This window comes from Streptomyces marokkonensis (genome assembly GCF_008312835.1).
Lineage (GTDB): Bacteria > Actinomycetota > Actinomycetes > Streptomycetales > Streptomycetaceae > Streptomyces > Streptomyces marokkonensis_A.
The window spans coordinates 282,435-397,777 of record NZ_VSKS01000004.1; the positions used below are offsets into that span (position 1 = coordinate 282,435).

At 71.7% G+C, this 115,343-nt stretch carries 94 protein-coding genes, 4 tRNA genes and 1 pseudogene (2 of these 99 cut by a window edge); 64 read left to right on the forward strand and 35 right to left on the reverse strand.

What is annotated here, in order from left to right; all coding sequences use genetic code 11:
- The 6 genes from F1615_RS09650 to F1615_RS09675 all read right to left on the reverse strand — a co-directional run.
- A protein-coding gene (locus F1615_RS09650; RefSeq protein WP_149548468.1) for a 6-phospho-beta-glucosidase crosses the window boundary here: on the reverse strand, positions 1-966 show its 5' portion. 300 nt of this gene lie to the left of the window's left edge; only the first 966 of its 1,266 coding nucleotides appear in the window; it begins with the start codon at positions 964-966; the stop codon falls past the left edge of the window.
- A 2-nt stretch (positions 967-968) separates the two neighbouring features.
- Positions 969-1,826: an ABC transporter permease subunit gene (locus F1615_RS09655; RefSeq protein ID WP_149548469.1), complete on the reverse strand. Its 858-nt coding sequence runs from the start codon at positions 1,824-1,826 to the stop codon at positions 969-971.
- Positions 1,823-2,767 (reverse strand): carbohydrate ABC transporter permease, encoded by a 945-nt coding sequence (locus F1615_RS09660; protein ID WP_149548470.1) that lies wholly within the window; start codon positions 2,765-2,767, stop codon positions 1,823-1,825. Before F1615_RS09660 ends, F1615_RS09655 begins: the two co-directional genes overlap by 4 nt.
- A 6-nt stretch (positions 2,768-2,773) precedes the next feature.
- Positions 2,774-4,111 carry an ABC transporter substrate-binding protein gene (locus F1615_RS09665; RefSeq protein WP_149548471.1) on the reverse strand — a complete coding sequence of 446 codons (1,338 nt, stop codon included), beginning with the start codon at positions 4,109-4,111 and terminating at the stop codon, positions 2,774-2,776.
- A 50-nt stretch (positions 4,112-4,161) separates the two neighbouring features.
- Complete coding sequence (locus F1615_RS09670) at positions 4,162-5,379, reverse strand: ROK family transcriptional regulator (RefSeq protein WP_149548472.1); 1,218 nt, start codon at positions 5,377-5,379, stop codon at positions 4,162-4,164.
- A 212-nt stretch (positions 5,380-5,591) separates the two neighbouring features.
- Positions 5,592-6,677: a mechanosensitive ion channel family protein gene (locus F1615_RS09675; RefSeq protein WP_167533699.1), complete on the reverse strand. Its 1,086-nt coding sequence runs from the start codon at positions 6,675-6,677 to the stop codon at positions 5,592-5,594.
- Positions 6,678-6,990: 313 nt separating this feature from the next.
- Between F1615_RS09675 and F1615_RS09680 the strand changes: the two genes are divergently transcribed.
- A complete protein-coding gene (locus tag F1615_RS09680; protein WP_149548474.1) occupies positions 6,991-7,527 on the forward strand; it encodes an HNH endonuclease in 537 nt (178 codons plus the stop codon).
- Positions 7,528-7,839: 312 nt separating this feature from the next.
- Here F1615_RS09680 and F1615_RS09685 read toward each other — a convergent pair.
- Positions 7,840-8,124, reverse strand: a pseudogene (locus F1615_RS09685) (ABC transporter permease); the annotation flags it as partial.
- A gap of 31 nt (positions 8,125-8,155) precedes the next feature.
- Complete coding sequence (locus F1615_RS09690; RefSeq protein WP_149548475.1) at positions 8,156-11,032, reverse strand: beta-N-acetylglucosaminidase domain-containing protein; 2,877 nt, start codon at positions 11,030-11,032, stop codon at positions 8,156-8,158.
- Positions 11,033-11,332: 300 nt separating this feature from the next.
- Between F1615_RS09690 and F1615_RS09695 the strand changes: the two genes are divergently transcribed.
- The 4 genes from F1615_RS09695 to F1615_RS09710 all read left to right on the forward strand — a co-directional run bounded on the left by F1615_RS09695 (position 11,333) and on the right by F1615_RS09710 (position 14,565).
- Positions 11,333-11,608 (forward strand): hypothetical protein, encoded by a 276-nt coding sequence (locus tag F1615_RS09695; protein WP_149548476.1) that lies wholly within the window; start codon positions 11,333-11,335, stop codon positions 11,606-11,608.
- Positions 11,609-13,666, forward strand: a complete 2,058-nt coding sequence (gene malQ, locus F1615_RS09700) for a 4-alpha-glucanotransferase (RefSeq protein ID WP_149548477.1) — start codon at positions 11,609-11,611, stop codon at positions 13,664-13,666.
- A gap of 99 nt (positions 13,667-13,765) precedes the next feature.
- Positions 13,766-14,041 (forward strand): hypothetical protein, encoded by a 276-nt coding sequence (locus F1615_RS09705; RefSeq protein WP_149548478.1) that lies wholly within the window; start codon positions 13,766-13,768, stop codon positions 14,039-14,041.
- Positions 14,042-14,205: 164 nt separating this feature from the next.
- Positions 14,206-14,565 (forward strand): FAD-dependent monooxygenase, encoded by a 360-nt coding sequence (locus tag F1615_RS09710; protein ID WP_149548479.1) that lies wholly within the window; start codon positions 14,206-14,208, stop codon positions 14,563-14,565.
- Positions 14,566-14,582: 17 nt separating this feature from the next.
- Here F1615_RS09710 and F1615_RS09715 read toward each other — a convergent pair whose 3' ends face one another.
- On the reverse strand, positions 14,583-15,095 hold the full coding sequence (locus F1615_RS09715) for a MarR family winged helix-turn-helix transcriptional regulator (protein ID WP_149548480.1): 513 nt from the start codon (positions 15,093-15,095) through the stop codon (positions 14,583-14,585).
- 141 nt (positions 15,096-15,236) lie between these two features.
- Between F1615_RS09715 and F1615_RS09720 the strand changes: the two genes are divergently transcribed.
- Positions 15,237-16,169 carry an EamA family transporter gene (locus F1615_RS09720; RefSeq protein ID WP_149548481.1) on the forward strand — a complete coding sequence of 311 codons (933 nt, stop codon included), beginning with the start codon at positions 15,237-15,239 and terminating at the stop codon, positions 16,167-16,169.
- 205 nt (positions 16,170-16,374) lie between these two features.
- Entirely contained in the window at positions 16,375-17,907 is a 1,533-nt protein-coding gene (locus F1615_RS09725) for a PQQ-dependent sugar dehydrogenase (protein ID WP_149548482.1), read from the forward strand.
- A gap of 30 nt (positions 17,908-17,937) precedes the next feature.
- On the opposite strand, the gene F1615_RS09730 is transcribed toward F1615_RS09725, so the two are convergent.
- Positions 17,938-18,939 (reverse strand): alpha/beta fold hydrolase, encoded by a 1,002-nt coding sequence (locus tag F1615_RS09730; RefSeq protein WP_208818282.1) that lies wholly within the window; start codon positions 18,937-18,939, stop codon positions 17,938-17,940.
- 308 nt (positions 18,940-19,247) lie between these two features.
- Positions 19,248-21,827, reverse strand: a complete 2,580-nt coding sequence (gene pepN, locus F1615_RS09735; RefSeq protein ID WP_149548483.1) for an aminopeptidase N — start codon at positions 21,825-21,827, stop codon at positions 19,248-19,250.
- 178 nt (positions 21,828-22,005) lie between these two features.
- Here pepN (F1615_RS09735) and F1615_RS09740 point away from each other — a divergent pair, with 178 nt between their 5' ends.
- Together F1615_RS09740 and F1615_RS09745 are read left to right on the forward strand one after the other, a co-directional pair.
- On the forward strand, positions 22,006-22,236 hold the full coding sequence (locus F1615_RS09740) for a ribbon-helix-helix domain-containing protein (RefSeq protein WP_149548484.1): 231 nt from the start codon (positions 22,006-22,008) through the stop codon (positions 22,234-22,236).
- A complete protein-coding gene (locus F1615_RS09745; protein ID WP_149548485.1) occupies positions 22,223-22,570 on the forward strand; it encodes a type II toxin-antitoxin system PemK/MazF family toxin in 348 nt (115 codons plus the stop codon). Before F1615_RS09740 ends, F1615_RS09745 begins: the two co-directional genes overlap by 14 nt.
- Before the next feature lie 64 nt (positions 22,571-22,634).
- Here the strand turns inward: F1615_RS09745 and F1615_RS09750 are convergent, their stop codons facing one another.
- A complete protein-coding gene (locus tag F1615_RS09750) occupies positions 22,635-23,651 on the reverse strand; it encodes an aspartate-semialdehyde dehydrogenase (protein WP_149548486.1) in 1,017 nt (338 codons plus the stop codon).
- 334 nt (positions 23,652-23,985) lie between these two features.
- Here F1615_RS09750 and F1615_RS09755 point away from each other — a divergent pair, with 334 nt between their 5' ends.
- Together F1615_RS09755 and F1615_RS09760 are read left to right on the forward strand one after the other, a co-directional pair.
- Complete coding sequence (locus tag F1615_RS09755) at positions 23,986-24,522, forward strand: RNA polymerase sigma factor (RefSeq protein WP_149548487.1); 537 nt, start codon at positions 23,986-23,988, stop codon at positions 24,520-24,522.
- Between the two features lies 1 nt (position 24,523).
- The gene (locus tag F1615_RS09760; RefSeq protein WP_149548488.1) at positions 24,524-25,390 is read left to right on the forward strand and encodes a hypothetical protein; all 867 of its coding nucleotides are present in this window, start codon (positions 24,524-24,526) and stop codon (positions 25,388-25,390) included.
- A 60-nt stretch (positions 25,391-25,450) separates the two neighbouring features.
- On the opposite strand, the gene F1615_RS09765 is transcribed toward F1615_RS09760, so the two are convergent.
- On the reverse strand, positions 25,451-28,762 hold the full coding sequence (locus tag F1615_RS09765; RefSeq protein ID WP_149548489.1) for a S8 family serine peptidase: 3,312 nt from the start codon (positions 28,760-28,762) through the stop codon (positions 25,451-25,453).
- 222 nt (positions 28,763-28,984) lie between these two features.
- A complete protein-coding gene (locus F1615_RS09770; RefSeq protein WP_149548490.1) occupies positions 28,985-29,533 on the reverse strand; it encodes a CGNR zinc finger domain-containing protein in 549 nt (182 codons plus the stop codon).
- A gap of 121 nt (positions 29,534-29,654) precedes the next feature.
- Between F1615_RS09770 and F1615_RS09775 the strand changes: the two genes are divergently transcribed.
- Genes F1615_RS09775 through F1615_RS09785 form a run of 3 tightly spaced genes read left to right on the forward strand, consistent with a single transcriptional unit; the run spans position 29,655 to position 31,473 of the window.
- Entirely contained in the window at positions 29,655-30,098 is a 444-nt protein-coding gene (locus F1615_RS09775; protein WP_149548491.1) for a VOC family protein, read from the forward strand.
- A 13-nt stretch (positions 30,099-30,111) separates the two neighbouring features.
- The gene (locus tag F1615_RS09780) at positions 30,112-31,011 is read left to right on the forward strand and encodes a pyridoxamine 5'-phosphate oxidase family protein (protein ID WP_149548492.1); all 900 of its coding nucleotides are present in this window, start codon (positions 30,112-30,114) and stop codon (positions 31,009-31,011) included.
- 9 nt (positions 31,012-31,020) lie between these two features.
- The gene (locus F1615_RS09785) at positions 31,021-31,473 is read left to right on the forward strand and encodes an NUDIX hydrolase (protein WP_208818283.1); all 453 of its coding nucleotides are present in this window, start codon (positions 31,021-31,023) and stop codon (positions 31,471-31,473) included.
- A 16-nt stretch (positions 31,474-31,489) separates the two neighbouring features.
- On the opposite strand, the gene F1615_RS09790 is transcribed toward F1615_RS09785, so the two are convergent.
- Positions 31,490-32,542: a hypothetical protein gene (locus tag F1615_RS09790; protein WP_149548493.1), complete on the reverse strand. Its 1,053-nt coding sequence runs from the start codon at positions 32,540-32,542 to the stop codon at positions 31,490-31,492.
- Positions 32,543-32,737: 195 nt separating this feature from the next.
- Positions 32,738-35,314 carry an aminopeptidase N gene (gene pepN, locus F1615_RS09795; protein WP_149548494.1) on the reverse strand — a complete coding sequence of 859 codons (2,577 nt, stop codon included), beginning with the start codon at positions 35,312-35,314 and terminating at the stop codon, positions 32,738-32,740.
- Positions 35,315-35,451: 137 nt separating this feature from the next.
- Between pepN (F1615_RS09795) and F1615_RS09800 the strand changes: the two genes are divergently transcribed.
- Positions 35,452-36,099 (forward strand): DsbA family protein, encoded by a 648-nt coding sequence (locus tag F1615_RS09800; protein WP_149548495.1) that lies wholly within the window; start codon positions 35,452-35,454, stop codon positions 36,097-36,099.
- Between the two features lie 3 nt (positions 36,100-36,102).
- On the opposite strand, the gene F1615_RS09805 is transcribed toward F1615_RS09800, so the two are convergent.
- Together F1615_RS09805 and F1615_RS09810 are read right to left on the reverse strand one after the other, a co-directional pair.
- A complete protein-coding gene (locus F1615_RS09805; protein ID WP_149548496.1) occupies positions 36,103-36,345 on the reverse strand; it encodes a hypothetical protein in 243 nt (80 codons plus the stop codon).
- Positions 36,346-36,583: 238 nt separating this feature from the next.
- Entirely contained in the window at positions 36,584-37,963 is a 1,380-nt protein-coding gene (locus tag F1615_RS09810; RefSeq protein ID WP_149548497.1) for an amino acid permease, read from the reverse strand.
- Positions 37,964-38,330: 367 nt separating this feature from the next.
- Between F1615_RS09810 and F1615_RS09815 the strand changes: the two genes are divergently transcribed.
- Positions 38,331-38,915: a biotin transporter BioY gene (locus F1615_RS09815; RefSeq protein ID WP_149548498.1), complete on the forward strand. Its 585-nt coding sequence runs from the start codon at positions 38,331-38,333 to the stop codon at positions 38,913-38,915.
- Positions 38,916-39,138: 223 nt separating this feature from the next.
- Here the strand turns inward: F1615_RS09815 and F1615_RS09820 are convergent, their stop codons facing one another.
- The gene (locus F1615_RS09820) at positions 39,139-40,623 is read right to left on the reverse strand and encodes an amino acid permease (protein WP_149548499.1); all 1,485 of its coding nucleotides are present in this window, start codon (positions 40,621-40,623) and stop codon (positions 39,139-39,141) included.
- Positions 40,624-40,828: 205 nt separating this feature from the next.
- Here F1615_RS09820 and F1615_RS09825 point away from each other — a divergent pair, with 205 nt between their 5' ends.
- Positions 40,829-41,314 (forward strand): ribose-5-phosphate isomerase, encoded by a 486-nt coding sequence (locus F1615_RS09825; RefSeq protein WP_149548500.1) that lies wholly within the window; start codon positions 40,829-40,831, stop codon positions 41,312-41,314.
- Positions 41,315-41,358: 44 nt separating this feature from the next.
- Positions 41,359-42,186 (forward strand): Fpg/Nei family DNA glycosylase, encoded by an 828-nt coding sequence (locus tag F1615_RS09830; protein WP_149548501.1) that lies wholly within the window; start codon positions 41,359-41,361, stop codon positions 42,184-42,186.
- Between the two features lie 6 nt (positions 42,187-42,192).
- Here the strand turns inward: F1615_RS09830 and F1615_RS09835 are convergent, their stop codons facing one another.
- The gene (locus F1615_RS09835) at positions 42,193-43,446 is read right to left on the reverse strand and encodes a GNAT family N-acetyltransferase (RefSeq protein WP_149548502.1); all 1,254 of its coding nucleotides are present in this window, start codon (positions 43,444-43,446) and stop codon (positions 42,193-42,195) included.
- 163 nt (positions 43,447-43,609) lie between these two features.
- Here F1615_RS09835 and F1615_RS09840 point away from each other — a divergent pair, with 163 nt between their 5' ends.
- On the forward strand, positions 43,610-44,791 hold the full coding sequence (locus F1615_RS09840) for a PP2C family protein-serine/threonine phosphatase (protein ID WP_149548503.1): 1,182 nt from the start codon (positions 43,610-43,612) through the stop codon (positions 44,789-44,791).
- Between the two features lie 27 nt (positions 44,792-44,818).
- Positions 44,819-45,280, forward strand: coding sequence for an HD domain-containing protein (locus F1615_RS09845; RefSeq protein WP_149548504.1), 462 nt, complete (start codon positions 44,819-44,821; stop codon positions 45,278-45,280).
- A gap of 13 nt (positions 45,281-45,293) precedes the next feature.
- Here the strand turns inward: F1615_RS09845 and F1615_RS09850 are convergent, their stop codons facing one another.
- On the reverse strand, positions 45,294-46,505 hold the full coding sequence (locus F1615_RS09850) for an acyltransferase family protein (protein ID WP_149548505.1): 1,212 nt from the start codon (positions 46,503-46,505) through the stop codon (positions 45,294-45,296).
- A gap of 634 nt (positions 46,506-47,139) precedes the next feature.
- On the opposite strand from F1615_RS09850, the gene F1615_RS09855 reads away from it, so the two are divergent.
- Positions 47,140-47,334 carry a hypothetical protein gene (locus tag F1615_RS09855; RefSeq protein WP_037935257.1) on the forward strand — a complete coding sequence of 65 codons (195 nt, stop codon included), beginning with the start codon at positions 47,140-47,142 and terminating at the stop codon, positions 47,332-47,334.
- A gap of 319 nt (positions 47,335-47,653) precedes the next feature.
- On the opposite strand, the gene F1615_RS09860 is transcribed toward F1615_RS09855, so the two are convergent.
- A complete protein-coding gene (locus F1615_RS09860; RefSeq protein ID WP_149548506.1) occupies positions 47,654-48,148 on the reverse strand; it encodes a hypothetical protein in 495 nt (164 codons plus the stop codon).
- A gap of 380 nt (positions 48,149-48,528) precedes the next feature.
- A complete protein-coding gene (locus tag F1615_RS09865) occupies positions 48,529-48,984 on the reverse strand; it encodes an NUDIX domain-containing protein (protein WP_149548507.1) in 456 nt (151 codons plus the stop codon).
- Between F1615_RS09865 and F1615_RS35920 the strand changes: the two genes are divergently transcribed.
- The gene (locus tag F1615_RS35920) at positions 48,983-49,138 is read left to right on the forward strand and encodes an integrase (RefSeq protein ID WP_208818284.1); all 156 of its coding nucleotides are present in this window, start codon (positions 48,983-48,985) and stop codon (positions 49,136-49,138) included. The genes F1615_RS09865 and F1615_RS35920 overlap by 2 nt on opposite strands.
- Positions 49,139-49,204: 66 nt before the next feature.
- Here F1615_RS35920 and F1615_RS09875 read toward each other — a convergent pair.
- Positions 49,205-49,278 (reverse strand) — tRNA-Gly (locus tag F1615_RS09875).
- A gap of 166 nt (positions 49,279-49,444) precedes the next feature.
- Here F1615_RS09875 and F1615_RS09880 point away from each other — a divergent pair.
- The 5 genes from F1615_RS09880 (at position 49,445) to clpX (ending at position 54,331) form a co-directional block, all read left to right on the forward strand.
- Positions 49,445-49,521 (forward strand) — tRNA-Pro (locus F1615_RS09880).
- A 165-nt stretch (positions 49,522-49,686) separates the two neighbouring features.
- Positions 49,687-51,087: a trigger factor gene (tig, locus tag F1615_RS09885; protein ID WP_149548509.1), complete on the forward strand. Its 1,401-nt coding sequence runs from the start codon at positions 49,687-49,689 to the stop codon at positions 51,085-51,087.
- 375 nt (positions 51,088-51,462) lie between these two features.
- Positions 51,463-52,068 (forward strand): ATP-dependent Clp protease proteolytic subunit, encoded by a 606-nt coding sequence (locus F1615_RS09890; protein WP_051858342.1) that lies wholly within the window; start codon positions 51,463-51,465, stop codon positions 52,066-52,068.
- Positions 52,069-52,179: 111 nt separating this feature from the next.
- A complete protein-coding gene (locus F1615_RS09895) occupies positions 52,180-52,860 on the forward strand; it encodes an ATP-dependent Clp protease proteolytic subunit (RefSeq protein ID WP_149548510.1) in 681 nt (226 codons plus the stop codon).
- A gap of 184 nt (positions 52,861-53,044) precedes the next feature.
- Positions 53,045-54,331: an ATP-dependent Clp protease ATP-binding subunit ClpX gene (clpX, locus tag F1615_RS09900; RefSeq protein ID WP_037935513.1), complete on the forward strand. Its 1,287-nt coding sequence runs from the start codon at positions 53,045-53,047 to the stop codon at positions 54,329-54,331.
- 63 nt (positions 54,332-54,394) lie between these two features.
- On the opposite strand, the gene F1615_RS09905 is transcribed toward clpX, so the two are convergent.
- Both F1615_RS09905 and F1615_RS09910 read right to left on the reverse strand, forming a co-directional pair.
- Complete coding sequence (locus F1615_RS09905; protein ID WP_149548511.1) at positions 54,395-55,267, reverse strand: hypothetical protein; 873 nt, start codon at positions 55,265-55,267, stop codon at positions 54,395-54,397.
- Between the two features lie 36 nt (positions 55,268-55,303).
- Positions 55,304-56,269: a hypothetical protein gene (locus F1615_RS09910; protein WP_149548512.1), complete on the reverse strand. Its 966-nt coding sequence runs from the start codon at positions 56,267-56,269 to the stop codon at positions 55,304-55,306.
- Between the two features lie 137 nt (positions 56,270-56,406).
- On the opposite strand from F1615_RS09910, the gene F1615_RS09915 reads away from it, so the two are divergent.
- From F1615_RS09915 to F1615_RS09970, 12 genes are all read left to right on the forward strand, one after another.
- Positions 56,407-59,031 carry a valine--tRNA ligase gene (locus tag F1615_RS09915; RefSeq protein WP_149548513.1) on the forward strand — a complete coding sequence of 875 codons (2,625 nt, stop codon included), beginning with the start codon at positions 56,407-56,409 and terminating at the stop codon, positions 59,029-59,031.
- Between the two features lie 154 nt (positions 59,032-59,185).
- Positions 59,186-60,235, forward strand: coding sequence for an acyltransferase family protein (locus tag F1615_RS09920; RefSeq protein ID WP_149548514.1), 1,050 nt, complete (start codon positions 59,186-59,188; stop codon positions 60,233-60,235).
- A gap of 55 nt (positions 60,236-60,290) precedes the next feature.
- The gene (gene folC, locus F1615_RS09925) at positions 60,291-61,811 is read left to right on the forward strand and encodes a bifunctional tetrahydrofolate synthase/dihydrofolate synthase (RefSeq protein ID WP_149548515.1); all 1,521 of its coding nucleotides are present in this window, start codon (positions 60,291-60,293) and stop codon (positions 61,809-61,811) included.
- Positions 61,812-61,817: 6 nt separating this feature from the next.
- On the forward strand, positions 61,818-62,168 hold the full coding sequence (locus F1615_RS09930; RefSeq protein ID WP_149548516.1) for a DUF4233 domain-containing protein: 351 nt from the start codon (positions 61,818-61,820) through the stop codon (positions 62,166-62,168).
- Between the two features lie 65 nt (positions 62,169-62,233).
- The gene (ndk, locus tag F1615_RS09935; protein ID WP_037935232.1) at positions 62,234-62,647 is read left to right on the forward strand and encodes a nucleoside-diphosphate kinase; all 414 of its coding nucleotides are present in this window, start codon (positions 62,234-62,236) and stop codon (positions 62,645-62,647) included.
- Positions 62,648-62,976: 329 nt separating this feature from the next.
- Positions 62,977-63,996: a rod shape-determining protein gene (locus F1615_RS09940; RefSeq protein ID WP_024887540.1), complete on the forward strand. Its 1,020-nt coding sequence runs from the start codon at positions 62,977-62,979 to the stop codon at positions 63,994-63,996.
- 171 nt (positions 63,997-64,167) lie between these two features.
- Complete coding sequence (gene mreC, locus F1615_RS09945; protein WP_149548517.1) at positions 64,168-65,109, forward strand: rod shape-determining protein MreC; 942 nt, start codon at positions 64,168-64,170, stop codon at positions 65,107-65,109.
- Positions 65,110-65,122: 13 nt separating this feature from the next.
- A complete protein-coding gene (gene mreD, locus F1615_RS09950) occupies positions 65,123-65,791 on the forward strand; it encodes a rod shape-determining protein MreD (RefSeq protein ID WP_149548518.1) in 669 nt (222 codons plus the stop codon).
- A 114-nt stretch (positions 65,792-65,905) separates the two neighbouring features.
- On the forward strand, positions 65,906-68,182 hold the full coding sequence (gene mrdA / locus F1615_RS09955; protein WP_149548519.1) for a penicillin-binding protein 2: 2,277 nt from the start codon (positions 65,906-65,908) through the stop codon (positions 68,180-68,182).
- Positions 68,179-69,381 (forward strand): rod shape-determining protein RodA, encoded by a 1,203-nt coding sequence (gene rodA / locus F1615_RS09960; protein WP_149548520.1) that lies wholly within the window; start codon positions 68,179-68,181, stop codon positions 69,379-69,381. The genes mrdA and rodA overlap by 4 nt, the downstream gene beginning before the upstream one ends.
- Positions 69,382-69,514: 133 nt before the next feature.
- Positions 69,515-71,074 carry a CYTH and CHAD domain-containing protein gene (locus F1615_RS09965; RefSeq protein WP_149548521.1) on the forward strand — a complete coding sequence of 520 codons (1,560 nt, stop codon included), beginning with the start codon at positions 69,515-69,517 and terminating at the stop codon, positions 71,072-71,074.
- Positions 71,075-71,175: 101 nt separating this feature from the next.
- On the forward strand, positions 71,176-73,134 hold the full coding sequence (locus tag F1615_RS09970; protein ID WP_149548522.1) for a TIGR03960 family B12-binding radical SAM protein: 1,959 nt from the start codon (positions 71,176-71,178) through the stop codon (positions 73,132-73,134).
- 99 nt (positions 73,135-73,233) lie between these two features.
- Here the strand turns inward: F1615_RS09970 and F1615_RS09975 are convergent, their stop codons facing one another.
- The 3 genes from F1615_RS09975 to F1615_RS09985 form a co-directional block, all read right to left on the reverse strand.
- On the reverse strand, positions 73,234-74,229 hold the full coding sequence (locus F1615_RS09975; RefSeq protein WP_149548523.1) for a terpene synthase family protein: 996 nt from the start codon (positions 74,227-74,229) through the stop codon (positions 73,234-73,236).
- A 115-nt stretch (positions 74,230-74,344) separates the two neighbouring features.
- Entirely contained in the window at positions 74,345-76,036 is a 1,692-nt protein-coding gene (locus F1615_RS09980; RefSeq protein ID WP_149548524.1) for a PP2C family protein-serine/threonine phosphatase, read from the reverse strand.
- A gap of 440 nt (positions 76,037-76,476) precedes the next feature.
- Positions 76,477-77,325, reverse strand: a complete 849-nt coding sequence (locus tag F1615_RS09985; protein ID WP_149548525.1) for a hypothetical protein — start codon at positions 77,323-77,325, stop codon at positions 76,477-76,479.
- Positions 77,326-77,590: 265 nt separating this feature from the next.
- Between F1615_RS09985 and F1615_RS09990 the strand changes: the two genes are divergently transcribed.
- The 9 genes from F1615_RS09990 (at position 77,591) to F1615_RS10030 (ending at position 89,461) form a co-directional block, all read left to right on the forward strand.
- Complete coding sequence (locus F1615_RS09990) at positions 77,591-78,493, forward strand: hypothetical protein (protein WP_149548526.1); 903 nt, start codon at positions 77,591-77,593, stop codon at positions 78,491-78,493.
- Between the two features lie 48 nt (positions 78,494-78,541).
- Positions 78,542-79,318 (forward strand): TIGR03936 family radical SAM-associated protein, encoded by a 777-nt coding sequence (locus F1615_RS09995; RefSeq protein ID WP_149548527.1) that lies wholly within the window; start codon positions 78,542-78,544, stop codon positions 79,316-79,318.
- A gap of 261 nt (positions 79,319-79,579) precedes the next feature.
- Positions 79,580-83,761 carry a ribonuclease E/G gene (locus tag F1615_RS10000; RefSeq protein ID WP_149548528.1) on the forward strand — a complete coding sequence of 1,394 codons (4,182 nt, stop codon included), beginning with the start codon at positions 79,580-79,582 and terminating at the stop codon, positions 83,759-83,761.
- A 161-nt stretch (positions 83,762-83,922) separates the two neighbouring features.
- Entirely contained in the window at positions 83,923-84,675 is a 753-nt protein-coding gene (locus tag F1615_RS10005; protein WP_149548529.1) for a sugar phosphate nucleotidyltransferase, read from the forward strand.
- Complete coding sequence (locus tag F1615_RS10010) at positions 84,663-85,724, forward strand: iron-containing alcohol dehydrogenase family protein (protein WP_167533700.1); 1,062 nt, start codon at positions 84,663-84,665, stop codon at positions 85,722-85,724. The genes F1615_RS10005 and F1615_RS10010 overlap by 13 nt, the downstream gene beginning before the upstream one ends.
- A 194-nt stretch (positions 85,725-85,918) precedes the next feature.
- On the forward strand, positions 85,919-86,239 hold the full coding sequence (gene rplU, locus F1615_RS10015; protein WP_004931419.1) for a 50S ribosomal protein L21: 321 nt from the start codon (positions 85,919-85,921) through the stop codon (positions 86,237-86,239).
- A gap of 14 nt (positions 86,240-86,253) precedes the next feature.
- A complete protein-coding gene (rpmA, locus tag F1615_RS10020; RefSeq protein WP_006132816.1) occupies positions 86,254-86,508 on the forward strand; it encodes a 50S ribosomal protein L27 in 255 nt (84 codons plus the stop codon).
- A gap of 138 nt (positions 86,509-86,646) precedes the next feature.
- The gene (obgE, locus tag F1615_RS10025; RefSeq protein ID WP_149548530.1) at positions 86,647-88,092 is read left to right on the forward strand and encodes a GTPase ObgE; all 1,446 of its coding nucleotides are present in this window, start codon (positions 86,647-86,649) and stop codon (positions 88,090-88,092) included.
- A 244-nt stretch (positions 88,093-88,336) separates the two neighbouring features.
- On the forward strand, positions 88,337-89,461 hold the full coding sequence (locus tag F1615_RS10030) for a glycosyltransferase family 2 protein (RefSeq protein WP_149548531.1): 1,125 nt from the start codon (positions 88,337-88,339) through the stop codon (positions 89,459-89,461).
- Positions 89,462-89,591: 130 nt separating this feature from the next.
- Here the strand turns inward: F1615_RS10030 and F1615_RS10035 are convergent, their stop codons facing one another.
- Complete coding sequence (locus F1615_RS10035) at positions 89,592-93,155, reverse strand: bifunctional glycosyltransferase/CDP-glycerol:glycerophosphate glycerophosphotransferase (protein ID WP_149548532.1); 3,564 nt, start codon at positions 93,153-93,155, stop codon at positions 89,592-89,594.
- 26 nt (positions 93,156-93,181) lie between these two features.
- Entirely contained in the window at positions 93,182-95,413 is a 2,232-nt protein-coding gene (locus tag F1615_RS10040; protein ID WP_149548533.1) for a bifunctional glycosyltransferase/CDP-glycerol:glycerophosphate glycerophosphotransferase, read from the reverse strand.
- A 337-nt stretch (positions 95,414-95,750) separates the two neighbouring features.
- Between F1615_RS10040 and galE the strand changes: the two genes are divergently transcribed.
- Complete coding sequence (gene galE / locus F1615_RS10045) at positions 95,751-96,719, forward strand: UDP-glucose 4-epimerase GalE (RefSeq protein WP_149548617.1); 969 nt, start codon at positions 95,751-95,753, stop codon at positions 96,717-96,719.
- A 15-nt stretch (positions 96,720-96,734) separates the two neighbouring features.
- On the opposite strand, the gene F1615_RS10050 is transcribed toward galE, so the two are convergent.
- Complete coding sequence (locus F1615_RS10050; protein ID WP_149548618.1) at positions 96,735-98,792, reverse strand: hypothetical protein; 2,058 nt, start codon at positions 98,790-98,792, stop codon at positions 96,735-96,737.
- 296 nt (positions 98,793-99,088) lie between these two features.
- Here F1615_RS10050 and proB point away from each other — a divergent pair, with 296 nt between their 5' ends.
- The 5 genes from proB (at position 99,089) to F1615_RS10075 (ending at position 104,080) form a co-directional block, all read left to right on the forward strand.
- Positions 99,089-100,270 (forward strand): glutamate 5-kinase, encoded by a 1,182-nt coding sequence (gene proB, locus F1615_RS10055; protein WP_149548534.1) that lies wholly within the window; start codon positions 99,089-99,091, stop codon positions 100,268-100,270.
- 132 nt (positions 100,271-100,402) lie between these two features.
- The gene (locus F1615_RS10060; RefSeq protein WP_149548535.1) at positions 100,403-100,870 is read left to right on the forward strand and encodes a hypothetical protein; all 468 of its coding nucleotides are present in this window, start codon (positions 100,403-100,405) and stop codon (positions 100,868-100,870) included.
- 121 nt (positions 100,871-100,991) lie between these two features.
- Complete coding sequence (locus F1615_RS10065) at positions 100,992-102,278, forward strand: glutamate-5-semialdehyde dehydrogenase (protein WP_149548536.1); 1,287 nt, start codon at positions 100,992-100,994, stop codon at positions 102,276-102,278.
- Positions 102,279-102,350: 72 nt separating this feature from the next.
- The gene (locus F1615_RS10070; protein ID WP_149548537.1) at positions 102,351-102,935 is read left to right on the forward strand and encodes a hypothetical protein; all 585 of its coding nucleotides are present in this window, start codon (positions 102,351-102,353) and stop codon (positions 102,933-102,935) included.
- Between the two features lie 71 nt (positions 102,936-103,006).
- Entirely contained in the window at positions 103,007-104,080 is a 1,074-nt protein-coding gene (locus tag F1615_RS10075) for a hypothetical protein (protein ID WP_149548538.1), read from the forward strand.
- 21 nt (positions 104,081-104,101) lie between these two features.
- On the opposite strand, the gene F1615_RS10080 is transcribed toward F1615_RS10075, so the two are convergent.
- On the reverse strand, positions 104,102-105,205 hold the full coding sequence (locus F1615_RS10080) for a M48 family metallopeptidase (protein ID WP_149548539.1): 1,104 nt from the start codon (positions 105,203-105,205) through the stop codon (positions 104,102-104,104).
- A 310-nt stretch (positions 105,206-105,515) separates the two neighbouring features.
- Between F1615_RS10080 and F1615_RS35580 the strand changes: the two genes are divergently transcribed.
- The 9 genes from F1615_RS35580 (at position 105,516) to F1615_RS10120 (ending at position 110,331) form a co-directional block, all read left to right on the forward strand.
- Positions 105,516-105,680 (forward strand): hypothetical protein, encoded by a 165-nt coding sequence (locus F1615_RS35580; protein WP_037935784.1) that lies wholly within the window; start codon positions 105,516-105,518, stop codon positions 105,678-105,680.
- A gap of 70 nt (positions 105,681-105,750) precedes the next feature.
- Positions 105,751-106,389: a nicotinate-nucleotide adenylyltransferase gene (gene nadD, locus F1615_RS10085; protein ID WP_149548540.1), complete on the forward strand. Its 639-nt coding sequence runs from the start codon at positions 105,751-105,753 to the stop codon at positions 106,387-106,389.
- Positions 106,390-106,405: 16 nt separating this feature from the next.
- Complete coding sequence (locus F1615_RS10090; RefSeq protein WP_149548541.1) at positions 106,406-108,115, forward strand: LytR C-terminal domain-containing protein; 1,710 nt, start codon at positions 106,406-106,408, stop codon at positions 108,113-108,115.
- Between the two features lie 101 nt (positions 108,116-108,216).
- The gene (gene rsfS, locus F1615_RS10095; protein WP_149548542.1) at positions 108,217-108,663 is read left to right on the forward strand and encodes a ribosome silencing factor; all 447 of its coding nucleotides are present in this window, start codon (positions 108,217-108,219) and stop codon (positions 108,661-108,663) included.
- Entirely contained in the window at positions 108,660-109,328 is a 669-nt protein-coding gene (locus F1615_RS10100) for a histidine phosphatase family protein (RefSeq protein WP_149548543.1), read from the forward strand. Before rsfS ends, F1615_RS10100 begins: the two co-directional genes overlap by 4 nt.
- Before the next feature lie 128 nt (positions 109,329-109,456).
- Positions 109,457-109,529: transfer RNA gene (locus F1615_RS10105), tRNA-Ala, on the forward strand.
- A 202-nt stretch (positions 109,530-109,731) separates the two neighbouring features.
- Complete coding sequence (locus F1615_RS10110; RefSeq protein WP_107061204.1) at positions 109,732-109,905, forward strand: hypothetical protein; 174 nt, start codon at positions 109,732-109,734, stop codon at positions 109,903-109,905.
- Positions 109,906-109,908: 3 nt separating this feature from the next.
- Complete coding sequence (locus F1615_RS10115) at positions 109,909-110,142, forward strand: hypothetical protein (protein ID WP_006136074.1); 234 nt, start codon at positions 109,909-109,911, stop codon at positions 110,140-110,142.
- Between the two features lie 116 nt (positions 110,143-110,258).
- Positions 110,259-110,331 (forward strand) — tRNA-Ala (locus F1615_RS10120).
- 113 nt (positions 110,332-110,444) lie between these two features.
- Here F1615_RS10120 and F1615_RS10125 read toward each other — a convergent pair.
- On the reverse strand, positions 110,445-112,055 hold the full coding sequence (locus tag F1615_RS10125) for an NADH-quinone oxidoreductase subunit NuoF family protein (RefSeq protein ID WP_149548544.1): 1,611 nt from the start codon (positions 112,053-112,055) through the stop codon (positions 110,445-110,447).
- Entirely contained in the window at positions 112,052-113,290 is a 1,239-nt protein-coding gene (locus F1615_RS10130; protein WP_149548545.1) for a ferric reductase-like transmembrane domain-containing protein, read from the reverse strand. The genes F1615_RS10125 and F1615_RS10130 overlap by 4 nt, the downstream gene beginning before the upstream one ends.
- A gap of 480 nt (positions 113,291-113,770) precedes the next feature.
- On the opposite strand from F1615_RS10130, the gene leuS reads away from it, so the two are divergent.
- Positions 113,771-115,343: the 5' portion of a leucine--tRNA ligase gene (gene leuS / locus F1615_RS10135; protein ID WP_149548546.1), read on the forward strand. 1,304 nt of this gene lie beyond the right edge of the window; the window shows 1,573 of its 2,877 coding nt (coding positions 1-1,573); its start codon is at positions 113,771-113,773; the stop codon falls past the right edge of the window.

Consider the following 115,343-nt stretch of genomic DNA (forward strand, 5'->3'; position numbering starts at 1 on the left):
GTTGACCACCTGGTGGGGGGATCCCGCGCCCCTGAGCAGGGCCGCTGCCAGGTCGACGGCCGCCTCGGAGTAGTAGGCGCCGCCGCGCTGGGCCAGCAGGGCCGGCTTCTCGGCGAGGGCCGGGTCGGCGTAGAGGGCCAGGAGGCGGCGTTCCATGTCGGCCACCTCGGCCGCCCGGGAGGGCTTGGTGCGCTGTTCCCGTACGACGGTGTCGTGCGCGTAGAAGTAGCGCAGGTAGTAGGACGGGACCACGCCCAGGCGGTCCAGGAGGGGGCGGGGCAGGCGGAGGTCGGCGGCGATCGTGTCGCCGTGGGCGGCCAGGAGGTGGGGGAGGACGTCCTCGCCGTCGGGGCCTCCCTTGCGTACCGCCGTCTCCCAGGTGAGGTGGTTCAGCCCCACGTGGTCCAGGTGGATGCCGGCGGGGTCGGTGTCCAGGAGGGCCGCGAACTTGCGCTGGAGGCCGATGGCCACGTTGCACAGGCCCAGTGCCTTGTGGCCGGCCTGGAGCAGGGCCCGGGTGACGATGCCCACGGGGTTGGTGAAGTCGATGATCCAGGCGTCGGGGCTGGCCCGGCGGACGCGGTCGGCGATGTCCAGGACGACCGGGACCGTGCGCAGGGCCTTGGCCAGGCCGCCGGCGCCGGTGGTCTCCTGGCCGACGCAGCCGCAGTCCAGGGGCCAGGTCTCGTCCTGCTGACGGGCCGCCTGGCCGCCCACGCGGAGCTGGAGGAGGACCGCGTCCGCGCCGTCGACCGCCGCGTCCAGGTCGGTGGTCGTGGTGATCGTGCCGGGGTGGCCCTGGCGGGTGAAGATGCGGCGGGACAGGGCGCCGATCAGCTCCAGGCGGTCCGTCGCCGGGTCGGTGAGGACCAGCTCGGTGAGGGGGAGGGTGTCCCTCAGCCGGGCGAAGCCGTCGACGAGTTCGGGGGTGTAGGTCGAGCCTCCGCCGACCACGGTGAGTTTCATAGTCATCCCTTTGTTCCGGTGAGGGTGACGCCCTCGACGAACGCCTTCTGGGCGAAGAAGAACACGAGGATCACGGGGGCCATGACGAGGACGGTCGCCGCCATGGTGAGGTTCCAGTCGGTGTGGTGGGCACCCTTGAAGGACTCCAGGCCGTAGGACAGGGTCCACGCGGCCGGGTTCTCCGAGGTGTAGATCTGGGGTCCGAAGTAGTCGTTCCAGGCGTAGAAGAACTGGAACAGGGCCACGGCGGCGATGCCGGGTCTCGCCATGGGGAGGACGACCCTGAGGAGGGTGCGGAGTTCGCCGCAGCCGTCCACGCGGGCCGCGTCCAGGTACTCGTCGGGGATCGTGAGGAGGAACTGGCGCAGGAGGAAGATGGAGAAGGCGTCGCCGAACGCCATCGGGACGATGAGGGGCCAGAGAGTGCCGGAGAGGTCCAGTTGCTTCGCCCAGAACAGGTACATCGGGATGACGACGACCTGCGGGGGCAGCATCATCATCGAGATCACCAGCATGACCGAGAGGTTGCGGCCCCGGAAGCGGAACTTGGCGAGCGCGTAGGCCACCGGGAGGGAGGACACCACCGTGAGGACGGTGCCGAGTCCGGCGTAGAGCAGGGTGTTGCGCCACCAGGTGAGGAAGCCGGGGGTGTCCCACACCGTGCGGTAGTTGTCCCACTGCCAGGTGTCCGGGACGAGGTCGCGGGTGAGGGCCTGCTGGTCGCTCATCAGCGAGGTGAGGACCACGAAGAGGAACGGCAGCGTGAAGAAGAGGGCCGCCGCCACGCCGAGCGCGTGCACCGCGATCCAGTGCAGGAGCGCCGTGCGGCGCCCGGGCGGGGACGGTGCGGGCCGGGTCATCGGTCACCCGCCTGGATCAGGCCGCCGCGGCTGCGCATCAGCAGGGCGGTGAAGGCCATCGACAGGGCGAAGAGGACCAGGGCCACCACGCAGGCCGCGCCGTAGTCGAAGCGCTGGAAGCCGAGGTTGTGGACGAGTTGGGGGAGGGTGAGGGTCGACTTGTCCGGGTAGCCCGGCTCGAACTGCTGGCCGGAGCCGCCGATGACTCCCGAGGCGACCTTCCCCGCCACCAGGGGCTGTGTGTAGTACTGCATCGTCTGGATGACGCCCGTGACCACGGCGAACAGGATGATCGGGGAGATGGCGGGGAGGGTGACGAAGCGGAAGCGCTGCCAGGGGGACGCCCCGTCCAGTGCCGCCGCCTCGTACTGCTCCTTCGGTACGTCCAGCAGGGCGGCCATGAAGATGACCATCAGGTCGCCCACGCCCCAGAGGGCGAGTGCCGTGAGCGCCGGTTTGGACCAGGCTGCGTCCGTGAACCAGCCCGGGGCCGGCAGACCCAGTCCCTCCAGTGCGGAGTTGACCGGGCCCGTGCCGGGGTTGAGGAGGAAGACGAAGGCCAGGGTCGCGGCCACCGGCGGGGCCAGATAGGGGAGGTAGAAGAGGGTGCGGAAGACGCCCGTGGCCGTCTTGATCCTGGTGACGAGCAGGCCGATGCCCAGACCGAACACCACCCGGCAGGTCACCATCACCAGGACCAGCCACAGGGTGTTGCGCAGGGCCGGCCAGAACATCGGGTAGTCCTGGAAGACGTACGTCCAGTTGCCCGCGCCCCGGAACTCCGGGACGCCGAAACCGTCGTACCTCATCAGGGAGAAGTAGAGGGTGGAGACCAGCGGGTAGGCGAAGAAGACGCCGAAGCCGACGAGCCAGGGGGAGAGGAAGGCGAGCGTTCTCAGCGTCGAGGTGCGGTGCTTCGCGCGGAGCGTGTGCGTGGGCATGGGCCGCTACTTCGCCTGCTCGATGTCGCGGTCGATCTGCTTCGCGGTCCTGGCGAGGCCGGCATCGAGGTCCTTCACCTTGCCGGACTCGTACTGGTAGCCGAAGTCCTGGAGCGTCGTCTGGTACGTCGAGCCGTTGACCGAGGCGGGCGGGGTGCTGGACTCGGGGTGCCGGGCGATGTCCAGGAAGGTCTTGAAGGCCGGGTCCGTCTTCAGGTCGGGGGACTCCAGGGCCTCGAAGGTCGAGGGCACGTTGCGGATGGCGTTGGCGAACGACACGACGGCCTCGGTGTCGGTCGTCATGTACTTCACCAGTTCCCAGGCGGCGTTCTGCTTCTTGCTCTGCGGGGCGATGCCCATGATCGTGCCGGAGAGGAAGCCCTTGCCGTACTCGTCCACCTCGTCGTCGGCGACGGGCAGGGGCGCGGTGCCGATCTCGAAGTCGACGCCGGCGTCCCTCGCCATGCCCAGGCGCCACTCGCCGTCCAGCTGCATGGCCACCTGGCCGGTGTGGAAGGGGTGCTCGGCGCCCCACTCGTCGCCGAAGGTGTTGCGGTACTTCTCCAGCTTCGCGAAGCCGCCGAGGTCGTCGACGAGCTTCTTCTGGTACCTGAACATCTCCGCGAAGGCCGGGTCCCTGGCGATGTTCGACTTGCCGTCGGCGTCGAAGTAGGCGTGGTCCCACTGGGACATGTAGTGGCCGACGACCGTCTCGTAGCCGTGGTAGTTCGGCATGAAGCCGAGCCGCTCGTAGGTGTCACCCCTGGGCTCGGTCAGCTTCTCGGCCACCTCCGAGAACTCCGACCAGGTCTTCGGGGGACGCGTGATGCCCGCTTCCTCGAAGGCGTCCTTGTTGTAGTAGAGGCCGTAGGCGTCGCCGAGCAGGGGGAGGGCGCAGCGGGTGCCCTCGAACCGGGTGTAGTCCAGCATCGGCTTCGGGATGGTCGCCTCGAGGTCGAGCCCGGACTTCTCGATGAAGGGCTCCAGGTCGAGGAAGGCGCCCGAGGAGCAGAACGTGCCGATGTTGGACGTGGTGAAGGAGGAGACCACGTCGGGGCCGTTCGAACCGCCCGCGCGCAGGGCCTGGTTGAGCTTGTCGTCGTTGATGTTGCCGACCACCTTCACCTTGATGTTCGGGTGGGCCTTCTCGAAGCGGTCCACGTTCGCCCGGACCGCCTTCACCTCGGCGGGCGCGCTCCAGCCGTGCCAGAAGGTGAGGGTCGTCCCGGCGTTCGGGTCGTCCGTGGCGCCGGTTCCCGAGGAGCCGGTGCAGGCCGTGGTGAGCAGCGCGAGGGAGGCGGTGGCGGCCAGTACGAGTGCCGCGTTCCTGGGTATTCCGGGCATGACTGTGCTCCCTGGGGCAGGGGTGGGAGGGGAAGGGGGGTGGAGCGGGGTCAGCGCGAGGTGTCGAAGACCTCGTCGCGGGTGGTCGCCAGCGCGCTCTCCAGCGCGCCACGCAGCACCGGGTGTTCACGGACGTCGCCCACGACGAGGCGGGGGCGTGGGGCGGCCAGTTCCTCCAGCTCGGCCTGGACCAGGGCGCGCAGCACCTCGCCCCCGGAGGTGAGACCGGTGCCGCTCAGGACGACGAGTTCGGGGTCGAGGACGGAGACCAGGGAGGCGAGGCCGGTGGCCAGGCGGGTGGCGTAGGTCTTCATGAGGCGGTGGTGGGGCTCGTCGCCGTCCGGGGCCGCCGCGGCGCGCTCCAGGAGGGCGGCGGCCGCCTCGGCGTACGGGCCCTGCGGGATGTCCTCGATGCCCAGCTCGCGGGCGAGCCGGGGTACGGCCTGGGAACCGGCCAGCTCCTGGAAGCCGCCGCTGTTGGCCTTGGCGACCTGGCGGACCAGCGGTGTGCCGGGCACCGGCAGGAAGCCGACCTCGCCGGCGCCGCCGGTCCAGCCGCGGTGCAGCCGGCCGCCGAGGACCAGGGCGGCGCCCAGGCCCTCCTCGTTCCACAGGAGGACGAAGTCGGTGTGGTCGCGGGCCGCGCCGAGGCGCTGCTCGGCGAGGGCGACCAGGTTGACGTCGTTCTCGTACTCGAACGGCATCGGCAGCGCGGCGGCCAGTTCGCCGAGCAGGGTGGGGGAGTGCCAGCCGGGGAGGTGGGAGGCGTAGCGGAGGCGGCCGGTGTTCGGGTCGAAGGCGCCCGGTGTCCCTATGACGAGGCGGTGGACGTCGCCTCGGGACAGTCCCGCCGCCTTCACCGCGCCGTCCAGGGCGTCGGTGACCTGCTGGACGACGGGGGTCGTGGTGCGGCGGCCGGGGGTGGGCAGTTCGAAGTGGCCGACCGTGCGGCCGGTGACGTCGGCGACGGCGGCGCGGATCCGCCGCGGGGTGACGTCGAGGCCGGCGGCGTGGGCGGCGGACGGGTTGACCTCGTACAGCTGGGCGTTGGGGCCGGGGCGGCCCTCGGTGGTGCCGGTGGCGAGGACCAGGCCGGCCGCTTCCAGGCGTGCCAGGAGCTGGGAGGCGGTCGGCTTGGACAGGCCGGTGAGCTTGCCGATCCGGGTCCGCGACAGGGGCCCGTGCTCCAGCAGCAGGTCCAGGGCGGTGCGGTCGTTCATGGCGCGCAGCACACGCGGGGTGCCCGGCGTACCGGCGGTTCCTGCCATGGGGTGCGACACCTGCCCTTCTTCGACTGCCCAGCTTCTCAGCGGCCGGTGCGGGACGTCCATCCCGGGCCGGCCGCGTCGATCACTGTTAGGAAAGTTTCCTGTCGGATCGGGAGGAACGTAAGCCCGCCTCGGAGGGGGCGTCAAGAGGGGAGTACGGGAAAGGGCGGCACCCGGGGAGTTCCGGGTGCCGCCCTCGCGCGGGCCGGCGGCTACTTCGTGGTGCTCGTCGGGGGCAGCGGGGACGCGGCCATCGACTGGGGGGAGACCGTGCTCGCGTAGGCGGAGGGGGCCGCCACCCCGGCCGTCGGATCGGCGGCCGGCGCGTCCTCCGCGGCCGTGGCGCCGCCGACGATGCGGATGCCGGTCGCGTCGAAGGCGCGCTTGATGCGCCAGCGCAGCTCCCGCTCCACGGTCAGGGACTTGCCCGGCATGGTCTTCGCCGAGACGCGGACCACCATGGAGTCCAGCAGCACCGAGTCCAGGCCGAGCACCTCGATCGGGCTCCACAGGAGCTCGTTCCAGGGCTCCTCCTTGCCCATCTTCTCGGCGACCTCGCTCAGCGTGGCCTTCACCCGGTCCAGGTCCTCGTCGGAACGGACCGTGACGTCGACGCCCGCGGTCGCCCAGCCCTGGGAGAGGTTGCCGATGCGCTTGACCTCGCCGTTGCGGACGTACCAGATCTCGCCGTTGTCGCCGCGCAGCTTGGTCACCCGCAGCCCGACCTCGATCACCTCGCCGGAGGCCACGCCCGCGTCGACCGAGTCGCCGACGCCGTACTGGTCCTCCAGGATCATGAAGACGCCGGACAGGAAGTCCGTCACCAGGTTGCGCGCGCCGAAACCGATCGCCACGCCCGCCACACCGGCCGAGGCCAGCAGCGGGGCCAGGTTGATCTGGAACGTGCCGAGGACCATCAGCGCGGCCGTGCCCAGGATCAGGAACGACGCCACCGAGCGCAGCACCGAGCCGATCGCCTGCGAGCGCTGGCGGCGCCGCTCGGCGTTGACCAGCAGACCGCCCAGCGAGGAGCCGTCCACCGCCTGGCCGGTCCGGGACATGCGGTCGACGAGGTTGGTGATCGCCCGCCGCACCACGACTCTCAGCACCACCGCGATCACCAGGATCAGCAGGACCCTGAGCCCTATCGCGAGCCACGTCGACCAGTTCTCCTCGACCCAGCCGGCGGCGTTGGTGGCGCTCTCCTGGGCGTCCTGGAGCGAGGGCACCCGCGGGGTCCCGGACTCCGAGGGCGTCGGCGACGGATCGACGGCCGACAGGACGGCGGACAAGGACACGGCAGGTACCTCCAGGTGCACGGTCTGCCCCGGTGCGGCGGTCAAGTCCGGCGAGGTCACGATCGGGTCACCGGACGGGCAGAACCACCACACTAACGGGGCATTGTGGGGGGAACGGCCCCGTGTGTGAAGAAGAGACCGCGCTCACCCGCGCTTGAACAGGCCATGCTCCTGGGGATGAATCGGGGTGTGGTCGAAAACACTCCCAGCCCGTTACCGGGACATGGTGGCGCTTCCACCAGGCATGAGGGGAAACTGACTACGGATCGTCCCGGCGCGAGCCACGCGCCGCCGGCGTACAAGGAGGCCGTCCGTGCCGCATGTCCTGGTCCTCAACGCGTCGTACGAGCCGCTCGGCGTCGTACCGCTCCGCCGAGCGCTCGTGCTCGTCCTCGAGAACAAGGCAGTCTGCCTCGAGGAGACCGGCGCCTATCTGCACAGCGCGACCGTCACAGTCCCCGCACCCAGCGTGGTCCGGCTCAAGCGTTTCGTGCGGGTTCCCTACCGGGGGCCCGTTCCTCTCACCCGGCGGGCGCTCTTCGCCCGTGACGGGGGCCGGTGCATGTACTGCGGTGGCGTCGCAACCAGCGTCGACCACGTCATCCCGCGCAGCCGCGGGGGCAAGCACGTCTGGGACAACGTGGTGGCCTCCTGCCGCCGCTGCAACCACGTGAAGGCCGACCGTCACCTGTTCGAGCTGGGCTGGCGCCTGCGCCACAAACCGGCCCCGCCCTCGGGTCTGGCCTGGCGCATCATCGGCACCGGGCACCGGGACCCGCGCTGGCTGCCGTACCTGCAACCGTACGGCGCCGACGACGCCATGGCCCGGATCGACGGCCTGTCGGCCTGACGTCGGTCCGGGCCTTCGCATCGACACCAGGGCCCGCCGCGAGGACCCGGCCGGGGCGGCCACCGCCCGGCGGCCGCCCGGGGCCGTGACCGCGTCGCGGGACGGGGCCCGTCGCCGTGTCCCCGGCTCCTGGGGCGTCCGCCGTGGTCCGGCTTCGGGGTACCGGGGCGTGCCCTGCCGAGGGCGTCGGCTGCCGTGCGTGCACGCCCGCGCGGCCGGGGCGGGACCCCCGCGGCCTCGGGAGGGCGTCCGCTGTCGGGCGGCGGGCCGTGCCCCGCCCCGGGGGACCCCCGTTCCCCCGGGGCCGGAGTCTCAGGTGTAGCGCAGTTCCGACGGGCGGAGGGTGCGGCGCAGGAGCGGGAGGGCGGTGGCCGCGGACAGGAGACAGGCGGCGTAGACCGTGAGCGGGACCAGCAGCGCGGTCCACGGCAGGGAGCCCGACGCGGTGAGCGAGGAGTAGCCGGCCCCGACCGCCGTGCCGCCGACGCCCGCCACCAGCAGGGACGGTGCGAGCGGCAGCGCGGTCTCCAGCAGCAGCGCCCGGTTCAGCACCGCGCGCGGCACCCCGGCCGCGACCTGCGCGGCCAGGCCTGGGCGCGACGGCGGGCGCGCTGTCCCGGGGGAACGCTCAGTCCGCGACCGCGTACGCCTCCACCGACCACAGCGAGTACCCGTACCGCGTGGCCCGCTCCTCACCCCGGACGCGGACGTGGCGGACATCGCGCTCGTCCATCCGGACGGTCTCCCGCCCGCCCCGGCCGTCCCGGACCTCGGCCGCCGTGCGCCAGCCGCGGCCGTCCGCCGACACCTCCACCCGGTACGCCGACGGGTACGCGTCCTGCCAGTGCAGCGCGACCTTCCCCAGCCGCACCGGACGCTCCAGCTCCACCTGCCACCAGGCGTCGTCCTCGACGGGCGAGGACCAACGGGTCTCCGGGTCGCCGTCGTTCGCCGCCGAGGCCGGGAAGTCGGGCGTCTCGTCGGCCGAGGAGCTCGCCCGGCCCCCGCGGGCCAGGTCCGGGCCCCCGGTGCGCGGCACGGCGTGGACGGCCAGCGTGCGGGTCGCGCCGCCGAAGCCGAGCCGGACGTCGTAGGACCGGGCGGGCGTGCCCGGCTTCACGGTCACCTCGACCGGCACCTCCACCGGCGTACCGCGCGGAACGGTCAGCGGCCCCTTCGGCACCCGGACGTCGAGACCCTTCGGGGCCCGGACGGTCAGCCTGCCGCGCACCTCGCCGGGGCGCAGCGAGCCGAGGGTGGCCGTCAGCCGCAGGGTGCCGCCGATGTCGGCGTCCGCACGGTCGTCCGCCAGCTCAAGGGAGGCGCCGGACGCGTCCGCGAACCACGGGACCAGATGCCGGACCCGGTCGGGATCGGCACCGGTGACCCGGACGGCGTCGACCGGTTCGCCGCCGGTGCGCAGCTCGGTGGCGCCCCGCTCGGACAGCGCGCCGAGACGGCGCCATCCCCCGCCCGGCGCGCGCACCTCCACGGCCCCCTCCGTCCCCGGCTCGGTGAGCACGGTCACCGCGTCCAGGACGCGGGCGCGCGGGAGGTCGAGCGCGCGGTCGCCGCCGGACCGCGCGGGCGGCTCGTGGTCGATCCCCGCCCAGCTCCGGTACGCCTTCTGCGCCCGGCTCAGGAACGGGTCCAGCACGCCCTCACCCACCGTCACCCGCGCGGCACCGGCTCCGGCCCGCTGCTCGCCCAGCCTCCGGTACGCCGTCCAGGCGGCGTCCGCGTCCCCGGCCTGCTGCGCGCGCAGCATGTCCAGTGCCGTCGTACCGGCGTCGCCGTAGCGGGCCAGGCGCTCCGTCCAGGGGGCGGCCTCGGCGGCGAGCGCGGTGCCGGACAGCCGCCCCGGCAGGTCGCGCAGGGCGGTGAAGGCCGCGCGCAGCCGGACGGCCGCCCTGGTCCCGTCCCCGCCGCGCGCGGTCGGCCGGGTCCGCCAGAACTCCTCCATCAGCGGACGCAGGTACGCCGACTCCTCGCCGCCCAGCACCGAGGACGCGGCGTTCCCGGCGAGCGCCCTCAGGGCCTCCTCGCGCCGGGCGTCACCGCCGGCCAGGTCGGCGATGGCCGCCCGCCAGGACTCCTGGGGGCGGTAGTCGCGCGGGTTCCAGGCGAAGTCGGCGGCCGTGAACAGCGGGATGCGGGAGGCCTCGGGCTGCTCCATCGCGTTGGCGAGCAGCGCGGCCGATCCGGCGGCGACGGCCGGCTCACGCCCCTGGTAGGGGCCGAGGAAGATCCGGCCGGGGGCGTAGTCGTTCACCGGGTAGTTGTCCATGGTCACCAGCGGATGCCCGAACACCTCCCGCGCCTGTGCCAGTTGCCCTCCCGTGATGGTGCGCGGCACCACCCCGACCCCCGTCCACGCCACCTCGACCTCACCGTCCAGGGCGTGGGCGAGGGCCCGCCGGTAGGCGGTCGAACCCTCCTCGTAGTACTCGGTGGGCATCAGGGACAGGGGGGCCGCGTCCGGGTGACGGGCCGCCAGGTGCCGGGCCACCGCGTTCGCCACGTGCGCCTGGGCGCGGGCGGCGGCCCCGGGGCCCGACCCGAACCGGTCGGCGTCCGCCCCGCAGTGCCACTCGCTGTAGCTGACGTCCTGGAACTGGAGCTGGAAGGCGCGGAAACCCAGCGCCCGCATCGCGTCCAGTTTGCGGGTCAGCGCGCGCAGATCGTCGTCGGAGGAGAAACACATCGCCTGCCCCGGCGCCACCGCCCAGCCGAGCGTGACGTGGTTGCGCCGCGCCCGCTCGGCCAGCTCCCGGAACTCCGCGCGCCGCCCGGCCGGGTACGGCTCCCGCCAGCGGGCCTGCCGCAGGAGGTCCTCGCCGGGCGCGTAGAGGTACCGGTTCTGCTTGGTGCGGCCCATGAAGTCCAGCTGGGCCAGCCGCTGCCGGTGCGTCCACGGGGTGCCGTAGAAGCCCTCCGTGATGCCGCGCACGACGGTGCCCGGCCAGTCGCGCACGACGGCCGCGGTGATCGTGCCGTCCGGGCGCAGCAACTGCCGCAGCGTCTGCACGGCGTGGAACAGGCCGTCGCCGTCAGCGCCGGTGAGGGAGACGGCGCCCTTGCCGGCGGTGAGGGTGTAGCCGCCGGCCGGGAGGGCGTGCCGGGGGTCGTCCGAGGGGTGTTCCCCGCCCACGCGCACCACGAGCGCCCCTTCGGGCACCTGTGCGCCGAGGGCGGTGAACCGGCGCGCCCCGGCCTCCCGCAGCAGCTCCCGCAATGCCTCGACGGCGTACGGGTCGGCCGCCCCGTACGTGATCAGGGCCACCTCGTCGGTCACCCGGACCGCGGCGCCGTTCGCACGCAGGGAGTGGGGGCGCGGCCACACGGACAGCTCCGCCGCCTCCGCCGCGCGGGAAGCGGGGGAGGCGGCCGTCCCGGGCGAGGGCGCCGCCACGGCGGCCGGCGCGCTCCCCAGGGTTCCGGCGAGGACGGCGAACGCGAGGGCGGCCCTCCTGGCGTTCGCCGTCCTCCCACGCCGCAGCTGCACGTGCCCTCCTGGTCGCTCGGGGCGGGCCGCCCGGCCGAAGGCCGACGGCCGTGTCCATTCCGTTACCGAGAAATCCAGAGCCCACCATTCCTGCGGTGAACGTGTCAATGAGAGTGGACGTTGTGGCGTATTTGTCCGACTGTGGAGTGAGGGGACGGGAAGAGAATGTGAGCAGGAGCACGTTGGGAGACTTTGTGCGTCTGCCAACGCGCCCGGTGGGTAGGGCTGCGGGATAACCCGCACGACCCGCACCCGCACGCCCGCGTGATCCGCGCACCGTGCTCGACGAGGAGGCCATCTGTGGCTGCACCGGCATACGTCCCGTCCCCCGCCCTGTCCAAACACGCGGCGGAGCCGACCGCCGACGACCTCCACCTCTGCGTCTTCAGCGCGGAGGGTCCCTGCACCGAGCTCCCGCTGACCAGCGAGCCCCCGCTGCCCGACGCCGAGCCCCTCACCAGCGAACCGCCGCTCGCCGAGGCCGCCCCCCTGACCAGCGAGTCCGACGCCTTCATGGACTCCTCGGACGCCTCCGGCCTCGACTCCTTCCCGGCCCAGTACCGCCCGGAGCCCTAGGTGACCGCGCCACGGCCGGCCGAGCCCCCTTCCGAGGACCTGTCCCGGCTCGCCGCCCTGCACGGCGTCGCCACCTCCTACAGCCCCTCCCCGGACCGCACGGTCGCGGCCACGGCCACCGCCGTCGCCCTGGCGCTGGCCGCCCTCGGTGTGGACGCGGCGACCCCGGAGGCCGTCCGCGCCGCACTCACCGCCCGCGAGCGCGAACTCGGCGAACGGCTGCTGCCCCCCACCGTCGTCGGCTGGGGCACCGGCACCCCGGCCGCCCTCGCCGCGCTCCCGGGGGACACCCGGCTGCTCGTCCGCACCGAGCAGGGCGAGACCCGCACCTCCGCCGAGCACCTCCCGCCGGGCGTGCACGAACTGACCGTCACCACCCCCGGCGGCCGCTCCGCCCGCGCCCACCTGATCGTGGCCCCGACGGCGCTGCCCGCGCCCCCGGGACGCTCCCACGGCCTCCTGGTCCAGCTCTACTCCCTGCTCTCCCGCCGCTCCTGGGGCATGGGCGACCTCGGCGACCTCGGCGAACTCGCCGGCTGGGCCGGACGCACCCTCGGCGCCGGATTCGTCCAGGTCAACCCGCTGCACGCGGCCGTACCCGGCCCCCCGACCGACCCCTCCCCCTACCGGCCGTCCTCACGCCGCTTCCCCGACCCCGTCCACCTGCGCGTCGAGGACGTCCCCGAGTTCGCGTACGTCGAGGACCGCGAGCGCGTCCGCGCCCTGCTGGAGCGGGCCGGACGACTGCGCGAGGCGGTGCTGGTCAAGGGCGAGCTGATCGACCGGGACGCGGTCTGGGAGGCCAAGCGGGAGGCCCTGGAACTCGTGGCGGACGTCCCGCTCGGCCCCGGGCGCCGGGCCGCCTACCGGGACTTCCTCGCCGCACAGGGCCGGGCCCTGGAGGACCACGCCACCTGGTACGCGCTCGCCGAGGTCCACGGTCCCGACTGGCACCGCTGGCCCGCCGCGCTGCGCGACCCCCGTTCGGCCGGGACCGCCCGCGCCCGGCGCGAGCTGGCGGACCGCGTCGACTTCCACTCCCGCCTCGTCTGGCTCACCGACGCCCAGCTCACCGCCGCCCAGCGCGCGGCACGCGAGGCCGGAATGCCGGTCGGGATCGTCCACGACCTCGCCGTCGGCGTCCACCCGGGCGGCGCCGACGCCTGGGCGCAGCAGGAGTACTTCGCCGCCGGCACGTCCGTCGGCGCGCCCCCGGACGCCTTCAACGCGCGTGGCCAGGACTGGGGGCTGCCGCCCTGGCGCCCCGACCGCCTCGCCGACTCCGGATACGCCCCCTTCCGCGCCCTGCTCCAGGCCCTGTTCCGGTACGCGGGAGCCCTGCGCATCGACCACGTCATGGGCCTGTTCCGGCTCTGGTGGGTCCCCGAGGGCCACCCGTCGACGGAGGGCACCTACGTCCGCTACGACGCCGAGGCCATGCTCGCCGTGCTCGTCCTGGAGGCCTCCCGCGCCGGGGCGGTCGTGATCGGCGAGGACCTGGGCACCGTCGAGCCGGGAGTGCGCGAGGCGCTGCGCGAACGCGGGGTGTACGGCACGTCGGTGCTGTGGTTCGAGCGGGACTGGGAGGGCGACGGCCGCCCGGTGCCGCCGGACGGCTGGCGCGCGGACTGCCTGGCCACGGCGACCACCCACGACCTGCCGTCCACCGCCGCCCGGCTCAGTGGTGAGCACGTGGAGCTCCGGGACGGGCTGGGGCTGCTGACCCGGCCCCTGGAGGAGGAGCGGACGGAGGCGGCGGCGGACGTCGAGGAGTGGCGGGAGCTGCTGCGACGGCTGGGTCTTGTGCGGGGGGACTCCTCCGAGGAGGCGGAGATCCAGGCCGTGCACCGGTATCTGCTGCGGACGCCCGCCCGGATGATCGGCGTGTGGCTGCCGGACGGGGTCGGGGACCGGCGTCCCCAGAACCTCCCCGGGACGTGGGACCAGTACCCGAACTGGCGGCTGCCGATCGCCGACGCGCAGGGGCGGCCGGTGACGCTGGAGGACCTGGCGGGGTCGGCGAGACTGCGGGCGCTGATGGATGTGCTGAGGGAGTGAGGCGCCGGCCGCTCCCGCGGCCACCCCCCCGTCCCCCGGCCCGGCCCTTAGGACACCCCGGGCGAGCGCGGCCCCACCGCGTTCGATACGTTGGGGACCGTGGACAAGAAGAACGCCCTGCGCGCCGGCGCCCTGGCAGCCGGTACGACGCTGATGATGCTGCTCATGTCGTCCCCCGCGCTCGCGCTCAACCGCGACGACGGCGACGACCCCGGCACGGGCCTGAGCGTCATCGAGACGCTGGGCCTCTACGTCCTGGCCCCCATCGGCCTGTTCCTGGCCATCGCCGCGCTGGTGGTGATCGGTGACAAGACGCACAAGAAGAAGGACGTCACCACCTCCAACATCAGCACCGAGGCCGAAGCCAAGGCCTGACCCGGGGCCACGGCCGCTCGCCGAGCCGCCCCAGCGCACTTTCCCGAGGGCGCCGTCACCGCCGTGCGCGGAGCCGGCGCCCTCGGTGCTGCCCGCGTGCCGCGCGCCCTCGCGCGTTCCGCCGCGGCGCGACCTCCTCACCGGTGGGCATCGAGGAGGTCCGGATGAACGGCACCGCACGCGCCGTGGTCGTGGTCGGTTCCGGCCCCACCCGGCTGCTCGCCGGTGACCTCGCCGCCGCCGGCGTCCCCGTCACCGTGGCCGGGAAGCGCCCGCGCGCCATCTGCGACCTCTCCCGCGCCTTCGTCCCGCACGCCCGCACCCTCGAGCCGCTCGACGTGCGGGGTCCCGCCGGCGAACCGGGGGCGGCCTGCCGTCCGCCCGGCCGGCCGCGCCTGTACGACCGGCCGGCCCCCGGCCTCGGCCCGCTCCCCTCCGGCTTCCCCCGCCACCTGGTCGTCCCCCGGTACGAGGCCGAGAAGGCCCCGGACTCGGAGGCCGCGCTCGCCGCGTACGTCGGCTGACGCCGCTCCCGGCCGCCCTACCTCTCGGTCACGAGCAGCAACTCCCGCAGCAGGGCGGACAGCTGTGCCGCCCGTTCCCCGTCCAGGGCGGACAGCGCCCGCGTCTGCTCGGCGAGGCCCGCGCCCACGGCCTCGTCGATCAGCCGCAGCCCCTCGTCGGTGAGCGTGACCCGGAGTCCGCGCCGGTCGTGCGGGTCGGGGGAGCGGCGCAGCAGCCCCGCGCGCTCCAGTTTGTCGAGGCGGCCCGTCATCCCGCCGGTGGTGAGCATCAGCGTGCCCGAGAGCTGCCGGGGGGAGAGGGTGTAGGGCTCCCCGGACCGGCGCAGGGTGGCCAGGACGTCGAACTCCCCGCGCGAGATGCCGTACCTGGCGTACGCCTTCTCCATGCGGTCCCCCATGGCGCGCGCGAGCCGGGAGATGCGCCCGAAGACCGCCATGGCGGTCGTGTCGAGGTCGGGCCTCACCCGGGCCCACTGCTCGATGATCGCGTCGACGGGGTCATGGGGGCGCTGCTCCGGGGGTGTGGTCATGGGCAGGAGTATCCGCCGCGGTCGGGTCGTCGGCAAGAAAGTGGATCGGCGGAAAGCGGCTTGACGACAAGTAGCTTGCCGCTAAGCTACTTGTCGCTGACCTACTGGACGACCCGCCATCGACCGGAAGTGGAGTGCCCCATGGCCGCCGGCCGCGCCGCCCTCATCGCGCTCACCGCCCTCGCCCCCGTCTCCTGGGGCACCACCTACGCCGTCACCACGGAGTTCCTCCCGCCCGGCCGTCCGCTGTTCACCGGCCTGATGCGCGCCCTGCCCGCCGGGCTGGTGCTGCTCGCGCTCGTCCGGGTGCTGCCGCGCGGAGCCTGGTGGTGGAGGGCGAGCGCGCTCGGCGCGCTCAACATCGGTGCCTTCTTCCCTCTGCTGTTCCTCTCCGCGTACCGGCTGCCCGGCGGCATGGCGGCGGTCGTCGGCTCGGTCGGCCCCCTGTTCGTCGTCGCCCTCTCGGCCCTGCTGCTGGGGCAGCGGCCGAGGGCCCGCACCGTCCTCACCGCGGTCGTGGCGGCGTTCGGCGTCAGCCTGGTCGTCCTGAAGGCGGCCGGAGCGCTGGACCTCGTCGGCGTGCTCGCGGCCCTCGCCTCCACCGCGTCGATGTCCGCCGGCACGGTGCTCACCCAGCGGTGGGGCCGTCCCGAGGGTGTCGGCCCCCTCGCCCTCGCCGGCTGGCAGCTCACCGCGGGCGGCCTGCTCATCGCCCCTCTCGCCCTCCTGGCCGAGGGCGCGCCGCCCGCCCTGGACGCGCCGGCGGTCGGGGGGTACGTGTATCTCGCCCTGGCGAACACGGCGGTCGCGTACTGGCTGTGGTTCCGGGGCATCGGACACCTCTCCGCCACCCAGGTCACCTTCCTCGGCCCGCTCTCCCCGCTCACGGCGGCGGTGGTCGGCTGGGCGGCCCTCGGGGAGGCGCTGACACCCTTGCAACTGGCGGGCATGGCACTGGCGTTCGGGGCGACGGTGGCGGGGCAGATCACCGCGCGCACCGGCGCGGCCCCCGGAGCGACCGTGCCCTCCCGCGCCACTCCCGCCGCCGCGGAACCGCCGGAGGTCCGGTGCTGAGGCGACCGCACCCTTTGCGCCACGCGGGGTGAAAGTGGCGCGTTCAACCGTTGCTGCCTCGTGGGGCGACGCGCAGCCTGATAGCTCGCGGGAGCGCTCCCACCCTGTCGAACCCCGGCAGTGAAGCCGCTCGCGCCCGCTGCCCGAAGAAGCACCGCCAAGCACCACTGCCGTGAAAGCGTCCCCAGTCGTTTCTGGAGCCGACATGCCACGTCGCCGCTGGACCGGGCCCCTTCTGCCGGCCCTCCTGTTGATCGCGCTCACCCCGTTGCCCGCCGCCGCGGCGGACGCCGCGCCGCCCCCGGGGAAGACGGCGGAGGTCACCTCGACGGTCCCCCTGCCCTCCCTCCGCGCCACCACCACGCAGGTCGCCTCCGGCCTGAAACGCCCGACCGCCCTGGCCGCCCCGGACGACGGCACGGACCGCCTGTTCATCACGGAGAAGTCCGGAAAGGTCCGCGTGTACCACCCGGACACCGGCCTGTCCCCGACCCCTCTCGCCGACATCACCTCGGCCGTCGACGAGTCGGGCAACGAGCGCGGCCTGCTCGGCATCGCCCTGCCGCCCGACTTCGCCGACAGCCGCGTCCTGTACCTGGCGTACACGGCACTGCCCGACGGCGCGGTCACCCTCGCCCGCTACCGGCTCGACGCATCCCGCCTGGAGGTCCTGCTCTCCCAGGAGCACGCCGAGTTCAGCAACCACAACGGCGGCCAGCTCGCGTTCGGCCCCGACGGCAACCTGTACTGGAGCATCGGTGACGGCGGCGGCTCCGGCGACCCCTTCCGCTCGGGGCAGCGGCTGGACACCCTGCTGGGCAAGATCGTGCGCATCGACGTGAGCCGCGGCTGCGGCCCGCTTCCGTACTGCGTCCCCGCCGACAACCCCTTCGTGGACACGCCCGGCGCCCGCGAGGAGATCTGGCTGTACGGCCTGCGCAACCCGTGGCGCTTCTCCTTCGACGCCGCCGACGGCTCGATGTGGATCGGCGACGTGGGCCAGGGCCGCTGGGAGGAGATCGACCACCTCGCACCCGGCCGGGGCGGGCTGAACCTCGGCTGGTCCTGCTACGAGGGCCTGGAGGAGTTCCCGGACGGCGACTGCGTGCCCGGTGAGGAGCACACGGAGCCGGTCTTCACGTACTCCCCCTACATCGGCGGCTGTTCGGTCATCGGCGGCCACGTCTACCGGGGCCGGGAGCACGCCGGCCTGGTCGGCGGGACGTACATCGCCACCGACTACTGCTCGTCCACGGTGTGGGCGCTGCGCCCCGACGGCAGCGGTGGCTACGAGCAGGCCGAGATCGGGGAGATGCCCACCCAGGTGACGTCGGTCGGCACGACCGCCGACGGAGAGTTCTACGTGGTCAACGACCTGCCCGGCGGCCTGCACAAGGTGTCCTTCGCACGGGAGGAACCCACCTGCCGGGTGGACCGCACGGTGAGGGCCTGGGGTACCGGCGCGACGGTCGAGCTCACCGTCACCAACACCGGCGGCACGCCCGTGAACGGCTGGACGCTTCAGTTCCCGCTGGCCCTCGGGCAGAGGGTCGTCTCCGACTGGAACACGAACCTGACCCAGGGGAGCAATCTGATCACGGCGTCCAACGCCCCGCACAACGCCGCGATCGCCCCGGGCGCGAGCGTCACCCTCGGCTATCTCACCGAGCACACCGGTGACGCGTCACCACCGGTTCGGTTCACGCTCGACGGGGACGCCTGCGCCGTGGGCCGTTGAACGGCCGTACGGGCGCCGGCGGTGAGACCGTCACCTGGCGTTCTCCGACTCGGTGCGCAGTCGCGACGTGCGCCTGCGTGCGGCGAGGAGGAGTGCGGTCCCCGTCGTGACGGCGACGGCAGCGGCTGCCCCGAGGGCCACTCGGGTACGGTCGGAGGCGCCGGTGTCCGCCAGGGTGGCCCCCGTCGGAGTGGTCCGGCCGGTCGCCGCGTCCAGGATCAACCGGGTGACGGCCTCCGGGTGGGTGACCATGGCGAAGTGCGGGGCATCGACCTCCACGGTGCGGGACCCGGCGCGCTCGGCCATGAAGCGTTCGGCGGCCGGAGCGATGGCCCTGTCGCGAGTGGGGACCAGGTACCAGGACGGAATGGTCTTCCACGCCGGCGCCCGGGACTCCCCGGTGAGCGCGGCGGTCGCGACCGGACGCTGTGACGCGGCCATCACGTCGGCCGTCCGGACGGGGATGTCGGCGACCAGGGCCTGACGGAACTTGTCAGGCTTGACGTAGAACTCGATGCCGGTGCCGCCCCCGGGCAGCGGGTAGGGCACGGGTGTGAGCGCGGTGCGCGTGAGACTGCTGCCGGGGAACCGTTCGTTCATCTCCTCCGCGCTCTCGCCCTCGTCGAGTGCCATGGCCGCGATGTAGACGAGCGCCTTGACGTCGGGATCCGCAGCGGCGGCGTTGGTGACCACCGCTCCACCGTAGGAGTGACCGACGAGGACGATCGGGCCCTCGACGGTGTCCAGGAACGAGGCGAGGTGGGCGGAGTCCTGGGAGAGGTTCCGCAGATCGTTGGGCGGGGCGACGACGGGGTGGCCGGACCGCTGCAGCCGTTCCATGACGCCCCGCCACGCCGAAGGGTCGGAGAAGGCGCCGTGCACCAGCACGATCGTGGGCTTGGTGCCCGAGCCGGTGTCCGTTCCGCTTCCGGTGGAGTGGGCCGCGGCCGGGGCCGCGGTGGCCGAGGCGGCGAGGACAAGTGCGGCGGAGGCGGCGGAGGCGCGTATGCGGGAGGGGAGGAAGGACAGCACGGTGTGTCTCGCTTTCAGGGAGAGGGCGCTGCTTCAAGAGCCTCCGTCACCCGGGTGCTCCGGGCCCTCCGGTCAGGCCCGATCGAGTGACGGGGCAGCCCCTCGCCTGCGGCGGTGGCAGGTCCCGTGGGTGTGCCGCACGCCCCCGGCGGGTGTCCCGGCCGCACATGGTGCTCCCCGCACTGACGGCAGCCGCCCGCGGTGGCCCGCTGAGCGCGGGTCGGGACCCGTGACCGGGAACGCTCGCCCCGCGGCTCGTCAGGGGGCGCCCGGTGCCGCACCGGGCGCCCCCCCCGCACGCCTGACGGCTAGGACGCCGCCGCGTCCGCCGCCTGTGCCCGCAGGGCGCGTTCCACGCCCGCGCGGGACTCCGAGACCAGGCGGCGCAGGGCCGCGTTGGGCTCGGTGGCGGTCAGCCAGGTGTCCGTCTTGTCGAGGGTTTCGCCGGAGACCTGGACGGCCGGGTAGAGGCCGACCGCGATCTGCTGGGCCATCTCGTGCGAGCGGGACGCCCAGACGTCCGCCAGCGCCTCGAAGTACCGGTCCGTGTACGGCGCCAGCAGCTCCCGCTGGTCGGTCTGGACGAAGCCGGCGATCACCGCCTCCTGGACGGCGTTCGGCAGCTTGTCGGACTCGACGACCGAGGCCCACGCCTCCGCCTTCGCCTCCTGGGTCGGGCGGGCCGCGCGGGCGGTCGCGGCGTGGCGCTCACCGGCCGCCGTCCTGTCCCGCTCGTACTCGCTCGCGATCTCCGCCTCGTCGAACCGGCCCACCGCCGCCAGCCGCTGGACGAACGCCCAGCGCAGCTCCGTGTCCACGGCCAGGCCCTCGACGGTCTGCGTGCCGGCCAGCAGCGCCTCCAGCAGGTCGAGCTGCTCCGGGGTGCGGGCGGTCGCCGCGAAGGCGCGCGCCCACGCGAGCTGGTGGTCACTGGCGGGCTCGGCGGACCGCAGATGGGCCAGCGTGGCGTCGGTCCAGCGGGCCAGCAGGGTCTCGCGGGCGGCCGGGTCGGCGTACTGGTCGATCGCCAGCTTCACCTGGCGGTGCAGCGACTGCACGACACCGATGTCGGACTCCTTGCCGATGCCCGACAGGACGAGGGAGAGGTAGTCCCGCGCGGCGAGTTCCGCGTCCCGGGTCATGTCCCAGGCGGAGGCCCAGCACAGCGCGCGGGGCAGCGACGACTCGAAGTCGCCCAGGTGCTCCGTGACGAAGGCCAGGGACTGCTCGTCCAGGCGGACCTTGGCGTAGGACAGGTCGTCGTCGTTGAGGAGGACGACCGCCGGACGGCGCTTGCCGGCCAGCTGCGGTACGGCGGTCAGCTCGCCGTCGACGTCCAGTTCGACGCGGTCGCCGCGCACCAGCTTGCCGGAGGCCTCGTCGAGGTCGTACAGGCCGATCGCGATGCGGTGCGGACGCAGGGTCGGCTCGCCCTTGGCGCCGGCCGGGAGCGCGGGAGCCTCCTGGTGGATGGCGAAGGAGGTGATGACACCGTTGCCGTCCGTCTCGATCCGCGGGCGCAGGACGTTGATGCCGGCCGTCTCCAGCCACTGCTTCGACCACGTCTTCAGGTCGCGGCCGGAGGTCTCCTCCAGCGCGCCCAGCAGGTCGGACAGGCGCGTGTTGCCGTACGCGTGGCGCTTGAAGTACGCCTGCACACCCCGGAAGAACTCGTCCTCGCCGACGTACGCGACGAGCTGCTTCAGCACCGACGCGCCCTTGGCGTACGTGATGCCGTCGAAGTTGACGAGCACGTCGTCCAGGTCACGGATGTCGGCCATGATCGGGTGCGTGGACGGCAGCTGGTCCTGGCGGTAGGCCCAGGTCTTCATGGAGTTCGCGAACGTCGTCCACGAGTGCGGCCACTTCGAGCCGGGCGCGTCGGCCTGGCAGGCGGCCTCGGCGTAGGTGGCGAACGACTCGTTCAGCCACAGGTCGTTCCACCACTCCATGGTGACCAGGTCGCCGAACCACATGTGGGCCAGCTCGTGCAGGATCGTGGCGGCCCGCACCTCGTACGCGGCGTCGGTCACCTTCGACCGGAACACGTACTGGTCGCGGATCGTCACCGCGCCCGCGTTCTCCATCGCGCCCGCGTTGAACTCCGGCACGAACAGCTGGTCGTACTTCTCGAACGGGTACGCGTAGTCGAACTTCTCCTGGAACCACTCGAAGCCCTGCCGGGTCACGGCGAAGATCGCGTCCGCGTCGAGGAACTCGGCGAGCGAGGGGCGGCAGTAGATGCCGAGCGGGACGGACTGGCCGTCCTTCTCGTACACGCTGTGGACGGAGTGGTACGGGCCGACGATCAGCGCCGTGACGTACGACGAGATGCGCGGGGTCGGCTCGAAGACCCAGACGTTGTCCTTCGGTTCGGGCGTCGGCGAGTTGGAGATGACGGTCCAGCCCTCCGGCGCCTTCACGGTGAACTGGAAGGTCGCCTTCAGGTCCGGCTGCTCGAAGCTCGCGAAGACGCGGCGGGCGTCCGGCACCTCGAACTGGGTGTAGAGGTACGCCTGGTCGTCGACGGGGTCGACGAAGCGGTGCAGACCCTCTCCCGTGTTGGTGTACGCGCAGTCGGCGCTCACCCGCAGGACGTTGCGGCCCGTGAGCAGGCCCGGCAGGGCGATGCGGGAGTCCGCGAAGACCTCGGCGGGGTCGAGGGAGTCACCGTTGAGGGTCACCTCGTGCACGGCCGGAGCGACCAGGTCGATGAAGGACTCCGCGCCGTCGCCGTCCTCGGCGACGTCGAAGCGCACCGTGGTCACGGACCGGTAGGTTCCGCCCTCCTGCGCGCCGGAGAGATCAAGATCGATCTCGTACGAGTCAACGGTCAGCAGCTTCGCCCGCTGCTGCGCCTCTTCGCGAGTCAGGTTTGTGCCAGGCACGCGGTCATCTCCTCGTTATGTGTGGGTTGCGTCATCCTTCCACGCGGGATCGGCATCGGGCGATGACGGAGCCGGACCATGGGGATACCCCTCGGTCGGACCTGGGGGAGGGGATCGGGTCGCGTTCGAACCGACTGTGGGTGGCCGAGAGGGTCATACTCTGGGTAGCATTATGCGTATGAAGATCAGTGTGAGTCTGCCGCAGGAGGATGTCGCCTTCGTCGACGAGTACGCCGCCCGCACGGATGCCGCTTCCCGGTCCTCGGTGATACACACCGCGATCGAACTGCTACGGCAGGCGCAGCTCGAGCAGCAGTACACGGAGGCCTTCGCCGAGTGGGACGAGAGCGAGGACGCGCAGTTCTGGGACCGCTTCTCGGGGGACGGAGTGTCCGATGAAGCGCGGTGACATCTACCTGGTCGACTACGAGCCGGCCCGGGGCAGCGAGGCCAACAAGGCACGTCCGGGCGTCATCGTCTCGAACGACGGCGCCAACGCGGCCGTCGAGCGGGCCGGGCGGGGTGTGATCACGCTGGTGCCGCTGACGACGAACACGTCCCGCGTCTACCCGTTCCAGGTGCTGCTGCCCGCGGGAGAGTGCGGCCTCCTGAAGGATTCCAAGGCGCAGTGCGAGCAAGTCCGGGCGCTGGCCCCGGAGAGGCTGCTGCGGCCGATCGGTGTGGTCCCGCGGCAGCGCATGGCCGAGATCGATGTGGCGCTGCGGCGGCATCTGGCGCTGTGAACAGCGTGAACATGACGGGGGCACCGGCTCGGTGCCCGCCCCCGTCACGCCGCTGCCTGCCGGCTCAGCCCTTCAGCTCCGCTGCCACCAGCTCCGCGATCTGGACCGCGTTCAGCGCCGCGCCCTTGCGGAGGTTGTCGTTGGAGACGAACAGCGCCAGGCCGTTGTCCACCGTCTCGTCGGGGCGGATGCGGCCGACGTACGACGGGTCCTGGCCCGCGGCCTGGAGCGGGGTGGGGATGTCGGTGAGGACGACGCCCGGGGCCTGTCCGAGCAGCTCGGTCGCGCGCTCGACGCTGATCGGGCGGGCGAAACGGGCGTTGATCTGGAGCGAGTGCCCGGAGAAGACCGGGACGCGCACGCAGGTGCCGGAGACCTTCAGCTCGGGGATCTCCAGGATCTTGCGGGACTCGTTGCGCAGCTTCTGCTCCTCGTCGGTCTCGCCCAGACCGTCGTCGACGAGGTTGCCGGCCAGCGGCAGCACGTTGAAGGCGATGGGGCGCTTGTAGACGCCGGGCTCGGGGAAGTCGACCGCCGCGCCGTCGTGCGTCAGCCCGTCGGCCTCGTCGACCACCTTCCGGGTCTGGTCGTGCAGCTCCGCGACGCCCGCGAGGCCGGAGCCCGACACCGCCTGGTACGTGGCGACGACCAGCGCCTGAAGGCCCGCCTCCGCGTGCAGCGGACGCAGCACCGGCATCGCGGCCATCGTGGTGCAGTTCGGGTTGGCGATGATGCCCTTGGGGCGGTTCGCGATGGCGTGCGGGTTGACCTCGGAGACGACGAGGGGCACCTCGGGGTCCCGGCGCCAGGCGGAGGAGTTGTCGATCACGACCGCGCCCTGCGAGGCGACCTTCCCGGCCAGCGCCTTCGAGGTCGCGCCGCCCGCCGAGAACAGCACGATGTCCAGTCCGGTGTAGTCGGCGGTGGAGGCGTCCTCCACCGTCACGCCGTCCAGCTCCGTGCCGGCCGAGCGGGCCGAGGCGAACAGGCGCAGCTCCGTGACGGGGAAATTCCGTTCCTTGAGGATCCTGCGCATGACCGTGCCCACCTGACCGGTGGCTCCGACGATTCCGACCCTCACGGCGACTCCCTACTGCGTCCTGATACGTACCTGATGTGCCTGGCCGAGGCTCTTCCATGATGCGGCCGGCCACGGCCCGCCTGTCCAGTTCTTTGCCGCTCTGCCCGCCCACTGGGACGGCCGGGCGGTGCGCGCGGGTTGCGGACCTTCGGTCGTCACCCCGCTGAGCTGCAGAAATTCACCCTTCGGGGGCCGTGGACCGCAAGGTCCCCTGCCCGGACCGCCCTCGCCCACACGGAGATGTGACGTACGCCTCGGCGGGATCCGGAAAGACCGCGTGAACGTTCCGCGCGGGAGCGGCGTCGTAGGAGAAACAGCGTGAGGGGGGTGGCCAGTGCTGCGCGGAAGGACCCGGCGCGGCCGGGGGTCGTACGTCGCTGCCGACGCCGACCCGCTGGACGCGGCGCAGGAACGCCGGGTGCGGGCGGTGCTCGCACTGGGCGGGGTACCGCAGGCGGACCTGCCGGACGGGGTGCAGCAGGTCCGCCTGCGGTTGCTGGAACGGGCCGCGAGCGGTCGGGAGGCGCCGCGGGACGTGTCGGCGTGGGCGGCGGTCGTCGCCTCCAACCTGGCCATGGACTGGCACCGGGCCAAACGCCGCCAGGAGCGGCTCGGGGAGCGGCTGGCCGCGCTGCGGCCGGCGGAAGCGCCCTCCGGCGAGGAGACCAGCCTGCTCTCCCTCGCCGTCGCCCGCGGCCTGGACCGGCTGCCCGACGCGCAGCGCCAGGTCGTCGTGCTGCGCTTCTACGCCGACCTGCCGGTGCGCTCCATAGCCGAGCAGCTCGGTGTTCCGGAGGGCACGGTCAAGAGCAGGCTGCACACGGCGGTACGCGCCCTGCGCGCCCGCCTGCACGAGGACGAGGTGGTGTGACATGACCGCCCACGACGAGGCCCGGGACCCGTCCCGCGAAGAGCCCGAGCACGACGGCATGGACGCCCTGATGGCCGCCCTCCTCGACGAGCCGCTGCCGGAGGGGGCCCGGCGGGATCCGGAGTTCCTGGCCGCGCGTGACGCCGCCGTCGCCGACCTCGTGGTCCTGCGCGAGCAGCTGACGGTGATCGCGGACGCGCTCGCCGGCCCGCGGGACGGCGCCCCGGCGGGGCGGGACGCGGCCGCCCGTCCCGGGAAGCGGCCGGACCCCGGATCCGGATCCGGGCCGGGGGGAGGCGACGCGGGGACGCACGCCCCGGGCGGCGCGGCGTCCGGCCACGCGGAGACCGGGCCCGCCCCGCTGAGGGTCCTGCCGCCCCGGCGTCCCCGTCGCCCGCCGGTGAGGGCCGTCCTCGGCGGGCTCGCCGCCGCGGCCGCCGCCGGTCTCGTCCTCGGCACGGGGTGGCTCGTGGCGCAGGGCGGGGGAGCGGCCGGCCCGGCGGACAGCAGTGCCGCCGCGGACGCCAAGGAGGCGGACGGGGTCGCCTTCGGCAGCCCCCGCTACCTCGCGTGCGCCCGGCTCGTCGCCGAGGGGGCGGTGACGGCGGTGGAGCGGGTGCCGGGGGCCGCCGGCACGGAGCGGGTCACGCTGAGGGTGAGCCGGTACCACAAGGGCGGGGGCGAGGTCACGTTCCTCCGGGACGCCGTCGGGGAGTCCCCGCTGCGCCGGGGCGACCGCGTGCTGATCGGCATGCCCCGCGACGGTGACCGCCCCGACATGGTGCTCGTCGGCGAGGAGGAGATCGCCCCCGAGCGGGCCCGGATCGTCGCCGCGCTGCCCGAGTCGCGCACGCTGAGCTGCGGCTGAGTACGGCGAAGGGGCGGGCGCCCGTAAGGACGCCCGCCCCCCTGTGCCGTCAGCCGGCGTTTACGGGACGACCTTCCCGATCGCCACGCTGCCGATGCCCGCGACCGTGCCGCGCGCGTTCACCAGCTGCACGCGCCCGAAGAACGCCCGTCCCTCGGGAGCCGCCGCCGCGACGGTGACGTCGCCGGAGACGGTGGCGGAGTCGCCCGTGCCGAGCTTCACCGGCGCGGAGCCGTCGACGCTGACGGAACCGAGCGAGGCGGCGAAGAACACGTCCCGGTAGTCGTAGTCCGTGGAACCGGCCGGGACCGAGTAGCCCACGACCTCGACGGTGTACGTACCGGCCGCCGGGGAGGCGATGGACACCGACTCCTCCGAGTCGCCGTCCGCGGCCTGGGCGACCTGGTTGCCGTCCTTGTCGTAGACCGTCAGGTCCAGGTCCGCGGAGGCGTCGGACACGTTGCCGATGGCCACGTCGAGCGACGCGGCGCCCTCGGGCACCTCGACCGTCGTCGTGTGCGTCTCACCCGTCCCGATGGCCGGGCGGTCGGTCTTGGACGAGCCGAGCGGCCCGCCGACGAGCTTGCCCTCCAGCGCGGCGAACTCGTTCGTCACCTTCCACGAGGCGGCGGCCGGCGTGCCGACCTTCGCCTCGGGCACGGTCACGGTCTCCGGGTCGAAGGCCGCGCCGAGCACGGCGACGTCCAGCTTGTACGGGTTGTCGAGCAGCGGCGAGGTGCGGCGCGACTCGACCTCGATCTCCCAGACGCCCGGCTGCGGGTTCGCGTACGAACGCACGTCGGGGCGGCAGGTGTTGGCCGGGTTGCTGTAGTTCGGGTAGCAGTTGACCGTCGACGTCGGGTCGGCCGGGACGCCGTACGGGTGGATGGCGATGAACCGGGTCTGGCTCTTGTCCTTGAGCCCGCTCATCGCGATCTCCAGCGTCTTCGCGCCCTCGGGCACGGTGACGAAGTAGGAGGTCGTGCTGTTGCGCTGGGCGGTGCCCGACGCGGCGAAGGTGTGCTTCAGCGGCGCGGAGACGACCACGGTGGTCATGATCTGCTGGTCGACACCCTCGGTGCGCGGGTCGTCGACCTCCAGGATCGCGCTCTTGATGCCGGCGGAACCGGGTGCGGCCTGGACCTTGACGGTCACCGGCTGGTTCAGCGGCAGGCGGACGTCGTCGTCGCCGAGGACGCGGAAGGTGCGGCCCGCGTTGTTCTCGATGTCGAGCTCGTGGCGGATCGCGCGGTCCGGGCCGGACGTACGGGTGATCGTGACGTCGTACGTCTTCTTCTGGCCGGCCTTCAGGCCGCCCTCGCGGTCGTAGAGGCCGGTGCCGGAGCCCGGGGTCTTCAGGAACTGGTCGATCGCGGTGTCGACCGGCGCCTTCACGGTGTACCGGTGCGCGGTGGCACCGTCCCGGATGGCGTCCCAGGCGTCCTCGATGTCGATGAGGCCGGCGCCCTCCTCGTAGGCCTGCACACCTCTGATGTGCTCGGCGGTGGAGGTGAGGGCGGTGCGCAGCTTCGCCGGGGTGAGGTCGATGCCCTTCTGCTTCGCGGCCGACAGCAGCAGCGCGGAGGCGCCCGCGGCCTGCGGGGAGGCCATCGAGGTGCCCTGGAGCATGCCGTAGCCGGCCGGGAGGGAGTAGCCCGCCTCGGCCACCGGGGCGCCCGGCAGCCAGGTCTGGATGGTGTTGATCGCCGCGCCGGGCGCGACCAGCGTCGGCGTGAAGCCGCCGTCCTCACGCGGACCGCGCGAGGAGAACGGCATCATGGCGTACTTCTTCTCCACCACGGAGCCGTAGTTGGCGGCCCAGGTCTCCTTGGAGACGGACGCGCCGACGGAGATGACCTTGTCGGCGAGGCTGGGGTCGCCGATGGTGTTGGCACCGGGGCCGGAGTTGCCCGCGGAGATCACCAGCTGGACGCCGTACTCGTCGATCAGGCGGTTGTACAGCTCGGCGCGGGCGTTGTTGCCGTCGTTGAGCGCCGGCAGGCCGCCGATGGACATGTTGACGATGTCGACGCCGCGGTTGGTGACGAGGTCGATCATGCCCTCGGTGAGCGCGACGTTGGTGCAGCCGCCGGTCCAGGTGCAGGCGCGGGACGAGACGATCTTCGCGCCGGGGGCGGCGCCGTCCATCCGCCCGCCGAACAGGCCGTTGGCGGCGGTGATGCCGGCCACGTGCGAGCCGTGCGAGCCCTCGATGACGCCGATGTTGACGAAGTCGGCCTTCTTGCCGGTCCAGTCGCCGCCGTAGGGGTCCATCGGGACGTCCTTGCGGATCTCCACGACGAACGGCTGGCGCTCGGCGACATCGGTGGCCGGGTCGTCGGTGCCGAAGTACCCGATCTGGAAGCCGTCCTTGTACGGCTTCATCGCGGCGTCGTCGGAGAAGTCCTGGTTGTTGTTCAGGTCGACGCGGACCGTGCCGGCGGCGGCGTCGTAGAGCACGCCCCAGGAGTCGGTGGTGTCGCCGTCGCGGTTGGCGTCACCGGCCGCGTCACCGCCGGCGGTGTACGACTCCAGGAAGGTGCTGATCCGGTACGTGCCCTCCGGGGCCGTCCAGGTCCTGTCGCCGTAGGTGAAGGTCGGTCCCGAGACGGAGGAGACCATCGGGCGCCAGGTCCGGTCGCTGTCGACGATCGGGTCGGTCGCCGTCACCCAGTCGACGATCTTGCGCTCGCCGGTGGTGGTCTTCTGCAGCGCAGGGTGGCCGATGTCCACGCCGGAGTCGAGGATGCCGATGGTGACGCCGCGGCCGTCCGCCTTCGGGTTGTCCTCGACGAACTCGACGGCGCCGGTCTCGAAGGAGGGGTTGTACGGGTTCTTCGCGGGGGTCCGCTTCCCGGGGGCCGGGTACGTCGCGGTTCCCTGGCTGCCCGCCTGCCTGGTGGTGTCCGCGCTGGGCGTCGGGTCGTCCAGCGGGATCTCGTCGCGCAGGTCGATGCCGTGCACGGACGAGAGCTTGGTGGCGGCGGCGATCGCCGCGTCCGCCCTGCCGGTGGGGACGGTGGCGCGGACGTAGCCGAGCCTGTCGTCGGTCCGGCCGACCGAGCCGCCCTTGACCGCGTCGAGCTGCTCGGCGACCTGCTCGGTCTTGCCGGGAGCTGTGGCGATCATCATCGTGACGTGCTTGGCGCCGTCGGCCTTGGCCTCGGCGAGCAGCTCGGCGTCGTCCGAACCGAGCTTGCCGGGTGCCGTCTTGACGTCGGCGTCGGCCGGCGCGGCGGGCGGCGTGTCGGCGGCGAGGGCCACGGGTACCGGCCCGGCCGCGGCGAGTGCGGCGACGAGACCGGCGGCCACGGCTATGCGGGCCGCGCGTCTGGTGCCCGATATCGGGTCGCGCTGGGGGGAGTGGGTCATCGGCATCCCTTGTACGTAAAGGAACGATCGGGAGCGACCGGAGCCGATCGACCCTGGCCGCGACGGTCCGGAACGCGGTCCCGGACGATCGTTGAGCCTTACTCAAGGGCCTGCTGTTTGGGGAGGGTTGACCGAAACGAAATGGATGTGTGGGGAAAACCCCCGGTGTGCTTATGGGGAGATGGGGCCCGAAGCGGACAAGTCGGCCGCCCGTACGTAGGGTCAGGCGTCCTTGGTGCGCGCGTAGTGGCGTGAAGCCTTCGCCCGGTTGCCGCACGACGCCATGGAGCACCAGCGGCGGGTGCCGTTGCGTGAGGTGTCGAAGAAGTGCAGCGTGCACGCCTCGTGGGCGCAGCGGCGGATCCGGTCGGGAGCGGCGTCCAGCAGCCGGAGGTAGTCGCGGGCGGCGAGCCAGGCCGGCCCCCAGGAGGCGTCGTCGAACTCCGGCCGCTCGCCCGGCCCGTCCGCGGTGAGCGTGGCCCGGATCCGCCCGTGCGCGAGCACGGCGTCCACGGCCTCCGCCCCTTCGCCGGACGTCCCCTCCACGGCTTCCCGCAGGGCGTCCCGCGCCCGGAGGGTGTGCCGCAGGGTCGCCTCGTCGGCGGTGAAGCGGGTGTCCAGTCCGTTGGCGCCGAGCCACACCGCGAGCCCGTCGGTGCCGGTGAGCAGGTCCCGCGCGGCGGCCTCCTTCCCCCATCGCGTGTTGAGCAGGTCGAGCGCGAGCGGCTCGCCGGTGAGCGGACGCGGGTCGGTGCGGTCCGGGTCGGACATGGGGGCTCCCTCCGTACTAACCAGTCAAGGGTACGGGACTGGTTGCACTCTCCCTTCTAACCGTCTAACGTTCCATTCAACGGTTAGTCCTGCTCCCGCGGGACCCGACGAAGGGACACGCATGACCCTGCGCACCGGCCACATCGGCCTGAACGTCACCGACCTCGGCACCTCGCTCGCCTTCTACCGGGACGTCCTGGGCTTCACCCTGATCGGCGAGGGCAAGGAGGAGGACCGGCGCTACGCGTTCCTCGGCGACGGCCGGCAGCTCGTGCTCACGCTCTGGCAGCAGGCGGACCGGCCGTACGGCGCCGACCGTGCCGGGCTGCACCACCTCGCGTTCGAGGCGGAGTCGATCGAGCGGGTCGGGGAGTACGAGGCCGCCCTGCGTGCCCACGGGACCGAGTTCGCCCACGAGGGCGTCGTCGCCCACCACGAGGGCGCGGCCTCCGGCGGCATCTTCTTCCACGACCCGGACGGCACCCGCCTGGAGATCTACGCGCCCGGCGGCGCCGAGGGCGCCCCGGCGCCGAGCCAGGCCGCTCCCACCTGCGGCTTCTTCTAGGAGGGACGCGTCCATGACGGAATCCGCGGCCGTGTACCACGCGGGCTCGCGCACGGTGCAGGACCGGGTCGGCGTCCGCGGGAACGCCGACCACGTCGGCCGGTCCATCGGACGGGACATCAAACCGGTGGCCGCGGCGTTCCTCGGCCTCCAGCCGATGCTGGTGGTCGGCGCCGCCGCCCCGGGGACCGGCCGGGTGTGGGCCACCGCGCTCACCGGGACCCCCGGCTTCGTCCGGGCCACCGGCACCCGGCAGATGTCGGTCACCGGCCGGGTGCCGGTGGCCGACCCGCTGGCCACCGCCCTCGCCACCGGGGGCACCCGGGTCGGCACCCTCGCCCTGGACCCGCGCACCCGCCGCCGCATGCGCCTCAACGGCCGGCTCCGGCCCACGCCGGGGGGCTTCGCCGTCGAGGCGGACCAGGTGTTCGCCAACTGCCCCAAGTACCTGCAACGGCGCGAGTCCTACGAGACGGTCGGCGACCGCGCGCCGGGCCCCGCCCGCCGCTCCGCCGAACTCACCGGCGCACAGGCGGCGTTCGTGGCGGACGCCGACACCTTCTTCATCGCCACCGTGCACGGTGACGGCGCCGACGCCAGCCACCGGGGCGGCAACCCCGGCTTCGTCCGGGTGACCTCGCCGACGGAACTGACCTGGCGCGACTATCCGGGCAACGCCATGTTCCTCACCCTCGGCAACCTTGCCGCCGACCCGCGTGCCGGTCTGCTCTTCGTGGACTGGACGACCGGTACGACGCTCCGTCTCACCGGTGAGGCACGCACCGGGTTCGGACCCGGCGGGGAACGCCGGGTCCGCTTCACCGTCCAGGAGGCGCTGGAGACCCCCTGCGCCCTTCCGCTGCGCTGGTCCGCCCCCGAATACTCACCTGCCAATCCCCAGCCGCCGGGTTAACGTCCCCGGATGCGACAGAAGTTGAGGGTGGCGGCCTACGCCGTGTGCGTGCGCGACGGGCAGCTCCTGCTCGCCCGGTCCCCTGGCCCCGGCGGCATCCCCGAGTGGGTGCTGCCGGGCGGGGGCACGGAGCACGGTGAGGACCCCTACGACACCGTGCGCCGGGAGGTCGAGGAGGAGACCGGCTACCTCGTCGAGGTCACCGGCCTGCTCGGCGTGAACTCCACCCGCCGCACCTTCCCCGGCCGGCTCGGCCGCACCGTCGACCACCACGGCGTACGGCTGCTCTACGAGGCCCGGATCACGGGCGGCGAGCTGCGCAACGAGGTGGGCGGCTCCACCGACCTCGCCGCCTGGCAGCCCCTCGACGCCGTCCCCGGCCTGGTCCGGATCCGCCTGGTCGACGTCGCCCTGCGCCTGTGGCGCGAACGCCCGGCGACGGGCCGGGCGGAGCCGGCCTGAAAACCCACGACACCGCCTAACGGGGCAGGACCAGGACACAGGCCGCCGGGTCGCGGTCGGCCGAGGCCATCAGGGCCGTGCGGACCACCGCCGCCTGCTGCTCCGCCGCGTCCCGGAGCCCTCGCGGGGTGATGTGGACGACCGTGATGCCGAGCCGCTCCAGGTGTTCGCGCTTGCGGGCGTACTCCGACCACGCGGCGTCGTCCTCCGGCCGTCCGCCCGGGCGGGGCGCACGGGTGTCCAGCTCCACCGCCACCGACTGCTCCGGCCAGTACGCGTCCACGCCGCCGAGGCGGGGACCGCCGGGCAGCCGCAGATCGACGTTCCAGCACGGGTCCGGCAGTCCGTGGTCGCGGACCATCCGGTACAGCCGGGACTCCGCCAGCGCCCGGCCCTCGGCCAGCAGCGAGTCCACCGCGTCCACCACGTGCGGCCGGCCCAGCAGCTTGGCGCCGGTGAGCTCCCGGACCACCGCCGCCGGTTCGCAGTACCCGCCCCGCACGGCCTCCGTCAGCAGCCGCCGCACGGTGCCCGCGTCCTCCAGGCCCGCCACGGCGTCGGCCAGTGCCCGCGGGACCGGTGCCACGGGCAGGCCCGTCACCTCCTCCGGGGGCGGCAGGGCGGAGGCCCGGACGACACGGACGCAGCCCGTCGAGCGCAGCCGGCGCAGCCGCGGGACCAGGACGTCGAAGATCTCCAGGGACGGCAGCGGGGGAGCGGAGGAGAAGCCGTGCAGGGTCAGCGCGGCCAGCCCGGTGATCATCACCTCGCCGTACGGGGACGCGGGCGGCCCGTCCGCGCCGGGCTGCACGGGAACACCCGTGGTCCGCTCCCGTGCCGCGTACAGCAGCACCGCGTGCAGCCGATCCTCACTCGTCGGCGGGCCGGGGTGGAGCAGGACGACGCCGGGGAGGAGCTGCCGCCAGGGCCCGCCGGGGCGGCACTGCTCACCGGCCTTGGCGGCCGAGACGCCGTGGGCACGGAGCTGCGTGTGGGTCAGGACACGGCGTCCCGTGCTGGTGGGGAGGTGGTGCAGGGGGCGGGGGGAGAGCGGGGTGTTGTGGTTCATGCCCGGCAATTTCCCGTCTCAGGCCGCCCCTCGAACCCCTGTTACAGGCTCGTCGACAAACAAGGACAAGCCCGTACTGAAGGACATCTGTTCGGATACCGGAAACCCCTGGTCCGTTCGGGTGAGAACCAGGGGTTACGGCTTGATTGCCCGCGTTCGGTAACGACCGCGGACGGCGGGATCCGCGGGGGCGGCTCAGTCCGCCGTGGCGTCGCAGGCCTGGCCGCGCAGGGCCCGGGCCAGGTCGTCCCGGGCCTCCAGGACCAGCCGGCGCAGTGCCGGGGCCGCGTCCTCGTGGGCCGTGAGCCACGCGTCCGTCGCGTCCAGCGTCGCCCCCGAGTCCTGGACGGAGGGGAACAGGCCCCGCACCACGTCCATGCCGATCTGGATCGACCGCTCGGTCCACACCCGCTCGATCGCCGCGAAGTACTTCTCCGTGTACGGCGCGAGCAGCTCCCGCTGGGACGACTGGGCGAAGCCCGAGATCGTCGCCTCCACCAGCGCGTTGGACAGCGCGTCCGACTCCACGACCTGCGCCCAGCACTGCGCCTTGACCGCCGCCGACGGACGGGCGGCCAGGCAGCGGACGTGGTGCCGCTTGCCGGACGCGGTGTCGTCCCGCGCCAGCTCGTCGTCCAGCCTCTTCTCGTCCGCCACCCCGTGTGCGGCCAGCGGCTCCAGGAACGCCCAGCGCAGCTCCTGGTCGACCTCCAGTCCGGGCAGGGTCTCCGTGCCCTCCAGCAGTGCGGTCAGCAGCTCGAAGTCGGCCGGCGCGTCGGCGACGCGTGCGAAGAACCGCGCCCACGCCAGCTGGTGCTCGCTGCCCGCCCCGGCGGCGAAGAGCTGGGCCGAGGCACCCTCGGCGAGCCGGCGCCCGGCCTGCTCCCGCCGCTCGGGCGCCGTGTAGTGCACGGCCGCCGACTCGGCCCACGCGTGCAGCATCTGCAGCACGCCGATGTCGGACTCCCGGCCCGCGAACCTCAGCACCAGGTCGATGAACTCCCGGGCCGGCAGCAGCGCGTCCCGCGTCATGTTCCACAGCGCCGACCAGCACAGGGCGCGGGCCAGCGGATCGGTGAGGTCGCCCAGGCCGTCGCGGAGCGCCGCCAGGGACGTCTCGTCGAAGCGGGTCTTGCAGTACGTCAGGTCGTCGTCGTTGACCAGCACCAGCTCCGGCGCGTCCGCGCCCGCCAGCTCCGTCACGACGGTGCGGGGGCCCTCGACGTCCGTCTCGGCCTGCGCGTACCGCTCGAGGGTGCCGGACCCCGTGCGCCGGTAGAGCCCCACCGCCACCCGGTGCGGGCGCAGTTCGGGGTGGGACTCGGCGGCCTCCTGCACCACCGCGAGCTCGTCGACGCGCCCGTCCGCGCCGAGCAGCACCTGCGGGGTCAGTGCGTTGACGCCCGCCGTCTGCAGCCAGGAACGGGCCCACGCGCCCATGTCCCGTCCGCTGGTCTCCTCCAGGACGGACAGCAGGTCACCGAGGCGCGTGTTGCCGTACGCGTGCCGCTTGAAGTAGCGCCGGGCGCCCTCCAGGAACGCGTCCTGACCGACGTACGCCACCAGCTGCTTGAGCACCGAGGCGCCCTTCGCGTACGTGATGCCGTCGAAGTTGAGCTTGGCGTCCTGCAGGTCGCGGATGTCCGCGGTGATCGGGTGCGTGGAGGGCAGCTGGTCCGCGCGGTAGGCCCACGCCTTGCGGCGGTTGGCGAAGGTGATCCAGCCGTCGGTGAAGCGGGTCGCCCCGACCAGGGAGAACGCGCCCATGAAGTCGGCGAAGGACTCCTTCAGCCACAGGTCGTCCCACCACTCCATGGTGACCAGGTCGCCGAACCACATGTGCGCCATCTCGTGCAGGACGACGTTCGCCCGTCCCTCGTACGACGCCCGCGTGACCTTGCCCCGGAAGATGAACTCCTCGCGGAAGGTGACCATCCCCGGGTTCTCCATGGCGCCCAGGTTGTACTCGGGCACGAAGGCCTGGTCGTACTTGCCGAACGGGTACGGGTAGTCGAAGTGGTCGTGGAAGAAGTCCAGGCCCTGCTTGGTCACCAGGAACACGTCGTCGGCGTCGAAGTGCGGCGCGAGACCCTTGCGGCACATCGCGCCGAGCGGGATCCGCAGGCGGGTGCCGTCCTCGAACTCCCGCTCGTAGGTGTCCGTCACGTAGTGGTACGGACCCGCGACGACACAGGTGATGTAGGTCGAGATGGGCTTGGTCTCGGCGAACCGCCACACGCCGTCGGTGAGTTCACCGGCGCCGTTGCTCCACACGGTCCAGCCCTCGGGCGCCCGCACCTCGAAGCGGTAGGGGGCCTTGAGGTCGGGCTGCTCGAAGTTGGCGAAGACGCGCCGGGCGTCGGCCGGCTCGTACTGGGTGTAGAGGTACACCTCGCCGTCCTCGGGGTCGACGAAGCGGTGCATGCCCTCGCCGGTGCGGGAGTAGGCGCACTGCGCGTCGACGACGAGCTCGTTGTCTGCGGCGAGGTCCTCCAGCAGGATCCGCGATCCGTCGAAGACCTGGCCGGGGTCGAGGTCGCGCCCGTTGAGCGCCACGCTCGTCACGCTCGGCGCGATCAGGTCGGCGAAGCTGCCGGCGCCCGGCTCGGCGCAGCGGAACCGCACGGTGGTGACGGAGCGGAAGGTGCGCGGCCCCTCACCGCCGTTCCCGCCGACCGCCGACCGCAGGTCGAGGGACACCTCGTACCCGTCGACGGACAGCAGGGCTGCCCGCTCCCGGGCCTCGTCGCGGGTCAGATTCTCACCGGGCACGTGCGGACTCCTCATGCGTCGTCGACAGGGATGAACAGGACCGATCCTGCCATGTGCCCCTGACGCGGGGCAGCCGGGAATGGCCGGGACGAGCCGCGGCGTTCTCGCACAGAGATACCCGCCTCACGAGGAGTGACATGTCGGAGAAGTCCCCCGCCACGCCCGTCGACTTCTGGTTCGACCCGCTGTGCCCCTGGGCCTGGATGACCTCCCGCTGGGTGCTGGAGGTGGAGAAGCTGCGGGACATTCACGTCCGCTGGCATCTGATGAGCCTGGCGGTGCTCAACGAGGACAAGCTCGACGACCTCCCCGCGGAGTACCGCGAGATGCTCGAGGTCAAGGCCTGGGGCCCGGTCCGGGTGGTCATCGCGGCCCAGCAGGAGCACGGCGCCGAGGTGCTCGGCGACCTCTACACCGCGCTCGGCACCCGCATCCACAACCGGGGCGAGGGGCCGGAGAGGGAGACGGTCGCCGCCGCCCTGAAGGACGTCGGTCTGCCCGGCTCCCTCATGGAGCACTGGGACTCCACCCCGTACGAGCCGGAGCTGCGCGCCTCCCACAAGGAGGGCATCGAGAAGGTGGGCCAGGAGGTCGGCACCCCGGTCATCGCCGTCCCCGGCCCCGACGGCGAGGAGATCGCCTTCTTCGGCCCGGTGGTCACTCCCGCTCCCAAGGGCGAGGAGGCCGCCCGCCTGTGGGACGGCACCCTCGCGGTGGCCTCCGTCCCCGGTTTCTACGAGATCAAGCGGACGCGGACGAAGGGGCCGGACTTCAGCAACCTGTGACGGTCAGTCCAGAACGGGTGCCTTGATCGGTTCGGCGAACGGCTTCTTGTTGAAGCCCGTGCGCAGGTTGCGGCACTGCTTTCCGGTGTCGGGGTCGAGCACGTTCACGCAGAGCCAGAACTCGCCGACCCCGGACCGGCCGAGCCGTTCCTTGAGCCAGTCCTCCTCCTTCTTGTTCAGCTGACGGTGCTGCTGGTCCCCGTCGCAGGTCCAGCAGTGGTCCCTCATCGTCCTCTGTGTCGCCATTGCGCAACGATGGCCCGGATTGCCGCATACCGGAAGCCCCCGCGGGGCACGTCCCCGCGGGGGCTTCGCCATTTCCGCCTGCCGGGTGAACGGTGAGAAGACGATCGCGGGGCAGGGCAGTTATTGCACATGTATTGCAACTGCACGCTAACAGCAGAAAGGGCTGTCCATGGGCTCCCGGCACGCGAAACGGCCCCCGCGTGTTCACGCGGGGGCCGTCGCACGGGGGAGCAAGCGGTCAGCTCCGGGCGCGCGCCCGCTGCCAGGCGTAGCCGATCGCCGCCAGGGCCAGCGTCATCCCGCCCGTCGAGTACAGCTGCACCCGGGTGCCCGGCTCCCGGGCCATGAGGACGAAGACCGCCGCCATGCCGGCCAGCGCCACCCATGTCAGCCACGGGAACGCCCACATCCGCACCGTCAGCCTCTCGGGCGCCTCGCGCTCGAGCCGGCGGCGCAGCCGCAGCTGGGAGACGGCGATGAAGATCCAGACGACCAGGATCACCGCGCCGATCATGTTCAGCAGCCAGGCGAAGACGTCGTCCGGCCGCCAGTAGCTCAGCAGTACGCACAGGAAGCCGAAGACGGAGGAGGCCAGGACGGCGGTCCGCGGCACCCCGCCCGACACCCGGCCGAGCGCCTTCGGCCCCTGGCCGCGCCGCACCAGCGAGTAGCCGATGCGTGAGGCGCCGTAGATGTTGGCGTTCATCGCGGACAGCAGCGCCACCAGCACCACGACGTTCATCAGCTGACCGGCGCCGGGGATGCCGAGACTGTCCAGGGCGGCGACATAGGGGCCGTCCTCGACGACCGCCGGGGAGTCCCACGGGACGAGGGTGACGATGACCGCCATCGAGCCGATGTAGAACACCGCGATCCGCCACATCGCCGTACGGACCGCGCTCGCCACGCCCTTGACCGGGTTCTCCGACTCGGCCGCCGCGATGGTCACCGTCTCCAGACCGCCGTACGCGAAGACGGAGGCGAGCAGTCCGATCACCAGGCCCTCGCCGCCGTTGGGGAGGAAGTCGGTGAGGTGGGAGGTGCCGGGGGAGTCCGTGCCCGGCAGCACACCCGCGACGGCCAGCACGCCGAGCCCCAGGAACAGGGTGATCGCGCCGACCTTCAGCGCCGCGAACCAGAACTCGAACTCGCCGAAGTTCCTCACCGCCGCCAGGTTCGTCGCGCAGAACACCACCATGAACAGCGCCACCCACGCCCACTCCGGTGTGCCCGGCAGCCAGCCGGTGACGATCTTCGCGGCGCCGATGCCCTCGAGGCCGACCGCCGTGCACAGCAGCACCCAGAACGACCAGCCTGCGGTGAAGCCCGCCCAGGGGCCGATGGCCCGCTCGGCGTGCGCGGAGAAGGAACCCGAGGACGGATACGCGGCGGACATCTCGCCCAGCATCCGCATCACCAGCATCACCAGGATGCCGGAGAGGGTGTAGGCGAGGACGACGGAGGGCCCGGCGGCGGCGATACCGGCGCCGGAGCCGACGAACAGCCCGGCGCCGATCACCCCGCCGAGGGCGATCATCGACAGATGGCGCTGCTTGAGGCCGTGTGAGAGGGAGGCGCCGTCCGGCTTCGGGGGCGTCTCGACGGTGGTGCTGGGCATGGGCGCGGCTCGTCCAATGCGGGAGATGACAAAACGCCGCCCAGTCTGGGCGGCCCTCCGACGATCACGGGGGAACCGCCCAGTATGTGGACACCCGTCGTTCGGAGTGTGGCAGCCCGGTTACCCGGCGGTTCCCTCGGCGGTTCCCTTTGGCGGTTCTCCACAGCCTCCCCGCTTCCGCCGGATGTCGGTGATGCCACCTCACCTCAGTGACCGGCGTCACCTCGTACCGCTGGTCACTGCCGTTCTTTGTCCGGAGCCCACCAAGTCCGTGTTCGCGCCTTTGTCGAGCGCTGACGGTGATCGGCGCGAGGACGCCGGTATAGCGTCACGGTGTCCCCAACCGCCCTCACCCCGCGGAGACCTCATGAGCACCGCCACCGTCACGTCCGCCCGCTCCGGGCAGGTCCTCGCCGACCTCGTCCCGGCCTCCCGCGTCCGGGACGCCGCGCTCGTGCTCGGCGGCGCCGCGCTCACGGGACTCGCCGCCCAGATCGCGGTGCCCGTCCCCGGCTCCCCGGTGCCGGTGACCGGCCAGACCTTCGCGGCGCTCCTGGTGGGCACCACCCTCGGCGCGCGGCGCGGGTTCGCCTCCCTCGCGGTGTACGCGCTGGTGGGCATGGCCGGTGTGCCCTGGTTCGCGGAGGGCAAGTCGGGGATGGGCATGCCGTCCTTCGGTTACATCCTCGGCATGCTGCTGGCCTCGGTCGTCGTGGGCGCGCTGGCCCGCCGCGGTGCCGACCGCTCCGCCTGGCGGATGGCGGGCACCATGGTGCTCGGCTCGGCGATCATCTACGCCGTCGGCGTGCCCTACCTGGCCCTCGCCACCGGCATGTCCGCCTCCGCCGCGATCGCGGCCGGCCTGACCCCGTTCCTCATCGGTGACGCCCTGAAGGCGGCCCTGGCGATGGGCGTGCTGCCGACCGCCTGGAAGCTCGTCGACAAGCGCTGACCGCGGAGCGGTCCACAGGGAAGAGGCTCGCCGGCCACAACGCCGGCGAGCCTCTGCGCGTGTGCCGTCCGCCCCGCGGGGCCCGGGGCAGCTCGTCCGCTCGCCTGCGACAAGGCCGAGGGGAGCGCCGCCCGTGCTGTGAACACGGCGGGGCCGGGGCCCGCGGCACGCGCGCCGCCGGTCCCGGCCCCGCCCCTGCCGGAACCCCGGCGGGGCGCCCGTGTCAGCCGACCCGGACCTCGTCCCGGTCCGCGGTGTCCGGCGCGTTCCCGGCACCGCGCCCCGCCATCCGCTGCCTCACGACGGCGACGGCGACCACGACGCCGGCGACCAGCAGCGACAGCAGCACCGTGGTCCGCCCGTTGTGCTCCGTGTCGGTCAGCATGTAGCCCAGCACGAACACGATCAGCGCGGCGCTGGCCCACGTCAGGTACGGGTACAGCCACATCCGCACGACCAGCTTCTCCGGCGCCTCCGCCTGGATGATCTTCCTCATCCGCAGCTGCGAGAAGCAGATCACCAGCCACACGAACAGCGCGACCGCACCGGAGGAGTTGACGAGGAAGAGGAAGACGGAGTCCGGGAACTTGTAGTTGAAGAAGACGGCGACGAAGCCGAACACGACCGACGCGATGATCGCGGTCCGCGGCACGCCCCGGCTCGTGGTCCGGGCGAACGCCTTCGGCGCGTCTCCGCGCTGACCCAGCGAGAAGGCCATCCGGGAGGCGGTGTAGAGCCCGGAGTTGAGGCAGGACAGCACCGACGTCAGCACGATGAAGTTCATGATCTGACCGGCGTGCGCGATGCCGAGGGAGTCCAGGGCGGCGACGTAGGAGCCGTCCTCGGTGATGCTCTTGCTGTCCCAGGGCAGCAGGCAGATCACGACGAAGATCGAGCCGAGGTAGAAGACGCCGATCCGCCAGATGATGCTGTTGGTCGCCTTGGTGACGGCGCGCTGCGGGTCCTCCGACTCGCCGGCGGCCAGGGTGGCGATCTCACTGCCCATGAAGGAGAAGACGACGAGCAGGATGCCGGTGAGGATCGCGCCGGCGCCGTTGGGCAGGAAGCCGCCGTGGTCGGTGAGGTTGGCGAGCCCCGCCTGGTCGCTGTCGACGCCGGGCAGCGCACCGAAGACGGCGAGCCCGCCGACGACGATGAACGCGGCGATGGCGACGACCTTGATCCCGGCGAACCAGAACTCGAACTCGCCGTAGGAGCCCACGGACACCAGGTTGGTGGCGGTCAGCACCACCATCACGATGAGCGCCCAGCCCCACTGGGGAACGGCCGGTATCCATCCTTCGAGGATCGCGGCACCGGCGGTCGCCTCGACCGCCAGCACGACGACCCAGAAGAACCAGTACAGCCAGCCGATGGAGAACCCGGCCCACGGCCCGAGCGCACGGTCGGCGTGTGCGGAGAAGGACCCGGAGGTCGGGTTCGCCGCGGACATCTCACCGAGCATCCGCATCACCAGCACCACGAGCGTGCCGACGAGGGCGTACGACAGGAGGATGCCGGGTCCGGCGGTCGCGATGCCGGAGCTGGAACCGACGAAGAGGCCGGCGCCGATGACACCTCCGATGGCGATCATCGAGAGATGGCGGTTCTTGAGCCCGGCCTGGAGGCCGGACTCCGGTGGGGTGCCGTGGCCGCCGGGCCGTTCGGGGCCGTCGCCGGCCTTCGTCTGGGTCGGCTGCGAAGTCATGGGGTGTTTCTTCCTTTGCGCCGGTTGAGCGGTACTCGTACGAGCGGTGCACGAGCCGGACCAGTGAAACGGAGGTGAACGAATTCAGGAACCTTTGATTTAGGTTCTTTGCTCGGGCTTTGCCTGCGGTTCTATGGCCTTCGTCACATTCCTCGTGGGGGGACCCCGCGCAGTCCCCCCGCGGCGGCCGTGTCACACTCGTCGCATGCGCGTGTATCTCGGCTCCGACCATGCGGGCTACGAACTCAAGAACCACCTCGTCGAGTGGCTCAGGGAAGCGGGTCATGAGCCCGTCGACTGCGGCCCCCACGTCTACGACGCCCAGGACGACTACCCGCCCTTCTGCCTCCGCGCCGCCGAGCGGACCGCCGCGGACGAGGGTTCCCTCGGCATCGTGATCGGCGGCTCCGGCAACGGTGAGCAGATCGCCGCGAACAAGGTCGAGGGCGTGCGGGCGGCCCTGGCGTGGAGCGAGGAGACGGCGACCCTGGGGCGTCAGCACAACAACGCCAACGTGGTCGCGGTGGGCGCGCGCATGCACAGCCAGGACGAGGCGACGAAGTTCGTCGAGACCTTCCTGAGCACCCCGTTCTCGGGAGACGAGCGTCACATCCGCCGGATCGACATGCTCTCCGCCTACGAGACCAGCGGCGATCTCCCCCCGATCCCGGCCCACCACCCCCAGCAGTAGGGCGGCGGAGCGCGGGACGAGGAACAGCGAGCGAGGGGGACCCCGTGCCCGAGGGCCACACGATCCATCGGCTGGCCGAGGACTACGCCGGGACCTTCCGGGCCGGAGCCCCCCTCCGCGTCACCAGCCCCCAGGGCAAGTTCACCGACGCGGCCGCCCTCCTCGACGGCACCCCGCTGCACACCACCGACGCCCACGGCAAGCACCTGTTCCTCGGCTTCGGCGACCCCGAGCCCGAGCACACCGACTGGGTCCACATCCACCTCGGCCTCTTCGGCAAGGTGACCTTCGGCCCGGCCCCGGTGCCGCCGCCCACGGACACCGTCCGCCTCCGCCTCGCCGACGACGCCTCCTACGTCGACCTGCGCGGCCCCACCACCTGCGCCCTGATCACGGACGGCGAGAAGCGGGCGATCCACGACCGCCTCGGCCCCGACCCCCTCCGCCCGGACGCCGACCCGGCCCTCGCGTACCGCAGGATCAGCCGCAGCCGTACGACGATCGCCGCACTCCTGATGGACCAGAAGGTCATCGCCGGCGTGGGGAACGTCTACCGCGCCGAGGTCCTCTTCCGGCACCGCGTCGACCCCTACCGCGCGGGCCGGGACATCACCCCGGCCCAGTGGGACGCGATCTGGACCGACCTCGTCGCGCTCATGCGCGAGGGAGTCCGCAACAACCGCATCGACACCGTCCGCCCCGAGCACACACCCGAGGCGATGGGCCGCCCGCCGCGCGTCGACGACCACGGCGGCGAGGTGTACGTCTACCGCAGGGCCCACCTGCCCTGCCACATCTGCGGCGGCGGGATCCGCACCGCCGACCTCGCCGCCCGCAACCTCTTCTGGTGCCCCGCCTGCCAGCGCCCCTGAGAACCCTCAGAAGCCGTGCGGCAGCCACGGTGCCGCACCGGCGTTCCCGAACGCCAGGGACGCCTCCGCCAGCGCACCCCGCCGCAGTTCGCGCACCCGGCCCGCCGCGGCGAGCGCCGAGAGGCCCGCTCCGCCCAGATACGCCGCACCCAACTCCCGCACCGACAGGGCGAGGTCGGCGGCGTCCTGCGTGCGCTCGCAGGACGCGCCCTTCGCGTCCCCGCTCAGCCGCCAACGCCCCGCGTTCCAGGGACAGAAGACGTCCTCCACGTCCAGCACGACGTCCACCGGCGCCTGGTACGTCCGCGCCTCGAGCGCCGCGCCGACGTCCACCAGCCGCACGTACAGCGCGTCGCGCAGTGCCGGGTTGCACCGCCGTATGTCCGACACCAGGTACTGCCAGCCGTCGTCGACCGGCCGCCCCCGTGCCACCAGAGTCGACGTCAGGTCGATCTCGAACAGGAACCGCCACAGCGCGGCGCCCGCCGCCGGATCCAAGGCCTCCAGGGCGCTGAGGATCACCTCGCCGTCGGGACCGCCCGCTCCCCAGGACGGCTTCACACGGAACCGCGCGTACCCGACCGTCTCACCGCCCCGCTCGGCGACCACACACTGCAGCGGTGACGCACCGCCCCGCTCGCTCTCCGGGTCGAGCACCCCCAGCCGCTCCCAGCCCGGCCCGCGCGCCAGCATCCCCGGGCGGCCCGGCACCAGTCGCGCGTAGACCGCTTCGCACGCGTCGAGCGCGTCGTCGGGCGCCACGTAGCGCAGCCGTACGCCGTCCGTACCGGCCGGCACCGACAGGCCCGCGCGCCGGGTGTCGATCTCCGCGTTGATCTGGAAGGTCGCCGCCCCGTAGCCGAACCGGCCGTAGATCGCCGGCTCGGACGCCGTGAGCACCGCCAGCGGCTCGCCCCAGGAACGGACGTCGTCCAACTGCCGTCGCATCATCGACGTCAGCACCCCGCGCCGCCGGTGCGTGGCGGCGACGCCGACCATGGTGACACCCGCGGCCGGCACGGACGCGCCGCCGGGCACGGTCAGCCGGAAGGAGAAGGCGCCCGCGCTCCCCACGCACTCGTCGCCGTCCCAGGCGGCCAGGAAACGGCCGAACTCGGTGAGCGCGTTCCACAGTTCCCGCTCCTCGTCCGACTCCGGCGGCCCGCCGAAGGCGCGGATGAGGTTCGCGTACGACTTGTCCCATTCATCCGGCCGCAGTACCCGGAGTTCGGGCGTGGGGCCCGTCTGCTCGTTCGCCATGCGCCATGCCTACCAGGGCAATGCGGGACGAGCGAGGGAATTTCCCGCGGGCGGCCCCATCACGCCGTCCCGTGAAGTTCACTGTGAGTCCGGTCCCCGTCAGGGGGGACAACCAGGACCTCCCGTGCCAAGCGGCCGGTCCGATGGATAGGGTCCCGAACTAATGGCAGCAGGACGACAGCGGCGCGCGGAAGCCGACACGTTCACGGCCCGGTTGAAGAAGCAGTGGCACCGGGCCCGGGTCGGCGTGCGCCGGGCCGCCGTCGACTACTTCCGCGGGGACGGCTCGGACTGGATCGCACTCGCCGGACTGCTCCTCACCGTTCCGCTGATCGCGGCCGGGACACTCGCCAACTCCGTGTGGTGCGCACCCGCCGCCCTGGTCATACCGATCGTCGCGGGCGGCCTGCTGCTGCGCCCGGCGAGCCTGCTCGGCCTGTACGCGGCGGCGGCGACCGCACTGATCGTGGAGGCGGTACAGCTCGGCCCCTACACCGAGGGCGCGGCCCGGGTCACCCCCGGCGTGGTCCTCACCGTCGCGGCCTGCGGTGCCTTCGGTCTGCTCGTCGCCCAGTTCCGCAGCCGGGTGGGCGTGCCCTGGCGGCGCGGCGGCACCATGCTGTTCGACCTGCGCGAACGCATCCGGGTGCAGAGCAAGCTGCCGAAGCTGCCGGACGGCTGGCACCGGGAGATGGCGCTGCGCCCGGCGGGCGGACAGTCCTTCTCCGGTGACTTCGTGGTCGCGGCCCGCACCAACGGCGGGCGCACGCTCGAGGTCGTGCTGACGGACGTCTCCGGCAAGGGCATGGACGCCGGTTCTCGCGCCCTGCTGCTGTCCGGCGCCTTCGGCGGTCTGCTCGGCAGCCTCCCCCCGCACGCCTTCCTCCCGGCCGCCAACGGCTATCTCCTGCGCCAGGACTGGGACGAGGGCTTCGCCACCTCCATCCACCTGGTGCTCGACCTCGACTCCGGCGACTACGAGCTCTACTCCGCCGGACACCCACCGGGCCTCCAGCTCAGCGCCGGCAGCGGCCGCTGGGAGGAGAAGGCGGCCGACGGCCCGCTGCTGGGCGTGTACGACGGCGCCCAGTTCGACCCGGTGAAGGGCTCGCTGCGTTCCGGAGACGTCCTGATGCTGTTCACGGACGGCCTGGTGGAGACCTCCGACCGGGACATGGTCGAGGGCATCGACCGCCTCACCGGCGAGGCCGACCGCTATGTCGCCGGCGGCTTCCACGGCGCCGCCTGGCATCTCATCGAGGCCGTCGCCAAGGACGTCAACGACGACCGGGCCCTGCTGCTCATATGCAGGGAGGGCCCGACGGCCGCCGCCGCGGCCCGCTGACCCCGTGCCCCGGGGCACACTGAACGGGTGACCGAGACACCGCGCCCCCCGCTGACCCCGGACCGGGTGGAGGCCATCGCCCGCGCCGCGCACGCCGGCCAGACCGACAAGGCGGGCCGGCCCTACGCCGAGCACCTCCGCGCCGTCGCCGAGGGCGTACGGGAACGCGGCGGCGACGAGGAGCAGATCGCGGCGGCCTGGCTGCACGACGCCGTCGAGGACGGCAGGCTGACGCGGCAGTGGCTGCACGAGGCCGCGCTCACCCGGCGGACCAAGGACATCGTCCTCGCGGTCACCAAGCGGTCGGGGGAGCCGCCCGAGTCGTACGCGGCCCGCATCCTCGCCACCCCCGGCGCGGCGCTGGTGAAGGAGGCGGACCTGGCGCACAACGCCGACCCGGCCCGCCTCGCCGTCCTCGACGAGGCCACGCGCACACGGCTGACCGAGAAGTACGCGCGGATGCGCGCACTTCTCGGCCTGGGCGGATGAGCCGGACGGAGCGCTAGACCGGGACCTTCTCGCCCCGCGCACGCACCTCGGTGTTCCCCAGCCGCTCGCGGTCCCGGGCCGCCTCGCCGGCATCCTGCCGGAAGGCCCACGCCATCTTCGGCTCCACCACGCACCGCAGGGCCCGCTGCACGGGCCTGGTGCACAGCACCGTGACGACGGCGGCCGCGAAGACGGTCAGCCCGATCACGCCGAGCGGCTCCTTGAGCACCGGGTGGTCGAACCAGCCCGAGTAGTTGCCCGCCTTCACCAGGAACGCGTGCAGCAGGTAGCCGTAGATCGTGCCCGCGCCGAGCGCCGTGAACCACATGTGCCGGCGCGGCACCCAGGCGAAGAAACAGGCGGTCAGCAGCAGCGAGCAGCCGAGCGTCGCGAGCACCATGACCGGGCCCGTCCACCACGGCGAGCCCAGCTCCTCGGCGGCACTGCTGTGGTAGAGCCAGCCGAGTTTCATGCGCGGCACCGACCACCAGGCGACGACCGCCGCCGCGGCCAGCACCGGCAGGGACATCAGGCGCACCGAGCGGCGCTGCACCCGCTGGAAGTGCTCCGGCCGCAGCAACAGGCCCAGCACGAAGAACGGCAGGAACTGCAGCACCCGCTGCAGTTCGAGGTCGTCGCCGATCTGGGGCGACACGGAGCCCAGGGCGGCGAGGGCGACCGAGACCGGCAGCGGATGACGGATCGTCTTCCACAGCGGGGTGGTCACCCGCCAGACGAACAGCGCGCACAGGAACCACAGGTGGTACGTGGGGTCGAGCAGAGTGATGCCGTGGTCCGGGTCGTCGTTGCCGTAGCGCTGGAACAGGGAGTAGGCGGTCTCGAAGACGACGTAGGGGACGACGACGCCGGTGACCAGCCGCTTGATGTGCTTGGGGCGCAGGTCGAAGCTGCGCGAGAAGTAGCCGGAGATCACGACGAACGCCGGCATGTGGAAGGTGTACACGACGCGGTACGCGGTCTCCACCGCCCCGTCGTCCAGGATCTGCCCCCAGGCGTGACCCACGGCCACCAGCACGATCGCCAGGTACTTGGCGTTGTCGAAGAACGCGTCGCGCTGTTTGCCGGACGGCGCCGGCCGGTCGCTCTCCTTGTTCTCGGTGCGCGGGTTGTTCTCGGTGCGCGGGCTCGGTACTCCGTTCGCCGGTGTCCGTGCCGGGGGAAGCGGCGTCCTGTGGTTGCCGTACGGTCGCTGCGAGTTCGTCACTGACCCTCCCGGCAGGAACTCGGGGAGGCGATCGGTGAGCTCGCTGCGCTTGCGGGGGACGAGGCAGCGTGGAACATCTGAGGCACCCTAGCGTTGTCCGTGGGATTTCGTAAAACGCCCGACGTCATTCCTGGTTATCCCGCTCGGGTACCCCGGATTCGAGAAAACGCGCATGCGGGTGAGGTGATGGTCAACACATCAACCAGGTACGCGACTTGACCGCCTCGCGGACCGCTTTGTCCTGATTATTACGGACTAAACCATGCATATGACCGGCAGGCGACTCCGGTGATATGTCCGGCTTCGTCACCCCATCAAGGCTCGCCCCCCGGCTCCCCGGTTCACCTGCGGCGACAATTCGAATTACCTGCGAACGCGTTGTGTGGAGACGGAAACGATGTGATCGAATTCCCTGGCGGGTGCTCCTTCGAATTGTCGTGCGATACAGCGCTGTTGGCCCCCGCGGGCGGGTGCGGACCACTCCCGGCGGGACGCCGTCCGGACACTGTGAGGCGGACGATGCGTCAGCGGCCGCATAGGGCGGCCCGGTTGGTGGCACGATGGTTCTGGCGGGGTGCGCGGGGTCGCGTCGCCCGGGCCGGGGAAGCGGAACCGACCAAGGGTGTGATCAGTTGTGGCCATTTCACTGTCAGTGGTGCTGCTGTTGGCGATCATCCTGGTGGTGTTGCTGAGAGGTGGCTCGCTCAAGGCCGGGCCGGCCGTCGTCGCCGTCCTCTTCGGCTTCTTCCTCGCCTCGACGGGCATGGCCGACGACATCCAGCGGTTCCTGGACTCGATAGCGGAGATGATCAACTCGATCAGCTTCTGACCCCGCCCCGCCCCGCGTGGAACCGGTCCGCCACAACGATCAGGGCCGGGTCGAGGAAGACCTCGACCCGGCCCTGAGCCGTACAGAGCGGGCGACGGGAATCGAACCCGCGTAGCCAGTTTGGAAAATCGCGTATGCGGACGGCGGCTGACCTGGCGGGATACTGACCTGCGCGTTTCCGATCTGGTTGCAGTGACTCCCCGCTGTTCCCCGTGCGGTGCCCCCTCATCGGGCACGCAGGGGGCACGTGTGTCTCTCTGCCGCGTTCTCTGCCTTCCGGCGCTCCGGCCAGTACGAGGCCAATGGCCGGTCCCGGCGGTCAGATGAGCTGGATGAGCTGCGGGTCCGCCATCAGCACCACGCGGTCGGCCGCGGGATCGAACCCGAGCACCGGGTTCCCGTAGTCCCCGGAAGCGGTCATGACCACCAGCTTGCTCAGCCGACGGCCCACCACAGTCAGGAACCGACACAGGACATCCACTCCTTCCTGACCCTGCAGCTCGCGAAGGTCGACATCGAAGTCGATCTCCTCGGCAACCATCGGCCAGAAGATCGCCAGCACGCCCGGAACCGGCCAGACCCGCAGAGCGACCGTCTCGGCATCGGCGGGCCGCGTCAGCACCTCCACCGCACGAGGCAGCGCCCCGACGACGCCGCCCTCCGAGTACTCCCACGCCCAGCCGTTCGACTGGACCAGATCGAACACCGCCTGCCAGTCCTCCACCGAGGTGCCCGCCACGGAAACATCCGGCAGAGCACCCATCAAGTCAGGGTCGAGGAAGTTCCTGACGTCGTCCCATAGCAGATCCGGCATCTCGCCATGCTCCCCGCCTCGCCGCCCGAACGCAGTCCGATTTCCTTGACGCACTTCATAGAGGACCCCGCGCCCACCACTCGCCCCAGCTCCCATCCCGTCCGCCGTCGACCCACACACCGTGGAGCGGGCGTGGTTCAGGGCGTCCAGAGAGACACCCCTACGGGCCCGCAGACGGCGACGGAGCCCCCTCCATCCCGGTGCCGGCCGATCCCCCGCCGGAGGCATCATCTTGTAGCCGCGGTTGACGTTCCAGCTTCGCCCGCTGCACGCAGCGCGCCGCCGGGCGGGGCCGCCGCTGGCGAAGACAGGGCGGCGGCCCCGCCGTACAGGCGGCGCGCACCCGCGCCGTGCGCGGGCTTGATGAAGTAGGGAAATTCTTACCGCGCTTGGATCAGGTGCTTGCCGTCATGGCTCCGGACATGGGGCCCGTTGCCGTCCAGTGCATCGAGCAGCCGCACCGCGAAGACCTCGGTCATGCGCTCGGCCACCTCTTCGGGCGTGAGCCAGTCGACCGCTGTTGACTCCGCGGATGTCCGCTCAGCGCCTCCCGACGGCTTGCACCGGAACACCAGGGCGACGATGCCGCGCGTCGTGTTCTTGTGGACCCCTGTGAGCTCGTCGACTTCGACACGGATTCCGGTCTCTTCCCAGACCTCGCGGGCTACGCCGTCTTCCGGGGACTCGGAGAGCTCGAGCACTCCGCCCGGGAACTCCCACGTTCCGTTGTCCGCTCGCCGGATCGCCAGTGCCCTGCACTTCCATGATTTTCGGCACACCGGCAACACGCTCGCCGCGTCGACCGGTGCCAGCACCCGCGAGCTGATGGCACGCATGGGCCACAGCACCGCCCGGGTTGCGCTGATCTACCAACACGCCAGCGCCGAGCGTGACCGGCTGATCGCCGATGCCGTGTCCGGGCTCGTCGACAGGGGCAGGAAGAGCAGGGACCCGGAGCCCATGGGGCACGCCGGGGACACGACCGACTGATCGGGACCCCGGAAAGTGATCAGGGCCAGGCGGAGGAATGATCCTCTGACCTGGCCCTGAGCCATGTGGAGCGGGCGACGGGAATCGAACCCGCGTAGCCAGTTTGGAAGACTGGGGCTCTACCATTGAGCTACGCCCGCACGGAGTGCGCCGCGCGTCGCAGGACCACGGCACTGACAGGCATCGTAGCGGGTTGTGCGCCCTCGTCGCACACCCCGTTCCCGGCCGGCCGCCGGCGCCGCACCGCGCCCGGGAAATGCGGCGGCCGTTCCGCCTGGGTGCATGTACCCTACGTGTCGCACCGAACGGGGTGTGGCGCAGCTTGGTAGCGCGTCCGCTTTGGGAGCGGAAGGCCGTGGGTTCAAATCCCGCCACCCCGACCAGCCACCTGCCCATGCACCGGTGATCGCCTTTTGGGTGCCGCAGCCGCTGCCGTTACTATGCAAGCTGCACGCCCGTGTGTCTCTGAAAGTCCTCCGGGCGGCGAATCGGCCGGACCGCTCTGGTCCCGGCAGAACCCGAGAAGTCAGCCACAAGGAGACCGAACCGTGAAGAGCGCCGTGGAGACCCTGAACCCGACCCGGGTTCGGCTCACTGTCGAGGTGCCCTTCGAGGAGCTCAAGGACAGCCTCGACGCGGCGTACAAGAAGATCAACCAGCAGGTCACGGTGAAGGGCTTCCGCAAGGGCAAGGTCCCGGCCCGGGTCATCGACCAGCGCTTCGGCCGCGGTGCGGTGCTGGAGGAGGCCGTCAACGACGCCCTCCCGAAGTTCTACACCGACGCGGTCAACGAGGCGGAGCTGAGCCCGCTGGGCCAGCCCGAGGTCGACATCACGGAGCTGAAGGACGGCGAGACGCTGAACTTCACCGCCGAGGTCGACATCCGCCCGGCCATCGAGATCCCGGACTACTCCGGCATCGAGGTCGAGGTCGACGCCGTCGAGGTCACCGAGGAGGACGTCGACAAGTCGGTCGAGCAGCTCCGCGAGCGCTTCGCCTCCACCTCCCCGGTGGAGCGCGCCGCCGAGGACGGCGACGTCGTCACCATCGACCTGGAGGCCAAGGTCGACGGCGAGGTCCTCGAGGACGGCGTCGCCAGCGGCGTCTCCTACACCATCGGCTCCGGCGAGCTGCTGGACGGCATCGACGACGCCGTGAAGGGCGTGGAGGCCGGTGGCGAGGCCACCTTCACCTCCGAGCTCAAGGGCGGTTCGGCGGCCGGCAAGGAGGCCGAGGTCACCGTCAAGGTCACCCAGGTCGCCAAGCGCGAGCTGCCCGAGCTGGACGACGAGTTCGCGCAGCTCGCCTCCGAGTTCGACACCCTCGAGGAGCTCAAGGCGGACAGCCGCAAGCGCCTGGAGAACATGAAGCAGTACGACCAGGCCACGCAGGCCCAGGAGCGCGTCCTGGAGAAGCTGCTCGAGCTGGTCGAGGTCCCGGTCCCCGAGAAGCTGCTCGAGGACGAGATCAACACCCGCAAGCACAACCTCGAGCACCACCAGCTCGGCCAGATGGGCCTCGACCTCGCGAAGTACCTGGAGATCCAGGGCAAGACCGAGGAGGAGTTCGAGACCGAGACCCGTGAGGCCGCGGTCAAGGGCATCAAGACCCAGTTCGTGCTCGACGAGCTCGTCAAGCAGGAGAAGCTGAACGTCAACCAGGAGGAGCTCACCGAGCACCTCATGCGGCGCGCCGCCTCCTCCGGCATGTCCCCCGACCAGTTCGCCCAGGCCGTCGTCGAGCAGGGCCAGGTCCCGCTCCTCGTCGGCGAGGTCGCCCGCGGCAAGGCCCTGGCCGTCGTGGTCGAGAAGGCCACGGTCAAGGACACCAACGGCGAGATCGTCGACCTCGAGGACGAGGAAGAGGACGAGGCCACCGAGGCCGCCGAGGCCGAGGCCGCCGAGTCCGAGACCGCTCAGACCCCGGCCGAGGAGAAGACCGAGGGCTGACCCTCGCGTCACGCACGACCGACGTACGAAGGGCCCCGGAGTATCACGCCGGGGCCCTTCGGCGTACGGCAGGACACCCCCCAGGGGCGCGGGGAACTGCGCGGGGAACCACGGACGGCCCGCAGCCACCCGAGGACACAAGCCCCTACGGCGAACAGGCATCCGGCGCACCCTGCGGAGCAGCTCGCGGCGTACACCCCTCTACGCCCCCGGCGAACACCCCCGTTACCGGGATTCCCCGGCGGAGCCACCGCGTTAGGGTCCATGAATACGGGGCCGGAATACCACGGCGGAACCGCCGCAGGCCCCCCGCAGGGAAACGTGAGACGGCCCGGCGCCGTCGTAAGACGAGCAGGTGGATACGTGACGAATCTGATGCCCTCAGCCGCCGGCGAGCCTTCCATCGGTGGTGGCCTCGGCGACCAGGTCTACAACCGGCTGCTCGGCGAGCGGATCATCTTCCTCGGCCAGCCGGTCGACGACGACATTGCCAACAAGATCACCGCACAGCTGCTGCTCCTTGCCGCCGACCCGGACAAGGACATCTACCTGTACATCAACAGCCCCGGCGGCTCCATCACGGCCGGCATGGCGATCTACGACACCATGCAGTTCATCAAGAACGACGTGGTGACGATCGCCATGGGCCTCGCGGCCTCCATGGGCCAGTTCCTGCTGAGCGCCGGCACCCCCGGCAAGCGCTTCGCGCTGCCGAACGCCGAGATCCTGATCCACCAGCCGTCCGCCGGTCTGGCAGGCTCGGCCTCCGACATCAAGATCCACGCCGAGCGGCTGCTGCACACCAAGAAGCGCATGGCCGAGCTCACGGCCCAGCACACCGGCCAGACGGTCGAGCAGATCACCCGCGACTCCGACCGCGACCGCTGGTTCGACGCCTTCGAGGCCAAGGAGTACGGCCTCATCGACGACGTGATCCCCACGGCCGCCGGCATGCCGGGCGGTGGCGGCACCGGGGCCTGAGCGGCCGTACGGAGCCCCTGTGGTCCCGTTGAAGCCCCGCCGCGCCCCCGGGCCCGGTGAACAGCCCCAGCAGCCCCAGCCGACCGCCTCAGCCCCTTTCCAGGAGACACCGTGAACGACTTCACCGGCAGCGGCCTGTACGACCGTGCGCGTGCCGAGTACACCGGCCCCGCGGCCGAGTCCCGTTACGTCATCCCGCGCTTCGTCGAGCGCACCTCCCAGGGCATCCGCGAGTACGACCCGTACGCGAAGCTCTTCGAGGAGCGCGTGATCTTCCTCGGCGTGCAGATCGACGACGCCTCCGCCAACGACGTCATGGCGCAGCTGCTGTGCCTGGAGTCGATGGACCCCGACCGCGACATCTCGGTCTACATCAACAGCCCCGGCGGCTCCTTCACCGCGCTGACGGCGATCTACGACACGATGCAGTACGTGAAGCCGGACATCCAGACGGTCTGCATGGGCCAGGCGGCCTCCGCCGCCGCCGTCCTGCTGGCCGCCGGCACGCCCGGCAAGCGCATGGCCCTGCCGAACGCCCGCGTGCTGATCCACCAGCCGTACAGCGAGACCGGCCGCGGCCAGGTCTCCGACCTGGAGATCGCCGCCAACGAGATCCTCCGGATGCGTACGCAGCTGGAGGACATGCTGGCCAAGCACTCCACCCGGCCGATCGAGAAGATCCGCGAGGACATCGAGCGCGACAAGATCCTCACGGCCGAGGACGCACTGGAGTACGGCCTGATCGACCAGATCATCACCACCCGGAAGATGGACAACTCCAGCCTGCGCTGACGCGGGGCGGGGGTGTAACGTCTGCCGCCCCTTGGCACGGTTTGGCACGGTCCACGTCAAAGTGAACCGTGCCAAGGGGGGCCCGAACGGGGGGCTCGGCAAGGTACCGTCGGACATAAGGCAGCACCAGGAGCCGACCGGACACGGACGTCCGGGCGTCTCCCAGGCGAAGGGGAAGCACACCGTGGCACGCATCGGTGACGGCGGCGATCTGCTCAAGTGCTCGTTCTGCGGCAAGAGCCAGAAGCAGGTCAAGAAGCTCATCGCAGGGCCCGGTGTGTACATCTGCGACGAGTGCATCGATCTCTGCAACGAGATCATCGAGGAAGAGCTCGCCGAGACCAGCGAGGTCCGCTGGGAGGAGCTCCCGAAGCCCCGCGAGATCTACGAGTTCCTCGAGGGGTACGTGGTCGGGCAGGAGTCGGCGAAGAAGGCCCTCTCCGTCGCCGTGTACAACCACTACAAGCGCGTCCAGGCCGGCGAGAACGGCGGCGCCCAGGGCCGTGACGACGCCATCGAGCTGGCGAAGTCCAACATCCTCCTGCTGGGCCCCACGGGCTCCGGCAAGACCCTGCTGGCCCAGACCCTGGCCCGCATGCTGAACGTCCCCTTCGCGATCGCCGACGCCACGGCGCTCACGGAGGCGGGATACGTCGGCGAGGACGTCGAGAACATCCTGCTGAAGCTGATCCAGGCGGCCGACTACGACGTCAAGAAGGCCGAGACCGGGATCATCTACATCGACGAGATCGACAAGGTCGCCCGCAAGAGTGAAAACCCGTCGATCACGCGCGATGTCAGCGGTGAGGGCGTACAGCAGGCCCTGCTGAAGATCCTCGAGGGCACCACGGCCTCCGTCCCGCCGCAGGGCGGACGCAAGCACCCGCACCAGGAGTTCATCCAGATCGACACGACGAACGTGCTGTTCATCGTGGGCGGCGCCTTCGCCGGCCTGGAGAAGATCATCGAGGGCCGGGCCGGCGCCAAGGGCATCGGATTCGGCGCGACGATCCGCTCCAAGCGGGAGATGGAGTCCAAGGACCAGTTCGAGGAGGTCATGCCGGAGGACCTGGTCAAGTTCGGCATGATCCCCGAGTTCATCGGCCGGCTCCCGGTCATCACGAGCGTCCACAACCTGGACCGGGAGGCCCTGCTCCAGATCCTGGTCGAGCCGCGCAACGCACTGGTGAAGCAGTACCAGCGCCTGTTCGAACTCGACGGTGTGGAGCTGGACTTCGAGCGCGAGGCGCTGGAGGCCATCGCCGACCAGGCCATCCTCCGCCAGACGGGCGCGCGCGGCCTGCGCGCCATCATGGAGGAAGTCCTCCAGGGCGTGATGTACGAGGTCCCGTCCCGCAAGGACGTAGCCCGCGTCGTCATCACCGCGGACGTGGTCCTCTCCAACGTCAACCCGACCCTGATCCCCCGCGACGCCCGCGGCCGGGGCTCGGGCGAGCAGAAGACGGCCTGACCGCCGCCACGGCAACGCGAAGGGGCCCCGGGTCGACCCGGGGCCCCTTCGGCGTTCGTACGGTCAGGCCTTGACCCGCGCGGCGGAGCGCAGTTCGGCGGCGAACGAGGCGACGTCGTCCGTGGCGAGGCCGCCGCTGCCGCCCTTCTGCGCGGCGGCCAGGTCCAGTCCGTTGACCACGCCGTAGGTGCTGTGGTCGGCCCACACGCACACCGGCATCTCGAGCTTGGTCGTGCCCTCGGAGATCGAGGCCGTCTGGCACTTCATGACGGCACCGTCGAGCCCGTCCGGCTCGACCGTCTCCGGGCTGCCCTTCCAGGTGACCGTCTCGGCCCCGCCCGCGTTGTCGCCGGTGTCCTTGGAGTTGGCGTGGGCGGTGGCGAAGCCCCGGTCGATGGTGTCCTCCGGGTCGCCGATCTTCCCGTGGGCGCCGTTGAAGGCCATGGCCTTGCCGAGTTTCGCCGACGAGCCGCTGGCGTACGACGCCTTCACCACCGTGCCGCTCTTGATGCCGATCTTCTCCAGGTCGGCGGCGGAGTCGGTCCCCGTCGGGCCGCCGTCACTCGAACCGGACCCGCCCTTCTTGTACTCGCCGACCGAGGCCGGCGGCACCAGCTTGTGGGGGCCGTCGTCCGCGATGTCCGCACCGCCGCCCCCGCTCCCGCCGAGGACGAAGTACGCACCCACACCGAGCGCCGCCACGACCGCGACCGCGCCGATGATCAGACCCGTCCGCCTGCCGCCGCCGCTGGGCGCGGGGGGCTGGGGCGGCACGCCGTACGGGGCCTGGCCGTAGGGCGGCTGCTGCGGCGGGACGCCGGGCGGGCCGGGCTGCTGCAGCTGGCCGTAGCCGGGCTGTGGCGTCTGCGGCGGCTGGCCGTACGGCCCCGGCTGCTGTGGCTGACCCCCGTACGGGCCCGGCTGGTTGTAGCTCATTACTGGGTTCCCCTCCAGTCGCTCGTTCGCTGCCGGTCAGTCCTTGACGCGGACCTGCTCGCGGAGCTTGGTGGTCAGGTCCACCGCCGTGTCCTTGCCGACGCCGGTGCTGCCGTTGTCACCGGGCGAGACCATGGCGACCGTGCTGTGGTCGGCCCAGGCGCAGAACCAGTCGGTCGACTCCTTCTTGGTCAGCGCGTTGGTGGCCTTGGTCGACTGGCACTTGGCGACGGCGCCGTCGATCTGGACCTCCTCGGGGTCACCGACCAGCTCGGCGTTCTGCATGCCCCCGGTGTCGCTGGTCGAGCTCTCCTTGACTTCCTTCTGGATGTTGGCGAAGAACTTGTCCAGGACGGCCTGGGGGTCGGCGATCTCGCCGTACCCTCCCACCATCGTCATGCCCTTGGCGGTCAGCAGCTCGGACTGGTCGGGCAGCGTGGTGGGGTCCTGCGGGTCGTAGTTGCTGAAGTCGGCGGTCGACCACTGGCCGACGACGGCCGTACCGTTCTTGACGCCGCTCTTCGCCATGTCCTTCGTGACGTCGGCGTCGCTCGACTGATTTCCGTCGCCGACCCGCTTGTATTCGCTGAGGACCGTCGCCGGGGTGGACAGCTTGTGCGGGCCGTCGTCCTCCAGGCCGCCTCCGCTCCCGCCGATGACGAAGTACGCGCCCACGCCGATCGCCGCGACGACCGCGACCGCGCCGACGATGATCGCCGCCTTCTTGCCGCCGCCGCCCGACGCCGGGGGCTGGGGCGGCATGCCGTACGGGGCCTGACCGTAGGGCGGCTGCTGGCCGTACGGAGGCTGCTGCGGCGGGACGCCGGGCTGGCCGGGCTGCTGCGGGTAGCCGTATCCGGGCTGGCCGGGCGGGGGCGCCTGCTGGGGGTAGCCGTAGCCGGGCTGCGGAGCCTGCGGCGGCTGGCCGTAAGGACCCGGCTGGCCGTACGGCCCGGGCTGCTGGGGCTGCCCGCCGTACGGGCCCGGCTGGTTGTAACTCATTACTGGGTTCCCCTCCAGATGCTTACGCGTTGCTGACATCCTGACTCAGGAGGGAAGCGTTCAGGCCAGTGGGGGTCGCACCGTTACAAACGAAACGCGTTTCGGGACAGGCCCGTGACGCCTCTAAACTGAGCCCTGTGACCGAGAACGCTCAGCAGCAGCCACCAGCGCCCACCACCGAACTGCCGACCCAGTACGCGCCGGCCGACGTAGAGGGGCCGCTGTACGAGCGCTGGGTGGAGCGCGGTTACTTCGAGGCGGACGCCAAGAGCGACAAGCCTCCGTACACCATCGTCATCCCGCCGCCGAACGTCACCGGCAGCCTGCACCTCGGGCACGCCTTCGAGCACACGCTCATCGACGCCCTCACGCGCCGCAAGCGCATGCAGGGCTTCGAGACGCTGTGGCAGCCGGGCATGGACCACGCCGGCATCGCCACGCAGAACGTCGTCGAGCGGGAGCTCGCCAAGGAGGGCAAGTCCCGCCACGACCTCGGCCGCGAGGCGTTCGTCGAGCGGGTCTGGCAGTGGAAGGGCGAGTCCGGCGGCCAGATCAGCGGCCAGATGCGCCGCCTCGGCGACGGCGTCGCCTGGTCGCGCGAGCGCTTCACCATGGACGAGGGCCTGTCGACGGCCGTCCAGACCATCTTCAAGCGGCTCTACGACGACGAGCTGATCTACCGCGCCGAGCGCATCATCAACTGGTGCCCGCGCTGTCTGACCGCGATCTCCGACATCGAGGTCGACTACCAGGAGGACGACGGCGAGCTCGTCTCCATGAAGTACGGCGACGGGGACGACACCATCGTCGTCGCCACGACCCGCGCGGAGACGATGCTCGGTGACACGGCCGTCGCCGTCCACCCCGAGGACGAGCGCTACCAGCACCTCATCGGCAAGCTCGTCAAGCTGCCGCTGACCGACCGCTCCATCCCGGTCGTCGCCGACGAGCACGTCGACCCCGAGTTCGGCACGGGTGCCGTCAAGGTCACCCCGGCCCACGACCCGAACGACTTCGAGATCGGCCGGCGCCACGACCTGCCCGCCATCGCCGTGATGGACGAGCACGCGGTCATCACCGCCCACGGCCCCTTCCAGGGCCTGGACCGGCTCGAGGCCCGCTCCGCCATCGTCGCCGCGCTGCGCGCCGACGGCCGGATCGTCGCCGAGAAGCGGCCGTACGTCCACAGCGTCGGCCACTGCTCGCGCTGCAAGACCACCATCGAGCCGCGGCTGTCCATGCAGTGGTGGGTCAAGGTCGGTCCGCTGGCGAAGGCGGCGGGCGACGCGGTCCGTGACGGGCGCGTCAGGATCCACCCGCAGGAGATGGAGAAGCGGTACTTCGACTGGGTCGACAACCTTCACGACTGGTGCATCTCACGGCAGTTGTGGTGGGGCCACCGCGTCCCGGTCTGGTACGGGCCCGGCGGCGAGGTCGTCTGCGTCGGACCCGGCGAGGAGCCGCCGGCCGGCGAGGGCTGGCACCAGGACACCGACGTCCTCGACACCTGGTTCTCCTCGGGCCTGTGGCCGTTCTCCACCCTCGGCTGGCCCGAACGGACCGAGTCGCTCGCGAAGTTCTATCCGAACTCCGTCCTGGTCACCGGCTACGACATCCTCTTCTTCTGGGTCGCCCGGATGATGATGTTCGGCCTGTACGCGATGGACGGCACCCCGCCGTTCCACACCATCGCCCTGCACGGCATGGTCCGCGACCAGTTCGGCAAGAAGATGTCGAAGTCCTTCGGCAACGCGGTCAACCCGCTGGACTGGATGGACAAGTACGGTTCCGACGCCCTGCGCTTCACGCTCGCGCGCGGCGCCAACCCCGGTGTCGACGTGCCGATCGGCGAGGACTGGGTCCAGGGCTCGCGCAACTTCGCCAACAAGATCTGGAACGCGACCCGCTTCGCGCTGATGAACGGCGCGACGGTCGAGGGCCCGCTGCCGGACGCGTCGGCGATGTCGCCGACCGACCGCTGGATCCTGTCCCGGCTGAACTCGGTGGTCGCCGAAGTCGACGCGTACTACGACGACTTCCAGTTCGCCAAGCTCTCGGACGCGCTGTTCCACTTCGCGTGGGACGAGGTCTTCGACTGGTACGTCGAGCTGTCCAAGACCACCTTCCAGGCGGGCGGGGAACCGGCCGAGGTCAGCAAGCGCGTCCTCGGTGAGGTCCTCGACGTCACGCTCAGGCTCCTCCACCCGGTCGTCCCGTTCGTCACCGAGACGCTGTGGACGACGCTGACGGGAGGCGAGTCCGTCGTCATCGCCGAGTGGCCGTCCGACAGCGGCTTCCGGGACGCGGACGCCGAGCGGGAGATCGGGACGCTGCAGTCCGTCATCACCGAGGTCCGCCGCTTCCGGGCCGACCAGGGACTGCAGCCCGGGCAGCGGGTCCCGGCCCGGCTGACCCTCGACGGCACGGCGCTCGCCGCGCACGAGCCGGCCATCCGGCAGTTGCTGCGCCTCCAGCCGGAGGGCGAGGCGTTCACGGCGACGGCCACCCTGCCCGTCGCGGGTGTCGAGGTCGCGCTGGACCTGTCCGGCGTGATCGACGTCGCCGCCGAGCGCAAGCGGCTCGCCAAGGACCTCGCCGCCGCGGAGAAGGAGAAGGCCCAGGCGACGGCCAAGCTCGGCAACGAGGCGTTCCTGGCGAAGGCCCCGGACCACGTGGTCGACAAGATCCGCACGCGGCTGGCGAAGGCGGACGAGGACATCGTCCGCATCCAGACCCAGCTCGAGCGCCTGCCCGAGGCCTGACGGCCGACACGGACCGTCCGCGGCCCCCGACCGGTGTTCTCCCGGTCGGGGGCCGTTCACGTCGTGGTGGGGGCCGCGTAACCCGCCGGGGAGAGCCTGCGGCTTTGCCCACCGCAAGGCCGACCAGGCCGACGCCCCCAGGAGCACCCCCACGATGCCCCGCACCGCGCCCCCCACCGCCGCGCCGCCCGCCGAACCGACCGCCCGGGGCGGACCCGGCCGGGAACGGCGGTACGACATCGACCTCCTGCGCGTCCTGTGCACGGCCGCCGTGGTGCTGGTCCACGCCTCCGCCGAGTTCCTGGACGCGGGCCACCGCACGACCGGTGTCCTCGGCGACTCGGCCGGCCGGTTCGCCGTGCCCGTGTTCTTCGCGATGGCCGGCTGGGCCGCCCTCGCCGGCTCGCCGGTGCGCGGTGAGGCCCAGCTCCTCACCCGGCTCGGACGGATCCTGCGCCCGATGGCGGTGTGGACGGCGGTCTACCTCCTCTGGCAGCACCTGTCCGGGCCGCCCCTCGACGGTGGTGCGAGGGAGGCGCTGCGGGCGCTCTTCGGATCCGTGGAGGCCGCCTTCCACCTCTGGTACCTCTACACCTACGTGCCGCTCCTGCTGCTGCTCGGCGTCGCGGTGCTCGTCCTCGGCCGGCGTGCCGCCCCCCGCAGGTCGCTGCTGCTGCTCGTCGCGTTCGCCGTCGCCCCGGCGCTCGTCGGGGACGTGCGGGCCCTCACCGGGCTGGCGCTGCCCGCCTGGGAGTGGAAGGTGTCGCTGTCCACCCTGGGGTACGCGGTGGCGGGCGCCGCCCTGCTCGCCGCCCGGCGGCGCGGTCCGCGCGCGCTGTGGCTCGCGGGCGCGGCGGTCGCCCTCGTCGCCCTCACCGTGTACCAGCTCACCGTTCGGCACCCCGCCGCCTACGGGAGCGTCGCGGTGGCCGCGCTGACCTTCGCCGTGCTCGGCGCGGTCGGCGGGGTGCGTGTGCCGGAGCGGGCGCGGGCGGTGCTGGAGCGGCTGTCGGACGCGTCGTTCGGGACGTACCTGGTGCATCTGCTGTTCGTGCTGTTGCTGGTCAGGCCCGTCGCCGAGGGGCTTCCGCACGGGTTCTGGGCACCCGTGGCGCTCGCCGTGACGGCGGTGGCCGCCGCCGCGCTGTCCTTCGCCGTGAGCGTCCTGTGGGGCCGGCTGGGGTTGCGCGGATGGCTCGGCTGACGCGGGACCCGGGGGCTGCCGGGCGGCGCCCGGGCCGCTCCGTAGACTGGGGACCGTGAGCGAGCGCCCAGAATCAGCAGGTCCCGACCCGGACGACACCTTTGACGAGTTCGCGGAGCTCGTCGAGGAGGAGACCCGCCGTGACCCCGACCTCGCGGTGATCGAGGCCGGCAGCCGCACCCTGCGCACCCAGGGGGGCCCGCCGCAGGCGGACGTGCCCGCGCGCCCCGAGGATCCCGAGGTCGACAAGGCCCTGCGCGAGGTGGAGGCGGAGCTCGCCACCCGCTGGGGCGAGACCAAGCTGGAGCCCTCGGTCGCCCGCATCTCCGCGTTGATGGACGTCCTGGGCGAGCCGCAGCGCTCGTACCCGTCGATCCACATCACCGGCACCAACGGCAAGACCTCCACCGCCCGCATGATCGAGGCCCTGTTCGGTGCCTTCGAGCTGCGGACCGGCCGCTACACCTCCCCGCACGTGCAGTCGATCACCGAGCGGATCAGCCTCGACGGGGCGCCGGTCTCCGCCGAGCGGTTCATCGAGACGTACCGGGACATCAAGCCGTACGTCGAGATGGTCGACTCCCGTCAGGAGTACCGGCTGTCCTTCTTCGAGGTGCTCACCGGCATGGCGTACGCCGCGTTCGCCGACGCCCCCGTGGACGTGGCGGTCGTCGAGGTCGGCATGGGCGGCAGCTGGGACGCGACGAACGTGATCGACGCCGGCGTCGCCGTGGTGACGCCGATCGACCTCGACCACACCGACCGGCTCGGCACCACGCCCGCGGAGATCGCCACCGAGAAGGCGGGCATCGTCAAGCGGGACGCGACCGTGATCCTGGCGCAGCAGCCGGTGGACGCCGCTCAGGTGCTGCTGAAGAAGGCCGTCGAGGTGAACGCCACGGTGGCCCGTGAGGGCCTGGAGTTCGGGGTCGTCGCCCGGCAGGTCGCGGTCGGCGGCCAGCAGGTGACCCTGCGCGGGCTGGGCGGCGAGTACACCGAGGTGTACCTCCCGCTGCACGGCGCGCACCAGGCGCACAACGCGGCCGTGGCGCTCGCCGCCGTGGAGGCGTTCTTCGGCGTGGGCGCCCAGCGTCAGGGGCGGCTCGACATCGACACCGTGCGCAAGGCGTTCGCCGCCGTCGCCTCGCCGGGCCGGATGGAGGTGGTACGGCGGTCGCCGACCGTGGTCCTGGACGCCGCGCACAACCCGGCGGGCGCGCGGGCGGCGGCCGGGGCGATCGAGGAGGCGTTCGAGTTCAGCCGGCTCATCGGCGTGGTCGGCGCGAGCGGCGACAAGAACGTGCGCGGGCTGCTGGAGGCGTTCGAACCGGTCTTCGCCGAGGTCGTCGTCACCCAGAACTCCAGCCATCGCGCGATGGACGCCGACGAACTGGCCGCGATCGCCGTCGAGGTGTTCGGCGAGGACCGCGTCCAGGTCGAACCGCGGCTGCCGGACGCGCTCGAGGCCGCGATCACGCTGGCCGAGGAGGAGGGCGAGTTCGCGGGCGGCGGTGTGCTCGTCACCGGTTCCGTCATCACCGTCGGCGAGGCCCGACTGCTCCTGGGGAAGGGCTGAGATCCCGTGCGTACGCTCTGTGCTTCGACCCTGATCGGCGAGTTCTTCGTCATCGGTTTCGCCGGGCTGGTCGCGATGAAGGACCCGGACCTGTCCACCGGCACGGTGTGGACGGTCTGCGGCATCGCGATGTTCCTGTCCGTGGCCCTGTGCGGGGTGATCACGCGGCCGGGCGGGGTGGCGCTCGGCTGGGCGCTGCAGATCGCCCTCATCGCCTCCGGTGTCTTCGTCCCGGTGATGTTCTTCCTGGGCGCGGTCTTCGCGCTCCTGTGGTGGGCATCGGTGCACTTCGGGCGGAAGGTGGACGAAGCGAAGGCCCGTTTCGCCGCCCGGGCGGACCAGCCTGACGCTGCGTGACACCGGCCCCGACACGCCCGGTAACCTCGTCACTCCGCACCACTTCACGCACAAGGAGCTCCGTCGTGACCCAGCGCACCCTCGTCCTCCTCAAGCCCGACGCCGTCCGTCGTGGCCTGACCGGCGAGATCATCAGCCGTATCGAGCGCAAGGCCGGCTGGCAGATCACCGCGCTGGAGCTGCGCACCCTGGACCAGGACACGCTGGAGCAGCACTACGGCGAGCACAAGGGCAAGCCGTTCTACGAGCCGCTCGTGGAGTTCATGGCCTCCGGCCCGGTCGTGGCCCTGATCGTCGAGGGCGAGCGGGTCATCGAGGGGGTGCGCCGGCTGGCGGGTCCCACGGACCCGATCGCCGCCGAGCCGGGTTCGATCCGCGGCGACTTCGGTGTGATCGTCCGGGAGAACCTGATCCACGCCTCCGACTCCGAGGAGTCCGCCGAGCGCGAGGTGAAGATCTTCTTCCCGGGCCGCGCGTAACGTCGTACGGCCGGTCGTGCGTGGATCTCGCGCATAACGATCACGTCGCGGCCGCGTACAGTACCTTTGCCGTCTGTCGGATGGTCTGGGGGCTTTGCCCCCGGACCATTTTTGGCATATGCGCGGCGTTCGGGGGAACGGATGCCCCCGATGGCCCGTCTCCAGGAGCAGCGCGACGCGCCGTCTGACGACAATGGCGAAGACCCTCGCGCGGTGTTCGCGAAGGCGCGTCTACGATGGAAGCCTTCACGTCACCGCACCCACCCCGCCAACCTGAAAAGCCCTCAAAAGCTCGTGGGAAGGCCAGACGAATCCTGATGGGGAACTCAATGTCGTTCATCGGCCGTGACATGGCTGTCGACCTCGGGACCGCCAACACGCTGGTGTACGTCAGGGGTCGTGGGATCGTACTGAACGAGCCGTCCGTCGTCGCGATCAACACCAACACCGGCGGCATCCTCGCGGTCGGCGCCGAAGCGAAGAAGATGATCGGGCGCACGCCCGGCAACATCGTTGCCGTGCGTCCGCTGAAGGACGGCGTCATCGCCGACTTCGAGATCACCGAGCGGATGCTCCGCTACTTCATCCTGAAGATCCACAAGCGGCGGTATCTGGCTCGTCCGCGGGTCGTCGTGTGTGTGCCCTCGGGCATCACCGGCGTCGAGCGCCGCGCCGTCATCGAGGCGTCGTCGCAGGCCGGCGCCCGCCAGGTGCACATCATCGAGGAGCCCATGGCCGCCGCCATCGGCTCCGGGCTGCCGGTCCACGAGGCCACCGGCAACATGGTGGTGGACATCGGCGGCGGCACCACGGAGGTCGCGGTCATCTCCCTCGGCGGCATCGTCACCGCCCAGTCCATCCGCGTCGCGGGCGACGAACTGGACAACGCGATCATCCAGCACATCAAGAAGGAGTACTCGCTCCTGCTGGGTGAGCGCTCGGCCGAGCAGATCAAGATCACGATCGGTTCGGCGTACGACCTCGACACCGACGAGCACACCGAAATCCGTGGCCGGGACCTGGTGTCCGGACTGCCCAAGACCGTCGTCATCTCCGCGGCCGAGGTCCGCAAGGCGATCGAGGAACCCGTCAACGCCATCGTGGACGCGGTCAAGACGACCCTCGACAAGTGCCCGCCGGAGCTGTCCGGCGACATCATGGACCGGGGCATCGTGCTGACCGGCGGCGGTGCCCTGCTGCGCGGCCTCGACGAGCGGCTGCGCCGGGAGACGGGCATGCCGATCCACATCGCCGAGGACCCGCTGGACAGCGTGGCGCTCGGCTCCGGCAAGTGCGTCGAGGAATTCGAGGCGCTCCAGCAGGTGCTGGACGCCCAGCCCCGCAGATGACACGACTCCTCGACTCCGCCGTACGGGACGTTCTCCTCTCGTACGGCGGAGCGCTGGTATGGAGCCACCGGCCCGCCCGCGAGCCGCGCGAGACTCGACCGTCACCGCCCGGCACCTGAACAAGACCACACCGCACACCCGTTCTCGACGAGGAAGGCACGGCCGCCGCACGTGAGGGACACACGAGAGAGCCGGCTGCTCCTGGTGCTGCTGATCGCCATCGCGTTCGCACTGATCACGGTGGACATCCGCGGCGGGGAGGATTCACCGGTCGACGGTGCCCGGCAGGCCGCGGCGACCGTCTTCGGCCCGATCGAGAACGGCGTGTCCAGCGCGGTCGACCCGATCGGCAACGCGGTCACCGCCGTCCGCGAGTCCGGCGACCGGCACGACCGGCTGGCCGCACTGGAGCGGGAGAACGCCGCGCTCAAGGCCGAACTCGGCAGCGACGACCGCGGCCGCAGCCGCCTCGCCCAGCTCGACAAACTGCTGAAGATCTCCGGCAAGGGCCAGTACGGCATCAAGGGCGCCCAGGTCATCGCCATAGGAGCGGCCCAGGGCTTCTCCTGGACCATCACCATCGACGCCGGAGCGAACGACGGCATCAAGCGCGACATGACCGTCCTCAACGGCGACGGACTCGTCGGCCGCGTCACCACCGTCGGCCCGAACACCGCCACCGTGCTGCTCGCCAGCGACCCCGACTTCACCGTCGGCACCCGCATGGAGGCCGGCGACGAACTCGGCTTCGCCTCCGGCCAGGGCGACCGCCCGCTGCGCGTCGAACTGCTCAACGGCAAGGCCGAGATCAAGAAGGGCGACCGGCTGGTCACCTTCGGCTCGCAGGCCGACAAGCCCTTCGTCCCCGGCGTTCCCGTGGGCGTCGTCTCCCGCGTCGACCCCTCCGGCGGCGACCTCACCCGCACCCTCTACGTCACGCCGTTCGTCAGCTTCAGCAAGCTCGACGTGGTCGGCGTCGTCGTCCAGGCACCCGAGAAGGACCCGCGCGACACGGTGCTGCCCAAGAAGCCCAAGCCGACCCCCACGCCGACCGTGACGGTGACCGTCACCCCCTCCGCCCCTGCCGACGGCCTGAACCAGCAAGAGCAGTAGGAGCTGTCACCCCATGCGCGTCAACCGGATCCTGCTCTCCAGCTCGCTGATCGTCGTCGCCCTGGTGATCCAGGTGAGCGTCCTCGCCCGCCTCCACCTGCCCGGCGCCGTCCCCGACCTGCTGCTGCTCACCGTCCTCGGCCTCGCCCTGGTCTACGGCCATGTCGGCGGCGCCCTCGTCGGCTTCGCCGCCGGTCTCCTCGCCGACCTCGCCCCACCCGCCGACCACGCCGCCGGCCGCTACGCCCTCGTGCTGTGCGTCATCGGCTACCTCGCCGGACTCGTCAAACCCGAGAGCGGCCAGGTGAAGTCGGCCACCGGCCCCATGGTCGTGGTCGTCGCCGCCGCGGTCGGCTCCACCCTGCTCTACGCCGGTGTCGGCGCCCTCGTCGGCGACACCGCGGCCCGTCATGTCGGCCTGAGCGGGCTGCTGTTCACCGCCGCCCTGTACGACCTGCTGCTCGCGCCGTTCGTCGTCCCCGGCGTCATGGCCCTGGCCCGGCGCGCCGAGAACGATCCGCTCGCCGAGACGGGCTCCACCCCGTCCGGTGACATCTCCTCCGGCTGGCTGTCCGGCGGCACCGGACTGCGCATCGGCGGCCAGCGCGGCGGACTGCGCGTCAAGGCGGCCCGGGCCCGGATGGCGCGCGCCGGACGCATCAAGGGGGTCAAGCGCCTGTGACCCGGCGGAACTTCACCGGAACGGGTGAACGGCGGCGGAACGCCGGCCCGCGTACCGGCCGTTCACCACTCGTACCCGCACCCGCGCACGCGCTCTGAGAGGGGAGGAAGCCGCGTGACCAACATCCCCGAGACCGGCCGCAGCCCACGGGTCCAGATCCGGCTCGTCGTCATCCAGGTCCTCGTCGTCTCCCTCCTCGGCACCCTCGGCGGGCGCCTGTGGTACCTCCAGATCCGCGAGGGCGACCAGTACGCCAAGGAGGCCTCCGGCAACCACGTCCAGCAGGTCGTCCAGCCCGCGGTCCGCGGCTCCATCCTGGACGCGCGCGGAGTGGCCCTCGCGGACAACGAGACGCGGCTGGTCGTCTCCGCCTCCCGCACCGAGCTGCTGAAGATGAGGGACGACGGCAAGGCGGTCCTCACCAAACTCGCCGGCGTCCTCGGCATGAGCGCCAAGGAGGTCGGCGAGAAGGTCCGGCTCTGCGACGCCAAGACCCCCCAGCCCTGCTGGAACGGCTCGCCGTACCAGCCCATCCCCATCACCGACGAGGCCACCCCCAAGCAGGCCCTGCAGATCCGCGAGCGCGCCGAGGACTTCCCCGGCATCACCGCGGAACCCCAGGCCGTGCGCCGCTACGCGGCCCCCGGCAAGGCCAACACCGCCCAGGTCCTCGGCTACCTGTCGCCCGTCACCGACGAGGAGATCCAGAAGGCACAGGACACCGACTCGCCGTACCTGCGCTCCGACATGGTCGGCCGCTCCGGCCTCGAGCGCCAGTACGACAAGCAGCTGCGCGGCAAGGCCGGCGTCACGCGGTACGAGGTCGACAAGCTCGGCCGCGTCCTCGGCCAGGCCGAGGCCGACCCCGCCGAGCCCGGCGCCAACCTCGTCACCAGCATCGACGCCCGCGTCCAGCGCATCGCCGAGTACGAGCTGAACGAGGCGATGAAGGAAGCCCGCAAGCAGCACGACCGCAACACCAACCGCACCTACGAGGCCGACTCCGGCGCCGTCGTCGTCATGGAGGCCAAGACCGGCCGCGTCGTCGCCATGGCCTCCAACCCCACCTACGACCCCAACGCCTGGGTCGGCGGCATCTCCGCCAAGGACTACGCCGCCCTCACCGGCAAGGAGTCCAACTACCCGCTGCTCAATCGCGCCATCCAGGGCCAGTCGGCACCCGGCTCCATCTTCAAGGTGATCCCGACGGCCGCCGCGATCAACGCCGGGTACTCCTTCGAAGGCCCCTACAACTGCTCCAGCTCGTACTCCATCGGCAGCCAGGTCTTCAAGAACTTCGAATCCCAGAACCACGGCCCCATCAGCCTCGGCCGCGCCCTCGAGGTCTCCTGCGACACCGTCTTCTACGCCCTCTCCCACGAGGAGTGGAAGCGCGACGGCGGCAACAAGCCGAAGAAGAACCCCGACGACTGGTTCTACAAGACCTCCCACCAGTTCGGCCTCGGCGAGGAGACCGGCATCGACCTGCCCAACGAGGTCACCGGCCGCGTCCCCGACCGCCAGTGGAAGCTGGACTACTGGAAGGCCAACAAGGACGTCTGGTGCAAGACCGGAAAGAAGGACGGCAGCTACGCCGAGCGCATCGCCTACGAGAACTGCCTCGAAGGCAACCGGCTGCGCGCCGGTGACTCCGTCAACTACTCCATCGGCCAGGGCGACACCCTCGTCACCCCCATCCAGATGGCCACCGTCTACGCGGCCATCGCCAACGGCGGCACCCTCTACGACCCCACCGTCGGCAAGGCCGTCATCAGCCCCGACGGCAGGACCGTCACGGAGATCGAGCCCAAGCCGCACGGCAAACTGCCGATGACGAAGCAGACCCTCAGCCAGATAGACGAAGCCCTCGAGGGAGTCGCCACCCGCGGTACGGCCGCGTGGCGATTCGGGGGCTGGCCGCAGGACGAGATCCCGATGCACGCCAAGACCGGTACCGCCGAGGTGTACGGCAAGCAGACCACCTCGTGGTTCGCCACCTACACCGAGGACTACTCGATCGTCATGACGATCTCCCAGGGTGGTACGGGCTCCGGCGCCTCGGGCCCCGCCGTGCGCAACATCTACAACGCCCTGTACGGCGTCTCCGAGGACGGCGAGATCGACAACAAGAAGGCGCTGCTGCCCACACCGCAGAAGACCCTCCCCAAGGTCCGCACGGACGGCACCATCAAGGCCCCGAAGGTCTCCAAGGACCCCGCGAAGGACCGGGTCGAGCCCTCCCCGGACGCGGGGGCCACCACCCCGCAGGACGACCCCGCCGACCCGCAGCAGCCGGGCACGGTCCCCTCACCGGAGAACACCAACCGCGACACCCGCCGCCGCGAGCGACGACGGGGCGGCCGGAGCGGCACACGGAGGACGGCGTCATGACCGGCGGCGTCAACAGCTTCCAGGTCTCCGGATACGGACCCGAGCGGGCCGGCTGGACACGGGTCCTCGCCCGCGACTCCCTGGCCCGCCGCCTCGACTGGCCGATACTGCTGTCGGCCCTCGCCCTGTCCCTGCTGGGCTCGCTCCTGGTCTGGTCGGCCACCCGCAACCGCACCGAGCTCAACCAGGGCGACCCCTACTACTTTCTGGTCCGGCACTGGCTGAACACCGGGATCGGACTCGCCCTGATGGTCGGCGCCCTCTGGCTCGGCCACCGCGCCCTGCGCACCGCCGTGCCCCTGCTGTACGGCGCCTCCGTCTTCCTGATCCTGCTCGTGCTCACACCGCTGGGCTCCACCATCAACGGCGCCCACTCCTGGATCAAGCTCCCCGGCGGCTTCTCCCTCCAGCCCTCCGAGTTCGTGAAGATCACGATCATCCTGGGCATGGCGATGCTGCTCGCCGCCAGGGTCGACGCCGGCGACAAGCCCTACCCCGACCACCGCACGGTCCTCCAGGCACTCGGCCTGGCCGTCGTCCCCATGCTGATCGTGATGCTCATGCCCGACCTCGGGTCGGTCATGGTCATGGTCGTCATCGTGCTCGGCGTACTGCTCGCCTCCGGCGCCTCCAACCGATGGGTCTTCGGCCTCCTCGGCGCCGGCGCGGCCGGCGCGATCACCGTCTGGCAGGTCGGCATCCTCGACGAATACCAGATCAACCGGTTCGCCGCCTTCGCCAACCCCGAGCTCGACCCCGCCGGCGTCGGCTACAACACCAACCAGGCCCGCATCGCCATCGGCTCCGGCGGACTGACCGGCTCCGGCCTCTTCCACGGCTCCCAGACCACCGGCCAGTTCGTGCCCGAGCAGCAGACCGACTTCGTCTTCACCGTCGCCGGAGAGGAACTCGGCTTCGTCGGCGGCGCACTGATCATCGGCCTGCTCGGCATCATCCTCTGGCGCGCCTGCCGCATCGCCCGCGACACCACCGACCTGTACGGCACCATCGTCGCCGCCGGCATCGTCGCCTGGTTCGCCTTCCAGACCTTCGAGAACATCGGCATGACCCTGGGCATCATGCCGGTCACCGGACTGCCCCTGCCGTTCGTCTCCTACGGGGGCTCCTCCATGTTCGCCACATGGCTGGCCGTGGGCCTGCTCCAGTCCATCCGGATACAGCGGCCGATGTCCGCGTAGCGGCCGGCCCGCGCCCGGCCCGCGCGTCACCGGTGCGGAGCGGCCCACCGCTCCGCTCCGCACCCACGGCGACCGGACCGGTCCGGACCGGTCCACGGCGACTAGATCGGTCCACGGCGGATAGGTTCGGTTCATGGCGGACACCAAGCGCGAGATCGAGCGAAAGTACGAGACCGGCGACGGCGGACTGCCCGACCTGACCCGCGTTCCCGGCGTGGCATCCGTACTCGACAAGGGCGTCACCCACCTCGACGCCACCTACCACGACACAGCCGACGAACGCCTCGCCGCGTCGGCCGTCACCCTGCGCCGCCGCACCGGCGGCTCGGACGCCGGCTGGCACCTGAAGTTCCCGGTCGCCCCCGGGGTGCGCGACGAGATCCGCGCCCCGCTCTCCGACACCCTCCCGGACGAACTGGCCGCCCTCGTCCGCTCCCGCGTCCGCGACCACGAACTGCTGCCCGTCGTCCGGCTGCGCTCCGACCGCGAGGTACGACACCTGGCCGACTCCGACGGCCGGCTGCTCGCCGAGGTCAGCGTCGACACCGTCCGCGCCGAACGCCTCACCCACGGCGGCGGCACCGCCCAGTGGACCGAGATCGAGGTCGAACTCGCCGACGACGGCGACCCCGCCTTCCTCGACAAGGTCGAAAAACGCCTGCGCAAGGCCGGCGTACGCCCCTCGGAATCGACCTCCAAACTGGCCAGGGCACTCGCCGAGACCGCACCGGCCGGCACCACGGCCGCGACGGCACCCGCCCCCGCCACGGCCCCCGAGGCGGCCCCGAAGAAGAAGCGGCGCTCACGGACGGTGGGCGAACCCGTCACCGCCGGGGACCACGTCCTCGCCTACGTCCGCGCCCAGCGCGACGCCCTCGTCGAGCTCGACCCCGCCGTACGCCAGGACGTCCCCGACTCCGTCCACCGCATGAGGGTCGCCACCCGCCGCCTGCGCAGCACCTTCCGCACCTTCCGTGACGTTCTCGACCGCGAGACGACCGACCCCGTCGCCGAGGACCTGAAATGGCTGGCCGACGCGCTGGGCGTGGACCGCGACCAGGAGGTCCTCGCCGAACGCCTCACCACCTCCCTCGCCGACCTCCCCGACACTCTCGTCCACGGCCCCGTCGCCGACCGCCTCACCGCCTGGTCCCGGGCGCGGCACAGCGGAGCCCACGGCCGCCTCACCGGCATCCTCGACTCCCGCCGCTACCTCACCCTCCTCGACACCCTGGACGCCCTGCTCGCAGACCCGCCGCTGCGCAAGAAAGCCGGAGCCGAACCGGCGAAGACCCTCACCAAGGCCCTGCGCAAGGACTTCGGCACAGTCGCCGGCCTCGTCACCCAGGCCCTCGACCTCCCGCCCGGCACCGACCGCGACGTCGCCCTGCACGAGGCCCGCAAGAAGACCAAGCGCACCCGCTACGCCGCCGAGGCCGCCGCCCCCGCTCTCGGCAAACCGGCGAACGACCTGGTCAAGTCCATGAAGTCGCTCCAAGGCCTGCTCGGCGACCACCAGGACAGCGTCATGGCCCGCCAGACCCTCCGCGAGCTCGCCGCCGTCGCCCACGCGGCGGGGGAGAGCGACTTCACCTACGGCGTCCTCCACGGCCGTGAGGAACACCGCGCGCAGCTCGCCGAGGCCGCACTCCCCGAAACGTGGTCCGCGATCAGCAAGCGGACCGCCGTCTGAGCGACGTACGGGGGACCCCGTCGGCCGGGTTACGCTGGATGGTCACCCGCCCCCAGCCTCCGGCCGGGGGACCCCGCAGTCACCACACGAAGGTTCGCGAGATGCCTGCCGAAGCCGCCGAGTCTGTGTTCCCGCAGCTCGAAGCTCTGCTCCCGCATGTGCAGAAGCCGATTCAGTACGTCGGCGGAGAGCTCAACTCCACGGTCAAGGACTGGGACTCCTGCGACGTCCGCTGGGCGCTCATGTACCCGGACGCGTACGAGGTCGGACTGCCCAACCAGGGCGTCATGATCCTCTACGAGGTCCTCAACGAACAGGACGGGGTCCTCGCCGAGCGCACCTACAGCGTCTGGCCCGACCTCGAGGCGCTGATGCGGGAGCACCACGTCCCGCAGTTCACCGTCGACAGCCACCGTCCGGTGAAGGCCTTCGACGTGTTCGGCCTGAGCTTCTCCACCGAGCTCGGCTACACCAACATGCTCACCGCCCTGGACCTCTCCGGCATCCCCCTCCGGGCCAGGGACCGGACGCTCGACGACCCGATCGTCATGGCCGGCGGCCACGCCGCCTTCAACCCCGAGCCGATCGCCGACTTCATCGACTGCGCCGTCATCGGCGACGGCGAGCAGGCCGTCCTGGAGGTCACGCGGATCATCCGCGCCTGGAAGGAGGAGGGCCGCCCCGGCGGCCGCGAGGAACTCCTCTTCCGCCTGGCGAGGACCGGCGGGGTCTACGTCCCCGGCTTCTACGACGTCGAGTACCTCCCCGACGGCCGTATCGCCCGTGTCGTGCCGAACAGGTCGGGCGTCCCGTGGCGGGTCTCCAAGCACACCGTGATGGACCTCGACGAGTGGCCCTACCCCAAGCAGCCCCTCGTCCCGCTCGCCGAGACCGTCCACGAGCGCATGTCCGTGGAGATCTTCCGCGGCTGCACCCGGGGCTGCCGCTTCTGCCAGGCCGGCATGATCACCCGCCCGGTCCGGGAGCGGTCGATCACCGGCATCGGCGAGATGGTCGACAAGGGACTGAAGGCGACGGGCTTCGAAGAGGTGGGCCTGCTCTCCCTGTCCTCGGCCGACCACTCCGAGATCGGCGACGTCGCCAAGGGCCTGGCCGACCGCTACGAGGAGGACAAGATCGGCCTCTCCCTCCCCTCCACCCGCGTCGACGCCTTCAACATCGACCTGGCGAACGAGCTGACCCGCAACGGCCGCCGCTCGGGCCTCACCTTCGCCCCGGAGGGCGGCTCGGAACGCATCCGCAAGGTCATCAACAAGATGGTCTCGGAGGAGGACCTGATCAGGACGGTCGCGACGGCCTACGGCAACGGCTGGCGCCAGGTGAAGCTGTACTTCATGTGCGGCCTGCCCACCGAGACCGACGACGACGTCCTGCAGATCGCCGACATGGCCACCCGCGTGATCGCCAAGGGCCGCGAGGTGTCCGGCTCCAACGACATCCGCTGCACGGTCTCCATCGGCGGCTTCGTGCCCAAGCCGCACACCCCCTTCCAGTGGGCCCCGCAGCTGTCGGCCGAGCAGACGGACGAGCGCCTCGCCAAGCTCCGCGACAGGATCCGCGGCGACAAGAAGTACGGCCGCTCGATCGGCTTCCGCTACCACGACGGCAAGCCCGGCATCGTCGAGGGCCTGCTCTCCCGCGGCGACCGCCGCATCGGCGCGGTCATCCGCGCCGTCTACGAGGACGGCGGCCGCTTCGACGGCTGGCGCGAGCACTTCTCCTACGACCGCTGGATGGCGTGCGCGGACAAGGCGCTGGCGGAGTTCGGCGTGGACGTCGACTGGTACACGACCCGCGAGCGCACCTACGAGGAGGTCCTCCCCTGGGACCACCTCGACTCCGGCCTCGACAAGGACTGGCTCTGGGAGGACTGGCAGGACGCCCTCGACGAGACCGAGGTCGAGGACTGCCGCTGGACCCCGTGCTTCGACTGCGGCGTGTGCCCGCAGATGGACACGAGCATCCAGATCGGCCCGACGGGCAAGAAGCTGCTGCCCCTGACCGTCAAGAAGCCTGCGACCAGCGAGCACGCCCACTGACGCGAGAAGCCGCACGGGAGGGCCTCGGTGCCCGAGGCATTGCGCTCGGGCCCCGAGGCCCTCTCCGCGGCGATGTCCCGGCCGCCCGGGCCCTGAGGCCTACGGAATGAACAGGTCCGTCAGGTAGGTCGGTTCGGTCTCGATCTCCGCGTAGCGTCCGGTCTCCTTCGACCAGGCGACGTTCCCGGCGGTGAGCGCGTGGAAGTCCCTGACACAGCGCTGCGCGTCCTCGACGGCGTCGCCGGAGAGGCCGTCTCGCGTCAGCCGCCCGGGCAGGACCTGCTCGAGGTCGAGGATCCGCTGGACGTATCCGGCCTGCATCACGGCCACGCGCTCCGCCGCCTCCTGCAGGCCGCACCGGTGATGGTGGCCGATCACCGTGACGGCGTTGAAGGCGTAGTCGTGCGCGAGTTCCTTGGGCAGCGAGTAGAGGTCGTTGATGCAGGCGTTCGCGTAGATGACCGCCTCCCGCAGGTCCGCGTAGGACGGGTGTGCGTGGAGTCGGTCGGGCAGGTCGACACCGGTACCGATCTCCATCAGGTCCAGGACGGCGTCGAACGCGAACGAGGCGCGGCGGTGGGCGAGATACTGCTGCAGGCCGGGTACGCGGCCTTCCTCCCGATGGATCATCTCGGCCCGGTAGCTGTCGAAGTACCACAGCAGGTGCGGGGCGAATCTTCGCTGCCACTCGGGGGAACGGACGGCTGCCGTGCGGTGCCACAGATCGGCCAGGGAGCGCGCGAGCCGCCCGTCCGTGACGGTTCCGTCGAGGACGGCGAACAGCGGTCCGAACGCCTCCCGCCACCGCTCGGGCTGATAGCCGCGCACCGGGTCGTCGTCGAACTGGTCGTCCAGCTGGAACAGCCACGCGTTCCACTGGGTGATCAGTGTCAGGGCCTCCCGTGAGGCGTTCGGGCACAGCCATGCGGTGAGCCGGTCCACACGGGTGCGCCGCACATGCCGGCGTGCCTCCTCGGTGGGCACCAGACCGAACTCGTCCAGCCAGGCGTCAGTGGCCACCGTGGCCTGCTGGAGTTCCGGATTGAGCGCTGCCGGTACGGGTGTGCGCAGGTCCGGAATTCGGAAAGTGTCCATACGTCAGCTCGCTTCTCCGTGAATCCGCCACGCGCGACAGCCGGTGCGGTGCCGATGCGGCATGTTCGGGGCCGCGCATGGAGTATGACCGGACAGTCCCAGCCGTCGACGTAAATTACCTTGCCTGTGGACGGCGTTGGACGGCGGTCTCGGCGGCGGCCGGGCCGTTCAGACGAGCCAGGAGCAGAGCGACGTCGTCGCCCAGGCCATGGGCCTTGCGCGTACCGGCGAGGAGTTCGTCGACAAGGGTCTCCAGGTCCGCCGTGGGAGCGTCCACCAGACCCCGGAGAAACCTCTCCGTGCCCTGGTCGATGTCCTTGTTCACGGCCTCGAGCAGGCCGTCGGTGGTCAGCGCGAGCACGCTGCCGGGAGCGATGCGCAGGCGGGTGGTCGGGTACCGCTGCTCCCGCTCGATCCCCAGGGGAAGGCCGCCCGGGACCTCCAGGAGGCGCGGCGGCGCGTGGGGGGTGATGAGAGCTGGGGCCGGATGGCCCGCCCGGCACACCCGGAGTGTTCCGTCGGCGGGGTCGAGCGCGATGTAGCAGCACGTGGCGAACAGGGCCCTGTCCGGGTCGGTGTTCAGTTCGGCCAGCAGGCGGTTGGTGCGCTCCAGGACCGCTGCCGGCGGGTGTCCTTCGTTCGCGTAGGCGTGCACGGCGGTGCGCAGCCGCCCCATGAGGGACGCGGCGTGAACGCTGTGTCCCTGCACGTCTCCGATGACCAGTGCCACGCCGCCGTCGGGCAGGCTGATGGCGTCGTACCAGTCGCCGCCGATCCACATGCCGGAGGTGGCGGCCTGGTAGCGGGCGGCGATGGTCACGCCCGGCGCCGTGAGCGGCCCGCGCGGCAGCATGCCGCGCTGAAGTTCGGTGGCCAGCGCGTGTTCCGACTCGTACATGCCGGCTCGCTCCAGTGACTGGGCGAGCAGTCCCATGGCGGCGACCAGGAGGGCCCGCTCCTCCGGCTGGAACTCCTGCGGCTCGGGGAAACTGACGAGACAGGAGCTGACGCGGCCGCGCGAGTCCGTGAGCGGCAGTGCCGCCCACGCCTGCGGGGCCGACCGCGCGAGCGGTGCCAGGTGCGGATGACCGGTGATCAGCGCGTCCGCGGAGCCGATGAGGACGGGCGCCCTGCGGTCGAGTGACTCCTCCACGAGTGTGCGGGCCGTGGCGTCGGGGACGCGCGGGGGATCCTCACCCTGCTCGTCGTCGGCGCACGAGGCCACCACGGTCAACCGGTCTCCCTCCGGGGCGATCACCGCCAGTGCGTCCGCTCCGAAGGTACGCAGTCCCGCCTGTGCGGCGGCCATGATGTCCCTGACCGTCACCGCGGCGGCCAGGGCCGCGGTCAGCTCCCGCATCCAGCGGTCGCGGGTGGCGCGCTCGTACAGCCGCCGCTTCTCCGCCTCGTGGCGTTCATGGACGGCCGTGGTGTCCATGACCACTCCGACCATGCGGGCCGGCAGCCCGTCGGCGCCGGGCAGGACGCGGCCCCGGGCTTCCAGGGACCGGTGCCTGCCGTCGGAGGAGGTGACGCGGTACTCGATCTGGTAGTTGCCGCAGGATTGCGCTATCTGGCCCAGGGCATCGCGCACATCGGCCAGATCGGACTCGTGCACCGCGGCCAGGAAGCTCGAGATGTCCGACGGGCCGTTCTCGGGCATGTCGTGCAGCGCGAGGGTGAGTGGATCGCAGCTCACCTCGCCCGTGGCGATCTCCCAGGAGAAGAATCCCGCCTGCACGATGCTCGCGCTGGCCTGGAAGGCGCCGGCATCGGGTTCGCTTCCCCGGAATGCGGCAGTACGCACCGGCCCGACGTCTTTCACTGGATCTCCCTGTCGCGGCGTGGACTACTTCCCTCCGAGCGATCAACGGTGCTTGGCCGGATGGGCCACGCATCGTTGTGGGGGGCCGACGGGAACCAGCCAGTGGGGCGGTTCGAGAGACTACGGGACTTCGGCACCATTCCCTCCCAGAGGTGAACGGGGTTCCCGCAGCGGAGCGTCCCCCGCTCTTCCAGGGAAGACGGCCTGACCGGCCCGGCTGTGGCCGGATCCTGCGCATGCTAGTGACTTTCCGGATCTTGCGCCAGACACCCGGCCGGCGGACCGCGTCGGGCCGGGTACGAGGGCGTCGCTCCGCGAGAACGCGGGCCCCGGTGCCGAGCGGTCACACGCACCGAGGCCGGTGACGGAGAAAGCGGCCCCCGTCGACGGCGGGGGCCGCTTCCTCGTGGTCGGGCCGGGTGCTACGGGACCTCGCGGCCGTACGGGCGGATGCGGTGGCGGGGGGCGGCCGTGCGGCGGGGCGGGCGGGTGAGGGTGATCTGGCGGACCAGTTGCTGGAAGCAGGCCAGTGCGGCGACGCCCGGCAGGGCCGCGGCGGCGGTGTCGGTGATGGTGTGCGGCGCCTGGGCGACGCAGAGCAGGACCGCGACGGAGGAGAAGAGCAGGACGACGAACCAGGAGTGCAGGGCGCGTCGTTGGTGGAGTGCGGCGCGCAGGATGGACAACGAGCCCGCCAGCCACGGGCCGTAGACCAAGATGGGCCACCAGGCCGATGACGCTCCGCTGCTGTGCGCCGTGGTGACGAGGAGCAGTGGTTCGTAGGTGACCACGCCGCTGAAGACGCTCACCATCGACACGGTGACCGCTGCCATGGCGGCGATGACATAGCTGGCGACGCGCAGGGCGTCGGGGCGTTTGCGCGGGGGTTTGCGGTGTCCTCGCGGAGCGGCGCGCAGGGGTGGCAGCTCGGCCGTGATCTCGTGCAGGTTGCCCATGGGGCTGCCGGCGGGGGGTGCGGTGACCGGGGCCTCCTCGCGCGGGGGCGGCACGGTTCTGCCGTACTCCTCGCTGCGGGCCTCCTGGAGCAGATAGGCCAGTTCCTCGGCGGGGTCCCAGGGCGGGACGGCCGCCTCCATGGCAGGGTCCCAGGGCGGGACGGCCGCCTCCATGGCAGGGTCCCAGGGCGGAACGGCCGGTTCTACGGGCTCCGCGTAGACGGCTCCGGCCCGGTGCCGTCCGGTGCCCGCGTCGTTGAACTGGTCCGGGACGTCGGCGCTGTACCAGAGAGGGTCATAGCGTTCATCATTCATGTCAGAATTGATTCATCGGGCCGGTGGGAGTATTCAACAGCATTGATTCAACGTGCAGTTGGGGCGGCCCTGACCTGCTTGCCTTCATGTAGCGACTAACGGCGGCTGTTTCACTTGGATGCGCGGCGAACGAGTGAATGGCCGTGCGGTAAATGGCTTTGTACAAGCCTAGTAATTCCCGTTTTTTCGACTGGTGTTCAGCATATGAGGGGCATGGCCGCGGGGTTGGGGGATCCACGCGGGCCGCTGCGGCGTCCCCGCGGGTATGGAGCTCGAGAAGTCGCGGCCGGAGCGGCCCGCGGGTGGTGAGGGGTGCCTCGTCGTGGTGATCCGCGTCCCCGTGCGGATCGTGGTGCTGGTGCTGGTCGTCCCGGTGCGGACGGTGTGGGACGCGCTGGTCGTCGCCGGGAGGTTCCTGAACGGCACGGTGTTCCGGCCGGCCGGGCGGGCGCTGCTGTGGGTGGGGCGTGCGGTGTTCGTGTGGCCGTTCGTGGGGCTGTGGCGGTATGTGCTCGTGCCGCTGGGCAGGTTCCTGGTCCGGCTCGGGACGGTGCTGGTCGTCCTTCCGGCCCTGGCCGTCCACCGCTGCGTGCTGACCCCGCTCGGGCATGCGGCCGTGTGGGTGTACGCGCGTGTGCTGACGCCGTTCGGGCACGTGCTCGCCGCCGCCGGGGCCGGGATCGGCACGGGGCTGTACTGGACCGCCCGGATCCTGCTGGTGCTGCCCGCGCTCGCGGTGTGGTGCTGGTTCCTGGCGCCGGCCGGGAGGGCGCTCGGTGTCCTCGCGCGGGAGGCCGGGGCCGCGCTCGGCCACGCCTGGCGGGTCGCCGGGTATGTCTCGCTCACCGTGGGGCGGGCCCTGGGCACCCTCCTGCGACGGGTCTTCGTGGAGCCGGTGCGGTGGGTGTACCGGAGTGTGCTGACTCCGGTGGGGCATGCGGTGCGTGACGCCGTGCTGCGGCCGGCCGCCGGGGCCGCACGCGCGGTGGGCCGGGCCGGCCGGGAGGCCCTCGACGCCGCCCGCGCGTCGGTCCGGCAGGCCCGTGCCGACGTCCGCCGGATGCTGCTCGGCGCACCGCGGAAGCCGCAGGTCGCACACCGGCGGGAACCCACCGGCGCGGAGGCACGTACTCTTGGTAGCAGTACGACCGCTCTCACGAAGGACTGAAGAACACTGGGCAAGCGACAGCCCGAAGGCCCGCCGCCCGCACCCGCGGTGCAGCGCATCCGACTGCGTTACACCAAGCGCGGCCGCCTCCGGTTCACCAGCCACCGTGACTTCCAGCGCGCCTTCGAGCGCGCGTTGCGCCGCGCCGAGGTGCCGATGGCGTACTCGGCGGGGTTCACGCCGCACCCGAAGGTGTCGTACGCCAATGCCGCACCCACCGGCACGGGCAGTGAGGCGGAGTACCTGGAGATCGCGCTCACCGAGCCGAGCGACCCCGAGCGGCTCAGGGCCCTTCTCGACGAGTCGATGCCCGCCGGGCTCGACATCGTCGAGGCGGTCGAGGCCCGCACATCAGGCCTCGCCGACCGGCTCACGGCCTCCGTGTGGGAGCTGCGGCTGGACGGCGTCGGCCCCGAGGACGCCCGCCGCGCGGTGGACGCCTTCAACGCGGCCCCGGCCGTCGAGGTCCAGCGCCGGACCAAGAACGGCGTCCGCACCTTCGACGCCCGTTCCGCGGTCGTGAGCCTGGAGAGCGCGGAAACGCACTCCTCGCCGGCTGATAGGCCGACCGACCAGCCCTGTGCGATACTGCGGCTGGTTGTTCGGCACGTGACGCCTGCCGTACGACCCGACGACGTCCTGTCCGGTCTCCGCGCCGTGGCCGACCTGGCGCCGCCGGTCCCCGCAGCGGTGACCAGGCTGGCGCAGGGGCTGTTCGATGAAGAGACCGGCACGGTGACCGACCCGCTCGCGCCCGACCGCGAGGCAGCAGCGACCGAGCCGCATCCGGCCGGCGCCACTGCCGCCGCGACGGCGCCGGCGTAAGGAAGGTCCCGCGTAGGGACGGACGTCGTAAGCGCCGCCCTCGACCTCGGGAGCCACCTGGGTCGGGCAGCGCACCGACCAGAAGACTTTCGCCAGGCCGTACGCATTCGGCGTACGGAACCGGCGAGACAGGACAAAGAGAGCTCCCGAGCGGCGCCCGCGCCCCGGACGGCGGCAACCGCGCACCGCGCGAGCCGCGGACGTCACCGGCATCGCCGGACCAGGTGCGGCGCCCGGGAGCCTGACGGGAGAAACGCCCGCATGCTCGAACCGATCGAGCCCACCGAGGGCTCCGAACCGAACACCCCGAGCGACACCCTGCCGCCGAGGCGGCGGCGCCGTGCCGCATCCCGGCCGGCGGGACCGCCCGCCGGCACGGCCGGGACGACGGCCGAGACGGTCGCGCCGGCCATACCGGCCGCGGAGACCGCCGACGCCCCCGAGACGCCCGAGCCCGCCGGTCTCGTGGGGGACCGGGAGAGTGCCGCGGCGAAGACGGAGACCGAGGCCCCCGCGCCTCGGCGTCGTCGCGCGGTCCGCCGCGCGGCCGCGCCCGCCGGTGCGCCGGCGTCCGCGGAGGCCGCCGAGACCGTCGTGCCGGCGACTCCGGCCCCGTCCGGGACCACCCCGGCTCCCGAGCCGGCCGCCGTCGCCGACTCCTCCGAGGACGCCGCTCCCCGGCGCACCCGTCGTCGTGCGACGCGCAGCGTGACCTCGCCGACGGAGACCACCGAGGCGGCCGTGTCCACCGAGGCGGCTGTGACCACCGAGGCAGCCGTGTCCACCGAGGCGCCCGAGGCCGCGGCAACCGTGCAGGCCGACGAGGCCACCGAGGACGCGGCCCCGCGCCGCACCCGTCGTCGCGCGACGCGCACGGTGACGGCGGCCGAGACGGCGGACAGCGCCGGGAAGGCGGCTCAGACGCCCGCCGAGCCGGCCGAGGCCCCCGCGGCTGCCGAGAGCACCGAAACCCCCGAGACCACCGAAGACACCGCTCCCCGCCGCACCCGGCGCCGCGCCTCGCGACGTGCGTCCGCCCCCGCCGGTGCGCCGGTGACCGCCGAGACGGCGGAGGGCGACGCGGGGGAGACCGCGCAGGCCGCCCCGACCGCCGAGGAGGCCCCGGTGACCGAGAACGACAAGCAGGCGGAGCCCCCCGTGGAGGCGCCCGCCGCCGAGGCTCCCGAGGCCGGGCAGGCCCCCGCCGACGAGGCCGCCCCGCGCCGCCGCCGTCGCGTGGTGCGCAAGGCCGCCGCCGGGTTCGCCGAGCCCGCGCGTACGGCCAGGGCCGCCGCGGCCGAGGAGGCGGAGGGCTCGCCGAAGCGCCCCGCGCGCCCGGCCGTCGCCGTCTTCCAGCCGCCGGTGTTCACCGAGCCCCGCTTCCAGACCCCGGAGCGTGCCGCCGCCGAGGCGGCGGCCGAGGTCGCCGAACCGGTGGAGCCGGAGGAGGAGACCGAGGAGTTCCAGGAGGAGCAGCCCGCCGCCTCCCGCCGCCGTCGCCGGCGCCGGGGCGCGGGCGACGAGACCGAGGCCGCCGCACCGGCCGCCGAGGCCGCCACCGAGGACGAGGTGGAGGAGGCCGAGGAGCCGGCCGACGACCAGGCCGACGCCGACGCCGACGCCGACGACCAGGACGAGAACGAGTCCGCCGGTTCGCGCCGCCGCCGTCGCCGCGGTGGCCGTCGCCGCCGGCGTGGTGAGAACGCCGAGTCCGACGGTGAGGGCGGCGAGTCCGGGGACGAGGACGCCGACACCGAGCAGCTTGCCGCCGAGCAGGCCGCCCAGGACACCGAGGACACCGCCGAGCAGGCGGAGGAGGACGCCGAGGACCGCGAGGACTCCGGCGGTTCCAGCAGCAGCCGTCGCCGGCGCCGCCGCCGTCGCCGGGCCGGTGACAGCGGTGGTGAGGGCGAGCCCTCCACCGACGACCCCGAGCGCACGGTCGTCAAGGTGCGCGAGCCGCGCAAGGCCGCCGAGCCGTCGGACGAGGTGCAGTCCATCAAGGGCTCCACGCGTCTGGAGGCGAAGAAGCAGCGCCGCCGCGAGGGCCGTGAGCAGGGCCGCCGCCGCGTGCCGATCATCACCGAGGCCGAGTTCCTGGCCCGCCGTGAGGCCGTCGAGCGCGTCATGGTGGTGCGCCAGTACGGCGACCGTACGCAGATCGGCGTCCTGGAGGACGGGGTGCTCGTCGAGCACTACGTCAACAAGGAGCAGGCCACCTCGTACGTCGGCAACGTCTACCTCGGCAAGGTGCAGAACGTGCTGCCGTCGATGGAGGCCGCCTTCATCGACATCGGCAAGGGCCGCAACGCCGTGCTCTACGCCGGTGAGGTCAACTTCGAGGCGCTCGGCATGTCGGGCGGCCCGCGCCGCATCGAGTCCGCGCTGAAGTCCGGTCAGTCGGTCCTGGTCCAGGTGACCAAGGACCCGATCGGCCACAAGGGCGCCCGCCTCACCAGCCAGGTCTCCCTCCCGGGCCGCTACCTCGTGTACGTCCCCGAGGGCTCGATGACCGGCATCAGCCGCAAGCTGCCCGACACCGAGCGGGCCCGGCTGAAGACCATCCTCAAGAAGATCGTCCCCGAGGACGCGGGCGTCATCGTGCGCACCGCCGCCGAGGGCGCGAGCGAGGACGAGCTGCGCCGCGACGTCGAACGGCTCCAGGCGCAGTGGGAGGAGATCAAGAAGAAGTCCAAGAACGGCGGCAGCGCGCCGACGCTGCTGTACGGCGAGCCGGACATGACCGTCCGGGTCGTGCGGGACATCTTCAACGAGGACTTCTCCAAGGTCGTCGTCAGCGGTGACGACGCCTGGGAGACCATCCACGGGTATGTGTCGCACGTGGCGCCGGACCTGGCCGGCCGGCTGTCCAAGTGGACCAGCGAGGTCGACGTCTTCGCCACGTACCGGATCGACGAGCAGCTCGCCAAGGCGCTGGACCGCAAGGTGTGGCTGCCCAGCGGTGGTTCGCTGGTGATCGACCGGACCGAGGCGATGGTCGTCGTCGACGTCAACACCGGCAAGTTCACCGGTCAGGGCGGCAACCTCGAGGAGACGGTCACCAGGAACAACCTGGAGGCGGCCGAGGAGATCGTGCGTCAGCTGCGGCTGCGCGACCTCGGCGGCATCATCGTCATCGACTTCATCGACATGGTGCTGGAGTCCAACCGGGACCTGGTGCTGCGGCGCCTGCTCGAGTGCCTGGGCCGGGACCGTACGAAGCACCAGGTCGCCGAGGTGACGTCGCTCGGCCTGGTGCAGATGACCCGCAAGCGGGTCGGCCAGGGCCTGCTGGAGTCGTTCTCGGAGACCTGCGTCCACTGCAACGGGCGCGGTGTCATCGTGCACCTGGACCAGCCGGCCGCCGCCGGCGGTGGCGGCAAGCGCAGGAAGCGGGCGCGGGCCGGCGCGGCGGAGCTGCCGCACGAGCACGAGGCCGCCGCGGGCGTCGAGACGGCCGAGCAGGAGGCGGAGGCGGAGTCGGTGGCCGAGGTCGCCGCCGAGGCCGCCGAGCCGGTCGCGCTTCCGGCACCGGAGTTCACTCCGGACGAGGAGCTGTACAGCAGTGCCGCCGAGGCGGAGGCCGCGGCCACCCGTGGGCGTACCCGCCGCCGGGCGAGCCGGCGGGTGTCCGCTCCCGCGGGCGCCCCGAAGCGGGAGGCCGCCAAGGCCGACCGGCAGAAGGCCGAGGAGCCCGCGCGGGCCGGGGACGCCGTCGAGGCCCAGGCCCCGACGGCCCAGGACGTGACGGCCGCCGATGAGGCCGCGCGTCCGGTGCAGCCGGAGTCGGCCGCCGAGGCGCTGGCCGAGCCCGCCGCCGTCGAGGACGCGGTGGTCCCGGAGCCGGCCGGCGAGGAGGCCGCCCCCAAGGGCCGCACGCGCCGCCGCGCCACCCGCAAGGTGTCCGCGCCGGCCGGTTCCCCGGCGGGAGCTCAGGCCGCGGTGGTGACGGTCGCCGAGACCGCGAAGACGGAGGAGACGCCGAAGGCCGAGGAGGCCCCCGCCGAGGCAGCAGCCCCGGCGGAGCCCGAGGCCCCGGCCCGCCCGCGCCGCCGCGCGGTGCGCAAGCCGAGCACGTCCACCGCCTCCGAGGACACGGCCGTCGTGGTCGTCCCGTCGGCCCCCGCCGAGGAGCCGGCGCCTTCCGCGGAGCCCGCGGAGAAGCCTTCCGAGGAGCCCGTCGGCGAAGGCGCCGAGGAAGCCGCTCCGGCCAGGAAGACCGCCCGCAAGGCGGCCAAGAAGGCCACGGCGAAGAAGGCCGCCACCAAGAAGACGGCGACGGCCAAGAAGACCGCCGCCAAGAAGACGACGGCCAAGAAGGCGGCGAAGACCACCAAGACGGCCGCCGCCAAGACGACCGCGAAGAAGGCGGCGTCGAAGAAGACCGCGGCCGCGGAGCAGCAGCCGCCGTCCTCGGTCACGGCCGTGACCGACGAGGGCTGAGCGGGCGTCCACCCTGTGTGGTCCTGTCCCTTGCGGACAGGACCACACCCTTTCCCAGGGCTGCGCCCACCGCGTGCGGACGCGCCCTTCACACAGTTCTGCCGCCGAGATGACACCTCCCCGACTCGGTCGGACCCGGGGAACGTAAGGAGAAACCCGCGATGATAGGCCTCGTGCTTGCGGCCGGCGCCGGACGCCGTCTGCGCCCCTACACCGATACGCTTCCCAAGGCGCTGGTGCCGGTGGGCGCCGAGGGCGACCCGGACGCGGTGACGGTCCTGGACCTGACCCTCGCCAACTTCGCCGAGGTCGGGCTGACCGAGGCCGGGATCATCGTCGGGTACCGCAAGGAGGCCGTGTACGAGCGCAAGGCGGCCCTGGAGCAGAAGTACGGCGTGCGGCTCACGCTCATCGACAACGACAAGGCCGAGGAGTGGAACAACGCCTACTCGCTGTGGTGCGGCCGTGACGCCCTCAAGGACGGTGTGATCCTGGCCAACGGCGACACCGTGCACCCGGTCTCGGTGGAGAAGACGCTGCTGGCCGCGCGCGGCGACGGCAAGCGGATCATCCTCGCGCTCGACACGGTGAAGAAGCTCGCCGACGAGGAGATGAAGGTCGTCGTCGACCCGGACAGGGGGATGACGCGGATCACCAAGCTGATGGACCCGGCCGAGGCGAGCGGTGAGTACATCGGTGTCACGCTCATCGAGGGCGAGGCGGCCGGGGAGCTGGCCGACGCGCTGAGGGCGACCTTTGAGCGGGACCCGCAGCTGTACTACGAGGACGGCTACCAGGAGCTGGTGAACCGCGGTTTCCGGATCGACGTGGCGCCGATCGGTGACGTCGCGTGGGTCGAGATCGACAACCACGACGACCTCGCCCGCGGACGGGAGATCGCGTGCCAGTACTGACCCGGCTCATCCCCTCGCCGGTCGTCGTGGACATCCGCCCGGGTGCCCTCGACGACCTGGCGAGCGTCCTCGCCGACCAGCGCATCTCCCAGTCGGGCAGGCTCGCCATCGCCGTCAGCGGCGGTTCCGGCGCCCGGCTGCGCGAACGGCTGTCGCCGACCCTGCCGGGGGCCGACTGGTTCGAGGTCGGCGGCGGCACCATCGACGACGCGGTCCGGCTCGCCGACAAGATGAAGTCCGGCCGCTACGACGCGGTCGTCGGACTCGGCGGCGGCAAGGTCATCGACTGCGCGAAGTACTCCGCGGCACGCATCGGACTGCCCATGGTCGCCGTGGCCACCAACCTCTCCCACGACGGCATCTGCTCGCCGGTCTCCATCCTGGACAACGACGCCGGCCGCGGCTCGTACGGCGTGCCCACGCCCATCGCGCTGCTCATCGACCTCGCGGTGATACGCGAGGCGCCGATCCGGTTCGTGCGCTCGGGCATCGGGGACGCGCTGTCCAACATCTCCGCGGTCGCCGACTGGGAGCTGTCCCACCGCGTCAACGGCGAGAAGGTCGACGGGCTCGCCGCGGCGATGGCGCGTCAGGCCGGGGAGGCCGTGCTGCGCCACCCCGGGGGCTGCGGCGACGACGGCTTCCTGACCGTGCTGTCCGAGGGCCTGGTGCTGTCGGGCATCGCCATGTCGATCGCGGGGCACACCCGGCCCTCCTCGGGGGCCTGCCACGAGATCAGCCACGCGATCGACCTGCTGTACCCCGGGCGTGCCGCCAGCCACGGCGAGCAGGTCGGGATCGGTGCGGCGTTCGCCATGCATCTGCGGGGCGACCGGGAGAGCTCCCGGGTCATGGCCGACGCGCTGCGCCGGCACGGCCTCCCGGTCGTGGCGCGGGAGATCGGCTTCAGCGACGAGGAGTTCGTCCGCGCTGTGGAGTTCGCCCCGGAGACCCGTCCGGGCCGCTACACGATCCTGGAGCACCTGGACCTGTCGCCGGAGCAGATCAAGGACGCCTACACGGACTACGTCGCGTCGGTCACGGACTGAGGAAGGGGGTCCGGTTTGACCCTCGTGGGCCGGGCCCCGTAACCTTGACCGTCGGCGTGTCCATCTGGACCGCCACATTCCCGTAAACCTCTTCCTCCCGGACGCGGGCCGCGACCGGGAGAGGTCGTCCGCGTCTGTGCGTGGGCGGCTGGCCTGCGGGGGTGCCGTTCTTCGAGTGAGAGAGTGAGATCCGCGTGTACGCCATCGTGCGCAGCGGTGGTCGCCAGCACAAGGTTGCTGTCGGCGACATCGTCGAGGTTGACAAGATTTCCACCGCCAAGGTCGGCGACACGGTCGAGCTCTCGACCCTGCTCGTGGTCGACGGCGACGCCGTGACCAGCGACCCGTGGGTCCTGGCCGGCATCAAGGTCCAGGCCGAGGTCGTGGACCACCACAAGGGCCAGAAGATCGACATTCTGCGCTACAAGAACAAGACCGGCTACCGCCGTCGTCAGGGCCACCGCCAGCAGTACACGGCGATCAAGGTCACTGAGATCCCCGCGGCTGCGAAGTAAGGGACTGAGGAGAGATGGCACACAAGAAGGGCGCATCGTCCACCCGCAACGGTCGTGACTCCAACGCTCAGCGCCTCGGCGTGAAGCGCTTCGGCGGTCAGGTCGTCAACGCGGGCGAGATCCTGGTCCGCCAGCGCGGCACCCACTTCCACCCGGGCGCCGGCGTCGGCCGTGGCGGCGACGACACCCTGTTCGCGCTGCAGGCCGGTTCGGTGCAGTTCGGCACCAGCCGTGGCCGCAAGGTCGTGAACATCGTTCCGGTCGCCTGATCCAGGCCTTTCGACCGTACGTTTCGCGAGGCGGACCTCACTTCCCGGTCGGGAAGGCGGGTCCGCCTTTCGCGTGTTACCCAAGAAGCACCCAAGTACGTACGCGCGTACGACCCACCGTCTCTGGAGGCACCCTTCATGACCACCTTCGTGGACCGCGTCGAGCTGCATGTCGCCGCGGGTAACGGAGGTCACGGCTGTGCCTCCGTCCATCGCGAGAAGTTCAAGCCGCTCGGCGGGCCCGACGGCGGGAACGGCGGACGCGGCGGCGATGTGATCCTCACCGTCGACCAGTCCGTGACCACCCTGCTCGACTACCACCACTCGCCGCACCGCAAGGCCACCAACGGCAAGCCCGGCGAGGGCGGCAACCGGTCCGGCAAGGACGGGCAGGACCTGGTCCTCCCCGTGCCGGACGGCACCGTGGTGCTCGACAAGGCGGGCAACGTGCTCGCCGACCTCGTCGGCCACGGCACCTCGTACGTCGCCGCCCAGGGCGGCCGCGGCGGACTCGGCAACGCCGCCCTCGCCTCCGCGCGGCGCAAGGCGCCCGGATTCGCGCTCCTCGGCGTGCCTGGGGACCTCCAGGACATCGTCCTGGAGCTCAAGACCGTCGCGGACGTGGCCCTCGTGGGGTATCCGAGCGCCGGCAAGTCGTCCCTGATCTCCGTGCTCAGCGCCGCCAAGCCGAAGATCGCCGACTACCCCTTCACCACGCTCGTGCCCAACCTCGGTGTCGTCACCGCCGGTTCGACCGTCTACACCATCGCCGACGTGCCGGGGCTGATCCCGGGCGCCAGCCAGGGCAAGGGACTGGGCCTGGAGTTCCTGCGTCACGTCGAGCGGTGCAGCGTGCTGGTGCACGTGCTGGACACCGCCACCCTGGAGTCCGAGCGCGACCCCGTCTCCGACCTCGACATCATCGAGGAGGAGCTGCGGCAGTACGGCGGTCTCGACAACCGGCCGCGGATCGTCGTCCTCAACAAGATCGACGTGCCGGACGGCAAGGACCTCGCCGAGATGGTGCGCCCGGACCTCGAGGAGCGCGGCTACCGCGTCTACGAGGTGTCGGCCGTCGCCCACACCGGGCTGCGCGAGCTGTCCTTCGCCCTGGCCGAGCTGGTGGCCGCGTCGCGCGCCGCCAAGCCGAAGGAGGAGGCGACCCGGATCGTCATCCGGCCCAAGGCCGTGGACGACGCCGGTTTCACCGTCACCCGCGAGGAGACCGGCGGGGAGCCGCTGTTCCGGGTGCGTGGCGAGAAGCCCGAACGCTGGGTCCGCCAGACCGACTTCAACAACGACGAGGCCGTCGGTTACCTCGCCGACCGGCTCAACCGCCTCGGTGTCGAGGAGGAGCTGATGAAGGCCGGTGCCCGCACCGGCGACGGCGTGGCCATCGGGCCCGAGGACAACGCCGTCGTCTTCGACTGGGAGCCGACCGTCACCGCCGGTGCGGAGATGCTCGGCCGCCGCGGTGAGGACCACCGCTTCGAGGCGCCCCGACCGGCCGCGCAGCGGCGGCGCGACCGCCAGGCCGAGCGGGACGAGTCCGAGCGCGAGTACGACGACTTCGAGCCGTTCTAGACCGGCGGACGCCTTGAGAGGCGGTGCCCCGGGCCGAGCCACGTGCCGCCCGGGGCACCGCCTTTTCCTGTCGTGAGCAGGGAATGTGGCGGAGCGTCAGCTGTTACAAGACCTTGCTCTGGCTGACGGGTCGTCGACATGGGACGGGTGACATCGGGAGCTACGGTGACATGTACCGACGAGGCCCGCACCCCGACCAGTGCGGAACCTCGACAGGCGAAGGAACGCCGCTCATGGGGGACGCATGGACATCGAGCCCGCACACCGGCCCACCGTCTCGGTGGTCATTCCGGTCTACAACGCGGGTGACCATCTCGCGGAATGCCTGCGGTCCGTCGCGGACCAGTCCATAGGATTCGAGAACCTCGAGATCGTCGCCGTGGACGATGCCTCCACGGACGGCAGCGGAGCGTTACTCGACGCCTGGGCCGCACGTCACCCCGGGCGGGTCAGAGTCGTACGGCTCGAGGAGAACTCCGGCGCCCCGGGCGGCCCGCGCAACCGGGGCATCGACCTGGCCACCGGCGAGTTCCTGTTCTTCGCGGACCCCGACGACTACCTGGGCACCGAGGCGCTGGAGCGGATGGTGGGGGCCGCCCGGCGCAACGACTCGGACGTGGTGCTCGGACGCATCCGGGGGGTGGGCCGCAAGGCGCCGGTCACACCGTTCCGCAGGAACGTCGACGGCGGAGACCTCTTCTCCTGCAAGGCCGTCTGGTCCCTGACCGCGCACAAACTGTTCCGGCGCTCCCTCGTCACGGAGCACCGGCTGCGCTTCGCCGAGGGAGTCAGGCTGGCCGAGGAGCAGATGTTCGTCGTCCCGGCCTGTCTGCACGCCCGGTCGGTCTCCGTCGTGGCCGACTACGACTGCTACTACCTGGTCCACCGGGACGGCTACGCGCACCTGACGCGGGAAGTCCCCGACCCCGGCCCCTTCTACGCCAACGTGCGCGACGTACTGGACGTGGTGGTGGCACACGTCCCGCCCGGCAGCCGCCGCAACAGCCTGCTGTACCGCTGGCTCACGCTGGAGATACTCGGCCGTTTCAAGGAGCCCTTCGCCGCGTTGCCGGAGGAGACCCGCGTGCGGCACGTGGAGCTCGCCGGGCAGCTGCTGCGCGAGTACGTCCCACAGGAACTCGTGGCCGAGCTCCCGGCGCTCTCCCGGCTGCGCTGCCTGCTGCTGACCGAGGGGCTGGTGGAGGAACTCACCGGCCTGTGCGCGCTGGTGCCGCGGCCGAAGCCCGTGCCGGAGAACACCTCCCACAAGCCGGTTCCGCACCCGCGCAGGCGTCTGCGGGGCCGCATCCGCGCACTGTCCGCCGCGCTGGCCGGCCGCGCGCGTCCGGCCGGGAAATCCGGGCACTGACCCGGGCGGGGCCCGGGAGACGGGCGAAGCCCCAAAGGCGGGCGGGGAAAGGGCGACGGCCGGGCGGAACCGCCCGGCCGTCGCCCTTTGCGCCGCCCGGGAACCACCGGTCCCCGGGCGGCGGACCCGCTCAGACCTCCTTGGCCTGCTCGATCATCCGGTCCACGACCCGCTTGGAGGCGTGGCCGTCGTCCAGGTCGCAGAACAGGTGGTGGAACCGCGCGAAGCGCTCCTCGTACTCGGCGGACACCTTGTCGATGTCGCGGATCGCCGTGACCAGCTCCTCGGAGGTGGCGATCAGCGGACCGGGGGAGTCCTTCTCGAAGTCGAAGTAGAAGCCGCGCAGCGTGTCCCGGTAGTGCTCCAGGTCGTACGTGAAGAACAGCATGGGCCGCTTCAGATGGGCGTAGTCGAACATCACGGACGAGTAGTCCGTGATCATCATGTCCGCCGCCAGGTACAGGTCGGCGATGTCCGGGTACTCCGAGGCGTCCCACACGAAGCCGTTGCCGGCGCCGGGCACGGCGTCGACGACGTTGGAGTGGCGCCGGATCAGCAGCACATGGTCCTCACCCAGGCGGCGACGGGCGTCCTCGAGGTCGATCCGCAGGTCGAACAGGTACTGCCCGGCGCTGTGCGACTGGTCGTCCCGCCAGGTCGGCGCGTACAGCACGACCTTCTTGCCGCTCGGGATCCCGAGCGTCTCCCGCACCTTCTCCGCGATCTTGTCGCGGTCGGGCGAGTACAGGTAGTCGTTGCGCGGGTAACCGGCCTCGAGGATCTCCCCGTCGTACGAGAAGGCCCGCTTGAGGATCGGCGTGGAGAACCGGTTGGAGGAGACCAGCAGGCTCCAGTTCTTCGCCTCGAGCGCCAGACGGTTCTGGTACTCGCGGTCGAAGTACAGCGTCTCGATGTCGTGGCCGATCTTCTTCAGCATCGTGCCGTGCCAGGTCTGCACGATGACCTGGCCGGGCCGGCGCTCCACCCACTCGGGCAGGTGCCCGTTGGTGACGATGTACCGGGAGGTGGCCAGTGCCTCGAACCACTCGCGGCCCCACATGCGCACCTTGTCGGCGGTGGGCGGCAGCACCACCTGGCCGTCGCGCACGGCCCACAGGAACTTCATGTCGCTGCCGCGGCGCAGCAGTTCCTCGTGCATCGCCCGCGGGCTGTCGGAGTACTGCTTGCCGTTGTAGCTGAGGAAGAACACCTGGTCGCGCAGCGGCTGCCGGCGGCCCGCGTCGTACACCTCGCGGCGCATCTGGAGCTGGCGGTAGGGTCCGCGCTCCAGGTCGCCGAGCTCGGAGCGGCAGTTGAGCTGCGGGTAGTCGCTCCAGCGGTTCTCGAACCAGTAGCGGCGGCCGCCCAGTTCGCTGTGCAGCGGGAACTGGGGCAGGGCGAGCCGGTCGATGACGAACTGGGCGTCCGGAACGTCCGGGTTCGTGGAGCGCAGCAGCAGGTTCCAGCGGCCGGCCTTCAGCGGCACCTGACCGGAACCGCCCATCACGGACGGGTCGAAGGCCACGGTGAACGTGCCGTCCTCGGACCAGTCGGCGGACGCCGTGCGCTCGTCGAAGCGGTTGGTCGCCTTGAGGACGAGGTCGGAGCCCACGAGTTCCCGGCTGCCGTGGCCGCGCACCACAAGCTGCCCGTTCTCCAGGGCGATCCCGGAGAGCACGGCGCGGCGCGTCCGGCCGGTGATCTTCAGATAGCCGTTGTGACCGGACGCCACGGAGATCTCCCGGTGGGCGCCCGCCTCACCGAAGGAGGCCGGCAGGTCGAAGGACAGATCCTCCAGGCCCTCCCGGACCACGCTGCTGAACTGGCGCTCCGTGCCGTCCGGGGCGGTGGCCACCAGGACCGTGCTCCACCGGCGGCGGTCCGGCTGGGCCTGGTCGTCGACCGTGCTGGTGCTCAGCAGGGCCACGTCCTCGAGCGGGACCCGCGTACGGAACGTCGTGCCGCCGCCCTGCCGCGCCACCTCGACGGGATAGTGGCGCACCTCGCCGCTCTTCCCGTGGCTGAGGCGGAACGTCACGGTCTCCCCGGCCTTCAGCGGCTCGCGGACGTCACCGCTGATCTCCACCGCGTCGCCGTCCAGCCGGCGGTCGGTGATCAGGGCGCGGACCTTCTCCACGCGCAGCTTCAGCGCGCTGCGCTCGACGGTCGGCAGCAGCCGGAAGTCCTCGTCGAGCCACTGGTACGGCGGGAAGTTCGCCGCCGAGCCGCCACGGGCCCAGACGCCGCTGCGCCGCACCAGGCCGGAGGCGTAGACGTTGATGCCGACGTGCCAGAGGCCCTCCTGCCACGTACCGCCCTTGCGCAGCTTCGCCGGGTCGAGGGCGAGCTCCCAGCCGGCCCAGTCGTAGTTGTACCGCTGCTGGCCGGAGTCGGTGGTGCACTCGGGCCGGTGGATGTTCCTGGCCGGCAGGAAGACGCGCCGGCGGGAACCGTGCCGCTTGAGCTGGACGATCTTGACGCTGCTCCGCTTGGCCGACACGTCGATCTTGTCGATGTAGGCGTCACCCGACAGCACCAGCTTGCCGTCCTGCCAGGTGACCGAACGCAGCGGTGCGCGCAGGTTCAGGTCGCCGTCGATGCGCAGGGCCGACTTCGGCAGGTCGAAGCCGCTCTCCTCGAGCGTGCGGAAGCTCGCGTACTTGCGGAAGGTCCCGGAGACCTCCACCGGCTCCTTGCGGCGCTGCGAGGCCAGCAGGGCGATCAGCTCCGGCATGGCGTGCTTGCGGACCAGCAGCCACTGCACCCGCAGATCCGTCGGCAGCGCCATGACGATCTTGGGGTCCACCATGTCCAGGTAGCGGTTGGCGGCTTCCAGGAACGCCTCGTGGAACTCCACCGTGGCGTCCGGCAGCACCCGCATGAACAGCCGCAGGTCGTCGCGGAGCACCCGGTCGTCGTACTGGCGCTTGTACTCGTCGAACTCCGGGCCCGACTGCTGGGCGAGGTAGTCGCTGACCATGCTCACCGCGGTGACGCGGTCGCGGACGGCCTGCGGCTCCTTGCGGCGCTGGGTGATCGAGGGGGCCGACTCGCCCTCGCGCAGCCGCCAGAAGTACGTCGGCTCACCGATGATGTCGACGGCCTCCGCCCGGTAGTGCGCGGGCAGGACGACGGGGATGTCCTCGTGCAGGATCCCCTCGGGGAAGACGAAGCCCTCCTTCTCCCAGAAACTCCGCCGGAAGATCTTGTTGCAGGCGATGCGGTCGGCGATGAGCTTCGGGTTCCTGGATATGTGGGTACGCCTGCGGGCCTCGCCGGCGAGCATCTTCAGCAGGGGCACCTGCCACGTCTTCTCGCCCTTGAGGTGGAAGACGTTGCCCGTGGCGAAGTCCGAGCCGGACTCGTCCAGGCTGGCGAGCATCTGCCGGTAGGCGTCCGGCGGGATGAGGTCGTCACTGTCGACGAAGGTCAGGTACTCCGACTCGTCCGACAGGTGCTGGATGCCGGTGTTGCGGGCCGCGCCGAGGCCGGCGTTCTCCTTGCGGATGAGCTTGAACCGCTCGTCGCGGCTCGCGTACGCCTCGGCTATGGCGGCGGAGCCGTCCGGGGAGCCGTCGTCGACCATCAGGACCTCGATGTCCCGGAAGGTCTGCGCGGCGAGCGAGTCCAGGCAGGCGGGCAGATAGCGCTCGACGTTGTAGATGGGGACGATGACACTGAGCCGAGGGGCCATGGCTTTTGTGCTCTCCTTTCCGGGGGTCAGGCCCGCTCGACCAGTTCGAGCGCCTGGTCGGGGGTCGGTGCGTGGGATCGTTCGGTGAACGGGACGAACGGCAGCATGCTCTCCTCGCCGAGGAAGACGCGCCGCACCACCCTTTCGGCTGCGCGCCCGTCGTCGAACTCGCAGAAACGCGAGCGGAACGCGGCGCGGCGCTCGGTCGCGTCCGGCCCGTCGTACTCCCGCGAGCCGAGCAGCCGGATCAGCTCGGTCTGCGTGGTGGCCACCGCACCGGGCGGCTCCTCCAGCAGGTTGAAGTAGGTGCCGCGGACCGCGGAGTAGATGTCCCAGTCGGGGGCGTAGACGATGATCGGCCGGTCCAGGACCGCGTAGTCGAACATCGCCGAGGAGTAGTCCGTGATGAGCGCGTCCGCGGCCAGGTACAGCTCCTCCACCCGGTCGTGCCCCGACACGTCGACGATGCGGCCGCTGCGGCGCAGTTCGGCGATGTGCGGGGAGTTGCCGTAGAAGTAGTGGCCGCGCATCAGCAGCGTCACGTCGGGACCCAGCTCGTCGGAGAGGCGCGCCAGGTCGAGGGCCGGCGTGAACCCGGGCTGGTACTCCCGGTGGGTGGGCATGTACAGCATGGCCCTGGTGCCGTCGGCCAGTCCCAGCGCCGCACGGGCCCGGCGGACGTCCGCGGCCGTGGCGTTCACCAGGCGGTCGTTGCGCGGGTAGCCGGTCTCCAGGGAGGTGTACGAGCAGGGGTACACGCGCTCCCACACGGCGGTCGAGAAACGGTTGGAGCTGAGGCTGAAGTCCCAGCGGTCGCACCGCTCGAGCAGCTTGGCGAAGTTCATGTCGGTGGACGCCGGGTACTTCTGCTGGTCCAGGCCCATGGTCTTCAGCGGGGTGCCGTGGTGCGTCTGCAGATGGATCTGGCCCTCGCGCTTCACCACCGAATCCGCGAAGTTCACGTTGTTGACGAGGTACTTGGCGCGCGCCACGGCCGACCAGTACGCGCGTGAACCGACACGGACGTACTCCACGCCCTTGGGCACCCTGTCCGCCGCGTCCGCCCGGACGGCCCACACACGGCGGATCCCGGGGGCGAGGCGGGCGAGTTCGGCGTCGATGGCCGCGGGGTTGCAGGAGACGCTGCGGCTCCAGTAGGCGGAGAACAGCGCGAGGTTCTCGTCGAGGGGGAGGCGCAGCTGCGACTGGTAGAACACGCCTATCGCGCTGCGCTTGGACCGGCTGATCGCGGCCGCCGCGCGGTTCCTGACCCGCCGCCGGAACTTCACGGCCGCGGTGGCACCGGCCATGGCGGTGTACGCGTCACGCTCCAGCATCGCGTACTTGTGACCGCGGCCGCCGGCCGGGCGCTGGAACCCCTGGGGCAGGTGCGCGCGGTAGTCGGCCGAGGCCCGGTGGAAGAACTCGGCGCGCGAGGACTGCGGCAGCCGGCCCGGACGTTCGAGCACGGTGAGGTAGTGGTCGACCATCTTGCGGAACAACGGTCCGCGCCACTCGTCGAGTTCCGGGTGCGCCGCGATGAAGTCGAAGACCCGGGCGTACTGGTCGAAGACGTCGAAGTGCTTGCGGCTGACCGTCTTCAGGATGTTGCCGCCCTCGCGGCGCTGCCGGTACAGGACGCAGACGCGGTCCAGTACGGCCATGCGTTCGGCGCTGATCATCGAGCAGAACGTCCAGGGGGCGTCCTCGTAGTACCCCGGCGGGAAGGTGAGGCCGGTGCGGGCGATGAAGTCGCGGCGGTAGGCCTTGTTCCAGACGATCTGGAGCAGGTTGAGCAGCTCGGGGCGGTCGGCGAGGCGGAAGACGTCCGGACCCTCGCTCCTGAGCAGGTCCGCCCGCTGGTTGGGGCGGACCTCGCCGTCCCAGTAGGTGCGCGCGTAGTCGTAGATGAGTATCTCGGGGTCCCCGGTGGCGTCGAGGCGGTCGGATATCGCCGCCAGCGCGCCGTCGGACAATGTGTCGTCACTGTCCAGGAACAGGACGTAATCGCCCTCGGCCCGCTCCAGTCCCGCATTGCGCGCACGCCCCAGCCCCACGTTCTCGGTGAGGTGAATCACATGAATGCGCGGGTCTCTCTCCGCGTACTGGTCGAGAATGGCGCCCGATCCGTCCGGCGAGCAGTCGTCGACGGCGATGATCTCGAAGTCCGTGTAGTCCTGCCCGAGTACGGAATCCAGGCACTCGGGCAGATAGCCCTGCACCTTGTACACAGGGACGACGAGGGAGAGTCTGGGCATCCTTACAACCTGTTCCGAGAACTGACCGCGTGCGCTGGGGCTTGGGCTTGGGGCCGGGCCGCGCTCCGGGCATCCATGGACCTGGAGGGCGTCGCCGCATCAGCGTAAAGGATTCATGCGAAGTTTCCGTGGGCGAGGTAGCCGGACCCCCGGCGGCCGGCCGGAGGCGGAATCGCCCGATTCCAGGAGCTTCCCGTTGCCCGCCGCGCGGACACCGGGCCCGCGCGGCGGCGCCGAGTTCACGTCATTGCTCCCCTATGCGTGATCTGCCGGATTCGATTTTCCGGGGCTCGCGGAACACTCTGCATGCAGTGACTGCGACCTTGGAGGCATGAGCATGAGCTGGCTGGTCACCGGTGGAGCCGGATACATCGGCGCGCATGTGGTGCGTGCCCTGCGCGACGGCGGCGAGTCCGTGGTCGTGTACGACGACCTGTCCACCGGCAGCGCGGACCGGGTACCGGACGGAGTGCCTCTCGTCGTCGGCAGTGTCGTGGACCGTGACCTGCTGGAGCAGGCAATTCGTGACCATGCTGTGACAGGGGTCGTGCACATCGCCGCCAAGAAGCAGGTCGGCGAGTCCGTGGAGCGGCCGCTGCACTACTACCGCGAGAACGTCACCGGCGTGCAGACGCTCCTCGAGGCCATGTCCGCCACCGGCGTCGACAAGATCGTGTTCTCGTCCTCCGCCGCCGTCTACGGCATGCCCGACGTGGCGCTCGTCACGGAGGAGACCCCGTGCGCGCCGATGAGCCCGTACGGGGAGACCAAGCTCGTCGGCGAGTGGCTGATCAAGGCGGCGGCCGCGGCGTACGGCATCCGCGGCGCCTCCCTGCGCTACTTCAACGTGGCCGGGGCCGCGTCCCCGGAGCTGTCCGACGCCGGGGTGTTCAACCTGGTCCCCATGGTGTTCGAGCGCCTGGAGGCCGGTGAGGCGCCCCGCATCTTCGGCGACGACTACGCCACCCCCGACGGCACCTGCGTCCGCGACTACATCCACGTCCAGGACATCGCCTCCGCCCACCTCGCGGCGGCCCGCCGCCTCGACGGGGCCCCGAAGGGCACCGCTCTCACGCTGAACATCGGCCGCGGCGAGGGCAGTTCGGTGCGCGAGATGGTCGACCGCATCCTCAAGATCACGGGCAACGAGGACGTGGCCCCCGAGGTGACCCCCCGCCGCGCCGGCGACCCGGCCCGCGTGGTGGCCTCGGCGGACCGCATCCGCGAGGAGCTGGGCTGGACGGCCCGCCACGGCCTGGACGAGATGATCGACTCGGCGTGGCAGGGGTGGCGGCACCGCCGGTAGGCGCCACGCGGCCGCCTAGCTCCGTGGCACCGCCCCGGTCGGCGGGCCGGCGGCCGGAGCGGTGACGCGGGGGGCGTACTGCCGCCGCTGACCGGGAAGTCCGGTCTCCCGCCTCTCCGCCGTCCGCCCGCGGTGTCCCTGGGCCGCCGCGCACAGCGCCCGCACCGCCGCTTCGAAGCGCTCCTGGGCGGGCGGTTCCGCCGGGCCCAGCAGGCGGAGCTTCAACTCGGCGCGTGCTTCGGCCAGTTCGTCCTTCTCCGGGTGCCGTACCGACTCCAGCAGTGCCGGTACGCCGGTCGCGTCCGGCGTCAGCACCGTGGCCGCCGCCACCGTCGGGAAGGCCGTGCGGAACGCCTCTTCGGTCAGGTCGCCGGTGTTGGCCACCGCGTACGGCTTGCCGCTGGCCAGGAAGTCGGTGATCACGCTGGACACGTCGCTGATCAGCAGGTCCGAGACGTTGAAGCAGGAGTAGAGCGAGGGACGGGCGTCGTCGACGACCCGGTGCTCCCCCTCGGGGAGCGATGCCCAGTACGCCTCCTCCCAGGCCGCCGTCACCCGGGCCACCGCCTCCGACCGGCCCGGCTCGGGGGCGGACTGGGCGAGCATCCGCTCGGCCTGGTCGGCGGCCGGCCGGAACCCGTCCGTGGTGAGACGGTTCAACTGCGCCGTGAGACGGCCGAGTTCCTCCGAAGGCGCCGAGCGGGAGCGGTTCGCCGAGTGGATCAGATCCCGGATCCTTCGGTCCGCGGCGCCCGCCCGCGGATCCACCGAGCCGGTCAGCGGGTGCGGTTTGTACAGCAGCCGCACCCCCGGGTCCGCGAGCAGCGCCCGCACCAGGTTCTCGCCGGCCGCGATCAGCGACGTGTTGCCCGGGTTGCCGTCCCAGCCCTCCCAGGTCGGCGCGTACAGCACGGTCGTGCGGCGCCCCGCCGGCGGGCCCGCGCACGGGCGTACGGCGTCCAGCTGCGGGCGGCCGATCTCCACCACGTCCTTGTTCTCGACCCCGACCTCCGCCAGCGCGTACCGCTCGCGCGCCGCCGGGCCGGCCACCCACACCTCGTCGTACGCCTTCGCGTACGGGTTGCACGACGACAGCTTGTCGCTCTCCCCGTGGTTGACGAAGGCGTGCTTGATCGTGGGGATGCGCAGCACCTGCGAGGTCTTGCCGGAGTTGGAGGGGTGGATGAGCACCTGGAGCGTGGAGTGCTCGAGCCGCATCAGTGTGGGCACCTTCGGCAGGCACACGATCGGGATGTCGGTCGCCGCGATCTTCGGCACCATGAACCGCTCGCGCAGGACGATGACCGGCCGGGCGTCCAGCCCGGCCAGCGGCTCCAGCCACATGCCGGCCTGGTAGGCGGAGGACACCCCGCCGGAGAAGTAGAGCCCGACCGTCGGCCGGTACTCCGCCAGCCACGCGTCGAACCAGTCGAGCACCTCCCGCTCGTCCGCCGGGCGCCGCCCGGGCAGCAGCCGCAGCGACAGGGCGATCAGGCCGGCCAGGGCCAGGACCAGCGACAGCGCGACACCGGCCGCCGCCCAGCGGGTCCCGCCGGTCGCCGCCGTCGCCGCCAGTCCTGCCGTCGCGGGCAGGCCGAACACCAGCAGCCGGTGACCGGGTCTGCGCAGCAGCGCGGGCGGGGCGGGGGAGAGCCGCAGCGCGGAGGCGTCGATGTTCCGGGTCACCACCGGCAGCGTGCGGGTGCGGCGGACCAGCACGGACACCGCCTGGATCGCGCAGTGCAGGGCGTAGAACGCGAGCAGGCCGGCGGCGATCGCCGCGTACCGCGTCTCCCGGTCCTGCTCGCCGAGCCGCAGCAGACCCACCACCAGCAGCAGATCGCGCAGCACATGACGCACGGTGATGTCCGCGTGCGCCTTGGCGAACACGGTCAGCACACCCCGCTGCCAGCGGTACAGCACACCCTCGACGACCAGGGAGAGGGCGGTCGCCGCGAGCAGCAGCGGCACGTGCGGCGCCAGGGCCGCGACGGCCTGGGCCGCGCAGGCGCCGACCAGGACGGCCGCCACCAGCGCCTTGGCGAGAGCGGTACGGCCGGGCAGACGGAGCAGCGGGGAACGGTGGCGGCGGACTCCCGCCCGGAACCGCCGGCGGGACGTGGGATCGGGCACTGCGGTCACTCCAGGGTCGTCGTGGGGCGTGCGCCCGGGTTAACGCCCGCCGGCCTCCGGACGACACGCGGGTGTCCGGGAAGCCCTCGGCGCCCGTATCCGCTGGTGCGGTCCGCCCTCCTCCGTCACGCGGTCCGTCCCCCGTCCCGGAGGCTGGACCGGCGAGCGTCCTTCGATCCACTTCGCGTAGATTGCCTGGCGGGCGAGACGACCGACGTGAGGGGACGGGCGGCAAGGTGGCAGGCGCGAGGCAGACCGTGGGCGAGGCACGCCGGATCGTCGTCAAGGTCGGCTCCTCGTCGCTGACCACCGCGGCGGGCGGTCTGGACGCCGACCGGGTGGACGCGCTCGTCGACGTGCTCGCCAAGACCAGAAAAGCGGGGGTGGCCCCCAGGGCCTCGGTCGAGGGTGGTGGCGGGAGACGGGCGGGCGGGGGAGAGCGGGAGATCGTTCTCGTCTCGTCCGGCGCCATCGCCGCCGGGCTGGCGCCCCTGGGGCTGCGCCGCCGCCCGAGGGACCTCGCCCGTCAGCAGGCCGCCGCCAGCGTCGGCCAGGGCCTGCTGGTCGCCCGCTACACCGCCTCCTTCGCCCGCTACGGCGTCCGGGTCGGCCAGGTGCTGCTGACCAGCGACGACATGAGCCGCCGCGCCCACCACCGCAACGCCTCCCGCACCCTCGACAAACTGCTGGCGATGGGCGCCCTCCCGGTCGTCAACGAGAACGACACGGTCGCCACCGACGAGATCCGCTTCGGCGACAACGACCGGCTCGCCGCCCTCGTCGCCCACCTGGTCCGCGCCGACCTGCTGGTGCTGCTGTCCGACGTGGACGGCGTCTACGACGGCGACCCCGCCCGCCCCGGCACGTCGCGCGTGGCGGAGGTCAGGGGCCCAGGGGACCTCGCCCACGTCGAGATCGGCAGCGCCGGCAAGGCGGGCGTCGGCACCGGCGGCATGGTCACCAAGATCGAGGCGGCCCGGATCGCCGCCGCCGCCGGCATCCAGGTGGTGCTGACCAGCACCGTTCACGCGGCCGACGCCCTGGGGGGCGGCGACACCGGCACCTACTTCCACCCCACCGGCCGCCGCTCCGCCGACCGCCTGCTGTGGCTCCAGCACGCCTCCACCCCGCGGGGCTCGCTCACCCTGGACGACGGCGCGGTGCGCGCGGTCGTCCAGGGCCGCAAGTCACTGCTGCCGGCGGGGATCGCCGGGGTCGAGGGGGAGTTCAGCGCGGGCGACCCGGTGGAACTGCGGGACCGCGGGGGACGGGCGGTGGCCCGGGGGCTGGTCAACTTCGACGCCAAGGAGATCCCCCTCCTGATCGGCCGCTCCACCCGCGAACTCGCCCGGGACCTCGGACCGGAGTACGAACGCGAGGTCGTACACAGGGACGATCTGGTGGTCCTGCATCCGTAAAGTGTCTGAACGTCCGCCCTCGGTGGTGGACGTTCCGTAAAAGTGCCCCGCGATCCCCGGCGGCCTGCTCAACTTTGTCGCAGGGACAAGCCCGCCCGACCCCCGGGCGGTCCGCGTGTGAAGGAGGCCGCCGTGAGACGAGCGCGCCCTGGGCCGACGGCGTCTTGCGGTGGTGCCGGCTCCCGTGCGGCCGGCGACGAGCGCGCCCTGACCAGCGTCCCGGCCGGCGCCCCGTTCACGGCCGGCGAACCCCGGGACCTCCCCCGCCTGTGGCACGTCACCCTCAGCGTCTCCGGCGAGGCGGCCCCGGTCGGGGAGGTCCGGCGGTCGCTGGAGCAGCTCGCCCACGACCACCCCTTCCTGCTCACCAGCCGCTACGCCGACGACCACGCGGAGATCCGCTACTGGGAGGAGGCCCGCGACCTGCACGACGCGGCCGCCGTGGCGCTGCGTCTGTGGGGGGAGCACCGCCAGACCGCGGGCCTGCCGCCCTGGGAGATCGTGGGCCTGGAGGTCATCGACCGCCCGACCTACCAGCAGCGCGTCGCGGCCGGGTACGGACCGGTCCTGGCGACCCCCATCGGGGTCCACCCGTTCTGAGACGAGGCGGCCACGCTTCCCGGAACCAGGCGGTCACCCATTTTGGAACCAAACGTCCCCGTCTGTCTCGGGGTGTGGGATGACGGCCGACCGTGACCGCCGCCCGCACTACCCTTCCCTCATGACCACGCTCTCGCCGTACGACTCGATGTCCCCGGTCAACCAGGCCGCCTACCGGGCCAAGGGCGCCGCCGCCACGCTCGCGCCGCTGCCGCGCGCCGCCAAGGACGACGCGCTGCTCGCCATCGCCGACGCGCTGGAGGTCCGCGCGAGCGAGATCGTCGAGGCCAACGCCCAGGACGTGGCCAGGGCCCGCGAGGCCGGCACCGGCGAGGGAATGATCGACCGGCTCACCCTCACCCCGGAGCGGGTGCGCGCCATCGCGGCCGACGTGCGGGACGTGGCCGCGCTGCCCGACCCGGTCGGCGAGGTGGTCCGCGGCTCCACGCTGCCCAACGGCATCGACCTGCGCCAGGTCCGGGTGCCGCTCGGCGTCGTAGGGATCATCTACGAGGGCCGGCCGAACGTGACCGTCGACGCCGCGGCCCTCTGCCTGAAGTCGGGCAACGCGGTCCTGCTGCGCGGCTCCTCCTCCGCGTACCGGTCGAACACCGCCCTCGTGCGCGTCCTGCGCGACGCGGTGCACGGTGCCGGGCTGCCCGCCGACGCCGTGCAGCTGGTCCCCGGCGAGAGCCGCGACAGCGTGCGCGAGCTGATGCGCGCACGCGGCCTGGTCGACGTGCTCATCCCGCGCGGCGGCGCCTCGCTGATCAACACGGTCGTCCAGGAGTCGGTCGTCCCGGTCATCGAGACCGGTACCGGCAACTGCCACGTCTACGTCGACGCGCGGGCCGACCTCGACATGGCCGTCGAGATCCTGGTCAACTCCAAGGCCCAGCGGGTCGGCGTGTGCAACGCCGCCGAGACCCTCCTGGTCCACCAGGACATCGCCGCCGAGTTCCTGCCCCGCGCCCTGGACGCCCTCGCCGACGCCGGGGTCACCGTGCACGCCGACGAACGCGTGATGGCCTACGCCAAGGACTCCCGCGCCACGGTCGTGGAGGCCACCACGGAGGACTGGGAGACCGAATACCTCTCCCTCGACATCGCCGCCGCCGTCGTCGACTCCCTCGACCGGGCCGTCGAGCACATCCGGCTGTGGACCTCCGGCCACACCGAGGCCATCGTCACCACCTCCCAGCAGGCCGCCCGCCGCTTCACCCAGCTGGTGGACTCCACCACGGTCGCCGTGAACGCCTCCACCCGGTTCACCGACGGCGGCCAGTTCGGCTTCGGCGCGGAGATCGGCATCTCGACGCAGAAGCTGCACGCCCGGGGCCCGATGGGCCTGCCCGAGCTGACCAGCACCAAGTACATCGTCACCGGCGACGGTCACGTACGGCGCTGAGGCCCGCCCACCGGACAGCGGCGGCGCGGTGCGTCTCAGCAGACGGATGAATTTCCATACCGTCTGCCCAAAATGACCCCCCAGGTCTACTCTGGACGCGTGCCGGAGGACGTGGGGGGCACGCCGTTCCCTGACGGCTGGGAGCCCGACGACGACCACGACCGCGGGGTGTCGGACGAAGAGTTCGCCTCCGTGGTCTTCGACGAGGCCTTCGTACGCGCGGCCGAGGTGCACGAGCCGACCGCCGTCGAACGCCTCCTGGCCGCCGCGCAGGCCAGAGCGGAGGCCGAGGCCCACCGGGCCCGTGCGCGCGGTGAGCGGTTCGACGACGGGTACGGCGGCTACCGGGGCGAGGCCGGGTACGACGGCCGGGACGACGACTCCGACGCCCTGGAGCACGGCTACGGCTCCCCGGGCGCGTACGGCGGGCAGGTGCGCTGGCACCGCCCCGTCGCCTGGATGCTCGCCCTGGTGATGGGCATCGGGATGGTGGCGCTCGCCTTCTCGGCGGTGTACCGGGGCTCCTCCTCCAACCGTCAGGACCCGGTCCCGCCACCGGCCTCCACCGGTGTGGAGCGGGAGAGCGCGGCGGCGCCCTCCGCGTCGGCCGACTACTCCCGGCCGACGGTCCCGGTGATCCCGCGCGACACCCCCTGAGCCCCGCCGCCGTCGCAAGTTCCGTTCCGGCCGGGCGTTTACCGGGCCTTCGCCGAACCTACCCTGAAGATATGGGAGGGCCTCCGGACCCACCCGAGGGGACGCCCGAGGGAGCCCCCGGAGGTGGAGAGGACGAGTACAGGTCCGTCGTCTTCGACGAGTCCTTCATCCGCGCTGCCCGCCTCCAGGAGTACTCCGCGCAGGAGCGCATCACCGATCACGCCCCGGCCGTGCGCCGCCGCCCGCCCCTGCGCAAGGGCGGCCTGTCCCGGCAGGCGCTGGTCCTGGTCCTGCTGATCGCCGTGGCCTTCGGCACCGCCATCTTCCTGGGCATACGCCATCCCTACCGGACCCCCGCCGCCGACAGCCCCGTGGAGCCCCTGCGGATGACCGTCGTCCAGCTCGCCCCGCAGGGCGAGGTCCCCGGCACCGAGGATGTGGAACGGCTGTTCTCGAGCAGTCCGGCGGCGCAGTTCCGCACGGGTGCCGAAGGGGTGCCGCTCCCGGCGTCCCGGCGCACCGCGCACTTCTCCGACGGCCAGGTGGTGACCGCCCTGCTCACCGCGAAGGACTACGTCGTACGGTCCTCCCTCGACCCGGCCGTGCTCACCGGGGGCGAGACCCGTCCGGTGCGGGTGCTGCTCGACTCCGGCCAGCTGGAGCAGTTCGACCGGAGCTTCGACCGGCCCGCCGCCGACGGACGGCACGCCCCCACCGGGTGGCTGGTCCGCTTCGACCCCTCCCGCGTGGAACTGGCCGACCGCGGGATCCGGGTCCACGGCACCATGCAGGCCGCCGAGACCGACTCCGCCACCCTCGAGGTCACCACCGACCACACCGTCGTCTACGCGCTGCGTCCGGCGGGCGCCGGCCCGGACGCCGAGGCGTCGCTGTTCACGGTCCGTCGCGAACTGCACTTCCGCTTCGACCGCGACGACCTGCGCCTGCACCAGGCGGAACTCGTCGTCGCCCACGTCCAGGCCGGACCCCTGTCCTGCGCCGAGGACGCCGCCGCCCGGCTGCGCCCGCTGCTCGCCGGCCGGACGGCCGAGGAGGGCGGGCCCGCCGTGACCGACCCCTACGCCACGGGCGGCACCCCGGCGCTGTGCGGCTCCCTGGCGCCCGGCGCGCAGCCGGAACTGTGAAGGCACCCGCCGGGGCGGACCTCAGGCGCCGTCGCGCGGTGAGGTGCCGCCGTCCGTGTCCGACGGCGGCTCCTGCCCGGGCGCCGACGACGTGAAGCCGCCGAAGCCGCGACGGACCCGGCCGCCCAGGTCACCGGCGCCGCCCGCGATGTCGTTGACCAGCTTCATCAGCGGGTCCTTGGAGTTCCTCACCTCACCGGCGTAACTGCTCGCCGACTCCCGCCAGGAGTCCCGTACCGAGGCGTCCTTGTCCTCGTCGCGCCGCGGGTAGTGGCCGTCCATGATCCGCTGGTAGTCGCGGGAGGCCTCCCACTTCTTCAGCTCGGCGGCCCGCACGGTGGTGAACGGGTGCGAGCGGGGCAGCACGTTGAGGATCTTCAGCACGGAGTCGCGCAGGTCGCCCCCGGCCTCGTACTCCTCGGCCTGCTCCAGGAACGCGTCCACGTTCATCTCGTGCAGGTGGTTGCCGCCCGCGATCTTCATCAGGCCGCGCATCGAGGCCTGCGGATCCTGCCCGACCAGCAGCCCGGCCCGGTCCGCGGACAGCTCCGACTTGCGGAACCACTCGCGCAGCGCCGTCACGATCGCCATGATCGCGAAGTTGCCGAGCGGGATCCACGCGACCCGGACCGCCAGCGACGTCAGGAACAGGAGGATGGTCCGGTACACCGCGTGCCCGGACAGCGCGTGCCCGACCTCGTGCCCGACGACCGCCCGCATCTCCTCCTCGTCGAGCAGCTCCACCAGCCCCGTGGTCACCACGATGATCGGCTCGTCCAGGCCGATGCACATGGCGTTCGGATTCGGGTCCTGGTTGACGTACATCGGCGGGACCTTCTCCAGGTCCAGGATGTAGCAGGCGTCCCGCAGCATGTCGTTGAGATGCGCGAACTGCCGGTCCGAGACCCGCACCGAGTCGGACAGGAACAGCAGCCGCAGGCTGCGTTCGGGCAGCAGTCCGCTCAGGGCCTTGAAGACCGTGTCGAAGCCGCTCAGCTTCCGCAGCGCCACCAGCGCGGAGCGGTCGGCCGGATGTTCGTACGCACGCGAGGAGATTCCGGGGAAGCGCCTGCGCTGCCTGCTCGGCACGCTCTCGTGCCCGTTGTGCCGGTTGCCGTCGGACATGTTTCCCCCATGTGCGTCTGAGTGACCTCTGCGGGCCGTCGTACGGCCCGTCGTTCCCCCGGGGCGAAGCCCAGCCTAGGCGCAGACACCTCGCACGGGCAGACCGTGCGGCGGTACGGCCGGGGAGGCGCGGGCCTGTCGCGCGGCTCCAGCCGGAAGGACGACCGGGGGCCGGGCAGGGTTGCCTGGCGCCGGAGGCCGTGGACGCTCCGGGCCCGCAACGGCGGAGTCGGCGTGATCGCCGCGGAGGTGCCCGCTTACGATGAGCGGACGTCTTTATCCCGCCCACACGCGATAGGTTCTGCCGAAGATGAGCTTCCCCAGCACCGCTGCCCAGTTGGTCACGCTCGCCGCCGAGGGCGGAGAGCACAGCGGCAACCACGAGAGCCTCAGCCCCTACCTCACCGGTGGCGGCGCCCTGTTCGTCCTGCTGCTCCTGCTGTGGATCACCACCCGCTTCAACCGCGACCGCTGACCCGCGTCCCTGGGCCCGGGAGGGCACTGGCGGACGGGGTGCCCGGGCCGGGCCGGTAGGGTCTGCACGCATGGGAGAGCAGGACATGCCTACCGGTCCCGGCAGCGGCCCGGCCGAGCGGGACAGGCGCCGCCTGGGCGTGATGGGCGGCACCTTCGACCCGATCCACCACGGGCACCTGGTGGCGGCCAGCGAGGTCGCCGCGCAGTTCCACCTGGACGAGGTCGTCTTCGTCCCCACCGGCCAGCCCTGGCAGAAGAGTCACCGCGCGGTCTCCGCCGCCGAGGACCGCTATCTGATGACGGTCATCGCGACCGCCGAGAACCCGCAGTTCTCGGTCAGCCGCATCGACATCGACCGCGGCGGCCCCACCTACACCGTGGACACCCTGCGCGACCTGCGCGCGCTCAACCCGGACACGGACCTGTTCTTCATCACCGGCGCCGACGCCCTCGCGCAGATCCTCACCTGGCGCGACAGCGAGGAACTCTTCTCCCTGGCACACTTCATCGGCGTGACCCGGCCCGGCCACCACCTGACCGACGCCGGCCTCCCCGAGGGCGGTGTCTCCCTGGTGGAGGTTCCGGCCCTCTCCATCTCGTCCACGGACTGCCGTGCGAGAGTCGCCAAGGGAGCTCCCGTCTGGTACCTGGTGCCGGACGGAGTCGTGCGCTACATCGACAAGCGCGAGCTGTACCGCGGCGAGTGATCCGAGAGGGGCACCGGTGAACGACCGATACGACGCGGGATACGGGGGCGGCGGCCCGTACGAGCTCGTCGGCTACGACGAGTACGGCCGGCCTGTCTACCGCCAGGCCACGGAGCAGCAGGCCCAGCAGGCTCAGCAGTACGACGCCTACCAGCAGCAGGGGCAGCAGGGGCAGCAGGGCTACGGCTACGACCCGTACGCCACCGGCGGGCACCAGCAGCCGTCGTACGACCCCTACGCCACCGGAGCCCCGCAGCAGCCGCAGGCACCCTCCTACGGCACCTACGACCCCTACGGCACCCAGCAGGGCGGCCAGGGCGCCCCGTACGACCCCTACGGGCAGGGTGCGTACGCCGCCGGCACCGGGCAGCAGCCCCGGGCCGCCGAGCAGACCGCGCACATCCCGCAGCAGGCCGGCCCGGTCGACGAGGAGCACGGCCCCGCCGAGCCCGGCCGGGAGTACCGCACCGAGCAGTTCTCCTTCGTCGAGGAGCCGGACGACGACTCCGAGGACGTCATCGACTGGCTCAAGTTCACCGAGAACCGCACCGAGCGGCGCGAGGAGGCCCGGCGCCGCGCCCGCAGCCGGATCATCGCGCTCGTCGTGGTCCTCGCCCTGGTCGCGGCCGGTGGCGTCGGCTACCTCTGGTACGCCGGAAAGCTGCCCGGACTGTCCTCAGGGCCGGAGACGGGCACCACGACGGCCGCGGGCGCCCAGAAGCGCGACGTGATCGTCGTCCACCTGCACGACACCGAACGGGGCGGCACCGCCACGGCGCTGCTCGTCGACAACACCACCACCGAGCAGGGCACCACCGTCCTGCTGCCGAACTCCCTCGCCCTCACCGCCGACGACGGCACCACCACCACGCTCGCCAAGTCGGTCGAGGACGACGGCTCCGAGGGCACCCGGTCCGCTCTCGACACCGTCCTCGGCACCGACATCGAGGGCACCTGGCGGCTCGACACCCCGTTCCTGCTCACCCTCGTCGACCTCGTCGGCAACATCGAGGTCGACACCGACACCGACGTGCCCGACCCGGACGCCGAGAAGAAGGGGGAGGCGCCCCTGGTCGGGAAGGGGAAGGGCCGGACCCTCAGCGGCAAGGCGGCCGTCGCCTACGCCACCCACCGCGGCCCGGGCGAGGACCAGAACGCCCAGCTGGAGCGGTTCGGGCAGGTGCTGCAGGGCGTCCTGCGCAAGATGACCTCCGACCCGGACGCCGCCACGACCACCATCCAGACCCTCGGGCAGATCATCGAGCCGCCGCTCACCGACAAGGACCTCGGCGCCTTCCTCGCCCGGCTCTCCGACCTCGCCAAGGGCGGCGACCACAGGACCGCGCTGCTGCCCGTCCAGCAGGACGGCACGCTCACCGCGGAGGCGAGCGACAGCGTGGTCAAGGACGTCCTCGGCGGCACCGTGAAGAGCCCCGACCCGGACGCCGCCGTCAGCGTCTCCGTGCGCAACGCCACCGGGGTGGAGGACCGCACCGAGAAGGCCCGCGTGGTGCTCCTCAACGGCGGCTTCACCTTCCGGGGGGCCGGCACCGCCGCCCCGCAGGCGGCCTCGAAGGTGGTCTACGCGAACGCCGCCGACAAGGAGAACGCCGCCGAGGTCGCCGCGACCCTGGGGCTGGACGCCGGCTCCGTCACCAAGGGCAGGACCTCCGCGAACGCCCGCGTCTCGGTCGTCCTCGGCCAGGACTACGACCCCGGTTCCTAGCCGGCCGGAGCCGCCCGGGCACACCCTCCGTAATCGCGTGGGGTGTGCCCTGCGGTCATGAGACCCTTGAGGACAAGTGACCGCCGACCGAAAGCCTTGTAGTGACCGCAACCGACCGTTCCATGGAGCTCGTCCGGACCGCCGCGCAGGCGGCCGCCGACAAGCTCGCGCACGACATCGTCGCCTACGACGTCAGTGACGTGCTGTCCATCACCGACGCCTTCCTGCTGGCCTCCGCGCCCAACGACCGACAGGTCAAGTCGATCGTCGACGAGATCGAGGAGCGGCTCAGCAAGGAGCTCGGCGCCAAGCCGGTGCGCCGCGAGGGCGACCGCGAGGCCCGCTGGGTGCTGCTCGACTACGTCGACATCGTCGTCCACGTCCAGCACAGCGAGGAGCGCGTCTTCTACGCCCTGGAGCGGCTGTGGAAGGACTGCCCCGAGCTGGAGCTGCCCGAGGACGCCAAGGCCACCCGTGGCAAGGCCGCCGAACACGCGAAGCTGCAGCAGGCCGAGGAGGCGGTGCAGCCGGGCGGTGAGTGGCGGTGAGCGCCACCGGGGAGGGGCGCGACTCCGGGCGCCGGGGCCGCCGCGTCATCCTGTGGCGGCACGGCCAGACCTCCTGGAACGTGGAACGCCGCTTCCAGGGCTCCACGGACGTCGAGCTGACCGCGACCGGCGTGGCCCAGGCCCGCCGGTCCGCCCGGCTCCTCGCGGGTCTGAGGCCCGACGCGATCATCGCCTCCGACCTGCGGCGGGCCGCGGACACCGCCGCGGAGCTCGCCGCGCTCACCGGCCTTGACGTCACGCTCGACGAGGCCCTGCGGGAGACCTACGCGGGCGTCTGGCAGGGCCTGACGCACGACGAGATCATCGCCAGGTACGGCGACGAGTACACCGCGTGGAAGCGCGGTGAGCCGGTCCGCCGGGGCGGCGGTGAACTCGAGACCGAGGTCGCCGACCGCGCCGCGCCCGTGGTGCTGCGGCACGCCGAGAAGCTTCCGGAGGACGGCACGCTCGTCGTGGTCAGCCACGGCGGCACCATCCGCACCACCATCGGCCGGCTGCTCGGCCTCGACCCGCACAACTGGGAGAGCCTGGGCGGCCTCACCAACTGCTGCTGGTCCGTCCTCGGCGAGGGCGCCCGGGGCTGGCGCCTGCTGGAGCACAACGCCGGCACCCTGCCGGAACCCGTGCTCGGCGACGACGACTGAGGGCCGTCGCGATCCGGCTCCGGGGCCCCGGGACCCGGATTTCACTTTCTGGCAGGTCGCAGGCTAAAGTTCTTCTTGTTCGCCCCGCCGAGCGGGGCGAAACACCAGGCGGCCACGCCGTGGCATCCGGGGCTATAGCTCAGTTGGTAGAGCGCCTGCATGGCATGCAGGAGGTCAGGAGTTCAATTCTCCTTAGCTCCACAGGACGAAGATCCCGTCTCCCTCCGGGGAGGCGGGATTTTTCGTTGTCCGCGGTTGAGCGGGACGGGCCCACGGGGCGTATACCTCTGCGAGGCGTCCAGCCGTGTCCCGACCGGTACTCCGGCGTCGCTGACCGTATTGGCCCGGTCGTGGCAGAATCAAACGACCGGAAGGGGGCGCGGCCCGACGGGAGGGAGTTGTGATGCCTGCGAGCATCCTCGAGGAGGTCGGTCACCTCCTCGGAGCGGTGTCGACCCGACGGACCTCGACCCGGCTCAGCTGCCCTTCCTGCGGTTCCGCGCACGTCGCCCAGGTACTCGGTGACAACGGCGGGATCTCCTACGTGTGCACGGCCTGCGGCCACAGCTGGAGCTGATCGATGGGTGCACACAGGCGGAAGTGCGACTGGTGCGGCAGCGGGACGCCGATCGTGCGGGACATGGAGCCGATCAACCCCGACTACCAGTACTGGTGCGAGGAGTGCGCGCGGGCGCTGATCATAAAAGGCGACCCCATCGAGACGTACCGCGAACTCGAGGGCGAGCCGATCTACGGGCGGCTTCTGGAGGAGCACTGCACGCTCAAGCGCTTCTACTCGTTCGTGACCGCGTGACCCGGGTGCGGTCATGTCGGACATGGCCGCACCGCGGCGAAACCGATTTGGTGCTGGGCCGGGTGGACCGTGTAAAGTTGGCGTCGCCGCCGGGGAAACCGGGCGGAGCAGGACCAGGGGCTATAGCTCAGTTGGTAGAGCGCCTGCATGGCATGCAGGAGGTCAGGAGTTCAATTCTCCTTAGCTCCACAGAAGTCGAGGGCGGATCATCCGAACGGATGGTCCGCCCTCGCCGGTTGTCCGGCTCAGCGCATGAGGGTGCTCGCCCGGGGCGGCCCGAGGGCCGACCCGGGCGGGTTCCGTCAGCGGCCCAGAGCGCGCCGGCCGCGGCCCGGGGAGAGCACCGGCAGATTGCGGGAGGGCGCCTTGGCCTGGGGGGCCTCGTCCTCGATGCGCAGGGCCAGCGCGGGACAGCGGCGCACCGCGCGCAGCGCCTTGGCCTCCGCGAAGCGCGGCACCTGGGCCTGAGCCACCGTCGGGAAGCCGTCCGCGCCGAGCTGGAAGACCTCCGGGAGGATGTCCGCGCACAGGCCGTGGCCCCGGCACAGCGTCCAGTCGACGTAGATCTTCTGACGGCTGGGGCCGTTCTCCTCCCCGCCGCCGCCCGGGATGCCCGTGGGGGCCCTGCCCCCCTCGAAGAGCGGCAGGACGCCCGCCACGGGCCGTCCGCAGCCGTTGCCGAGGACATGGGCGGCGAGGTCGTCGGTGAACGCCTTGACGGTCGACTCCAGGAACATCGCGGAGCCGTCCGGGTGCGAACACGCCCCGCGCCGCTTCACGTTCCTGGCGACCTGCTTGACGGCCTCCAGGGCGGCGGGGCCGCCGCCGTTGAGGATGTCCTCCAGGCCGCGTGCGGCGGCCGGCAGCCCGAGGTAGCAGGGGCCGCACTGGCCGGCGCTCTCCTCCGCCAGCCACTGGGCGACCCGCAGCGACTCGCCCAGCGGACAGGTGTCCTGACTGATCGGCAGGATCGCGCCCGCGCCCAGTGAACCGCCCACCGCGTCCAGGGAGTTGCGGGAGACGATCGCCTCGTTGACGGTCGCCGCGTCGATCCACTTGCCGTGGTAGCCGCCCGTCAGCACCCCCTGCGGCACCGGCGGGGCGCCGGCGAGCTGGAGGACGTAGCGCAGCGGCACACCCGTCGGCACCTCGATCACCATGGGGCGGGCCACCGCCCCGGACACCGTGAGCATCACGGTGCCCGGCTCGTCGTACAGGCCGGTGTTGCCGTAGCGCTCCGGGCCGATGCGGGCGGCGATGGCGAGCTGGGCGAAGGTCTCGGCGTTGGACAGCAGCGTGGGCGCGCCGCCGACGCCGCTCCTCGACGCGCTGACCTTGCGGCCCGGCGGGATGGCCGGGCCGCCGTCGATGGAGCGGATCAGGGAGGCCGCGGCACCGGTGACCATGCGGACCGGGTTGCGCTGCACGCGGGCGCGCAGCGCGGAGCGGCGGCCGTTGCTCAGTCCGCGTTCGGCGAGCGCGGCCTCCATGGAGCGCTGGGTGGACTCCCGGGTGACCCCCACCACGAGCGTGCGGGCACCCATGGCCTCGGCGCACAGCAGCGCGCCGTCCAGGATGAGGTGCGGGGCACGGTTGATCAGCACCGTGTCCTTGCGGCAGGCCGGCTCGTCCTCGCTGCCGTTGACGACGACGACCGGCCGGACGCCGCGCTTGATCGCCGATTCGGCGACCGAGCGCAGCTTCTTGTGGAAGGGGAAGCCCGCGCCGCCGCGGCCCCTGAGGTTGATGCGTTCGGCGAGCTGAGCGAGCTGCTCACCGCCCAGCGGCTCGAGCGGCCCGTGCACCTTGAGGTGCATGGGCAGATCGAGCCGGTCGACAAGGTCGAAGCCCGACGTGAGCTGGGGAAGGCCGACCACGCGGACTTCGGGTACGTCGGGCAGAGCCTCGTTCACTTATAGCCTCCGGACGGCGTGTTCCAAGGTTCGCCCGAACCCGGTGCGTCGAAGTCGTAGGACGACGACGGCGACGCACCGGAGGGTGTTTCAGTGGCGGGACCGCTGTTGTACGTGTCACTCGGGTTGTACGTGCCGTAGAGGGTGTTCGTCTCACCGGTGTCGTACACATCACTCGAGCCGTAGCCGGAGCCGACCGAATTGTCATAGGCCGGGATGTTGTATCCGGTGTCGTTGAGCGGGTCGTAGGCCGACGGCGGGGCCTCGCCGACCGGCGGCGGGGACGGGATCGGCCAGTTGCCCGAGGTGCCGGCCGGGCCGTCCACGCGCGGGATCGCCTCCGTGGGCTGCATGTCCAGCGGCAGCTCCATGCGGGCGGTCGCGTCGGTGACCGGCGGCGGGAAGGACGGTGGCCGGCCGGGCGCCGACACCGCGCGGTAGGCGGCCGCGAAGCCGTTCGCCGGTTCCGGGGCGGGGGCCCGTTCGGCGGTCTCGTACAGCGGGCGCTCGCCGCGCCGCGCGGAGCGGCGTCCGCCGCCGTATCCGGGAAGGGCGGATCCGTCCGCCCGGGACCTGCTCTCCTCCAGCTGCTCCTCGCGGTCCCGCCGCGGGCCGTCGGTGCCGAGCAGCGCGGTGATCCGGTCGGCGATTCTGCGCTTGACCCGGGGTGGGGAGGCCCGCACCACGAGGGCTGCCATGACGCCGAGCAGGGACAGTCCGTAGAGGATCAGGAAGATCGGCTTCGCCGCTCGACCCGCGTAGAGCCCGTGCACCAGCGCGGCGCACCAGGCCGGGTAGGCCAGCATGTGCATCGCCCGCCAGCGGGCCGCGACCGGGGCCGGGGAGGCGAAGCGGTTGCGCAGCACGCCGGTGATGCCCACGAAGATCATCAGCAGGCCGGCGAGGGTGCCGAGACCGATCAGGAACGACCGGCCGGCGACGGCCTCGTCGTCGGTGAGGGCCAGCCCGAAGGGGATCACCGCGGCGATCCACGTGGTGTGGTCGAGGGCCAGCTTGATGCCTATGTGGACCAGCAGGAAGGCGATCGAGGCGACCGCGGTGGTGCGGTGCACCGCCTGCGCCAGGATCCGCTGGCGGGGACCGAGCAGGATCCGGTCCTGGGCGACGAGTCCCCAGATCACCGAACAGCTCAGGCAGACCAGTGACAGGACGCCCACACCGAAGTTGAGGAACTCGGCGAGCCAGTCGTCCGCCGTGCTGTCGTCCGGCCTCACGACCGACCTCCCGACGTCACGACGCGGAGCGGGCACACCGGAGCCGCAGCCGACCTGCCCCGAGCGGGGGGTGGGCTGCTGTCTGGACGAGAGTTCATGGGGCAACTCCGAACGGTTCGGTAAAGCGGTCCCGCCGCCGAACTCTAAGCCCCGTCATACCGATGAGTACGAGGTTTGAGTTATTGCGCTGTTATCAAAAGACAATGCGCTTGTTGTGATGTCCCTTAGTGGTTGTTACGCGAAGTAACCTCGACTTCGAGTCGGCCTGCCGTGGAAGCGCGTCGCGGCCGGATCGGAGCCTGCGGTACCCTGACGCCATGCGTGCCGTACGCCTTCTGCTTAGCGAGCCGCGCTGATCAGTCCCGACCGCCGGTGACCGGCAGGTCGGAATCGGCGCGGCGTCCCCTCCTGTGTGAGGGGATTTTTCATTTCCGGCAGTCGCAGCAGCAGGCAGAGACGATCGATGGAGCTTTGAGGATCATGAGCGAGACGAACCCCGCAGCCGCGGAGGCCGCGCCGCACCGCTACACGGCCGCCCTGGCCGCCGAGATCGAGGCACGCTGGCAGGACGTCTGGGACGCCGAGGGGACGTACGCCGCGCCCAACCCCAAGGGTGACCTGGCGGGCGACCCGGAGCAGGCCGCCCGGCCCAAGAAGTTCATCATGGACATGTTCCCGTACCCGTCCGGTGCCGGCCTGCACGTCGGCCACCCCCTGGGCTACATCGCCACCGACGTCTTCGCCCGCTTCCAGCGCATGACCGGGCACAACGTCCTGCACACCCTGGGCTTCGACGCCTTCGGCCTGCCCGCCGAGCAGTACGCCGTGCAGACCGGCACGCACCCGCGCGTGTCCACCGAGGCCAACATCAAGAACATGCAGAGCCAGCTGCGCCGGCTGGGCCTGGGCCACGACAGGCGCCGGTCGTTCGCCACGATCGACCCGGACTACTACAAGTGGACCCAGTGGATCTTCCTGCAGATCTTCAACTCCTGGTACGACGAGGAGGCGGGCAGGGCCCGCCCGATCTCCGAGCTGGTCGCGCAGTTCGAGACCGGTGAGCGGGCCGTACCCGGCCACACGCGCGGGTGGAGCGAACTGAGCGAGGCGGAGCGCGCCGACGTCCTGGGCGGGTTCCGCCTGGCCTACGCCTCCGACGCGCCGGTCAACTGGTGCCCCGGCCTGGGCACCGTCCTGGCCAACGAGGAGGTCACCGCCGAGGGCCGCTCCGAGCGTGGCAACTTCCCCGTCTTCAAGGCCAAGCTGCGCCAGTGGAACATGCGCATCACCGCCTACGCCGACCGCCTGCTCGACGACCTGGACGCCCTGGACTGGCCCGAGGCCATCAAGCTGCAGCAGCGCAACTGGATCGGCCGCTCCGAGGGCGCCCGCGTCGACTTCCCCATCGACGGCGAGAACATCACCGTCTTCACCACCCGCCCCGACACGCTGTTCGGCGCCACCTACATGGTGCTGGCGCCCGAGCACCCGCTGGTCGAGAAGTTCACCCCGGACGCCTGGCCCGAGGGCACCCACGAGGTGTGGACCGGCGGTCACGCGTCGCCCGCCGAGGCCGTCGCCGCCTACCGCGCGCAGGCCGCCTCGAAGTCCGACGTCGAGCGGCAGGCCGAGGCCAAGGACAAGACCGGCGTCTTCATCGGCGCGTACGCGACCAACCCGGTCAACGGCGAGCGGGTGCCCGTCTTCATCGCCGACTACGTGCTGATGGGCTACGGCACCGGCGCGATCATGGCCGTCCCGGCCGGAGACCAGCGCGACTTCGAGTTCGCGCGCGCCTTCGAACTGCCGATCCGCTGCGTCGTCGAGCCCACCGACGGCCGCGGCACCGACACCTCCACCTGGGAGGACGCCTTCGGGTCGTACGACGCGAAGATCATCAACTCGGCCAACGAGCAGGTCAGCCTGGACGGCCTGGGCGTCGTCGAGGCCAAGGCGCGCATCACCGAGTGGCTGGAGCGCGAGGGCCGCGGCGAGGGCACCGTCAACTTCCGCCTGCGCGACTGGCTGTTCAGCCGCCAGCGCTACTGGGGCG

Bases quoted from the DNA above. Each gene is read 5' to 3' on its own strand.
- F1615_RS09655 (WP_149548469.1), bottom strand. From the start codon at position 1,826: ATGACCCGGCCCGCACCGTCCCCGCCCGGGCGCCGCACGGCGCTCCTG.
- F1615_RS09660 (WP_149548470.1), bottom strand. From the start codon at position 2,767: ATGCCCACGCACACGCTCCGCGCGAAGCACCGCACCTCGACGCTGAGA.
- F1615_RS09665 (WP_149548471.1), bottom strand. From the start codon at position 4,111: ATGCCCGGAATACCCAGGAACGCGGCACTCGTACTGGCCGCCACCGCC.
- F1615_RS09670 (WP_149548472.1), bottom strand. From the start codon at position 5,379: ATGGCAGGAACCGCCGGTACGCCGGGCACCCCGCGTGTGCTGCGCGCC.
- F1615_RS09710 (WP_149548479.1), top strand. From the start codon at position 14,206: ATGAACGGCACCGCACGCGCCGTGGTCGTGGTCGGTTCCGGCCCCACC.
- F1615_RS09715 (WP_149548480.1), bottom strand. From the start codon at position 15,095: ATGACCACACCCCCGGAGCAGCGCCCCCATGACCCCGTCGACGCGATC.
- F1615_RS09720 (WP_149548481.1), top strand. From the start codon at position 15,237: ATGGCCGCCGGCCGCGCCGCCCTCATCGCGCTCACCGCCCTCGCCCCC.
- F1615_RS09725 (WP_149548482.1), top strand. From the start codon at position 16,375: ATGCCACGTCGCCGCTGGACCGGGCCCCTTCTGCCGGCCCTCCTGTTG.
- F1615_RS09740 (WP_149548484.1), top strand. From the start codon at position 22,006: ATGAAGATCAGTGTGAGTCTGCCGCAGGAGGATGTCGCCTTCGTCGAC.
- F1615_RS09745 (WP_149548485.1), top strand. From the start codon at position 22,223: ATGAAGCGCGGTGACATCTACCTGGTCGACTACGAGCCGGCCCGGGGC.
- F1615_RS09760 (WP_149548488.1), top strand. From the start codon at position 24,524: ATGACCGCCCACGACGAGGCCCGGGACCCGTCCCGCGAAGAGCCCGAG.
- F1615_RS09765 (WP_149548489.1), bottom strand. From the start codon at position 28,762: ATGACCCACTCCCCCCAGCGCGACCCGATATCGGGCACCAGACGCGCG.
- F1615_RS09770 (WP_149548490.1), bottom strand. From the start codon at position 29,533: ATGTCCGACCCGGACCGCACCGACCCGCGTCCGCTCACCGGCGAGCCG.
- F1615_RS09775 (WP_149548491.1), top strand. From the start codon at position 29,655: ATGACCCTGCGCACCGGCCACATCGGCCTGAACGTCACCGACCTCGGC.
- F1615_RS09780 (WP_149548492.1), top strand. From the start codon at position 30,112: ATGACGGAATCCGCGGCCGTGTACCACGCGGGCTCGCGCACGGTGCAG.
- F1615_RS09785 (WP_208818283.1), top strand. From the start codon at position 31,021: ATGCGACAGAAGTTGAGGGTGGCGGCCTACGCCGTGTGCGTGCGCGAC.
- F1615_RS09790 (WP_149548493.1), bottom strand. From the start codon at position 32,542: ATGAACCACAACACCCCGCTCTCCCCCCGCCCCCTGCACCACCTCCCC.
- F1615_RS09800 (WP_149548495.1), top strand. From the start codon at position 35,452: ATGTCGGAGAAGTCCCCCGCCACGCCCGTCGACTTCTGGTTCGACCCG.
- F1615_RS09805 (WP_149548496.1), bottom strand. From the start codon at position 36,345: ATGGCGACACAGAGGACGATGAGGGACCACTGCTGGACCTGCGACGGG.
- F1615_RS09810 (WP_149548497.1), bottom strand. From the start codon at position 37,963: ATGCCCAGCACCACCGTCGAGACGCCCCCGAAGCCGGACGGCGCCTCC.
- F1615_RS09815 (WP_149548498.1), top strand. From the start codon at position 38,331: ATGAGCACCGCCACCGTCACGTCCGCCCGCTCCGGGCAGGTCCTCGCC.
- F1615_RS09820 (WP_149548499.1), bottom strand. From the start codon at position 40,623: ATGACTTCGCAGCCGACCCAGACGAAGGCCGGCGACGGCCCCGAACGG.
- F1615_RS09825 (WP_149548500.1), top strand. From the start codon at position 40,829: ATGCGCGTGTATCTCGGCTCCGACCATGCGGGCTACGAACTCAAGAAC.
- F1615_RS09835 (WP_149548502.1), bottom strand. From the start codon at position 43,446: ATGGCGAACGAGCAGACGGGCCCCACGCCCGAACTCCGGGTACTGCGG.
- F1615_RS09840 (WP_149548503.1), top strand. From the start codon at position 43,610: ATGGCAGCAGGACGACAGCGGCGCGCGGAAGCCGACACGTTCACGGCC.
- F1615_RS09860 (WP_149548506.1), bottom strand. From the start codon at position 48,148: ATGCCGGATCTGCTATGGGACGACGTCAGGAACTTCCTCGACCCTGAC.
- F1615_RS35920 (WP_208818284.1), top strand. From the start codon at position 48,983: ATGGGCCACAGCACCGCCCGGGTTGCGCTGATCTACCAACACGCCAGC.
- F1615_RS09865 (WP_149548507.1), bottom strand. From the start codon at position 48,984: ATGCGTGCCATCAGCTCGCGGGTGCTGGCACCGGTCGACGCGGCGAGC.
- F1615_RS09890 (WP_051858342.1), top strand. From the start codon at position 51,463: ATGCCCTCAGCCGCCGGCGAGCCTTCCATCGGTGGTGGCCTCGGCGAC.
- F1615_RS09905 (WP_149548511.1), bottom strand. From the start codon at position 55,267: ATGAGCTACAACCAGCCGGGCCCGTACGGGGGTCAGCCACAGCAGCCG.
- F1615_RS09910 (WP_149548512.1), bottom strand. From the start codon at position 56,269: ATGAGTTACAACCAGCCGGGCCCGTACGGCGGGCAGCCCCAGCAGCCC.
- F1615_RS09920 (WP_149548514.1), top strand. From the start codon at position 59,186: ATGCCCCGCACCGCGCCCCCCACCGCCGCGCCGCCCGCCGAACCGACC.
- F1615_RS09940 (WP_024887540.1), top strand. From the start codon at position 62,977: ATGTCGTTCATCGGCCGTGACATGGCTGTCGACCTCGGGACCGCCAAC.
- mreD (WP_149548518.1), top strand. From the start codon at position 65,123: ATGCGCGTCAACCGGATCCTGCTCTCCAGCTCGCTGATCGTCGTCGCC.
- rodA (WP_149548520.1), top strand. From the start codon at position 68,179: ATGACCGGCGGCGTCAACAGCTTCCAGGTCTCCGGATACGGACCCGAG.
- F1615_RS09965 (WP_149548521.1), top strand. From the start codon at position 69,515: ATGGCGGACACCAAGCGCGAGATCGAGCGAAAGTACGAGACCGGCGAC.
- F1615_RS09970 (WP_149548522.1), top strand. From the start codon at position 71,176: ATGCCTGCCGAAGCCGCCGAGTCTGTGTTCCCGCAGCTCGAAGCTCTG.
- F1615_RS09975 (WP_149548523.1), bottom strand. From the start codon at position 74,229: ATGGACACTTTCCGAATTCCGGACCTGCGCACACCCGTACCGGCAGCG.
- F1615_RS09985 (WP_149548525.1), bottom strand. From the start codon at position 77,325: ATGAATGATGAACGCTATGACCCTCTCTGGTACAGCGCCGACGTCCCG.
- F1615_RS09990 (WP_149548526.1), top strand. From the start codon at position 77,591: ATGGAGCTCGAGAAGTCGCGGCCGGAGCGGCCCGCGGGTGGTGAGGGG.
- F1615_RS10000 (WP_149548528.1), top strand. From the start codon at position 79,580: ATGCTCGAACCGATCGAGCCCACCGAGGGCTCCGAACCGAACACCCCG.
- F1615_RS10005 (WP_149548529.1), top strand. From the start codon at position 83,923: ATGATAGGCCTCGTGCTTGCGGCCGGCGCCGGACGCCGTCTGCGCCCC.
- rpmA (WP_006132816.1), top strand. From the start codon at position 86,254: ATGGCACACAAGAAGGGCGCATCGTCCACCCGCAACGGTCGTGACTCC.
- obgE (WP_149548530.1), top strand. From the start codon at position 86,647: ATGACCACCTTCGTGGACCGCGTCGAGCTGCATGTCGCCGCGGGTAAC.
- F1615_RS10030 (WP_149548531.1), top strand. From the start codon at position 88,337: ATGGACATCGAGCCCGCACACCGGCCCACCGTCTCGGTGGTCATTCCG.
- F1615_RS10035 (WP_149548532.1), bottom strand. From the start codon at position 93,155: ATGGCCCCTCGGCTCAGTGTCATCGTCCCCATCTACAACGTCGAGCGC.
- F1615_RS10040 (WP_149548533.1), bottom strand. From the start codon at position 95,413: ATGCCCAGACTCTCCCTCGTCGTCCCTGTGTACAAGGTGCAGGGCTAT.
- galE (WP_149548617.1), top strand. From the start codon at position 95,751: ATGAGCTGGCTGGTCACCGGTGGAGCCGGATACATCGGCGCGCATGTG.
- F1615_RS10065 (WP_149548536.1), top strand. From the start codon at position 100,992: ATGACCACGCTCTCGCCGTACGACTCGATGTCCCCGGTCAACCAGGCC.
- F1615_RS10070 (WP_149548537.1), top strand. From the start codon at position 102,351: ATGACCCCCCAGGTCTACTCTGGACGCGTGCCGGAGGACGTGGGGGGC.
- F1615_RS10075 (WP_149548538.1), top strand. From the start codon at position 103,007: ATGGGAGGGCCTCCGGACCCACCCGAGGGGACGCCCGAGGGAGCCCCC.
- F1615_RS10080 (WP_149548539.1), bottom strand. From the start codon at position 105,205: ATGTCCGACGGCAACCGGCACAACGGGCACGAGAGCGTGCCGAGCAGG.
- F1615_RS35580 (WP_037935784.1), top strand. From the start codon at position 105,516: ATGAGCTTCCCCAGCACCGCTGCCCAGTTGGTCACGCTCGCCGCCGAG.
- nadD (WP_149548540.1), top strand. From the start codon at position 105,751: ATGGGAGAGCAGGACATGCCTACCGGTCCCGGCAGCGGCCCGGCCGAG.
- F1615_RS10110 (WP_107061204.1), top strand. From the start codon at position 109,732: ATGCCTGCGAGCATCCTCGAGGAGGTCGGTCACCTCCTCGGAGCGGTG.
- F1615_RS10115 (WP_006136074.1), top strand. From the start codon at position 109,909: ATGGGTGCACACAGGCGGAAGTGCGACTGGTGCGGCAGCGGGACGCCG.